106 protein-coding genes, 1 tRNA gene, 2 pseudogenes and 2 riboswitches are annotated in these 110,831 nt (G+C 39.0%); of the genes and pseudogenes, 84 read left to right on the top strand and 25 right to left on the bottom strand.

The genetic code is table 11. The annotated features are described in order from the left end of the window. Positions 1–195: 195 nt before the first annotated feature. From GZ63_RS0104320 to GZ63_RS0104305, 4 genes are all read right to left on the bottom strand, one after another. A complete protein-coding gene (locus tag GZ63_RS0104320) occupies positions 196–1,377 on the bottom strand; it encodes an acetyl-CoA C-acetyltransferase (RefSeq protein WP_029267229.1) in 1,182 nt (393 codons plus the stop codon). Between the two features lie 174 nt (positions 1,378–1,551). Next, positions 1,552–3,057: a class I adenylate-forming enzyme family protein gene (locus GZ63_RS0104315; RefSeq protein WP_029267227.1), complete on the bottom strand. Its 1,506-nt coding sequence runs from the start codon at positions 3,055–3,057 to the stop codon at positions 1,552–1,554. A gap of 14 nt (positions 3,058–3,071) precedes the next feature. Then, positions 3,072–3,656: a TetR/AcrR family transcriptional regulator gene (locus GZ63_RS0104310; RefSeq protein ID WP_029267225.1), complete on the bottom strand. Its 585-nt coding sequence runs from the start codon at positions 3,654–3,656 to the stop codon at positions 3,072–3,074. 10 nt (positions 3,657–3,666) lie between these two features. Then, positions 3,667–4,815 carry an acyl-CoA dehydrogenase family protein gene (locus tag GZ63_RS0104305; protein ID WP_029267223.1) on the bottom strand — a complete coding sequence of 383 codons (1,149 nt, stop codon included), beginning with the start codon at positions 4,813–4,815 and terminating at the stop codon, positions 3,667–3,669. 610 nt (positions 4,816–5,425) lie between these two features. Here GZ63_RS0104305 and GZ63_RS0104300 point away from each other — a divergent pair. Then, positions 5,426–5,498 (top strand) — tRNA-Val (locus GZ63_RS0104300). Positions 5,499–5,870: 372 nt separating this feature from the next. Here GZ63_RS0104300 and GZ63_RS0104290 read toward each other — a convergent pair. Then, a complete protein-coding gene (locus tag GZ63_RS0104290) occupies positions 5,871–6,362 on the bottom strand; it encodes an OsmC family protein (protein WP_029267221.1) in 492 nt (163 codons plus the stop codon). A gap of 88 nt (positions 6,363–6,450) precedes the next feature. Beyond that, positions 6,451–7,101, bottom strand: a complete 651-nt coding sequence (locus GZ63_RS0104285; protein ID WP_029267219.1) for a Crp/Fnr family transcriptional regulator — start codon at positions 7,099–7,101, stop codon at positions 6,451–6,453. A 457-nt stretch (positions 7,102–7,558) separates the two neighbouring features. Here GZ63_RS0104285 and GZ63_RS0104280 point away from each other — a divergent pair, with 457 nt between their 5' ends. The 5 genes from GZ63_RS0104280 (at position 7,559) to GZ63_RS0104255 (ending at position 11,428) form a co-directional block, all read left to right on the top strand. Further along, positions 7,559–8,227, top strand: coding sequence for an RlpA-like double-psi beta-barrel domain-containing protein (locus GZ63_RS0104280; RefSeq protein ID WP_029267217.1), 669 nt, complete (start codon positions 7,559–7,561; stop codon positions 8,225–8,227). Between the two features lie 246 nt (positions 8,228–8,473). Next, the gene (locus GZ63_RS0104275) at positions 8,474–9,265 is read left to right on the top strand and encodes an HAD family hydrolase (protein WP_029267215.1); all 792 of its coding nucleotides are present in this window, start codon (positions 8,474–8,476) and stop codon (positions 9,263–9,265) included. Between the two features lie 330 nt (positions 9,266–9,595). Then, complete coding sequence (locus GZ63_RS0104265; RefSeq protein ID WP_029267213.1) at positions 9,596–10,192, top strand: carboxymuconolactone decarboxylase family protein; 597 nt, start codon at positions 9,596–9,598, stop codon at positions 10,190–10,192. Positions 10,193–10,323: 131 nt separating this feature from the next. Continuing rightward, positions 10,324–10,485, top strand: coding sequence for a hypothetical protein (locus GZ63_RS17810; protein WP_156947673.1), 162 nt, complete (start codon positions 10,324–10,326; stop codon positions 10,483–10,485). A gap of 271 nt (positions 10,486–10,756) precedes the next feature. Continuing rightward, complete coding sequence (locus GZ63_RS0104255; RefSeq protein ID WP_029267211.1) at positions 10,757–11,428, top strand: ribonuclease H family protein; 672 nt, start codon at positions 10,757–10,759, stop codon at positions 11,426–11,428. Between the two features lie 11 nt (positions 11,429–11,439). Here GZ63_RS0104255 and GZ63_RS0104250 read toward each other — a convergent pair whose 3' ends face one another. After that, positions 11,440–12,267: an alpha/beta fold hydrolase gene (locus GZ63_RS0104250; RefSeq protein ID WP_318842356.1), complete on the bottom strand. Its 828-nt coding sequence runs from the start codon at positions 12,265–12,267 to the stop codon at positions 11,440–11,442. A gap of 167 nt (positions 12,268–12,434) precedes the next feature. On the opposite strand from GZ63_RS0104250, the gene GZ63_RS0104245 reads away from it, so the two are divergent. From GZ63_RS0104245 to queE, 10 genes and pseudogenes are all read left to right on the top strand, one after another. After that, complete coding sequence (locus tag GZ63_RS0104245) at positions 12,435–13,109, top strand: HAD family hydrolase (protein ID WP_029267202.1); 675 nt, start codon at positions 12,435–12,437, stop codon at positions 13,107–13,109. Between the two features lie 141 nt (positions 13,110–13,250). Then, positions 13,251–14,263, top strand: a pseudogene (locus tag GZ63_RS16365) (NADP-dependent oxidoreductase). Between the two features lie 354 nt (positions 14,264–14,617). After that, positions 14,618–15,667, top strand: coding sequence for a XylR N-terminal domain-containing protein (locus GZ63_RS0104230; protein ID WP_318842358.1), 1,050 nt, complete (start codon positions 14,618–14,620; stop codon positions 15,665–15,667). After that, positions 15,591–16,290: pseudogene (locus tag GZ63_RS17315) on the top strand (thiolase family protein); the annotation flags it as partial. The gene GZ63_RS0104230 and the pseudogene GZ63_RS17315, both read left to right, overlap by 77 nt. A gap of 58 nt (positions 16,291–16,348) precedes the next feature. After that, complete coding sequence (locus tag GZ63_RS0104220) at positions 16,349–16,963, top strand: flavin reductase family protein (protein ID WP_029267196.1); 615 nt, start codon at positions 16,349–16,351, stop codon at positions 16,961–16,963. Positions 16,964–17,182: 219 nt separating this feature from the next. Next, positions 17,183–17,803 carry a superoxide dismutase gene (locus GZ63_RS0104215; RefSeq protein WP_029267194.1) on the top strand — a complete coding sequence of 207 codons (621 nt, stop codon included), beginning with the start codon at positions 17,183–17,185 and terminating at the stop codon, positions 17,801–17,803. Positions 17,804–18,018: 215 nt separating this feature from the next. Beyond that, on the top strand, positions 18,019–18,651 hold the full coding sequence (locus GZ63_RS0104210) for a hypothetical protein (RefSeq protein ID WP_029267192.1): 633 nt from the start codon (positions 18,019–18,021) through the stop codon (positions 18,649–18,651). 70 nt (positions 18,652–18,721) lie between these two features. Beyond that, a riboswitch (PreQ1 riboswitch) is annotated at positions 18,722–18,768 on the top strand. 102 nt (positions 18,769–18,870) lie between these two features. Further along, the gene (queC, locus tag GZ63_RS0104205; RefSeq protein WP_029267190.1) at positions 18,871–19,536 is read left to right on the top strand and encodes a 7-cyano-7-deazaguanine synthase QueC; all 666 of its coding nucleotides are present in this window, start codon (positions 18,871–18,873) and stop codon (positions 19,534–19,536) included. After that, positions 19,533–19,970 carry a 6-pyruvoyl trahydropterin synthase family protein gene (locus GZ63_RS0104200; protein WP_029267188.1) on the top strand — a complete coding sequence of 146 codons (438 nt, stop codon included), beginning with the start codon at positions 19,533–19,535 and terminating at the stop codon, positions 19,968–19,970. The genes queC and GZ63_RS0104200 overlap by 4 nt, the downstream gene beginning before the upstream one ends. After that, on the top strand, positions 19,967–20,689 hold the full coding sequence (gene queE, locus GZ63_RS0104195; protein ID WP_029267186.1) for a 7-carboxy-7-deazaguanine synthase QueE: 723 nt from the start codon (positions 19,967–19,969) through the stop codon (positions 20,687–20,689). Before GZ63_RS0104200 ends, queE begins: the two co-directional genes overlap by 4 nt. Before the next feature lie 227 nt (positions 20,690–20,916). Here the strand turns inward: queE and GZ63_RS0104190 are convergent, their stop codons facing one another. Beyond that, complete coding sequence (locus GZ63_RS0104190; RefSeq protein WP_051681380.1) at positions 20,917–21,291, bottom strand: SLAP domain-containing protein; 375 nt, start codon at positions 21,289–21,291, stop codon at positions 20,917–20,919. 149 nt (positions 21,292–21,440) lie between these two features. Between GZ63_RS0104190 and GZ63_RS18050 the strand changes: the two genes are divergently transcribed. The 15 genes from GZ63_RS18050 (at position 21,441) to GZ63_RS0104115 (ending at position 32,944) form a co-directional block, all read left to right on the top strand. Next, positions 21,441–21,593: a hypothetical protein gene (locus GZ63_RS18050; RefSeq protein ID WP_198020902.1), complete on the top strand. Its 153-nt coding sequence runs from the start codon at positions 21,441–21,443 to the stop codon at positions 21,591–21,593. 119 nt (positions 21,594–21,712) lie between these two features. Further along, positions 21,713–22,270: an EndoU domain-containing protein gene (locus GZ63_RS0104180; RefSeq protein WP_029267184.1), complete on the top strand. Its 558-nt coding sequence runs from the start codon at positions 21,713–21,715 to the stop codon at positions 22,268–22,270. Positions 22,271–22,273: 3 nt separating this feature from the next. Continuing rightward, complete coding sequence (locus GZ63_RS16350; protein WP_038220923.1) at positions 22,274–22,639, top strand: hypothetical protein; 366 nt, start codon at positions 22,274–22,276, stop codon at positions 22,637–22,639. 47 nt (positions 22,640–22,686) lie between these two features. Beyond that, positions 22,687–23,502, top strand: coding sequence for a ZIP family metal transporter (locus tag GZ63_RS0104170; protein ID WP_029267180.1), 816 nt, complete (start codon positions 22,687–22,689; stop codon positions 23,500–23,502). 198 nt (positions 23,503–23,700) lie between these two features. Continuing rightward, complete coding sequence (locus GZ63_RS0104165; RefSeq protein WP_029267179.1) at positions 23,701–24,366, top strand: hypothetical protein; 666 nt, start codon at positions 23,701–23,703, stop codon at positions 24,364–24,366. Positions 24,367–24,383: 17 nt separating this feature from the next. Next, positions 24,384–25,133, top strand: coding sequence for a MerR family transcriptional regulator (locus tag GZ63_RS0104160; RefSeq protein WP_029267177.1), 750 nt, complete (start codon positions 24,384–24,386; stop codon positions 25,131–25,133). A gap of 100 nt (positions 25,134–25,233) precedes the next feature. Then, positions 25,234–25,440, top strand: coding sequence for a heavy metal-associated domain-containing protein (locus GZ63_RS0104155; RefSeq protein WP_029267176.1), 207 nt, complete (start codon positions 25,234–25,236; stop codon positions 25,438–25,440). A 203-nt stretch (positions 25,441–25,643) separates the two neighbouring features. Continuing rightward, on the top strand, positions 25,644–26,312 hold the full coding sequence (locus GZ63_RS17040; protein ID WP_198020901.1) for a MerR family transcriptional regulator: 669 nt from the start codon (positions 25,644–25,646) through the stop codon (positions 26,310–26,312). 152 nt (positions 26,313–26,464) lie between these two features. After that, complete coding sequence (locus GZ63_RS0104145) at positions 26,465–27,637, top strand: hydroxymethylglutaryl-CoA synthase (protein WP_029267174.1); 1,173 nt, start codon at positions 26,465–26,467, stop codon at positions 27,635–27,637. A 93-nt stretch (positions 27,638–27,730) separates the two neighbouring features. Beyond that, the gene (locus tag GZ63_RS0104140) at positions 27,731–29,191 is read left to right on the top strand and encodes a nicotinate phosphoribosyltransferase (RefSeq protein ID WP_029267173.1); all 1,461 of its coding nucleotides are present in this window, start codon (positions 27,731–27,733) and stop codon (positions 29,189–29,191) included. A gap of 387 nt (positions 29,192–29,578) precedes the next feature. Then, a complete protein-coding gene (locus GZ63_RS0104135; RefSeq protein ID WP_029267171.1) occupies positions 29,579–30,058 on the top strand; it encodes a DsrE/DsrF/DrsH-like family protein in 480 nt (159 codons plus the stop codon). A gap of 58 nt (positions 30,059–30,116) precedes the next feature. Next, positions 30,117–30,728 (top strand): sulfurtransferase TusA family protein, encoded by a 612-nt coding sequence (locus GZ63_RS0104130; protein WP_029267170.1) that lies wholly within the window; start codon positions 30,117–30,119, stop codon positions 30,726–30,728. Next, positions 30,703–31,830: an MBL fold metallo-hydrolase gene (locus tag GZ63_RS0104125; protein WP_029267169.1), complete on the top strand. Its 1,128-nt coding sequence runs from the start codon at positions 30,703–30,705 to the stop codon at positions 31,828–31,830. The genes GZ63_RS0104130 and GZ63_RS0104125 overlap by 26 nt, the downstream gene beginning before the upstream one ends. Positions 31,831–31,887: 57 nt before the next feature. Further along, positions 31,888–32,115, top strand: coding sequence for a sulfurtransferase TusA family protein (locus GZ63_RS0104120; RefSeq protein ID WP_029267168.1), 228 nt, complete (start codon positions 31,888–31,890; stop codon positions 32,113–32,115). A 67-nt stretch (positions 32,116–32,182) separates the two neighbouring features. Further along, complete coding sequence (locus GZ63_RS0104115) at positions 32,183–32,944, top strand: sulfite exporter TauE/SafE family protein (RefSeq protein ID WP_390337288.1); 762 nt, start codon at positions 32,183–32,185, stop codon at positions 32,942–32,944. Positions 32,945–33,014: 70 nt separating this feature from the next. Here GZ63_RS0104115 and GZ63_RS0104110 read toward each other — a convergent pair whose 3' ends face one another. The 5 genes from GZ63_RS0104110 to GZ63_RS0104090 form a co-directional block, all read right to left on the bottom strand. Further along, the gene (locus GZ63_RS0104110) at positions 33,015–34,760 is read right to left on the bottom strand and encodes a GMC family oxidoreductase (RefSeq protein WP_029267165.1); all 1,746 of its coding nucleotides are present in this window, start codon (positions 34,758–34,760) and stop codon (positions 33,015–33,017) included. A gap of 15 nt (positions 34,761–34,775) precedes the next feature. Continuing rightward, the gene (locus GZ63_RS0104105) at positions 34,776–35,636 is read right to left on the bottom strand and encodes a gluconate 2-dehydrogenase subunit 3 family protein (RefSeq protein ID WP_051681379.1); all 861 of its coding nucleotides are present in this window, start codon (positions 35,634–35,636) and stop codon (positions 34,776–34,778) included. A 175-nt stretch (positions 35,637–35,811) separates the two neighbouring features. After that, complete coding sequence (locus tag GZ63_RS0104100; RefSeq protein WP_038220922.1) at positions 35,812–36,513, bottom strand: peptidylprolyl isomerase; 702 nt, start codon at positions 36,511–36,513, stop codon at positions 35,812–35,814. A 42-nt stretch (positions 36,514–36,555) separates the two neighbouring features. After that, the gene (locus GZ63_RS0104095; protein ID WP_029267159.1) at positions 36,556–38,475 is read right to left on the bottom strand and encodes a vWA domain-containing protein; all 1,920 of its coding nucleotides are present in this window, start codon (positions 38,473–38,475) and stop codon (positions 36,556–36,558) included. A 15-nt stretch (positions 38,476–38,490) separates the two neighbouring features. After that, positions 38,491–39,360: an ATP-binding protein gene (locus GZ63_RS0104090; RefSeq protein WP_029267157.1), complete on the bottom strand. Its 870-nt coding sequence runs from the start codon at positions 39,358–39,360 to the stop codon at positions 38,491–38,493. A gap of 209 nt (positions 39,361–39,569) precedes the next feature. On the opposite strand from GZ63_RS0104090, the gene GZ63_RS0104085 reads away from it, so the two are divergent. The 4 genes from GZ63_RS0104085 to copZ all read left to right on the top strand — a co-directional run bounded on the left by GZ63_RS0104085 (position 39,570) and on the right by copZ (position 43,905). Then, on the top strand, positions 39,570–40,754 hold the full coding sequence (locus GZ63_RS0104085; protein ID WP_029267152.1) for a DHH family phosphoesterase: 1,185 nt from the start codon (positions 39,570–39,572) through the stop codon (positions 40,752–40,754). Between the two features lie 199 nt (positions 40,755–40,953). After that, entirely contained in the window at positions 40,954–41,256 is a 303-nt protein-coding gene (locus tag GZ63_RS0104080) for a metal-sensing transcriptional repressor (protein WP_029267150.1), read from the top strand. Positions 41,257–41,288: 32 nt separating this feature from the next. Beyond that, a complete protein-coding gene (locus tag GZ63_RS0104075; RefSeq protein WP_029267148.1) occupies positions 41,289–43,673 on the top strand; it encodes a heavy metal translocating P-type ATPase in 2,385 nt (794 codons plus the stop codon). Positions 43,674–43,698: 25 nt separating this feature from the next. Further along, complete coding sequence (gene copZ / locus GZ63_RS0104070; RefSeq protein ID WP_029267146.1) at positions 43,699–43,905, top strand: copper chaperone CopZ; 207 nt, start codon at positions 43,699–43,701, stop codon at positions 43,903–43,905. A 42-nt stretch (positions 43,906–43,947) separates the two neighbouring features. On the opposite strand, the gene GZ63_RS0104065 is transcribed toward copZ, so the two are convergent. Continuing rightward, positions 43,948–44,898: an aminoimidazole riboside kinase gene (locus GZ63_RS0104065; RefSeq protein WP_198020900.1), complete on the bottom strand. Its 951-nt coding sequence runs from the start codon at positions 44,896–44,898 to the stop codon at positions 43,948–43,950. A 227-nt stretch (positions 44,899–45,125) separates the two neighbouring features. On the opposite strand from GZ63_RS0104065, the gene GZ63_RS0104060 reads away from it, so the two are divergent. The 9 genes from GZ63_RS0104060 to GZ63_RS0104015 all read left to right on the top strand — a co-directional run bounded on the left by GZ63_RS0104060 (position 45,126) and on the right by GZ63_RS0104015 (position 54,803). Further along, positions 45,126–45,623, top strand: coding sequence for a PTS sugar transporter subunit IIA (locus GZ63_RS0104060; RefSeq protein ID WP_029267142.1), 498 nt, complete (start codon positions 45,126–45,128; stop codon positions 45,621–45,623). A gap of 114 nt (positions 45,624–45,737) precedes the next feature. Next, positions 45,738–45,908 carry a hypothetical protein gene (locus GZ63_RS17805; RefSeq protein ID WP_198020899.1) on the top strand — a complete coding sequence of 57 codons (171 nt, stop codon included), beginning with the start codon at positions 45,738–45,740 and terminating at the stop codon, positions 45,906–45,908. 255 nt (positions 45,909–46,163) lie between these two features. Next, positions 46,164–47,417, top strand: a complete 1,254-nt coding sequence (locus GZ63_RS0104050; RefSeq protein WP_029267139.1) for a YeeE/YedE family protein — start codon at positions 46,164–46,166, stop codon at positions 47,415–47,417. Positions 47,418–47,601: 184 nt separating this feature from the next. Beyond that, on the top strand, positions 47,602–48,930 hold the full coding sequence (locus GZ63_RS0104045) for a sigma 54-interacting transcriptional regulator (protein WP_029267137.1): 1,329 nt from the start codon (positions 47,602–47,604) through the stop codon (positions 48,928–48,930). A 17-nt stretch (positions 48,931–48,947) separates the two neighbouring features. Continuing rightward, positions 48,948–50,252, top strand: coding sequence for an aspartate aminotransferase family protein (locus GZ63_RS0104040; RefSeq protein WP_029267135.1), 1,305 nt, complete (start codon positions 48,948–48,950; stop codon positions 50,250–50,252). 34 nt (positions 50,253–50,286) lie between these two features. Continuing rightward, a complete protein-coding gene (locus GZ63_RS0104035) occupies positions 50,287–51,657 on the top strand; it encodes a YjiH family protein (protein ID WP_029267131.1) in 1,371 nt (456 codons plus the stop codon). 42 nt (positions 51,658–51,699) lie between these two features. Beyond that, positions 51,700–53,055, top strand: a complete 1,356-nt coding sequence (locus GZ63_RS0104030; RefSeq protein ID WP_029267130.1) for an FAD-binding oxidoreductase — start codon at positions 51,700–51,702, stop codon at positions 53,053–53,055. A gap of 280 nt (positions 53,056–53,335) precedes the next feature. Next, positions 53,336–54,514 carry a formamidase gene (gene fmdA, locus GZ63_RS0104020; protein WP_029267129.1) on the top strand — a complete coding sequence of 393 codons (1,179 nt, stop codon included), beginning with the start codon at positions 53,336–53,338 and terminating at the stop codon, positions 54,512–54,514. Between the two features lie 16 nt (positions 54,515–54,530). Beyond that, positions 54,531–54,803 carry an FmdB family zinc ribbon protein gene (locus tag GZ63_RS0104015; protein WP_029267128.1) on the top strand — a complete coding sequence of 91 codons (273 nt, stop codon included), beginning with the start codon at positions 54,531–54,533 and terminating at the stop codon, positions 54,801–54,803. A gap of 59 nt (positions 54,804–54,862) precedes the next feature. On the opposite strand, the gene GZ63_RS0104010 is transcribed toward GZ63_RS0104015, so the two are convergent. Continuing rightward, positions 54,863–55,537 (bottom strand): uracil-DNA glycosylase, encoded by a 675-nt coding sequence (locus tag GZ63_RS0104010; protein WP_029267127.1) that lies wholly within the window; start codon positions 55,535–55,537, stop codon positions 54,863–54,865. A 141-nt stretch (positions 55,538–55,678) separates the two neighbouring features. Here GZ63_RS0104010 and GZ63_RS0104005 point away from each other — a divergent pair, with 141 nt between their 5' ends. Continuing rightward, positions 55,679–56,920, top strand: coding sequence for a multidrug effflux MFS transporter (locus GZ63_RS0104005; protein ID WP_029267124.1), 1,242 nt, complete (start codon positions 55,679–55,681; stop codon positions 56,918–56,920). 479 nt (positions 56,921–57,399) lie between these two features. Here GZ63_RS0104005 and GZ63_RS0104000 read toward each other — a convergent pair whose 3' ends face one another. Further along, positions 57,400–58,095, bottom strand: coding sequence for a YjjG family noncanonical pyrimidine nucleotidase (locus GZ63_RS0104000; protein WP_029267119.1), 696 nt, complete (start codon positions 58,093–58,095; stop codon positions 57,400–57,402). Positions 58,096–58,270: 175 nt separating this feature from the next. Between GZ63_RS0104000 and GZ63_RS0103995 the strand changes: the two genes are divergently transcribed. The 3 genes from GZ63_RS0103995 to GZ63_RS0103985 all read left to right on the top strand — a co-directional run bounded on the left by GZ63_RS0103995 (position 58,271) and on the right by GZ63_RS0103985 (position 61,300). Next, positions 58,271–59,455 (top strand): DUF4317 domain-containing protein, encoded by a 1,185-nt coding sequence (locus tag GZ63_RS0103995; RefSeq protein ID WP_029267116.1) that lies wholly within the window; start codon positions 58,271–58,273, stop codon positions 59,453–59,455. 261 nt (positions 59,456–59,716) lie between these two features. Then, positions 59,717–60,697 (top strand): NAD(P)H-quinone oxidoreductase, encoded by a 981-nt coding sequence (locus GZ63_RS0103990; RefSeq protein ID WP_029267114.1) that lies wholly within the window; start codon positions 59,717–59,719, stop codon positions 60,695–60,697. 69 nt (positions 60,698–60,766) lie between these two features. Next, the gene (locus GZ63_RS0103985) at positions 60,767–61,300 is read left to right on the top strand and encodes a hypothetical protein (protein WP_029267110.1); all 534 of its coding nucleotides are present in this window, start codon (positions 60,767–60,769) and stop codon (positions 61,298–61,300) included. A gap of 47 nt (positions 61,301–61,347) precedes the next feature. On the opposite strand, the gene GZ63_RS0103980 is transcribed toward GZ63_RS0103985, so the two are convergent. Further along, positions 61,348–63,141 (bottom strand): cation:proton antiporter, encoded by a 1,794-nt coding sequence (locus GZ63_RS0103980; protein WP_029267104.1) that lies wholly within the window; start codon positions 63,139–63,141, stop codon positions 61,348–61,350. Between the two features lie 337 nt (positions 63,142–63,478). Here GZ63_RS0103980 and sspO point away from each other — a divergent pair, with 337 nt between their 5' ends. Further along, on the top strand, positions 63,479–63,634 hold the full coding sequence (gene sspO, locus GZ63_RS0103975) for a small acid-soluble spore protein O (protein WP_029267102.1): 156 nt from the start codon (positions 63,479–63,481) through the stop codon (positions 63,632–63,634). A 138-nt stretch (positions 63,635–63,772) separates the two neighbouring features. Continuing rightward, a complete protein-coding gene (locus tag GZ63_RS0103970; protein WP_029267099.1) occupies positions 63,773–64,654 on the top strand; it encodes a cupin domain-containing protein in 882 nt (293 codons plus the stop codon). Positions 64,655–64,728: 74 nt separating this feature from the next. On the opposite strand, the gene GZ63_RS0103965 is transcribed toward GZ63_RS0103970, so the two are convergent. Continuing rightward, a complete protein-coding gene (locus GZ63_RS0103965; protein ID WP_029267097.1) occupies positions 64,729–66,831 on the bottom strand; it encodes a catalase in 2,103 nt (700 codons plus the stop codon). Between the two features lie 700 nt (positions 66,832–67,531). Here GZ63_RS0103965 and GZ63_RS0103960 point away from each other — a divergent pair. The 3 genes from GZ63_RS0103960 to GZ63_RS0103950 all read left to right on the top strand — a co-directional run bounded on the left by GZ63_RS0103960 (position 67,532) and on the right by GZ63_RS0103950 (position 73,562). Further along, a complete protein-coding gene (locus GZ63_RS0103960) occupies positions 67,532–68,629 on the top strand; it encodes a carbamoyl phosphate synthase small subunit (RefSeq protein WP_029267095.1) in 1,098 nt (365 codons plus the stop codon). Further along, positions 68,622–71,804 carry a carbamoyl-phosphate synthase large subunit gene (gene carB, locus GZ63_RS0103955; protein WP_029267093.1) on the top strand — a complete coding sequence of 1,061 codons (3,183 nt, stop codon included), beginning with the start codon at positions 68,622–68,624 and terminating at the stop codon, positions 71,802–71,804. The genes GZ63_RS0103960 and carB overlap by 8 nt, the downstream gene beginning before the upstream one ends. Before the next feature lie 438 nt (positions 71,805–72,242). Then, positions 72,243–73,562, top strand: coding sequence for a TolB family protein (locus tag GZ63_RS0103950; RefSeq protein ID WP_029267091.1), 1,320 nt, complete (start codon positions 72,243–72,245; stop codon positions 73,560–73,562). A 124-nt stretch (positions 73,563–73,686) separates the two neighbouring features. Here GZ63_RS0103950 and GZ63_RS0103945 read toward each other — a convergent pair whose 3' ends face one another. Both GZ63_RS0103945 and GZ63_RS0103940 read right to left on the bottom strand, forming a co-directional pair. Further along, complete coding sequence (locus tag GZ63_RS0103945) at positions 73,687–74,913, bottom strand: amidohydrolase family protein (protein ID WP_029267089.1); 1,227 nt, start codon at positions 74,911–74,913, stop codon at positions 73,687–73,689. Positions 74,914–74,916: 3 nt separating this feature from the next. Next, complete coding sequence (locus GZ63_RS0103940; protein ID WP_051681377.1) at positions 74,917–76,011, bottom strand: hypothetical protein; 1,095 nt, start codon at positions 76,009–76,011, stop codon at positions 74,917–74,919. 124 nt (positions 76,012–76,135) lie between these two features. On the opposite strand from GZ63_RS0103940, the gene GZ63_RS0103935 reads away from it, so the two are divergent. The 8 genes from GZ63_RS0103935 to GZ63_RS0103900 all read left to right on the top strand — a co-directional run bounded on the left by GZ63_RS0103935 (position 76,136) and on the right by GZ63_RS0103900 (position 82,490). Continuing rightward, positions 76,136–76,972, top strand: coding sequence for a deoxyribonuclease IV (locus tag GZ63_RS0103935; protein ID WP_029267086.1), 837 nt, complete (start codon positions 76,136–76,138; stop codon positions 76,970–76,972). A gap of 141 nt (positions 76,973–77,113) precedes the next feature. Further along, on the top strand, positions 77,114–77,302 hold the full coding sequence (locus GZ63_RS0103930; protein ID WP_029267085.1) for a helix-turn-helix domain-containing protein: 189 nt from the start codon (positions 77,114–77,116) through the stop codon (positions 77,300–77,302). A gap of 73 nt (positions 77,303–77,375) precedes the next feature. Then, a complete protein-coding gene (locus GZ63_RS17035) occupies positions 77,376–78,095 on the top strand; it encodes a DnaD domain-containing protein (protein ID WP_051681376.1) in 720 nt (239 codons plus the stop codon). Beyond that, the gene (locus GZ63_RS0103920) at positions 78,092–78,427 is read left to right on the top strand and encodes a replicative helicase loader/inhibitor (protein WP_029267083.1); all 336 of its coding nucleotides are present in this window, start codon (positions 78,092–78,094) and stop codon (positions 78,425–78,427) included. Before GZ63_RS17035 ends, GZ63_RS0103920 begins: the two co-directional genes overlap by 4 nt. After that, positions 78,411–79,715 (top strand): replicative DNA helicase, encoded by a 1,305-nt coding sequence (dnaB, locus tag GZ63_RS0103915; protein WP_029267082.1) that lies wholly within the window; start codon positions 78,411–78,413, stop codon positions 79,713–79,715. The genes GZ63_RS0103920 and dnaB overlap by 17 nt, the downstream gene beginning before the upstream one ends. A 188-nt stretch (positions 79,716–79,903) precedes the next feature. Then, complete coding sequence (locus GZ63_RS0103910; RefSeq protein WP_029267080.1) at positions 79,904–80,845, top strand: LytTR family DNA-binding domain-containing protein; 942 nt, start codon at positions 79,904–79,906, stop codon at positions 80,843–80,845. A gap of 110 nt (positions 80,846–80,955) precedes the next feature. Further along, a complete protein-coding gene (locus GZ63_RS0103905; RefSeq protein WP_318842357.1) occupies positions 80,956–81,795 on the top strand; it encodes an ABC transporter ATP-binding protein in 840 nt (279 codons plus the stop codon). Further along, the gene (locus GZ63_RS0103900; protein ID WP_029267076.1) at positions 81,795–82,490 is read left to right on the top strand and encodes an ABC transporter permease; all 696 of its coding nucleotides are present in this window, start codon (positions 81,795–81,797) and stop codon (positions 82,488–82,490) included. Before GZ63_RS0103905 ends, GZ63_RS0103900 begins: the two co-directional genes overlap by 1 nt. A gap of 43 nt (positions 82,491–82,533) precedes the next feature. Here GZ63_RS0103900 and GZ63_RS0103895 read toward each other — a convergent pair whose 3' ends face one another. The 3 genes from GZ63_RS0103895 to GZ63_RS0103885 all read right to left on the bottom strand — a co-directional run bounded on the left by GZ63_RS0103895 (position 82,534) and on the right by GZ63_RS0103885 (position 85,366). Then, positions 82,534–83,160, bottom strand: a complete 627-nt coding sequence (locus GZ63_RS0103895; protein WP_029267074.1) for a hypothetical protein — start codon at positions 83,158–83,160, stop codon at positions 82,534–82,536. Between the two features lie 38 nt (positions 83,161–83,198). After that, positions 83,199–83,489 (bottom strand): hypothetical protein, encoded by a 291-nt coding sequence (locus tag GZ63_RS0103890; protein ID WP_029267072.1) that lies wholly within the window; start codon positions 83,487–83,489, stop codon positions 83,199–83,201. Positions 83,490–83,782: 293 nt separating this feature from the next. Beyond that, positions 83,783–85,366, bottom strand: coding sequence for a peptide chain release factor 3 (locus GZ63_RS0103885; RefSeq protein ID WP_029267070.1), 1,584 nt, complete (start codon positions 85,364–85,366; stop codon positions 83,783–83,785). Positions 85,367–85,518: 152 nt separating this feature from the next. On the opposite strand from GZ63_RS0103885, the gene GZ63_RS0103880 reads away from it, so the two are divergent. From GZ63_RS0103880 to GZ63_RS0103775, 23 genes are all read left to right on the top strand, one after another. Continuing rightward, positions 85,519–85,842, top strand: coding sequence for a hypothetical protein (locus GZ63_RS0103880; RefSeq protein WP_029267068.1), 324 nt, complete (start codon positions 85,519–85,521; stop codon positions 85,840–85,842). A gap of 117 nt (positions 85,843–85,959) precedes the next feature. Next, positions 85,960–88,677, top strand: a complete 2,718-nt coding sequence (locus tag GZ63_RS0103875; protein ID WP_029267066.1) for a UPF0182 family membrane protein — start codon at positions 85,960–85,962, stop codon at positions 88,675–88,677. A 68-nt stretch (positions 88,678–88,745) separates the two neighbouring features. Further along, entirely contained in the window at positions 88,746–89,363 is a 618-nt protein-coding gene (locus GZ63_RS0103870; protein WP_029267064.1) for a methyltransferase, read from the top strand. Positions 89,364–89,609: 246 nt separating this feature from the next. Beyond that, on the top strand, positions 89,610–89,921 hold the full coding sequence (locus GZ63_RS17310; protein ID WP_084178991.1) for a Na-translocating system protein MpsC family protein: 312 nt from the start codon (positions 89,610–89,612) through the stop codon (positions 89,919–89,921). Positions 89,922–90,474: 553 nt separating this feature from the next. Continuing rightward, positions 90,475–91,956 carry an allantoinase AllB gene (allB, locus tag GZ63_RS0103865; RefSeq protein WP_029267062.1) on the top strand — a complete coding sequence of 494 codons (1,482 nt, stop codon included), beginning with the start codon at positions 90,475–90,477 and terminating at the stop codon, positions 91,954–91,956. Positions 91,957–92,021: 65 nt separating this feature from the next. Then, on the top strand, positions 92,022–92,618 hold the full coding sequence (locus GZ63_RS0103860; protein WP_029267059.1) for a cysteine hydrolase family protein: 597 nt from the start codon (positions 92,022–92,024) through the stop codon (positions 92,616–92,618). A 10-nt stretch (positions 92,619–92,628) separates the two neighbouring features. Next, entirely contained in the window at positions 92,629–93,186 is a 558-nt protein-coding gene (locus GZ63_RS0103855; protein WP_029267057.1) for a UbiX family flavin prenyltransferase, read from the top strand. After that, entirely contained in the window at positions 93,183–94,556 is a 1,374-nt protein-coding gene (locus GZ63_RS0103850; RefSeq protein ID WP_029267055.1) for a UbiD family decarboxylase, read from the top strand. Before GZ63_RS0103855 ends, GZ63_RS0103850 begins: the two co-directional genes overlap by 4 nt. Further along, on the top strand, positions 94,556–94,819 hold the full coding sequence (locus GZ63_RS0103845; protein ID WP_084178988.1) for a BMC domain-containing protein: 264 nt from the start codon (positions 94,556–94,558) through the stop codon (positions 94,817–94,819). The genes GZ63_RS0103850 and GZ63_RS0103845 overlap by 1 nt, the downstream gene beginning before the upstream one ends. 17 nt (positions 94,820–94,836) lie before the next feature. Continuing rightward, on the top strand, positions 94,837–95,817 hold the full coding sequence (locus GZ63_RS0103840; RefSeq protein ID WP_029267052.1) for a hypothetical protein: 981 nt from the start codon (positions 94,837–94,839) through the stop codon (positions 95,815–95,817). A gap of 44 nt (positions 95,818–95,861) precedes the next feature. Continuing rightward, positions 95,862–96,353 carry a BMC domain-containing protein gene (locus GZ63_RS18645; RefSeq protein WP_084178965.1) on the top strand — a complete coding sequence of 164 codons (492 nt, stop codon included), beginning with the start codon at positions 95,862–95,864 and terminating at the stop codon, positions 96,351–96,353. 32 nt (positions 96,354–96,385) lie between these two features. Beyond that, positions 96,386–96,664 carry a BMC domain-containing protein gene (locus tag GZ63_RS0103830; RefSeq protein ID WP_029267049.1) on the top strand — a complete coding sequence of 93 codons (279 nt, stop codon included), beginning with the start codon at positions 96,386–96,388 and terminating at the stop codon, positions 96,662–96,664. A gap of 2 nt (positions 96,665–96,666) precedes the next feature. Further along, entirely contained in the window at positions 96,667–97,410 is a 744-nt protein-coding gene (locus tag GZ63_RS0103825) for a hypothetical protein (RefSeq protein WP_029267036.1), read from the top strand. 15 nt (positions 97,411–97,425) lie between these two features. Then, complete coding sequence (locus GZ63_RS0103820) at positions 97,426–97,707, top strand: EutN/CcmL family microcompartment protein (RefSeq protein WP_029267035.1); 282 nt, start codon at positions 97,426–97,428, stop codon at positions 97,705–97,707. After that, positions 97,704–99,542 carry an adenine deaminase gene (locus tag GZ63_RS0103815; RefSeq protein ID WP_226374299.1) on the top strand — a complete coding sequence of 613 codons (1,839 nt, stop codon included), beginning with the start codon at positions 97,704–97,706 and terminating at the stop codon, positions 99,540–99,542. The genes GZ63_RS0103820 and GZ63_RS0103815 overlap by 4 nt, the downstream gene beginning before the upstream one ends. After that, positions 99,542–100,225 carry a cyclase family protein gene (locus tag GZ63_RS0103810; RefSeq protein ID WP_029267033.1) on the top strand — a complete coding sequence of 228 codons (684 nt, stop codon included), beginning with the start codon at positions 99,542–99,544 and terminating at the stop codon, positions 100,223–100,225. The genes GZ63_RS0103815 and GZ63_RS0103810 overlap by 1 nt, the downstream gene beginning before the upstream one ends. A 35-nt stretch (positions 100,226–100,260) precedes the next feature. Next, positions 100,261–100,881, top strand: a complete 621-nt coding sequence (locus GZ63_RS0103805) for a DUF1989 domain-containing protein (protein WP_029267032.1) — start codon at positions 100,261–100,263, stop codon at positions 100,879–100,881. Beyond that, positions 100,882–102,048: a M20 family metallopeptidase gene (locus GZ63_RS0103800; protein WP_029267031.1), complete on the top strand. Its 1,167-nt coding sequence runs from the start codon at positions 100,882–100,884 to the stop codon at positions 102,046–102,048. It begins immediately after the preceding gene. Between the two features lie 34 nt (positions 102,049–102,082). Then, the gene (locus GZ63_RS0103795) at positions 102,083–103,423 is read left to right on the top strand and encodes a 5'-deoxyadenosine deaminase (RefSeq protein ID WP_029267030.1); all 1,341 of its coding nucleotides are present in this window, start codon (positions 102,083–102,085) and stop codon (positions 103,421–103,423) included. A 97-nt stretch (positions 103,424–103,520) separates the two neighbouring features. Next, positions 103,521–103,622: riboswitch (glycine riboswitch) on the top strand. Positions 103,623–103,847: 225 nt separating this feature from the next. Further along, the gene (glyA, locus tag GZ63_RS0103790) at positions 103,848–105,098 is read left to right on the top strand and encodes a serine hydroxymethyltransferase (RefSeq protein ID WP_029267028.1); all 1,251 of its coding nucleotides are present in this window, start codon (positions 103,848–103,850) and stop codon (positions 105,096–105,098) included. A 152-nt stretch (positions 105,099–105,250) separates the two neighbouring features. Then, on the top strand, positions 105,251–106,648 hold the full coding sequence (lpdA, locus tag GZ63_RS0103785) for a dihydrolipoyl dehydrogenase (RefSeq protein ID WP_029267026.1): 1,398 nt from the start codon (positions 105,251–105,253) through the stop codon (positions 106,646–106,648). Positions 106,649–107,537: 889 nt separating this feature from the next. Next, on the top strand, positions 107,538–108,446 hold the full coding sequence (gene purU / locus GZ63_RS0103780; RefSeq protein ID WP_226374298.1) for a formyltetrahydrofolate deformylase: 909 nt from the start codon (positions 107,538–107,540) through the stop codon (positions 108,444–108,446). A gap of 154 nt (positions 108,447–108,600) precedes the next feature. Continuing rightward, positions 108,601–109,215: a YitT family protein gene (locus GZ63_RS0103775; protein ID WP_029267014.1), complete on the top strand. Its 615-nt coding sequence runs from the start codon at positions 108,601–108,603 to the stop codon at positions 109,213–109,215. Here GZ63_RS0103775 and GZ63_RS0103770 read toward each other — a convergent pair. After that, positions 109,212–110,429, bottom strand: a complete 1,218-nt coding sequence (locus GZ63_RS0103770; RefSeq protein WP_029267012.1) for an MFS transporter — start codon at positions 110,427–110,429, stop codon at positions 109,212–109,214. The two genes, GZ63_RS0103775 and GZ63_RS0103770, sit on opposite strands and share 4 nt — an antisense overlap. Before the next feature lie 41 nt (positions 110,430–110,470). Next, positions 110,471–110,831, bottom strand: a 361-nt coding sequence (locus GZ63_RS0103765; RefSeq protein WP_029267010.1) for a DUF3231 family protein, incomplete at its 5' end; no start/stop codon positions are given.

Raw genomic sequence — 110,831 nt, 5'->3', positions numbered from 1 at the left:
TCATAAAACATTAATCACCTAAGTCCTTGGACGCTGCGTGATGTTCCTAGATAATGGTCTTAGGATCATTTGGGACAATTCTGTCACTCCTTGCGGTCATAACCGCATTAGAAAGACTGTTTCCCAGTGTACGTGCTGATCTTCCTACACGCAAGCTGGTCTGTTCTCATTTAATAGAATATTGAAAGACATTTTCTATATACGCTCCATAATCAATGCAATTCCTTGGCCGCCACCTATACATAGGCTGGCAACAGCATATTTTCCCTTACGACGTCTTAATTCATATGCTGCTGATAAAGTAATTCTTGTACCACTTACACCAACCGGATGGCCTAGAGCAATTGCGCCGCCATGAACATTTACGATCGAACGCTCCAGTCCTAATTCCTTTTCAACCGCTAAATATTGCGCGGCGAACGCTTCATTTATTTCAAATAAATCAATATCCCCAAGAGCTAAATTTGCTCTCGCTAATGCCTGTTTAATTGCTGGTACTGGCCCAATACCCATGATGGTCGGATCAACACCGGCCGTTCCCCACGAAACAATACGGGCAATTGGCTGTAGCTTATGTTTATCAATAGCCGACTTACTTGCAACGATTACAGAAGCTGCCCCATCGTTAATTCCGGATGCATTCCCAGCTGTTACAGTTCCATTCTTTTTAAAGGAAGGTTTTAATTTAGCCATGCTATCTGTTGTTACATTTGGTTTTATATGCTCATCTTTATTAACAACTATGGAATCTCTACGCGTTTTCACTTCGACAGGGACAATCTCCTCAGCAAAACAACCATTTTCCATAGCTTCAGCGGCACGCAAGTTTGATTCGATCGAGAACTGATCCTGCTCTTCCCGCGAAATGGAGTATTGCTCAGCTAATTTTTCAGCTGTCATTCCCATGCCGCTTCCCGTATATTTATCTGTTAGTGTAGCAAGCAGCATATCTTCAAACTGGAGATTGCCCATCTTTGGTCCGCTAAATCTTTGACTGAAATTAACGTACGGGGACATGGACATATTTTCCGCTCCGCCAGCTAATACGACATCTGCTTCTCTTAGCAAAATGTGCTGTGCAGCATTAACAATCGATTGTGCACCAGAGCCACATAAACGGTTCACCGTATAGGCTCCAATCTCTTTAGGTACCCCAGCATTTAAGCCGATATGACGAGCCAAGTATGCTGCATTTGCACTGGAATGAATAACATTTCCATAAATAACATGGTCAATCGCTTCTGCTTTTACGCTAGAACGCTTCATGGCTTCTTTGGCAGTGATTGTTCCTAGTTCTGTTGCACTTGTTTTTTTGAATGAACCTCCAAATGCACCAAAAGCTGTCCGTGCACCATTGACAATATATACATTCTCCATTCTTGCTTCCCCTTTCTTTTGAAATTTCTTTCGTCATTATAGAAAACAGGTAAGTGTGTGTTCAAAAGGTTGTCTATTTTGATGTAAAGAATATATGCTTATTTGGATGTTTTAACATCATTGAATCTGAATAATGTGGGTTATTAGACAACTTTTTGAACACGAACCCATTATTTAACCAATACGATTTTTATCATTGGATCGCAATGTATGTTTTAACACTTTTCCAGATGCGTTACGTGGTAATTCATTCATGATTTCTACTTCCATTGGAACTTTATACGCGGCAAGATGCATGTTGCAATAATCAATAATTACTTGTTCGGAAATCGTTTTTCCTTCTTTCACAACAGCAAATGTCTTTGGTACTTCTCCGTATATTTCGTGAGGAACCCCGACAACCGCCACTTCTAACAATTCAGGTATTTGATACAATACTTCTTCTATCTCAACCGGATATACATTTTCGCCACCGCGAATGATCATATCTTTTCTTCGATCTACAATATACAGGAGGCCATCTTTATCAAGTCTACCAAGGTCGCCACTGTACAGCCATCCATCTTTAATTGCTTGGTGCGTTGCCTCCTCATCTTTTAAATACCCTTTCATCACTTGTGGTCCTTTGACGATGATTTCACCGATCTCACCTGTGGGTACAGATTTGCCGTGCTCATCAACGACAAGTACTTCCGTTTGGGGCAAAGATTCACCAACGGAGCCAATTTTTTCAAGCGTAAAATGATCTTTCAACGTTGTTGCTGCAGGTGAATTTTCCGTCTGTCCATATAAATTCTGGATTTTTACATCTGGAAATATGTTTTTTAATTGCTTTATTAATTCATATGGCATAGGTGCCGCTCCATAACCGAAAAGGCGAAGTGTCGGCAATTTTATGTTTTTAATATTCGGTAAATTTAAAAGGAAGCTATACATGGCAGGAACTCCAAAAAACATGGTTGGACTTGCATTTTGAAGCGTTTGAATTGTCCCTGTCGGAGAAAAATTTTCTTCAATGATAATCGTTCCACCTTTATAGGTGACAGGGACGACAAAAACATGACTGGCAGCACAATGAAAGAGCGGGGTGGATACTAGCATCCGGTCATCATTGGTAATATCCATTGCTTCTGACCAAATCATTCCTACTGCTTTTATATTTTGATGTGTCAGCATAACCCCTTTGGGCTTTCCGGTTGTTCCGGAGGTATACATGACAACACCAATATCTTCAGCTTCTAACTTTGTCGGTGTATATTCAAGTGTCTCATCATTGATGATTTGATCAAGTGTATCATTACCGCCAATTGTTAGGACGTCCTGAAAAGTGTGATTCGTTTGATTCACCGTTTCTTCCAGTCGCACGTCATAAACCAATGCTTTCGCTTCAGAATGTGAAAAGATATACTCTACTTCTGGAGCAGCTAGTTTTGTATTCACAGGCATAACAGAAAATCCGCCCAATTGAATTCCATAGTAGCAGGCAAGAAACAGATCTGAATTGAGTGCATACAAAGCTATTACATCGTCCTTTTGATATCCTTTCTGCTGAAAATAGGCAGCAACTCGTTTCACCTTGTAAAAAAACTCCCCATATGTCCATTTCTGTCCTTGATAGATTGTATAGACTTTTTCTGGTTGTTTTTTTGCCCATTCCTCCAGGTTTTTAGTTACAAACACGTCTTCCAACCCCTTTATTTTAAAAGTTTAATCATGTAATCCCCAAATATTTTTTGCAACTCTTTCTTGTTTAGTCGGCCGTCCGGATTATACCATTGTTGTATCCAGTTCATAGACCCGAGCATAAACATTCTCGCAATAATTGGTTCTTTTATTTTAAACGCTTTGGAAGATAAACCTTTTTCAATTACTTGATCAAACAATCCAGAATAGTTTTTACGGAGTTTTAATACTTCTTGTAATTGTTCTTTATTAAACGTATGATATGGTCTAGTGATTAAGTTAAATGTCTCTTGTTCCTCGATTGCAAAATCAATATGGGTTATAATCATATTACGCAGCATTTCCTCTGCACTATCTTCCTCATTGATATGCTCTTTTAGCTCATCAATTGCTTTTGAGAGAATAAGGTTATGACATTGATACATTAAATCCCCTTTATTTTTAAAATAATAATAAAGAGATCCTTTTGTCATCAGTAACTCTGCCGCAATTTCCTCCATCGTAGCACCATCATACCCATGTCTATTCACGATTTTGACCGCAGACAATAAAATTTGTTCCTTTTTCTTCAATGACTTTTTCTCTGACAGCTTCATATGCCTACCCCTAGCTCAGTATCTTTTTTGCAATGATATTTTTCATAATTTCGGTTGTTCCAGCATAAATACTTGTCACTGGAATATCCCGATAGCGACGGGCAATCTCATACTCTTCCATATATCCATAACCACCGTGTAATTGCATACATTCTGCTGCAACTCGCTTTGCCATTTCACTAATCCACCATTTAACCATTGATACCTCCTTAACGATTTCTTCACCCTGCAAATGCTTCTCTGTTAATGTGTTTATATAATTTCTGCCTAAATCAATTTCAGTCGCCATTTCCGCAATTTTAAATTGCGTGTTTTGAAAATCCGCTATCCTGCTTCCAAAAGCTTTCCGTTCTTTTACATAATCCACCGTTAACTTTAGCATTACTTCTGCTTCCACCTGAACTTGAAGTGCAACCACCAGACGCTCTTGCTGCAATTGATCCATTAAATAATAGAATCCTTTTCCTTCTTCACCAAGCAGGTTTTCGGCGGGAACTTTTACATCTTCAAAAATAAGTTCTCCGGTATCACCACTATGCATCCCTATTTTATTTAACTGCGCACCGCGACTAAATCCTTCCATTCCATCTTCAATAACAAGTAAACTAATGCCCCGATGTGCAGGTACAGCCTGCGGATCTGTTTTACAAACGACGATCACATAATCGGCATGATGTCCATTTGTGATAAATGTTTTTTCGCCATTTAAAATGTAGTAATCACCCTCTCGTTTTGCTGTTGTCTTCACACTTGCTAAATCAGACCCAACACCAGGCTCTGTCATTGCAACCGCAGAAATAAAATCCCCTGTTACACTTTTAGAAAGCCATTTCTTTTTTTGGGCTTCGGTACCATAGGCATTAATGTAAGGGGTTACAATATCGCAGTGCAAACAAATTCCGCTGGCTAAACCAGCCCCGACCTTTTCTAACTCTTCAATAAGTACCATCGAATAAGAAAAATCCAACCCTAATCCACCATATTTCTCGTCAACCCATGACAGCAAAAAACCACTTTCCCCGAGTTTTAACCAAATGTCTCTTGAAATTTGACGATCATTCTCCCACTTCTTGTAATATGGATATGCATGTTTCTCCAGCATTTTCCTAAGCGACATTCGAAACATTTCATGATCCTCTGTTAAAAAAGAAGCACTCATTTTCTTCCTCCTTACAGGCAATGTACAGTTTTTTAAAGGATGTGTATGAATCTATTGGATGTACTTTTGATGAAGTAAATTAAACAATTTTTAGAAACACTTCATGAAAAGATGGATGCTTAAATTTTCTGAAAATGGATACTTGCTTGCTATTTTACTTTAGACAAATCAAAATAGCAAGATTTATTTGAACATAAATTCAAAAATTAAATGATTGTTTAAAATTACTTTGTGGGGGTTTTAAAGAGGAAGGGTGGAGCAAAAGGGGTGTGAGCTGGAAAGTCTGTGAACAATTAGCCTTTAGCAAATGGGAGTGGTTTCGTTTGATTTAATTATGGTTCATATATGACTAGAGGATTATGTGTGAATAGAGTAGTAGGTTTAGTTGATAGAATGAGAGAAGGCTGCTGAAATTGCTAACAAGTTTGGGTACAGTTAGGGGAATGGATTAAATCGAAAAGGCGAAGTGGCTTGTCCATTTTTCATGCTGCTTCACATTTTGCAGGAAAAGCGGGAGCATGTATTTCCTGAAAATATTTCTTGCAAGGTTAGGCCATTATATGTATAATACATATTGTGTGAGTGACATATCGATTGTATTTTATATTACGATTCCGTAGCTCAGCTGGGAGAGCGCATGCTTGACAGGCATGAGGTCGTTGGTTCGAGCCCAATCGGAATCATTCTCTAGGTAAGGCGCTAATCCTTTGTTTATCAAGGGGGGGGCGCTTTTGCTTTATTTTTGGTGAAAGCCAATTTATGACTATATTACCTATATTAAAATTTGCATTGACCGTAACAATTTCCACTTCATACGTTTCCTCATAGTTACACCCATTCCAATCCATATGGAAGCGGAACCCTTGGATTGTGGATAGTGTTTTCAAATAGTAAATATTTTTTTCGTAAGCAAAATATTGAGTTATTAGAAATATAGCAACAAGTAAACATTCAAAACTAGACTGGATCTTTTTAGTTATAAAGGGAAAGCACGGATATTGTAAACAGTTTTTAGGGTTAGCCCCTTGCGTGCGGGCTGACCCTAAATTTTTAAATCAGACAATCTCTAAGCGTAATTCTGTTTTCATGCTTGCAAGAACTGGTGATTTTTGTAAGGCTACTTTTGCTATTTCTTCTACTTGTTCCTTTGGAGCAGATGTCGTTGCTTTTAATGTGATAATTGGATCGAGAATGCCGCCATCCCCTTCTTCAACACCTAAAAATACAGCTGCATTTAGGTCACCTTCTACATCAACAACGACATCGTCTAATGTAATACCTTGTTGAGACGCTAACACTTCAAATGTGATTGCAAAACAGCTTCCTGCAGTTCCAATCAACATTTCTACAGGGTTCGCACCAGTATCTGTCCCACCTAAAGGTGCAGGCTCGTCCATCGTAATCGGATCAAAATCGCGAATGTGTAATTTATTCACAACACCTGATTCCCATTTGATTTGTGCTTTCCAATTTCTCATTTTTAATGAGCGATCTTCTGAAATTGCCTTTGCTGTCTGTTCCACTGCATCAAAATTAATACCATTCATGTATTATTCCCTCCAAAAGCTGAATTTATCTTACTAGCTATATCATACCCTTGGGGGTTTGAGTTGTATGTAAGATAGCTTACATTGTCTACACTTTTTTAAACCAGAGTCGTTGTTGATCATTGCGAAGGATTCCATTTTGCACGAGTTTATTAATTAAAAAAGTAACTGTTTCTCGTGTAGATGCAATCATTCCCGCAATGTCTTTATGGGTAAGATAAGGTGGAAATGGATACCATCCTTCTCTTTCATTCGTCGGATCTATTAATTTCTCCAAGATGTACACTAACCGTTCTTCCACTTTGTCATATGCCACTTGCTCCAAAATAAAAACAACTTCTCGTAATTGATTGGAAAAGTGATGTAATAATGCATAAGATAACTCCGGTGTACTGGTTACTTCTTCTATGATTTCTTTTTTTGAAACCTTCACTACAGTAACTGTTGTTAATGCAATGGAATATGCATCACTTTCTTGCTCTGTAAAAACGCTAGGTAAATCAATAAAATCACCAGCTGTTAGTATGCCCAACACACACTCTTTTCCATCTTGATGGATATGAAAGATGCGCACATCGCCTTCGATAATTAAATAGATGTCATTCATTAATTTATGTGGATATGTCACTTGCTCCCCTTTTTGATAAGTGTATTTGTTTTGTGTTTTCCATGCATCAATGCGATATTGATCAAATAAATGAATAACACGTGATGGTTGCAATGGATTACGATCGATCATTACTACACTCCTAAATTTTTTGTTATTTAGACCATCCCCACTTGTCTTTCTTGGTGTTATCTCATAACCTGGGGGGGATATTTCAGTTAGATGCGGGATAAAGATACCAACTCTACTTTCGACTACTAATATAAAGGATGTTCCAAAAGTCACCAAATGATAAGTGGTAAATGTCGAATGGTTGGATACAAAGACGTAGCATAACCGGGATGTTTGTGAGTTCGACCGAGCAGGTGAAAAATAGACGGAAGATTTTTAGAGCATACAGCTATTCCTTTTTTTAAACAAGTTTTCGAGTATTTATTCCAATGAATGTGCCGATTACAGCAATTACTATGGTGATTAAAATCTTGTTATCGCATGTAATTTGTTACAAAAATATGATTCAGCTTCTGTCACAGGTCAACCCTTCCTAGCCATATGTTAACAGAGACATATAAAGACAGGAGGAAAAAGTATGTATTCCTATTACCCTTACATGCCTAATGCAACCAAATCTGCGAATTATCCTTATCAAGTTAATCCATATGATCACCCCATCGATTCCTACAGAAGCTTTCCCAATCCGGCTTACTACGACCAACGCCAGCAATCCGTGTCGGGGGAAGCTACATGGACAGAGGGAGGTGCAGTCACACAATGCGGGATTCCTTGGTCGTCTAATCTATATATGACAGCCGCTGTAGGTGTCAACTCTTCGTATCAATGTGGGCAAACACTTAAAGTGAAAAACCTTTCGATGCCAGGACAAAGAGAGGTAATGGTAACAGTTGTGGATAAAGTTCCTGGCTATCCGTCAAATAAAATCAATCTTCACCGGAGGGCTTTTGAAGCATTGGGAGCAAGTCCGAGTGTAGGTATCATTCGTGTTGAAATTACCCCTTCCCCTGAGCTTGAGCAAGAAAAGTGGAGAGATTATCTATCAAAAGTTGTGCAGGCTGCATATCCAAATTATAGCGTATTATCGTCTGAGGTAGTTGAAAAAACGAATGTATCCTCTACAAGAATGCGGGAAATTTATGATTATGCATTACAATCAACACAGGAAAATATTACAGTTAGAGGAACAGTTGTTTATGACACAGAAACAGATCGAATGATTACAATGGAATTAAAAGAAGTTTAAATCTAAGAACGATGCATTTCACTTACATATAGGTGATGTATCGTTCTTTTCAGTTACGTCTGTTTTGGATTCAGTACCCTATCGATAAAATAGTATGATAGAATATTATCTAAATTGCGAATGGAGATGAAGGAAAAGGATGAATAAATACAAAGCCCTTCAATAAGTCATCGTTTTCCTAAAGTCTTATAGAAGCAATATACTTAAGGGATAACAAATGAGAATCAAAAAATGGGGGAATAGTAAATGCTTAAAGCGATCATGTTTGATTTGGATGACACTCTTCTATGGGATAAAAAAAGTATTGCCGAAGCGTTTAAATCAACCTGCACCATTGCCGAAACAAGGTATGCAGTTGATCCGGTAAAATTAGAAGAGCGTGTCAGGAGAAATGCGAGGACGTTATACGCTTCCTATGATACATATGATTTTACGCAGATGATTGGTATTAATCCTTTTGAGGGACTTTGGGGGAATTTTTTAGATGAAGGTGATTCTTTTCACCAATTGAAAAAAATTGCACCAACATATCGTAAAGAAGCTTGGACAAGAGGTTTAAAGGATCTTGGCATCGACGATCCCGAATTTGGATATGTGCTTGCGGAGACGTTTCCAACTAGGCGTAAGGAGAGTCCATTTGTATATGATGATGCTTTTGCTGTGTTAGATCAGTTGAAAGGGAAGTACAAACTGTTGCTGCTTACCAATGGTTCTCCCGATCTGCAACAAACCAAGCTTGAACTCACACCCGAATTAGCACCATATTTTGAACATATCGTGATCTCCGGGGCATTTGGAAAAGGAAAACCAGATCCGTCTATTTTTGAACATGCATTAAAACTGCTTTCTGTTGAAAAGGACGAGGCTTTGATGGTAGGGGATAATCTAAATACAGATATCTTAGGTGCATCGCTTGCAGGAATAGACTCTGTCTGGATTAATCGGGAGCAAAAGGAGAAAACCGACGTAGCTCCTACCTTTAGAATCACTCAATTGCAAGAGCTTTTAGCCTTGATTGAAAAAGTGAACCAGAGGTGAAAAGAAAAGTGTCTCATAAGGGTTAAACCTTATGGGGCATTCTCTTTTCTATGCATTATTGGAGATTTTATATTCCTTTCATTTATTTGTGTTTTCGGAATTGCTTGCTGCTATGTCATCTACAACGCCCACGATCCGATTCATGGCTTCTAAGGCCATTTTGCATCAAATTACTCCCTCTTTCATTGCAAAGTTTTCATTTTAATCGTATAATATATAAAAATGCTTTAATACCTAAGAGGGTATTTAACTTGTGAAGAATGCATCAATCGCCAAACGATCATTCTGCTAACTTACAATTTAGTATATGCGATATTGGAGGAGATGGGCATGGCGCAGGAATTTTATAAAAAAATATATTCAGTTAAGGAGTTTTACACTGCTCTTTATAAGGCTTTAAGGACCTTGAAATATTTAAGAAAGAATAAGAAGTCCAACATGCTGGATGCACACTTTATTGAGCGAATTATGTTAGCTGTTACCGAAGTAAACGGATGTGAAGTCTGTACTTATGCACATACGAAAATTGCGCTGGAGCAGGGAATGGACAATCAAGAAATACAAGGTTTGTTAACGGGAACTACAGATGGGATACCAGATGATGAATTAAAAGCAATTTATTTTGCACAACATTATGCTGACACAAGGGGTAACCCGTCGATCGATTCATGGAATGAGCTTCTTAAAACATATGGCACGGAAAGATCATTAGGAATATTAGCTGCAATACGTATGATTATGGCTGGAAATATTTACGGCACTGCATTAAGTGCTTTTAAAAGCCGTCTAAAAGGAAAACCCATCAAAAAAACTTCTATCTCTTATGAAGTTAAGATGATAGTTAGTCTTATCATCTTTTTACCAACTTCAATTGTGCATGGAATTATCTCAACACTAAGTAAACGACCTGTCATTGAATATCAATAAGAGTTATGGTTGCGTAAATTTTAAGTAACATGAGATAACGTACATCTGTTAATAATAAAATGGTAAAATACTGTAAGAAATAATTCGTATGAAGCACTTATCTTATTTATCAAATAAAAGAGATTTTTTTGATGACCCTGGACTGGGAAGCTGCTGAATTCGAAATGGAACCACCGCTTCACGAACGAATTTCATCGGAAAAAGTGAAAGTTTACTTACAAGAAAAAGGGTTTGATTCCATCGTAAATTCCATACATGAATGTGTTTATGGTATCTCGATACAAATGAAATAACGAATGATTCGATAGCTTCAAAAATCCTTACAAAAAATCAATGAACTTGCAAGCTTGAATTCAATTGTTTTAGACCACCCACATTTTTATAAATGGGAGGTGGTCTTTTGAGTTGATGCATTTTTTATTTATCTATTTCACACGACTAAATAGGTATTTACCATTTACAAAAGTAGAACAACAGATTTAGAATCGTATTTTTTGGGATAATAGGTAGTATGAAAGGGAGATTATTTTAGTGAAAAACGTATCTATTTAGGGGGGAATTGATTTGTACGTAAGAATGGAATTAGTGTATCGAACACCAAAAGGAACGGATACGGGCTTCAGTTCAGAGGACATGCCTGCTAAGAAGGCATTATTAATTGCCGAAGATCTTGAAAAAACAGGGCGCGTGAAGACGATTACGTTCATCGATCGTCATGAAAATACGTGGAATTTGAAGGAATTAAGAAAGCAACTGGAGGAAATTGAAGCAGAACCGCACAATATCATGGTTTATTTTGATGGCGGTTTTAATTTGGAAACTGGAAAGGCCGGATTAGGATGCGCCATTTATTATGAACAAAATGGAAAAGTTTATCGGCTTCGCAAAAATGCTGCTGTTGATGAGCTAGAAACGAATAATGAAGCCGAATATGCAGCGTTGCATCTAGGTGTAAAGGAATTGGAACATTTGGGTGCCCATCATATCACGATTGAATTTGCAGGGGACTCTCAAGTTGTTATCAATCAGTTAGCAGGGGAGTGGCCTTGCTATGAGGAGGCTTTATCAAACTGGGCTGATCGAATTGAAAATAAATTTGCGGAGTTAGGTCTTGATGCAACATTTGAAGTAGTTTCAAGAAAAAAGAACAAGGAAGCAGATCAACTAGCGTCTCAGGCCTTAAGCGGGATTGAAATTTTTAGTAAGCGTGAGATAAAAAATGGAGAGGGGTTTTGATGACTGCCCCTCTAAGTTTTTAGTACAAAGGAAAGAATTTGCTCATAAATCTCTTTTGGCCTTTCTTCTGTTATTAAATGACCAGCTTTTTCATACGTTATTAATTTAGCGTTTGGTAAATCTTTAACCAGGCGGCGTCCAACATGAAGCGGTACAACATTGTCTTTCTCTCCCCAAATTAATAAAGCAGGCGTATGGATTGTTTGAAGTTGCTCAGGCTTTAAGTCACCTTCCCGGTGGCGCAGCAATCGGACAAGTGATTTGTAAAAGTTTCCTTCTTTTAGTGGTCTTCCGTATTCTTCTAGTAATTCGGATGTAATGAATGATGGATCATAAAGGGCATTTGTTAAGGTTTGTTTCACGCCTTGCTTTTGTATTTTACGTTTAGCAATTAAATGAAATAATGGTAAATAAGAGCTGTAAATGAGTGATTTACGCACTTTCCCCAAGTAAGATGAACTGGCTAAAAGGATTAATTTATTTATTTTTTGAGGGATTATTCTAGTAGTATATAAAGCAATCTGACCACCCATGGAATGCCCAGCAATTGTAACGTTTTTAAGCTGGAAATAGTCAATGCATTCAGCAACCAGCCTTGCATAATTTGCATAAGAATAAATAAAAGTTGTTGATTTCTCGCTTCGCCCGAACCCTATTAGATCAATGGCTATCACGGAGAAATTCTTTTGTAATAAAGGAATCAAACGATTAAATGTATAGGTAGATGAAACGAATCCATGGAGCAATAGAATCGGCGGTTTTTCGTTTAGGAAGTATTCACAATAAACCTTCGCCCCAGCAAGCGTAATCATCGTTTTCGTATATGCATTCTTTTTCACCTTATCATCACCAATCAGAAAATAGTATTACTATAGTATTTGCGTGAACAAAACAGAATATGAGGTACGCCTCACCTTAAACTTTACCACTTTAGATTAGCGGGGGACAGTCCCTAAAATTTACTTTTGCTTCTATTTTGTCTACAATTATAGTAGAGGTGATAGGAGTGGCGGTTGTTACAGTTGATTTTGATGGAACGCTTTTTAGGGGAAGCTCATTCAAAGTTATGGTAAGGGTGGCAAGGAAGGAATTTTCGCCTATGCAATGGGCTGTTGTTTCAGGTGGATTGGTCCGTGCAACAGGTTTAGGTGTTACGAAAGGTAAGAATGCATTTCGTAAACAATTTTTTAGATCGTTTGCGAAGGCTTTTCGTGGAAAAACAAGACAGGAATTGAATGGATTTTTCCAGAGATTAGTGAATATAGGTATTCGTGAAGTAAATCAGGATCTCGTAGTAAAAATCAAAGAGCACCAGAATAAGGGTGATTCGATTATTGTTTTATCTGGTGCATTAACTCCTTTTTTGAACATCTTTATTAGAGATGCAGGTCTTGATGTTCATGTGATCAGCACGGAATTATATTTTAACGAACAGGACATATGCACGGATGTTGGAACGGTGATTAATGGACAAGAAAAGGTGAAAAAGGTACGGGAATGGATCGCAAATGCGAAAAGAAATGGTGAAATCACAGACGATGAAGCAAAGGAGATCTGGGCATATGCAGATAGTGAAAGTGATATCCCGTTATTTGAATTTGCGAAACATCCGATTGTGGTGAATCCGAATAACAATATGAAGGCAATTGCAAATGAAAATAACTGGCCTGTATTGCTATAAGAATTGATGTTAAAAATAGTTTGTATCGCTTAGAAGGATTCAAACTATTTTTGTATGTAGTAGATTTAAGATAGGATAACTATTAATGGAAGCTATTTTTTGATATGAATGATAGAAATTGAAGGATTGGAGGATATGTACATGAAGCAAGAACAACTTATTTTACAGAAGCGCCCAAATGGGATGCCTACGAAAGAGACATTTCAGTTTCGGGAGATTGAAATTCCTGAACCAAAGGATGAAGAAATTTTATTAAAAACGCTTTACGTGTCGGTAGATCCATATATGCGCGGCAGAATGTCGGATGGTCCTTCCTATGTAGAACCTTTCCAGGTTGGTGAACCATTGACAGGCGGTGTCGTTGCACAAGTGATAAAGTCAAATCATGACCATTTTAAAAAGGGTGATATTGTTCGAGGAAACCTTCCCTTTCAAGAATATCAGGTGACAAATACCACGCAAATTAGCAAGGTAGAAACGGGTGGCTTAAGCCTCGTACTGCACTTAGTGTACTTGGAATGCCGGGGCTTACTGCATACTTTGGCATGATGCATATCGGTGAGCCAAAAGAAGGCGAAACCGTTGTAGTTTCTGGTGCAGCTGGAGCTGTTGGGCAAATTGCAGGTCAATTGGCGAAGAAAGTAGGGGCACGTGTTATTGGGATTGTAGGTTCTAAAGAAAAGGCGGCATACATTACGGAAACCCTTGGTTATGATGTTGCGGTGGAATATAAAAAGGGAAATCTTGCAGGTCAATTAAAAGAAGCATGTCCAAACGGAATTGATGTATATTATGAAAATGTTGGCGGGAATATTTCAGATGCTGTGTGGCCGCTATTAAATACGTTTGCTCGTGTGCCTGTGTGCGGTGCAATCTCATCTTATAACTTAAAAGAAGGAGAAGCGGATATAGGATTACGTATGCAACCGTTTCTAATCAAAGCCCGCGCTAAAATGCAAGGATTTATCGTTGGAGATTTTGCAGATCATTTTCATGAGGCATATGCATTCCTTAGTGAAGCTGTAGCTAATGGAGATCTGAAATTTGAAGAAACAATTAAAGAAGGCTTTCATTCCATCCCAGAAGCTTTTCTAGGTTTATTTTCCGGTGAAAATATTGGAAAACAGTTGGTTAAAGTTGTAGATGGTGAGTAATTGAGATAAATGGAATTGGTCGTACCTCTTGGGGTTAAGAGGTACGCTTTTTTTATATACTGTAGCTTTTTGCAAATAACAATAAAAATAACGAACATTAATTGTGGTACAATAATTAATAGAAAATTGTTAAAATTGGTAAATGGCAAGGATTTTTTGTATATTTATATTACTGTAAAGCGTGAAGTGATAATAGTTGATATTTACACCTTAGAGGAAATGCGAAAAGGGTGTGATAGAGCTGAATCTATGTATCTATCATCAGGATAGGCAAATAGATTGAAATATTTCATTCATGCAAATAACTCCGTAAGTCAGAAGTCTTTTTGGCTGGTAACGACCAATAAACAAAAGATGGAGGAGAAAAAAATGAATACGCATCAATTAGTTTTCGATAATATGGTAAGAATAAATCCTCAAACCGCCATGATAACCATGAATGAAGAAAGAGTCGCTATGTTTTCTGTTGAAGCTCTGGGAGTATTGCGCAGGGATTTAATCTCTACATTGGGGAAGGAAAGGGCGAAAGGTTTTTTGTTAAGATATGGTTGGGCTTGCGGGGAAAAAGCGGCTGAGAGTATTTTATCTAAAACAAATAGAAAGTCGTTGGAGGAGTTGTTGCTTGCCGGTCCTTCCCTTCATACGGCACAGGGTTTAGTCAAAGTGGAGGCAGACCGGTTAGAAGTCGATGATTCTACTCTGTATTTTAGTGGTTACTGGAAAAATTCATTTGAAGCTGAAGAGCATCAGCATCATTATGGTTCCACAAATGAAGCTGTTTGCTGGATACTTGAGGGGTTCGCAAGTGGGTATTTAACAAAGGTTTTTGGAAAAGACGTTTTAGCCCATGAAGAAAAATGTGTAGCTAAAGGGGATGCTCATTGTTCTTTTATCGCCAAAACAAAAGAACATTGTGAAAAAGTGCACCAAGCTTATGATCGATACTACAAAGCAGATTCATTAGCGAATGAATTAGATCATTTATATAATGAACTTGAAACAATGAATCAAAATATTATAGCGTCTGATAAGATACAAGAGGAATTAACGAATGTTTTTCTTGAGGACAAGGGATTGACTGAAACGATCGGATTTATTGCAAACACTTTAAAAAGAAGTATTATTATCGATTATTATAAAAAGGAAATTGAAAGCGTTTTCGTTTGTGAGGAACATAAAGATGCTTACTATAATTGGACAGACAAATTTAATTATCTGGAAGAAGACAAAAAAAATATCCAAACATATCAAGTAAGGGCAAACAACATTAATCTTGGGCGTATGGTTGTTTTGGGAAATGAAAAAATGAGCATGAAAGAAGAGTTAAGAGAATGTTGCAGAAAAATACGGAATTTCAAGAGAAGCGCAAGATGCTTTTGCCTTAAGAAGCCAAGAGAATGCTAAGCAAGCTATTGCTAATGGTTCCTTCGAAAATGAAATTGTACCTTATACCGTTCAAACTAGGAAAAATACGATTACTTTTAAAAAAGATGAGCATCCGAGAGACACAAGTCTTGAAAAACTAGCAAAACTAAAGCCTGTTTTTAAAAAAAGATGGCACAGTCACAGCAGGAAATGCCAGTGGACGTAATGATGGAGCTGCAGCATTACTTGTCATGGCTGAAGAAGAAGCGTTAAAATATGGCTATAAACCAAAAGTTCGTATTCTCGCACAAGCCTCAACCGGATGCTCACCAGAATTGATGGGGATGGGTCCGGTTCATGCGACATTAAAAGCGCTAAAGCAAACAAATTTATCGATCCATGATTTAGATGTAGTTGAATTAAATGAAGCCTTTGCTTCCCAGTCCCTTGCATGTGTGAGAGAATTAGAGCTTGATATGGATAAGGTAAATCCAAATGGTGGAGCAATCGCCATGGGGCATCCAATAGGAGCAACAGGTGCGATTCTTTTTACAAAATTAATTCATGAATTGGAAAGAACCGGAAAGAAATATGGTTTAGTAACATTATGCATTGCAGGCGGAATGGGGATAGCAACAATTATAGAAAATTTGCAAGTTTAATCGTTTATAACAATGTATTTTCCAGTTAGTAAACGGAATCGTAGAGAGGGGATTACATATGCCAAATACAAACGCAAATACATTTTATCCAGAAGCTATCGGGGTTCAGGAAATGTATAAACTTATGATCGGTTCTGTTGTTCCGCGCCCAATTGCATGGGTGTCTACAAAAAGCAAAGAAGGTATGTTGAATCTAGCACCATTTAGTTTTTTTACAGTTGCTTCCAGGCAGCCACCTACCCTATCTATTACGATTGGGCGAGGGGCTAAGGAAAGAGCGGGGACAGTGAAGGATACATTAACGAATATTCGTGAAACGAAAACGTTTATTATTAACGTTGTTCCTGAAGCACTTGCGAATCAGATGTATGAGTCATCCAAACATGTCGAAAGTTCTGTAAATGAGTTTGAAAAAGCCTGTGTAACACCTGTGTCCTCTCAAAAGAGTGGAATTCCTTACGTGAAAGAGTCACCCATTGCTTTTGAATGTGCACTTGATCGGATTATTAAGGTAGGAACCGATCATATGGTTCTCGGCCAAATCCAGTGCGTTTGTGTGGATGAATCTTCGTATAGCGGAAATTATAGAATAAATATTGAAAACTGGAAGCCTCTCGCACGGTTAGCTGGCAATTATGCTCCTCTAGGTTGTTCATTTAAATTACCAAAATAGAAATTGAGAATCCCTGTTTTAAGGGATTTTTTTGTGGGTTTTTTTAGACCAGGTCCGTCAAAGTTTAAAAACATACAAATGATACTAGATTTGGTATGTTTTATAAATATGCATAAATGCAATAAAAATTCTGGTTGAAAATATGTTGACTAAATACAATAAATGCGTTATGTTGTACATGTGCAACAAAATTATAAAATAGAAAAAGGAGGCAGAATGTTGTCTGAGTTTGTACTTCCAGATTTACCGTATGACTTAGAAGCGCTTGAGCCGTATGTTGATGCACGTACATTAGAATTACATCATGGTGCACATCATGCAACATATGTTAAAAATCTCAATAAAGCTTTAGAAGGTTATACAGAATTTCAAGATCAATCACTAGAATATTTATTAACGAATTTGAATGAATTGCCAAATGATATTCAAACGGCAGTTCGAAATAATGGTGGCGGCCATTATAGTCACAGTTTATTTTGGGAAGTGATGGCACCAAATGGTGGCGGGGATCCGACTGCGGATATAAAAAGTGCAATTGAGAAGAACTTTAAGACTTTTGATAATTTTCAAGATGAGCTATCAAAAGCTGCTATATCCCGATTTGGCAGTGGGTATGGATGGTTAGTGATGGATAATGATACGAAGGAATTATCCGTAATGAGCACACCGAACCAGGATACACCTCTTGCTTTTAATAAAGAGCCACTGCTTGTGATCGACGTTTGGGAACATGCGTATTATTTGAAGTACCAAAATCGCAGACCTGAATTTGTCACAAATTGGTGGAATACAATAAATTGGGATAAGGTGAATGCATTGTATAATGATGCATTAAAGTAAGGAAGTTGAAGAACATAAGTAAGGTATTTCAGGTAATTTAAATTAAAGCCATGTTAGGTCTTCCGGGGTGGTAGCCGGAAGACCCTTTTCGCGTACGATCCCTTTGATTTTAAAATCATTTAAAATTTCAGATTTCGGTTATAATTTCTTAACAAAATTAATACGATATTTATGTTACGATGGAAGTGAATTTGTTGAGGAGAGGAGTTAAAAAGATGGAGGTATGGTACGTTAGTTACGGGTCTAATATTTGCGAAGACCGATTTCTATGTTATATTAATGGATCTACTCCCCGCGGTGCCGATAAAAAGGAACGTGGGTGCACGGATAAAACACCACCGAGAAGAAATGCGATGGTGGAGCTCCCTTACCCATTATATTTTGCGAAAGAGCAGAGTAAATGGGGAAAAGGAGGGGTTGCTTTTATGGGACATGACTTTATGGAGACAGCACGAACAATAGGAAGGAAGTATCTTATCACGAGAGAACAGTTCTCTGAAGTCGTTGCCCAGGAGAATAAGCAGCCTGGACTGGAAATTGACTTTAAGACAATCAAGAAAAAAGGTGCCGTTACAATCACAGATGGATGGTATGGTACGATATTTTATCTTGGTGATGAAGATGGCTTTCCGATGTTTACATTTACCGCTAATTTTCCAGTAGATGCAGCAATCTTTACGAAGCCTTCTGCAGCTTATTTAGCTACGGTTGCTGAAGGGTTAGGTGAAATTGGATTGAAAAAGAATGAGATAATTGACTATTTTCTTGAAAAACGGGGAGTCAAAGAGCATTTTACAGCTGATTCTTTAGCGGAGTACATCTTTCATAAGCAGGAAAACATTTTTTAGTTTAATTATCTTTGATTCCCATTTATCTATGGTACACTTAATGTACAATCAAAAAAGAATACTGCATTGTGCAGGAGAGGTTCGCAATTCCATCCCTCTATAAAAAACTAAGGAGACAGAAACAGCACAACTTCCTTGGTGTTGTTTTTTTATTTTTTGATGGAAATAATGGTGGCGGCCTTTTCTTTTTTCATTGTTAAAAAGGAGAGGAGAATGAAAATGGACAATAAAAAAGCAGTGGTTGTTTTCAGTGGTGGCCAAGATAGTACAACTTGCCTGTTCTGGGCACTGGAAAAGTTTGATCATGTGGAAGCGGTGACGTTCCGGTACGGGCAGCGGCATATTGCTGAACTTGACTGTGCCAGGGAGATTTGCAAGGAACTTGATGTTCCTCAGCATGAACTGGATATGTCTTTACTTAATCAGCTGGCACCAAACGCCCTTACAAGGAATGATTTAGACATTACAGAAGATGAGGGTGAACTGCCATCGACGTTTGTCCCAGGGAGAAACCTGTTGTTTCTTTCATTTGCTGGGGTACTAGCAAAGCAAATCAACGCTAAACATTTAATTACTGGTGTCAGCGAGACGGATTTTAGCGGATATCCGGATTGTCGGGATGCGTTTATGAAATCATTGAATGTCACATTAAATTTATCCATGGATGATTCGTTTGTTATTCATACCCCATTAATGTGGCTGGACAAAGCTGAGGTTTGGGAGCTTAGTGATCAATTACATGCTTTTGAGTATATCAAAGAAAATACATTAACTTGTTATAACGGACTAAAAGGCAGCGGATGTGGAGAATGTCCATCATGCAAATTAAGGCAAAAAGGTTTGAAGCAATATGAGGAAAAACGAGCAGGAGTGAGTGCTAAATGATGCAACAGATCTATCCAGTCACTGCACATTCGTATGCATATGAATTAAATAAGGATTTTCATTTTTCCGCGGCTCACTATGTTCCCCATGAAGATGCAGGCATCTGTCAATATATGCATGGACACACGTATTACGCCAATATTACCATTGCTGGGGATGAACTGGATCATACTGGTTTTCTTGTTAATTTTAGAACAATCAAGGAATTGATCCAGAAACGATTTGATCATGGCGTAATGAATAAGGATTCAGCCTTTTCAGATATCCATGCAACAGCATTTCCGACTACCGAAGTGATTGCACGTGTTACGTATGAAATTGTTCAGGATTATTTAAATACACTTTTGAATCAACCTGTGTGCCTACAAGTTTTCCTTAGGGAGACACCTACAAGTTATTGTGTTTACCGTCCTAAGGAGGCAAAAAAATTATGAAGATACCCGTACTTGAAATATTCGGTCCAACCATTCAAGGCGAAGGAATGGTTATTGGAAGAAAAACAATGTTCGTCCGGACGGCAGGCTGTGATTATGGGTGTTCCTGGTGTGATTCGAAATTTACTTGGGACGGTTCAGAAAAAGATTTGATACAAATGATGGAACCAGAAGAAATTTTTGATGCTTTAAAAGCTAAGGGCGGAAACAAATTCAATCATGTTACAATTTCTGGCGGGAACCCGGCCTTGTTGCGTCAACTGGGTGAATTAGTTGATATCCTGCACGATACGCAAATACAAGTAGCTCTAGAAACCCAAGGAAGTAAGTGGCAGGATTGGTTTACGCAAATTGATGATTTGACAATTTCACCGAAACCGCCAAGTTCAGGAATGAAAACAGACTTTGAAAAACTGGACTTTATTATTGATGCATTAAATAAAAAACAGCAAGGGATGTATAGCTTGAAAATTGTCATCTTTGATCATGCGGATTTTAACTATGCGAAAGATGTCCATCAACGCTATCCTGATGCAGCACTTTTCCTTCAGGTTGGAAATGAACACATTGAGCAAACAAATGATGAACAACTGATCACTCATTTACTGAAAAAATATGAACAGCTGGTTGATCTTGTAATGGAAGATGAAGTATTCAAAGATGTTCGTGTGTTGCCACAGTTACATACGTATTTATGGGGGAATAAGCGAGGCGTTTGAAAAAAGACAAGCGATACACACAGGGAAAAGAATTGGATACCAATGTCCGATTCTTTTTTTGTTATAAATTAAAATTATAGATGTCATTATTTTTGATACTTAAAAAAGTCATCTTCATGAATCCGGGCAAACGGATACTTCCTTATTATTCATACGGATTTTTACATCTTGATCATGAATTGAAAGCGGGATTGATCTTTTTTAGTGATAAAAACAAATGAACTTGTCTATTCTTTCATAGTTATTTCACCACCTTTTATTTCGGAGGCGTCTGTAAATGTGCCAGATGGAAAAATGAATGTCCAAGGCATGCTTGTTTCCTTTTGCACTTGTGAAGGAAGTGAGAAATTGGATGATGCGATGACTGTTCTATTTTTTTCGTAAATGAATTGTTGGTGATGGAAAAGAACTGGTCCATCAGTCGAGTTATGAATGATTACCGTGACTAGCAGTTCTCCTTTATGATTGATTGCTTCCCATAAAGGTGTGAAGTGAATACTGCAGCTGGAAAAGCGTGTATGATGAAAGGATTGTTCGATTTGCTCTTTATCTTTTACAGATAATGTCTTCTCCCATGCTGGGTGAAAAGTTAGTTTTTGCATAAGGATCCCTGCCATTTTAGATATTTTTGATCATGATGGAAAGTAAATTTCCATTAATGTTAGGATACATGAAACGAAAGAATAACGCGATTATTTTATTTGAATTTGGACAACCTATACGTGAAGAAATAGGACAGGAGGACGTAGACATGTCAGAGCAAAATAAAAATCGTAACAAAGATAAAGGACGGCAAAATAATAAGAATAAAAACAATAAGATTGGCAGAAATGATGCAGAGTTTGCAGAAGATAGTGAGTTTCTTAATTTAGAAAATAAGAAAAACAAAAGAAAAAGAGGATAAAATTAAAAGATAATCTCTTCTTGCTAATAGGCATGTAAGAGATTATTTTTTATCCGATATTGACATCATCGTCAAATTGACTATATTGATAATACAAGATTTTTATGAGGACGTGAAAAATGATGTTTGCTAAATGGAAAAGTATAATCATTTTGATTTTTAGTACCTTTCTTTTATTCGGCTGTACGGTAGAGGGCATTCTAGAAAACGGTGACGGTAGTAATGAATTAGAGAACACTACTTCTGACTCATCGATTACATCTATTTCCGACTTATTTGATACAAAATACTTCAAAGACGGAGCGCTTGAACATATATTTGAAGGGGAAGTTAATCAAAGGAACCAGGCGGTTGGTTTTCATTATGATGGATTTCCTACAAAGAAAGGAAATATTGTTCAGGGTACGGAAACGAAACCAAATGCATCCGGTGTTTATGAGGCGGAAATTGAGGTGAATGGAGTTTCGAAAACATCAAATGGTGGAAAATCTACTTTTTTCCCGAAAGAATGGAATGCTCAGCAAGTCGTCGATGCGATTAATGAAGCATATGAGGCTAAAACATGGATAAACGGGAATACATATGCAGGGCTAACATCGGAGGGGATGGAAATCAGCATGTACCTGGATCAGAAAGAGAAAATCATATCTGCATTTCCGGTTTATGAAGGAGGATAGTTTATGTATCAATTTCGGGAAATTACATTGAAAAATGGCTCACAAGAAAAGAAAATATTAACGATCGAATTTGATCAACCTGAAATGAAAATTGTCGGTGAGTTTCTCATGGCTGACGCTCGTCTTGTTGATGATAGTGTCCTAGAAGCTATTGAGCGTGTGTTAACAGGTGTAACAGAATGCGTGGAGTCTGGCGGAAATAGATGTGGACTTATTATTAAGGCTGATACAACGGTAATTTACGATTTGTTTGAAGATGATGCTGATGTCGAGACATATCCACCCTACGAGATGGAGACAAAAAAGCTACGAGCGTTAATTAGGGTGTGGATTGAAAAATTGGATGAATGGAAGAGGTCAAATAGATGAGCGTTTAAAAAGATGAATTGGTATACTGAACAGAAGGAGTGACAAATATGATTTCTCATTTTTTAGAATTCCACCCAATCTTGCAAGCATTGATTGCAACATTGTTTACATGGGGGATGACAGCCTTAGGTGCTGCTTTGGTGTTTACAACAAAAGGGTTTAACCAGCGATTTATGGATAGTATGTTAGGCTTTGCTGGTGGCGTCATGATCGCTGCGAGTTTTTGGTCTTTGCTTTCACCGGCTCTTGATATGGCAGAAGGGAGAAGTGTCCCTGGATGGGCTCCCGTCTCGATTGGTTTTATGCTTGGGGGTATTTTCCTGTGGATTGCTGATAAAGTACTCCCGCATCTCCATCCAACTTCTTCGATGGATCAGGCAGAAGGAATTCACGCAGATCAAAAGAAGCGCAGTACCTTACTCGTTTTAGCCATTACATTACATAATATTCCCGAAGGTCTTGCGGTTGGGGTTGCCTTCGGGGCGGTTGCCGTTGATTTACCAACTGCATCACTTTCGGGAGCCATTGCGCTTGCGATTGGTATAGGCATTCAGAATTTTCCCGAGGGTCTTGCTGTTTCAATGCCACTTCGGCGCGGAGGGATGTCGCGTGAAAAAAGCTTTATGTATGGACAGGCTTCCGGTATGGTTGAACCTTTCGCGGGGGTTATAGGAGCATTAGCTGTAACTTTTATTCAACCTCTGTTACCTTATGCATTGAGCTTTGCAGCAGGTGCAATGATTTTTGTTGTAGTTGAAGAAGTTATTCCGGGTTCACAAGAAGAAGGGAATAAGGACCTTGCGTCGATAAGCGTGATGATCGGTTTTACGGTTATGATGATTCTTGATGTAGCACTTGGATAGTTACCTGTTACGTACGATTCTCCTATACAGGAATGTTATAGTTTCGAATAATTTGTTGAAAATTTAGTGCTATTCTTTTCAAATAAAGGATTGAAACTGACGTAACGTCATCTTGTATACTGATATTACATTTCCATTTTGGACTAGAAAATATCATTCGATGTCCATAAGAAAAAATACGCAGGGGAGACATTGCATATGGCCGATGTGATTATTCCGTATCAGTGGGAGATATTTATTAGTCTTGAAATTTTTTCATGGCTTTCACTCATCTTATTTTTAGTGATACGTTATGCTTTTAGGCGACAAGCTTTGGGTATGTTGTTTTTATTTATATTTATTGCCGGGACAATGCTGGAGGGTGTCTTGGCATTTGGGGTATATAAAAAAACAGGAGAGATTGAAACATTCCAGATTATTATAACATTCTTCATATTATATGCCTGCACGTTTGGTATTTCCGACTTTAAAAAACTGGACCGATTTATGAAGCAAAAAATTGGAAAGTGGAAAGGAGTGGAATTACTTACAGAAAAAGATCGTCGCATTATGAGGCGTGAAAATGATCCACGTTTTATCGCTCGTAAATATAGGCTAGGCTGGTATGTTCATACATTTGTATTTGTTGTGGTTCATTCCTTTTTTTGGGTATATTTCGGAGATCATTCCCGTTCACTAGCAGAAGTTTTATCAGACTGGTCTTGGATGAAGGAAATGGATGGCGTACCGGAAAATGGTCCGTATCAGAAAGAGGTAATTTATCCAATTAGCGTAATATGGGGAATTGTCTTCGCAGCTGATACAATCAATGCTTGGTACTATACCATTTTTCCTGAAAAGGATAAGAAAAATCCGAGTGCATAGTAGTGGAGGTGGATGATTTGATTTCGATAAAGGAAGTGACAAAACAGACTGGCATAACAGTAAGAACATTACGTTATTATGACCAAATTGGCCTATTGCACCCGGCAGGTAAAACAGAGGGCGGACATAGACTGTACGGTAAAAAGGAACTTGCCAAACTCCAGGAGATCCAATTTTTAAAGACATTAGGATTCAGTCTGCAGGAAATTAAAAATATGCTCTTTGATCATCAGTGGGATTGGGTTAGCTGTCTGCAAAATCAATTAACCTATATTCAAAAAGAAAAGGATAAACTGGAAGAAATTGAGTCAACCATTAAAGGCTTAATGAACAGTCTGACAATGGATGGAGATATTAACTTAATCGATATGCAAAAACTAATAGAGTTATATAAGCGTAATATGGATCAGCGAATGGAATTTAGAAATCAATTATTTAATGAAGATGAAAAAGAATTATTAGATCTTCTGCCAAATGTTAATAGCGGGGATCCGGATACACTTGAATGGGTTTCTTTGTTAGGGCAATTAAAACAGCATATGTCAAAAGGGGCTCAAGCACCTGAAGTACAACGTATCATTAGGCGCATACATGAAAAACAAAAAGAAACTTTTGGGGATAACGATGCTTTTCTTAAGAAGCTGTGGGAAGTTAGGAAATCACCTGAAAAATCACAAAAGGTAGGTTTCTATCCTATTGAGTCAGATGTTTTAGAATTCATGGAAATTGCCTCAGAAATATTTTTAAATAGAAAACAGCATGATTGATCAAGTGAAAAAAGAATTGGACCCGAGCCAATTCTTTTTTGGTTGTTTTAAATCGACATAAAAGATACTGCAGTGACCCACAATAAGGAGTTGAATAAGAATGACGAGTCAAGTAGAACAATTAGCCGAAAGTAAAGTTAAGAACTATCGTATACAAGGACTTGATTATGCGAATTGCGCGAAAATATTCGAGGAAAATGTAAAAGAATTGCCTGGAATTCAAGAAGCTAAAGTAAACTTCGGAGCTTCAAAAATTGCTAGTAGGAGAGGCAACAATAGTGGACCTGGAAAAAGCAGAAGCATTTGAATTTAAAGATCCGAAATGAACATGAACAAAAAAAGAACGGGGACCTTTTTGGAAACAAAAAGAAAATATAAAGGTCTTTGCTTTGGCCATCATCTACAAAAAATTACAAAATTTGCAAGACACATAGACTCATTCATGTTAAAATAAGGGTGTCAATGAATGGCGGTTGAATGGTGGTTGAATGAATGAAAGGAGAGGTGTTCGTGGAGGAATGGTTTTCGGTAAGTCAGTTAAGTAAACGGACTGAAATTCCAGAAACTACTACTAGAAGATATTTAAACAACTTTGAAGAACATTTCCGCTGGGAACAAAGAGGCAGAGGAAAAAAGTATCATCCTGAAACGATTGAAATTCTGCAGCGAATCGCATATCTTTATGGAAAAGATTATGAAACAACGGAAATTAAAAGTATTTTGTCCAATGAATATGCATTTACAGTAGATGACAATCAAGAAGATACAATGAGTCGGCCTAGAAACCTCGATTCTCCTATGAATTTTGAGGAATTTAGACAGCAGCAAAATGAGTTTAATAAGCAACTATTAAAGCAACTCCAAGAACAGTTGGATTATATAAGGAATATACTAGAAAATCAAAATGTAAAAAGTGAAGAAATAAAGCAGCTTGACCAACCAGAAGAGAAACGGATCGATCGTTTCAACCAAATTATGATTGAACGTAAGGTTAATAGAATTCTGGAAAAAGAAGCGATGGCTCTTTGGCAGAGGCAGCCAATGGAGCAACGAAAGAAACGCGTTGGTTTATTCCGGAAAGCAGAAGACATAGACAAACGTGATCAATTTATAAAAGAATATGTTGATGAACGTTTTGAAACATATTTAAAACGGGAATTTGAGCTTGAACACGATTAAAAAGCGAACAGTGCCAGGCACTGTTCGCTAATTTTTCACAAATGATTGTTTTTCCTATTAAATTATATTATCATTAGAATGTTTAATCATATAAAAGTTTACTTGTGAAAATTATCACTTGTTAGAATAACTGAAAGCAAAGGAGCAGGACATTGGATATTGGAATAGATAAAATTGGCTTCTATGCACCTCATTTATATGTAGATATGAACAAATTAGCTGTCTCAAGAGAGGTAGAGCCAGAAAAATTTACAATTGGGATTGGACAAGAGAAAATGGCAGTTGCACCAATTACTCAAGATACGGTGACATTAGCAGCCAATGCAGCGCTTGATATTTTGACTGAGGCAGATAAGGAAAAGATCGATTTTGTCATTTTTGGCACAGAGACAGGGGTTGATCACTCAAAGTCTGCCGGTGTCTACATCCATCATTTGCTTGGAATGAACCCTTGGGCACGAACAGTAGAAGTGAAACAGGCATGTTACGGTGCAACGGCAGCCATCCAAATGGCAAAAGGACATATTGCATTAAATCCGAGCAGCAAAGTATTGGTGCTCGGAGCTGATATTGCCAGATACGGATTAAAAACTTCAGGTGAAGCGACACAAGGTGCTGGAGCTATCGCCATGGTCATTAGCGCAGAACCAAAGATTATGAAACTTGAAGAACATAGTGCTTATTTAACCGCTGATGTTATGGACTTTTGGCGGCCAGTTTATTCGGAAATGGCACTTGTAGACGGAAAGCTCTCGAATGAACAATACATTTCATTTTTTTCAAAAATATGGGGGAAATATAAAGAAAAAAGTGGTCTAGCGCTTCAGGATTTTGAGGCAATTTGTTATCATTTACCATATACAAAAATGGGTTATAAGGCATTAAAAACGGTATTGGATGAAACGGCAGAAGAAACGCAAGAGCGATTACTTTCAAACTATAAAATCAGTACGCAGTATAGCAGAAATATCGGAAATATTTACACTGGTTCGTTATATCTGGCGCTACTTTCTCTCTTAGAACAAAAAGAAGATTTAGCTGCCGGCTCAAGAATTGGTTTATTCAGCTACGGGTCAGGTGCTGTAGGAGAATTCTTTACCGGTATATTGCAGCCGAATTACCGAAATTATTTAAATACGAGACAACATACGGAATTATTTTCAGCAAGAACGGAAGTATCCGTTTCTGAATATGAACAAATTTTCGCTGAAACGTTGCCTAAAGATGGCACGTCCATTGAGCTTGATACCGATCAAGATCCCGCTAAAATTTGTTTGGCTGGTATGAAAGACCATATGCGGCAATATATTCATAAAACGAAATAGAAGAGATTTATTCCCTTAGATTTTTCTGCTTTCTAAGGGTTTTTCTTTAAGAGGGTAAAATGGATACGATAACAATTTTTGGGGGTTTCATTCATGTCCTACACAGACGATAGTTTAGCATTACATACGGACTTATACCAAATTAACATGGCGGAAACATATTGGGAAGACAATGTTCATAAGCGAAGAGCTGTATTTGATTTGTATTTTAGAAAGCTGCCATTTGACAATGGAATTGGTGTTTTTGCAGGGCTTGAGAAAATTATTGATTTTATTCATCACTTCCGCTTCAGCAAATCGGATTTAATTTATTTAAAGGAAGAACTTGGTTATGCTGATGATTTTATTGACTATCTGAAGACGGTACGTTTTACTGGTAATATTAAATCCGTACGTGAAGGGGAAATTGTTTTTGGAAATGAGCCAATTCTCCGTGTGGAAGCACCTCTTGCTGAAGCACAATTAATAGAAACGGCATTGCTTAATATCGTTAATTATCAGACGTTGATTGCAACAAAGGCTTGCAGAATTAGGCAAACCGTTGGAGAACAGCAATTGATGGAGTTTGGAACAAGACGAGCACATGAAATGGATGCTGCTATTTGGGGAACCAGGGCAGCATTTATAGGAGGTTTTGATTCAACGAGTAATGTAAGGGCAGGTAAATTATTCGGTATACCTGTCTCAGGAACGCATGCTCATTCGATGATTCAAGCTTATAGGGATGAATATACAGCATTTAAAAAATATGCCCAAAGACATAAAAATTGTGTGTTTCTGGTAGATACGTACGACACTTTGAAATCGGGCGTACCAAATGCGATTAAAGTAGCTAAGGAATTAGGAAATCAAATCAACTTCACAGGTGTTCGTCTAGATAGCGGTGATATGGCTTATTTGTCAAAAGAAGCCCGTAAAATGCTTGATGATGCAGGATTTCATGAGACAAAGATAGTTGCTTCGAACGATTTGGATGAAGAGACCATTTTAAGTTTGCAGGCACAAGGGGCAAAAATTGATGCTTGGGGAGTGGGGACCAAATTGATCACCGCATTTGATCAGCCCGCGCTTGGAGCTGTTTATAAACTCGTCTCTATAGAAAATGAGCATGGGGAAATGGTGGATACGATTAAAATATCAGGTAATCCAGAGAAAGTCACCACTCCAAGTATGAAGAAATTGTATCGTATTGTGAACACGATAAATAACAGGGCTGAGGGAGATTATATTACGTTAGAAAATGAATATCCAAATGAGGAAGAAAAATTAAAAATGTTCCATCCGATTCATACGTATATTAGTAAGTTCGTCACAAACTTCAACGCCATCAATTTGCATCATGATATATTTATGGATGGTAAATTAGTATATGAAAATCCTGATCTATTTGAAATGCAAGCGTATACGAAAGACCAATTGGATTTGTTCTGGGATGAATATAAACGGACCATTCATCCGGAAGAATATGCCGTCGATTTAAGTCAGAAAACTTGGGATAATAAAATGGAAAATATTAAAGAAGTTAGAAAAATGGTAAGTGGGATGCAGAGATGAATAACTAATCGAATAGAAAACTTCAGAGGAGCAGGTTCAAGTAGCGAATTCAGTCACCGAAGGGAAAAGATAAATCGAAATACGTATATCGAAAAGTTATCCATAAATCCGATGAAAGACTGAACAAGGAAGAAACCTCATAGGGAAGTCATTCCATTAATGGTGGAAGAATCATCGTGCAATAAAGAAAAAATGAAACAAAATTACCAGATACATATGTCTGTTCAATCAAGGTGGGTTGTAGAACTGTAGCCAGTTTTTAAACAACCTACCTTTTTTGATGAAAATTGATGGTTGACAAAATATGCTCAAACATATAAGATAAGAATCAGGTTGTTTAAATACCCCTACAAGTATATGTATAACCGAAGGAGAGGAGTTAATAAAATGCCTGACAAAAAGAAAACAACCATTGTACTTTTCAGTGGTGATTATGATAAAGCAATGGCAGCATATATTATCGCGAATGGGGCTGCTGCATATGACCATGAAGTAACAATATTCCATACCTTTTGGGGATTAAATGCATTGCGGAAAGAAAATCAAGTACCTGTGAAAAAAGGTTTGATGGAGAAGATGTTTGGGAAAATGATGCCTAGAGGTACAGATAAAATGGGACTTTCTAAAATGAACTTTTTAGGTATGGGACCAAAGATGATTAAAAAGATTATGAAAAAACATAATGCTATGCCTCTTCCTCAATTAGTAGAAATGGCACGTGAGCAAGATATAAAGCTTATTGCTTGCACAATGACAATGGATTTATTGGGGCTTCAAAAAGAGGAATTGCTTGATGGTATTGAGTATGCCGGGGTTGGTGCATATATTGGCGATGCAGAAGATGGGAATGTAGATTTATTTATATAAATTTTTTTGACATATTTAATACCCCATACCGTAAATAATTTTTAGAGGAGGTGAGCCTGTGGAAATTTCATCCGATAAAATTTTAGACGCAAAAGGTGTTTCGTGCCCAGTACCGATTGTACGTACAAAGAAGGCAATCGAAGATATGGAAGCTAATCAAGTGATTGAGGTTCAAGCGACAGATGAAGGCTCAAAGGCTGATATAAAAGCGTGGGCTGATAGCACAGGCCATGATTATCTTGGCACTAAGGAAGATGGGGAGGTGTTCATACATTATATAAGAAAAGCAGAGATGGATAATATAAAGGATGAAGTAACATACAGTGAGATTGTGAACCTAGAACAATTGAAAAGTAAACTAGCAATAAAAGAACCAATTACAATTTTAGACGTCAGAGAGCAAGAGGAATTTGCGTTTGGGCATATACCCGGGGCTATTAATATCCCCCTTGGGGAAATAGAAGATCGATTTGATGAAATCGATAAAACAAAAGAATTGCATGTGATATGCCGTACAGGTAATCGAAGTGATCAAGCTGCCCAAAGGTTAGCGAAAAAAGGGTATAAAAATGTAAAAAACGTTATACCGGGTATGACGAAGTGGGATGGACCTACAGAAATGATTCATGAGGGAGGAAAAACAGATGACAAAAACAATAACAACGAATGAATTGGCGAAAAAAATAATGAATCAGGAAGATACTTTTATTTTAGATGTGCGAAATAATGATGCTTTTAGCGATTGGAAAATTGAAGGAAAAAAAGTGGAGAGCTTAAACGAACCTTATTTCAATCTAATGGATGGGGTGGATTCAATCACTGATAAACTGCCAAAAGATAGAAATGTGAATGTTATTTGTGCTAAAGGGAAATCTTCTGAAATGGTGACAGACATGCTTGAGGAAGCAGGATATACAAATGCATATAGTTTAGAAGGTGGTATGAAAGGATGGAGCGAACATTTAGAGCCAGTTAAGCTTGGAGATCTAAAAGATGGGGGTGCTATTTATCAATTTGTGCGTCTAGGAAAAGGATGCCTATCGTATTTTATTGAATCAAATGGAGAAGCTGCCATCGTCGACGCAGCCCGTATGACTGAGAGTTATGAAAACTTCGCTAAGGAGCGCGGTGTAAAAATCAAACATGTACTTGATACGCATTTGCATGCAGATCATATATCTGGCGGGCGTAAACTAGCTAAAAACGCGGGTGGAACCTATTACCTTCCTTCAAAAGATGCTGAAGAAGTAACCTTTAACTACACATCCCTTGAAGAAGGAAAGACAATTCATGTTGGAAATACGTCTGTTACTGTGCAGCCAATTTATTCACCAGGCCATACAATCGGAAGTACTTCACTTGTTGTTGATGAGACATATTTATTAACAGGCGACACATTGTTTGTTCAATCAATCGGACGTCCTGACCTTGCCGGAAAAGCAGAAGACTGGGTAGAAGATCTTCGTAGCACATTATACAGCCGCTATACAAACTTGTCAGATGATTTAATCGTGTTACCAGCACACTTTTCATTTGTAGAGGAATTAGCAGAAGATGGAAGTGTGTCTGCCCGCTTAGGTGACCTTTATCAAAAAAATACTGGCTTGCAGGTGGAAGATGAAGATAAGTTCAGAAAAATGGTAACTGAAAATTTACCACCGCAGCCAAATGCATATGAAGAAATTCGTAAAACAAATATGGGTAAAATGAATCCGGAAAATGAGCAACAACGTGATATGGAAGTGGGTCCTAACCGTTGTGCAATTGGATAATTAGGAAGATAATCTATCTTGTATAAAGAAAATAATTCGATTAATGGAGGAATACAAATGGAAATAGCTAAAGTTTTAGATGCAACAGGATTGGCATGTCCAATGCCAATAGTCAGAGCCAAAAAAACAATGGAGACGATTGGTACAGGTGAGATTTTAGAAATTCACACAACAGATGAAGGATCAAAAAGCGATCTGACTGCATGGGCAAAGTCCGGTGGTCATGAGTTACTAGAACAAACGAAGGAAGATCAAGTATTCAAGTTTTGGATTAAAAAAGCATAGTAGGAGGCCCATTGTGATGGGTCCCCTCTTTAGAGGGGGAATGTAATTGGATTATAGTATTCTTTTTATGATAACGATCTTTTTAATTGGATTCATCGGATCCTTTATTTCCGGAATGGTAGGGATTGGTGGATCGATTGTCAAATATCCAATGTTATTATATATTCCGCCTTTACTTGGATTAGGTGCATTTACTGCTCATGAAGTAGCTGGAATTAGTGCGGTTCAAGTTTTATTTGCTACTGTTGGTGGAGTTTGGGCATACCGAAAAGGTGGATATTTAAATAAACAACTGATTATTTATATGGGGATAAGTATCCTAATAGGAAGTTTTATAGGTGGTTATGGTTCTCAGTTGATGAATGAGAGCAGCATTAACCTTGTTTACGGGATACTTGCAACGATCGCTGCTATCATGATGTTTGTACCGAAGAAGGGAAATGATGATCTGCCGCATGATCAAGTGACTTTTAATAAATGGCTTGCGGCAGGTTTAGCGCTTCTTGTTGGAATTGGTGCAGGAATTGTTGGTGCTGCAGGAGCATTTATATTAGTACCGATCATGCTGTTAGTGCTAAAAATTCCTACCAGAATGACAATCGCTTCCTCTCTAGCGATCACTTTTATTTCTTCGATCGGGTCAACCACAGGAAAATTGGTCACGGGACAAGTGCTATTTTTGCCGGCAGTTATCATGATCGTCGCAAGTCTCATTGCCTCTCCACTAGGAGCTAATGTCGGAAAAAAGGTGAACACAAAAGTATTGCAATGGATATTAGCACTGCTCATTTTAGCAACAGCAATCAAAATCTGGCTAGATATCCTATGAATATGAATCGACAATATTCGAGTGGTGCCAGGCACCATAAAAAAAAAGCAAGCGCTTTGCTTGCTTTTTTTTATGCGGTGCTGCTGTTGTCTTTTGCTGTTGCGAGTTGGCCGCCGTTTTTGAGGTATTTTTCGATTCCTTCAGAAGCACGATAAGCTAGTGCTCCTATTGTTGGGGTTGGGTGAATCCCTCCGAATTGAGGAAAGGCAGAGCCACCCACTACAAAGAGATTGTCTACATCCCACATTTGCAAGTAGTTATTCACTGCAGATGTTTCAGGGTTGTCTCCCATAATCACGCCCCCGGTGTAATGTCCTCCGAAATAGACATGATTAAATTTCTTAGGTATTTCATCTTCATCAATGATATCGGCGCCCATTTCTTTCAAGACTTCTTTACATTTTTTAATACCAAATTTCGAGATATTAAAATCTTGATCAGTGAATTTATTTGTAATTCGAATAAGCGGATCATTAAAATCATCTTTATATGTTGGATCTAAATCCAAATAATTATGCCAATAAGACATGACTGCATTGGTATACCATAAATTTAAGTTTCGATTTGCATAGAAAATAGAATTTTCCTTGAATTCCGGTCCCCATTTTGGAGTGCCTTTTGGAACTTTGTTACTTGCGATTGCACCATCACCATATTGTCTGATTTCAATTTGTCCGCCGTGAATAAAATCCAAATCAGTATGATCAAATTTATCAGCTTGAAAATCACTGAACGTGGCTCCAAGTGCCCCTGCGCCCATATAAAGGTTGAATTTCTTATCTTTAAAAAATCCTCTCGCACCAAGATGAGAATTATTATATTGGCCATTAAAGTTTCTACCAATAACGCCTTTTCTTGTTTTTGGATTATATGGCTCACCGATCTCAGATAACATTAATAAACGATTGTTCGTAAATGTAAATGCAGCCAGAACAACAACGTCAGCAGGCTGTTCATACTCTTGACCTGTCACCGTATCAACATATAGGACCCCATTTGCTTTGCCACCATCATGGAGCACCCGTCGTACGTAGGATTGGGTTCTTAACTCAAAATTACCTGTTTCTTTTGCTGCTGGAATGACTGTAACAATGGGATCTGCTTTAGCTCCAAAATCACACCCATATTGGGTGCAAAAAGCACAATACTGACATTGATTGATTACCTGTCCATCCGGGTTTTCATAATTTTCCGTGATATTACCGGATGGAATTTGGAAAGGATGATAACCCAAATTTTTGGCTGCATCTTTAAATAAACGTAAATTTGGCGTTTCTTTCATCGGTGGATTTGGGTAGTCACTTGAACGTTTTGGACCAAGTGGGTCTTCTTCACCAGAGATTCCAGCCATTTTATCAAACTTATCATAATACTTCTCCAACTCGTCGTAGGTGATTCCCCAGTCTTGTATCGTCATGTCCTCAGGTATTTTTTTCTTCCCATATCGCTCGACTGTCTTACTATAGATTTCAAAATCGTAGGGATCAAATCGATAGGATGCTCCTGCCCAGTGAACACCGCCACCGCCTAGATCCGTTCCTGCCATCATTTCACCCTGGGTTCTAACGGGCAGTGCTGTTTCGTTTATTTCATTACGGGAGGTAATTGTTTCATGTGATAAATTTTGCATCATTTCAAAGCGGTTGGTATAGCGAAGTTCGTCTTTCACTCCAGTGTAATCTGCTGTTTTTCTATTTTCTCCCCGCTCTAGTGTAACCACTTTATAACCTGCTTTAGAAAGCTCGGCGGATACAATGCCGCCAGACCAGCCAGAACCAACAACAACGACATCAACTTTATCCAACTTTTTTGCCATCATCTATCCCTCCAGTTAACCTTGGTAGTCCCTTAGACTCTTTGGTTCCATCTTAATAAAATCATCACTTTCTATGTCATTAATATAAGCTGCACGTGGTCCAGGGTATTCTTTCATGACCCAACCTTGCATATTTTTGTTGCCTCCATATACTGGATCTGCATATACACCTTCTAATGTAGTTTGCAGGAGTAAATTGAAAAAGGTTGTAGCTTCAACACCTTTCATTTGAACTTCCCCTTTTTCAAAAGCTTCAAGTATTTCATCTTGCTGATCTCCTTCGGCATCTATGAATTTCTTCTTGAAGCGATCTTGACTCTCTTTATCTAATTTCCGGAGTCCTTGAATAAACATCTCCCCTCTGTTCAATCTTGTTTGATATCTCGGTGTTGGTGTCGGGTTCTGTGTATCTGAATGTGGTCCTTGCTTATCTTGATCTCTATCTTGATGTTCATAGTCCTGGACCTGTTTGCCCTGTTTAAAAGGATCTCTCATATAAGCCTTCGCATTCGAACCCCATTGTCCGGCTAATTGTTTATCAATAAAATAAGGTGCTCCTAGTTCTACAGCACCAGGACCGTTATCGTCCTCAGGGAAAATGCGTTCCGTGGCTGCTTTAAGTACTTCAAAATCCTCTTTACGACTGAAAAACATGCGTGCATCTTGTAATTCTGGGGTTGTTTTGTTCCCTTTTGTTTGTGTATCTTTATCTGGGGTGGTATTCCATTGGTTTGTTACAACCCCACCAAGCAATGATCCCCCAACAACCCCACCAGCAACTAATCCTGTGTTTTTAATAAATCGGCGACGGCTAACACCATCTTTATCGTTTGTATTTACATCCTTTTCATTGTCCTTGTCATATTTATCGGACATTTACATCCCTCCTTGAGAACTTAGATTTGTAAATAAGTATAAAAACAAACAAGCAGTCTTGCTTTGGATAGTTTTATTCTTTCCGATTTTAACCAAAATATGAATATTTCTTTCTAAAAGATCGATTGATATAAAAAAGATGGTGCACATTATAATGCGCACCATCTTCTAACGTTTATTCAATTGTTTCTGGATCGGGAAATTTTTTTCCTTTTGTGTCTACTTCTATTTTTTTCATCTTTTGATCTTTTTTCGGTTTATCGTTAGCATCGCGTTTTACGGATGCGATCTCATCAACTGTATCCATTCCCTCTATTACTTGCCCGAATGCGGCATAGTCACCATTAAGACTAGGAGAGTCGCTTACAACGATAAAAAACTGAGATCCCGCTGAGTCCGGGTCTGATGAACGAGCCATAGAAATCACGCCGCGCTTATGTTTTAAATCATTTGAAACACCATTTGAATCAAATTCTCCTTTAATCGTATATCCTGGGCCGCCTTTACCATTTCCTTCTGGATCGCCGCCTTGTATCATGAAATCAGGGATAACACGGTGAAAAATGAGACCGTCATAAAAACTGTTTTCAGCCAAAGAAATAAAATTATTAACGGTATTTGGAGCTATGTCGGGATATAATTCAATCTTTATTTCATCCCCGTCTTCCATTGTAATCGTAACGAATGGACTTTCTTGTTCAAATTTTGTTTGATCACTAGTTGAATCCGTTGATTCTGATTGATTTTCAGTTTTTTCTGGTGTTTCCTGTTTTGTCTCCTCATCCTCTGGCTGTGAACCGCACCCCGCCAACATGATAAATACTAGAAGCATACCGATGATATACAGAACATTCTTCTTTGTCGTTAATCGATTCACGCGAAAACCTCCACATGGGGACAGTCCCCCCCTCTTGAAAATTTATATAGATTTAAACAGCAATTTCTTCAAAATTGGTGCAAAATGTTCCGGAAGCTCTGAGACATTTGGTATCATAACGCGCTCTTTTCCGTAAATATTTTTCATGGTTGTATCATCTTGTTCATCAATTTCACCGTCAGCCAGAAACATGCCGACGACGTCAATTCCTTTATTTCGAGCTTCTGTAACGGCAATATTTGTATCCACAATCCCATTTTGGTCATAATTTGCAGCAGCTGGTTCTCCGTCTGAAAATACGAGTAAAAATTTATGTTTCTCTCTTCTTTTTGCGAGATCTTCCGTCATGATACGAATGCTGAAACCATCGCGGTTATCTTCCTCTGGCTCCAGCTGCATGATTTTCGCTCCGCTTGTTTGAGAAGGAAAGTCTGCATGCGTATGAATCAAATGAAAATAGTTTGGCTGATAATTTTTCTTTACTTCATTGGCATCTTCCCAAAAGCCTACGATGGAGTGAGGAATTTTCAATTGTTTTAAAACTTCGTGAAAAAGGACAATACCACGCTTTGTTTCTTCCATTTTATTATGCATGGAAGCGGAACAGTCTACAAGTAAGGTGAAAACAGCATCGATCTCATTTGATTCCTCACTTTTTTTATAAAATACTCTCGGGTTTTCGTCAATCACAAGTGGCATTAACTTTTTGGAAAGACGGCCAATTACTAAATCCTTCCTTGGTGCATTCATTTTATGTTCTAGTGTTTTCTTAATGGTTGTTGCAAGTTTGCGTTTTGCTGCCTCAATATCCGAAGCATATGCATGGTAAACTTCTTTATCTGCTTTTGAAGGGGGATGTGCTTCTTTTCGTATAGCAATGGCGTCTTTATTTTCTTCTCCGTAAGGGCTGTCTCCCTTTGAAGCATCCTTGTTTGTCTCGCGCTCAAGCGATTCGAGTTCCGAGTAGTCATTTTTGTCACTTTTCCCTGATGCACCTTGAACGGTACCCATTGCTTGATCAGCATCATCGGTTTCTCTTGTTCCACCACCCATGAGATTTGTTTTCGTTCCAACTTCCATTTCAAACTGAAGAAAATTTTGTTTTCTATCGCTATTTTGATTTTCTCTGTGCCAGGTTGAAAAACGCTGGTCCATATATTCATTATTATCCTCATCGATCTCCTCTTTATCCTCGTTTGCCAGTTTATCTGTTCGGGTTAATTCATCAAAAAGTGTATTTTCTTCTAATGTTCCCAAATATGCGATTGGGAAAACAAAATAGTCATTAATCATATCTTCTTCTTCATACAGTTCGGTCTGAAGGACGATGTGCTCGACGATATGTATTATATCTTTGGTATTTTTTGCCTCAAAGGCGGAATAAATAGATGGCTTTAGTTTTTCTAGCAGGTTTAATCGCCCTTCATTTGCTTTTGGAAAATACGGATCTGGCTGATTGGCGTACAGTGTAAGTGAGATCAGACAAAATAATTCACTTAGTGTATAGCTTCGTGTGACGTTTGTTGCTAATTGTGTTTCAAAATAATGTCGCATAAAATGATTGCGGATGGAGAAATCCTTTTCCGTGCCAGGGCGAACTTTTTTTATCAGATCTTCAAGACGCAAATCTTCGAGCAACGTAAACAATTGGGAAGAAAACTTCGGAAGCATGGAATGATTCCGTTTATCCGCATACATTTTTAAGTCTGGTACGGATGAATAATACATTGTTCCGATGGTGCGTAGAAATACGTCTGTCTTATAGCCGGATTCCCTGATCTGGTGCTTCTCAACATCCCACAGCCGGCTTCCGGTCACTTTACCATTCACGATGTCCATATAGGAGCCGTAGGAATATTCGAATAGTAAATCAGGCTGACCGGATAAGACAGTGGTTAAATCTTGTAATTGCCTGTAAAGATTCGTGTCGATTTTGGTATCCACCCACCGGTTATACTTCATCCCTAATTCTCCTTTCTAGAACAACGTTTCAGCTAAGTTTTCCACAAATTCTTTTTCTCGGTCCTCTTCCAGCTTATCAATAATAGAACGCAAAATAGCGCGTTTTGGGGGAATGACAACACTTAAATCACAAGCATCAAGCAAAGCACGAATCGAAGCTGCGTCTTCAGCTAGTTTTCCTTGATCTACTGCATGAATTAAGTCTGCTGATAATGTGGTAAACAGATCAATCATCGTTTTATCTGTTAATCTTGTATTGCTCTTGATCAATTCTTTTAGTTGGTCACCTTGAAGATAAGGAACGTCAATCACGATAAAGCGATTCTTTAGTGCTTCGTTTAGAGGTACAGTACCAATATATCCTTCATTGATTGCCGCTATCACATTAAATCCTTTTTTCGCAGTAATGACTTCATTTGTAAATGGATTCGTAACTGTTCTCCGGTAGTCGAGCGTTCCATTAATAAGTGGCAGTGTTTCTGGCTTGGCCATATTTATTTCATCGATATATAGAAAACTTCCGTCTTTCATCGCACTCGTTACAGGACCGGGAACAAATTTTATCACTTGTTTTTCATCTTCATAAGCTAAGGTTTTAAAACCCATTAGGCTTTCAGCATCTAAATCCACAGAACAGTTAATACTGAACATTGGCTGATGGAATAAATGGGATAGTGTTTCTGCCAACTTTGTCTTTCCTGCACCTGTTGGTCCCTTTAATAATATATTTTTCCCCATGCTTAGAGCGGTAATAGCATCAATAAATAGCTCGTTGGTTGGCGGGACATATCCGTCCTCTCGGATGAGGTTATTGTGTGTACTATCCTGTGTTCTTTGGTTTTTATTTAAAATTTCAACGATATTTTCTGGTAAATTGTAGTTCATAGTTATGGCTAGCTCCTTTCTAGAAATATTGTAAATGTTATATAGATAGATGGCAACGATTGGGTGTTTTTCAAACAGAGAAGATGTCTGTTAATATAGGAATATACGAAAGTGATCGTGTAGATGTAGATAGATATCCTCAAAATATTAACGTCTTTTCACAATAATTTTCTACATTAAAAACCATACTATCTTTTGAGGTGATTCCGATGTACAAATTATTATCCCATAACGATCTGGATGGGGTAGGATGTGGTATTTTAGCAAAGCTTGCCTTTGGCAATCAGGTGAAGGTGCGTTACAACTCTGTTTCCGGTCTAGACCGGGAAGTGGAGTGGTTTTTCGAACATGAAGATAAGGAAACATTCCTATTTATTACCGATCTGTCTGTGAATGAAGAGAATACAAAAAGGATGGAAGCTTTTTCTCAAACTGGTGGAAATGTACAGCTGATTGATCATCATAAAACCTCGCTTTCATTTAATGATTATGAATGGGGATCTGTTGTCGTCGAGGATGAAAGCGGAAATTTAACTTCAGCAACTTCTTTATTTTATGATTATCTTGTAAAACATAAGCATCTTGATCCATCCGATGCGAAGGATGATTTTGTAGAGCTCGTTAGGCAGTATGATACGTGGGAGTGGGAGAAAAATGATAATCAGCAAGCACGAAGACTCAACACACTCTTTTTCCTCATTTCCATTGATGAATTTGAAGAAAAAATGATCAACCGGTTAAGGGAAGATGAACCGTTCTCCTTTGATGCATTTGAAGAGAAGCTTTTGGATATGGAAGATCGCAAAATAGAACGCTATATTCGCCGGAAAAGACGCCAATTAGTTCAAAAGCTAATCGGTGATCATTATGCAGGCGTAGTATATGCAGAATCCTATCACTCGGAACTTGGAAATGAACTTGGCAAAGAATGTCCGCACTTGGATTATATTGCTATTTTAAATATCGGAGGAAAACGGGTAGGATTCAGAACCATTCATGACCATGTTGATGTATCAGAGGTAGCCAGCTATTTTGGTGGAGGCGGTCATGCGAAAGCTGCCGGCTGCTCCATGACGGATGAAGCATATAAGCGTTTTGTGAAAGAAACGTTTCCACTTAGACCATTGCATGAAGATGCTAAACGAAATCGGTATAATTTGAAACAGTCCACATTTGGATCTCTTTATAAAAATCGTACAGGGGATATATTTCTCCTTTTTCCACTAAATGAGTGTGACTGGGGGATTGAACATAATAAAGAGAAAATAGATAAGACCTTTATAAGTTTTGATGAGGGCGAAAAGTTTTTAAAGCGAAATGATGCAGCGTGGCTAGTAAGAGATGAAGAATTTATAGAATATTTAATGGAAGAAGTCAAAAAGAAAAAGAAATAAACCTAAAAATCACACGATGTGCTCCATAAAGCATATCGTGTGGTTTTTGTTTTAACTTGTTTTATCCTAGAAATAATAGGTGTGAGCAGGACTTTATACGATGAATCATGAAATAAGTAACGATATAGACAAATGAATCACTTGCACAATATACATGTGGGGGGTATAGTATAATTAGAAGAGGAAAGGAGTGATTCATTTGGGGGAATACTTACATGATCACCCGGTAACTCCCAGAACCGAAGATGAAAAACAAAAAGTTATCAATCGTCTGAAGCGGATTGAAGGACAAGTGCGCGGAATTCAAAAAATGGTCGAGGAAGACCGATATTGTGTAGATATATTAGTACAAATTAGTGCGATTAATGCGGCATTAAAAAAAGTCGGATTTTCCCTGATGGAGCGTCATACAAAACACTGTGTAAGTGAAGCAATAAAGACCGGAGAAGGAAATGAAGCGATTGAAGAATTAATCGAAGTCATTAAGCAGTTTTCGAAATAAGGGGGGGGAGGCAAGTGAGTAAGGCGAGGCAAATGCGTAAAAAGAAGCATATTACGCTAGGGGTAACTGGTATGACCTGTGCAGCCTGTTCCGCAAGAGTGGAAAAGGTTTTAAATAAAATGGAGGGTGTGGAAGCCCAGGTTAATCTAACGACAGAAAAAGCGAATGTAGATTATGATCCTGAGACGACATCTGTACAGGATATCAGTCAACGAATCGAAAAAATAGGGTACGGGGTCCAAACGGAGAAAGCTGAATTTGATGTGATTGGAATGACGTGTGCCGCCTGTTCGTCCCGAATTGAAAAAGTGCTAAATAAGCAGGAAGGAATTAAACAAGCAACTGTGAATCTGACGAATGAATCAGCTCAAATCGAATACAATCCGGAGATGGTGCAGGAATCCGATCTGATCGGTAAAATCCAAAAGCTTGGCTATGATGCTCAACCAAAAGCGAGCAAAGAAGAGAAGCTGACACACAAAGAGAAAGAGATAAAACAAATGCAGCGAAAGCTTCTTATCTCAGCTCTATTATCACTGCCTCTTTTGGTTACAATGCTGGATCATTTACTTGGTATTCATCTTCCATCTCTCTTTATGAATCCGTGGTTCCAATTTGCGCTAGCAACACCAATCCAATTTATCATTGGATGGCAGTTCTACAAAGGTGCATATAAAAGTTTGCGAAGTGGCGGAGCAAACATGGATGTGCTCGTTACGCTCGGGACCAGCGCTGCATACTTTTATAGTTTATATGAAGCATATAAAACGATAGGGAATCCAGTTTATGTACCTCACTTATATTTTGAGACGAGTGCCATTTTAATTACGCTCATTTTATTTGGAAAGTATTTAGAAACGAGCGCAAAGAGCAGAACAACGGTTGCTATATCCAAATTGCTTAATCTTCAAGTAAAACAAGCGCGGGTAATTCGTGATGGAGAAGAAGTAATGATTCCTATTGAGGACGTGATCGTGGGAGACCTTATAATGGTAAAACCGGGAGAAAAGATCCCTGTAGATGGTATTGTAGTGAAAGGAAGAACAGCTGTTGACGAATCCATGATTACGGGTGAATCGATTCCGATTGAAAAAGATATAGAAGCAAATGTCATTGGTTCAACCTTAAACAAAAATGGAACGATTGAAATGAAAGCGACAAGGGTTGGAAAGGACACAGCTCTCGCATCGATTGTAAAAGCTGTTGAAGATGCCCAAGGTTCCAAAGCGCCGATTCAGCGATTAGCAGATGTGATTTCCGGTTATTTTGTTCCCATTGTTGTCGGTATTGCTTTTGTGACCTATATTATTTGGCTTGTGTTTGTAACACCTGGAAATATAGAAACTTCTCTCATTGCAGCAATAGCCGTGCTTGTGATCGCATGTCCATGTGCATTAGGCTTAGCTACCCCAACTTCCATTATGGTTGGGACGGGAAAAGCCGCAGAAAATGGGATTTTATTTAAAGGTGGAGAACATTTAGAACGTACACACCAATTGGATGCAATCATCTTTGATAAAACTGGGACGATTACGAATGGGAAACCTGAAGTGACCGATTATACTGGAGATGATCAAACCTTACAATTATTAGCGAGTGCGGAAAATAGGTCTGAGCATGCATTAGCGGAAGCTATCGTCACATTTGCAAAGGAAAAAGGAATAGCGATCGTTGATGTGGATGCATTTACTGCAATACCCGGTCGGGGCATTAAAGCGGTCATAAAAGGAAAGCAGGTATTAGTCGGTACAAGAAACCTAATGAAAGAAAATAAGATTGATGTAACAATGACTGAGAAAAAATTAGTTGATTACGAAACAGAAGGAAAAACAGCAATGCTGATCGCAGTCAACGGGAAATTCCGCGGGATTATTGCTGTAGCAGATACGAAAAAAGAGACAGCTCATCAAGCGATCCAACAATTAAAAGATGATGGCCTTGAAGTCATTATGCTGACAGGAGATAATGACCGAACTGCACGAACAATCGCCAAACAGGTAGGTATTGATCATGTTATTGCGCAAGTTTTGCCGGAAGAAAAGGCGGATAAAGTGAAAGAGATCCAGCAACAAGGAAAAAAAGTAGCGATGGTTGGTGATGGCATTAATGATGCACCTGCACTGGCAACCGCAGATATTGGTATTGCAATTGGAACAGGTACGGAAGTTGCGATTGAAGCGGCTGATGTTACCATCCTTGGAGGAGAACTATTACTGATACCAAAAGCGATCAAATTAAGTCATGCTACGATTAAAAACATTCGACAAAATTTATTCTGGGCATTCGCATATAATAGTGCAGGGATCCCAATCGCAGCTCTTGGCTTACTCGCACCATGGATAGCAGGAGCAGCCATGGCATTTAGTTCCGTCAGTGTTGTATCCAACTCTCTTCGATTGAAACGAGTTAAAGTATAAAAAAGATAGAAAGGGGAAAATAAAAATGCAAACTACATTGAATGTAAAAGGGATGACATGTGGTCATTGTGAATCTGCAGTAAAAGGAGCCTTAGAGGAAATCAAAGGAGTATCAAAAGTAAAAGTACATTTGGACAATGGCAAGGTAGATGTTAAATATAAGGAAGGAAAAGTATCATTGGAAGATATGCGGGAAGCGATTGAAGACCAAGGATATGATGTTGAATCTTAATAGAAAGAATGAATTTAGAAGGGACAAGCTTATCGGTCCCTTCTATTGTTTTTTAAAATGACTATTTACTTCTCCTAACGTCGGCAGTGCAGTCATTGCTCCCTTCGTTGAAGCGGCTAAAGCGCCCGATATAGATGCAAATTCGGCCATTTTTACTACATCTTTGATCCGGAGCTTATCTACTTCTGCGTCAGCAATACTGATTGAATACAAGATCCCTGACATAAATGCATCACCAGCCCCAGTTGTATCCATGGCTTTGACGTTCATTGCGGGAACATGCGCATCCCCTTCTTGTGTATGTACATAACAGCCATTTGCTCCCATTGTCACGATGATCAGTCGAATATCGTAGACCTCGAGCATTTCAATTCCTTCTTTTATGAATTGTTTACCTGTAAGAAAAGTAAGCTCTTCTTCAGACAATTTTAAAATATCTACTTGATCTAACATCGAGATGATCGTTGTACGTGCGTCTTCTTCTTTTTCCCAAAGTGTTGAGCGTAAATTCGGATCAAAGGAAATAACCATTCGATTTTCTCTTGCTAGCTTGACAGCATGTTCCGTAGCCTCTTTCGCTGGTTGGCGGATTAGGGAAATGGATCCGAAATGAAGGATTTTATGACTGATTACGTTTTTTGTATCGATATCTGCTTTTTGAAGAAAATGATCTGCACTTGGATTTATATAAAAATCAAAGTTTCTCTCCCCGTCAACGTCATTCGTTACAAAAACAAGACCAGTTCGATGATCAGCAGTAAAAGAAAGCTGATCCGTATGAACATGGTGTGCACGCAATGTTTCTTTTAAAAATTTTCCTAAAACATCATCACCGACTTTACCTAAAAATGTTGATCGTTCCCCAAGCCTTGCAACTCCAACAGCAACATTGGCAGGAGCTCCTCCTGGGCTTTTGATATACGTGGTATTGGAATAATCTGTTGGAATAAAATCGATTAATGCTTCGCCAAGTGTGATCACACCATGCTGCATGATAATTCCCCCTATGAAAGCTTCAATTCTTGCTATGATATATGTTCCATAATATAACATACAGGAAGCAAGCGTAGTAGCCAATGGAACTCAATTATTATTTGTATTATACTAAAATTGAATAACAAAACGATGTTATTCGATGAATATTAACGGTTTTTGAAGGATCGTTGAATTAGCTTTGCCGAATAAGTGGATAAATCTTAAAAACGATTGGATGGATAACAATGCTTGGCAAATTTTTTAAGAAAAAAGAAAAGGATAAAGATATTGTATTATATGCACCGGTGGATGGCGAACTTGTTCCGCTGGAAGAAGTGCCAGACCCTGTTTTCGCACAAAAAATGATGGGAGATGGCGTTGCGATTCATCCTGCAAATGATGTTGTGACAGCTCCGCTTGACGGAGAAATTATTCAATTATCTGAAACAAAACATGCGATTGGCATCCGCGGGGCAAATGGTGTAGAAATTTTAATTCATATTGGTCTTGATACTGTAAACTTAAAAGGAGAAGGTTTTACCGCCCATATCCATGAAGGGGATCGCGTGAAAAAAGGGGATAAGCTTGTTTCCTTTGATACTAAAATGATTGAAGAAAAAGCGACGGGGACGATTATCCCGATCATCATTACAAATACAAACGATATGAGTGAGATTCACGCGGAGGCTAAACAAACAGTTGCTGCGGGAGAGAATGTAATTCTCACGGTGAAAAGCAAATAAGTAGATAAAAGGAAATTGTGAACGTTTTTTAAAGAAGTACCCATAATACTTCTTTTTGGTTCTCGGATGTATTATCCTTTTATTATAAGGGTAATAAAAAAGAAGGAGCAGATGATGATGGAAACAACTCAAAATGAAAAATCACTCCGGCTGCAAAAAATGCTTCAGGAATCACTAAAGCCAATGATGGATCGCCTAGAGGCGTTAGAAAAAGAAATGGAATCTGTTCGAAAAGGACAACAAGAACTTAAGAAAATGGTAGAAGATAGTCGGGAAAATAAATAGACAGGTTAAACATCATTTATGTTTAAAGAAGACAGCAGAATTCCTCGTCGTATTCTGCTGTCTCTTTTTATTCTTTCTTATGAATTGCTACAGTAAGTTTTCATCCGTCACTGACATGGAAGCATATAAAGGGGTATTTCTGGATATAGATGCTTTCCTTTTTCCTCCGATCCATCTATTTACAAAACCAAGAAAATATATTAAAATAATTGCAGTAATAAAGCATAGTAAATAAATAGGGATTAGAGGGATAATATGGTACCAGAAGCTTATAAAGGATATCAGTGGAATAAGCCAAAACAATCCACAACGATTGAAACGGCTCTTGCTCCTGTTCAAAAGCCTTTCGTATGGATTGGGTTGGTAGCGGCTGTCATATTATATTTATCCATTTTAATTTATTCAACTTATACACAAGGTTTTTTGTATCTAATCGGGATAGCGTTAGGGGTTACATTGTTACACGCGCGTTTTGGTTTCACCTCAGCTTTTAGAAGATTAATTTCTGTAGGAAATGTACAAGGCTTGCAGGCTCACATGATCATGCTGGCTGTTACTTCAACACTATTTGCAATTATACTATCCAGTGGCTTTAGTTTTACAGGCATCACCCCAAATGGTTATGTGTCTCCTGTTGGCATTAGTATTATTGTTGGTTCTTTTTTATTTGGAATAGGAATGCAAATGGGAAATGGGTGTGCTTCCGGGACATTATATAATTTTGGTGGTGGAAAGTCTTCGATGGTTTTAACTTTGCTTAGCTTTATAGTAGGTTCCGTCATAGGGGCTTACCATCTTGGTTTTTGGCTTAATCTCCCATCACTTCCACCAATCTCATTAGCAGAATCAACTAGACTTGGCTATTTTGGAGGTTGGGGACTTCAGTTCCTCATATTTATTAGCATTTATGTAATTACAGATAAAATTGCTAAAAAGAAAAATCCTCCTCAAATGAAGCCGTTGGCTACTACAAGTGGATTCAAGAAATTATGGCGTGGCGCTTGGCCGCTCGTTACAGCTGGTGTTGTACTTGCTCTACTTAATGCTTTTACACTTGCTATACGAGGTCAGCCGTGGGGAATTACTTCAGCTTTTTCACTTTGGGGATCTAAATTTTTGCAATTATTTGGGGTCAATGTTGCCAATTGGTCTTTTTGGGAAGGTAATACAGAGGCACTTCGGGAAACTGTTTTGGCCGATTCTACCAGCGTCATGAATTTTGGAATAATACTTGGTGCGTTTATTGCTGCCTCTTTTCAAGGTAATTTCAAACCGGGAAAAATAAAAACTGGTGTAGCTATTTCATCCATTATCGGCGGGTTGTTAATGGGATATGGTGCAAGACTTGCATTTGGTTGTAATATTGGTGCCTATTTCGGCGGAATTGCTTCATTTAGTTTACATGGTTGGGTATGGATGGTTATGGCACTCGCAGGATCTTATTTCGGATTATACTTCCGCAAAATCTTTGGACTTAAAAATCCAAGCCCGAACGATTCGTTTTGCTAATCAATCAATTTTATAATAATAAGGATACGGCGCCATTTAGGAGAATGCGTCGTATTTTTTTGCGCACTAATAAGATAAAAAAACAGAAGATAGGAAACAATATTGCATTTGAATATTCAGTTATGTATAATTATTATACAACATTACATAATTATGCATTTCTAAATAATTAGGAGGTGATTTGTTGCAAAGCTTATATCTATTACCTAATTCAGAAGAAGAAATCATTGAGTCCTATGACGAGGATATTATTGTTACCAAACGCGACGGAACGATTATAAAGGTAACACGTAAAAGCGGGCTATATTATGATTTGTCAGCGGAAGAATTGCTCGGACAATCCGTCTATGAATTAGAATCAAAGGGCATTTTCACCCCTGCGATTACACCTCTTGTTCTGAAGCAGAAAAAGAAGGTAGCCATTGTGCAAATCGCCTCTAATAATCGAAAGGTACTTATTACCGGGATTCCATTGTTTAATGAATTCCAGGAAGTCGAGTTTGTGATCAGTTATTCCTATGACGTATCAGAATTACGTTTAATGCAGGAATATTTAGCTGAATTCGAGGATGAAATGTCAACTGTAAAGGAAGAACTTGCTTTACTGCGGAAGGAAAGTTTACATGTAGAAGGTTTTATTTGCGAGAGTAAATCAATGAAACAAATTTTAAAAATGATTGATAAAATCGCTCCGCTGCAAGTATCAGTCGTTCTTGAGGGGGAAAGCGGTGTAGGAAAAACAGCACTTGCAAAAATTATTCACAAACAAAGTACAAAAAAGGCCGGTCCATTTGTCACCGTTGATTGCGGTATTATACCAGATGCTCTTTTTAAGAGGGAACTCATTGGCGGACTGGACGCGGAGGGAACAAAGAAAATTGGATTTCTGCAGATGGCCCAGTCGGGTACCTTATATTTACAAGGAATAGACGAGTTATCATTAGCTTCTCAGACAACTTTATTAAAGGAGTTGCAGCGGACAAATGGAAACTTCAGAATAATTACTGCAGCAGAACAATCGTTGGAGGATTTAATGGCAGCCAAACAGTTTCGGGAAGATTTATTTTATTATTTACATGTCGTGCCTATTCACGTTTTGCCACTTAGGGAACGACCGGAAGATTTAAGGAAGGCGTTTGAAATCTATCTTGAAAAGTATAACGGGATGTACCAACAAAATAAAAAACTATCCGATCCATTATTCCATTCGTTGCTTTATATGCGATGGGAAAGAAATTTTATGGAAGTTAAGAATCTGATGGAGCGTTTAGTCGTTCAAAGCGAATTAGCCATGATAACGGAGGATGATTTACCCGCGGAATATATACAGCAGCATGTGGGGATTGATTCGATTGAAATGGAAGGACATCCTTTACCCGCAATTTTGGAAAAAGTGGAAAAGGAAGTTTTGCTGAAAGCACAAAAGCAATATAAAACAACAACGGAAATGGCGGATTATCTGGGAATTAGTCAAGCGTCGGTAGTAAGAAAACTCAAAAAGTATTTTGATTGATCAGGAGGATGGAGAAGATGGAACAAAAACAAAAAAACTGGGAAGCATTAGTAGATTCAATTGGTAATTTCCTTGCACCGGGGATGGCAAAGGATCATCCGAATCTACCGGTAGTCAAGGCAGAAGGATGTTATTACTATGGAACAGATGGCAAGGAATACCTTGATTTCACATCAGGGATAGCAGTGGAAAATGTCGGTCATAGGCACCCTAAAGTAGTACAAGCAATTAAAGATAGTGCGGATCATTTAGTTCATGGTCCTTCAGGTGTCATTATCTATGAACCTATTTTAAAGTTAGCAGAGGAACTTCAAGCGGTACTTCCTGGAAAACTCGATAACTTTTTCTTTGGAAATAGTGGTACAGAAGCCATTGAAGGAGCATTAAAACTAGCAAAACATGTGACAAAGCGCCCTTATGTTATTTCTTTTACCGGCTGTTTTCACGGACGTACTATCGGTGCACTTAGCGTTTCCACATCAAAAAGTAAGTACCGGAAATACCAGCAACCTGCATGGCTGACGTATCAACTCCCTTATGCACACCCAGAAGAATGTCCAGACGGAGTGGATCCAGAAGTTTATTTTCCGGAAAAATTAGAGAAGGAAGCGGAGACGTTATTTAAACATCAAGTGGATCCAGAAGAAGTTGCTTGTATGATTTTAGAGCCTGTTCTTGGTGAAGGCGGATATATTATTCCACCGAAAGCATGGCTGAAGAAAATCAGGGAAATCTGTGATCGTCATGGCATATTGCTTATTTTTGATGAGGTACAAACCGGATTTGGCCGTACTGGAAATTGGTTTGCTTCACACACCTTTGATGTAACACCTGATATTATGGCAATTGCAAAAGGAATTGCAGCTGGACTGCCACTTGGTGCAACAGTAGCTTCGAAAGAATTAATGGAAAAGTGGCCACTTGGTGCGCATGCGACAACATTTGGCGGTAATCCGATCGCTTGTGCAGCTGCAAGAGCATCTCTAAATGTGATCAAGGAAGAAAATCTTCTTGAAAATGCGACGAACATAGGAGCGTATGCCCTCGAGAGACTACAGCAAATGAAGGAAAATTATCCGGTTATTGCAGATGTTCGCGGTGTTGGCTTAATGATTGGTATCGAACTTCGAAATCCGGAAACAGGAAATCCGGATGGTGACGCTGTGATGAAGGTATTAAATGAATGCTTGGAAAAAGGCGTTCTATTTTATATTTGTGGAAACGCAGGTGAAGTAATCCGAATGATTCCACCGCTTGTTATTACCAAAGAACAAATGGACCGGGGACTAGATGTGCTTGAAGAAGTATTGGAGTCATTGTAAATTTGCCATTTTTTAAAAAAGGGGGGATTGATTCATGGAGAGCCAGCAAAGAGAGGAATCTTATGAAGAAAAGGATAGCGTGGATAAAAAAGGTTTGCTCAGATTTTTAATTCCTTCTTTATTCGGAGTATTTATTTTCCTATTTCCCATCTATGATGGGGATACGTTTAATATTCCGTTAGGGGTAGTAACCGAATTTGTGATCGATGCTTTATCAGGTGCTCTTCCTGCGATCATTACGTACGTGATGTTGATTTCAACGATGTTTACCGTGATTGCAGCTATATTTAAGCCGAAATTTATAGTGCATTCGCCTCTATTTAACTCTCTATTTCATGTTTCGATATTTTGGACCATTACTAGAGTGTTGGGGACCCTATTTGCGTTTATGACTTTTCATCAGTTTGGCTGGGAAGTATTTAAATCAGAAGTGACCGGACAAGTGATGTTTGATTTATTGACGACCTTAATTGTGTGGTTTTTCGTTGCATCCTTTTTAATGCCATATCTGATTAATTTTGGGGTGATGGAATTTGTTGGAACCATGCTTCGCGGAGTCATTAAACCTCTCTTTACATTACCAGGGCGTTCAGCCATTGATTTACTGGCATCTTGGGTAGGAAACGTAAATGTTGGAGTTGTTTTAACACGGGAACAATATCAAGCTGGATTTTACACGGGGCGGGAAGCAGCAGCCATTGCAACCTGCTTCTCCACTGTATCCCTCCCGTTCTGTCTTGTCATTGCAGGGATGCTGGATATTGATCATATGTTTCCAGTACTATACTTAACGATCTGTATTGCAGGTGTGGTAAGTGCCGTGATTATTCCAAGAATACCACCATTATCTAGAATACCTGATACGTACTATACAGAGAATGATTATACGGAATCTGTTCCAAAAGGGATATCAAAAATGAAATGGGGCCTGATTCAGGCGATAGAGCGGGCTAAAAAAGCTGGTTCGTTTAAAGATCAAATGAAACAGGGAAGTGAAGTATTCTTAGGTATTGCTTTTGTTCTCATCCCCCAAGTAATGGCAATTGGAACAGTAGCTTTAATTATAGCGGAGTTTACGCCGTTTTTTGAAATAATTTCAAAGCCTATGGTGCTCCTGTTAAACATACTGCAAATACCGGAAGCAGTTCAAGCTGCCCCGGCTACGATCGTTGGTTTTATTGATATGTTTATCCCGGCTGTTTTAGCATCTGGCATTGAAGCGGAGATGACGAGATTTGTTGTTGCTGCATTATCACTTGTACAAATTATTTATTTAACGGAAATGGGAACATTGCTGATCATCTCCAAAATCCCAGTCGGTATTGGACGTTTATTTCTTGTTTTTATGGAACGTACATTCATCTCATTACCTATTATTGCATTGATTGCTCATATGATATTTTAAGTGCAAACATAAAAGTAAAAATATTCAGGAAGTGGTGCTCAGATGTTTATTCATATGCTGAAAGATCAACTCGGCAATGAAAAGGTTAGTCAAAATGAAACAGCATTATTTGCGTGCAGTCACGATGAGTCGCCGCATCAAGCTGTAGAACCGGAAGTTGTCTGTTTTCCGGAATCACGGGAAGATATTGAGAAAATTTTAGAAATCGCACGCACGTACCATGTTCCAGTTACGTCTTTTGGCGCTGGGTCAGGTCTTGAGGGACAAGCTATTCCCATTCAGCGAGGGATTGTCATTCATTTTGAGAAGATGAATAAGGTCGTTGACTTTTCACCTGAAGATATGACCATCACGGTACAGCCGGGTCTGACAAGGAAAAGTTTAAATAAAATAGTCAATCGTCATGGGCTCATTTTTCCTGTCGATCCTGGGGCAGATGCGACGATTGGCGGAATGGCAGCAACGAATGCCAGTGGAACAACAGCAGTGCGCTATGGTGCGATGCGGGATCAAACGCTTGACTTGGAAGTCGTTTTAGCAGATGGAAAGGTGATTCATACGGGAACGCGTGCTAAAAAGTCATCATCCGGCTACAATTTAACAGGTCTATTTACCGGATCAGAAGGTACATTAGGCATCATTACGGAAGTGACTTTGAAGTTACACGGGATACCGGAACATACACTGATGGCTAGATGTACCTTTGATGATATAGAAACTTGTGCCGCCGCAGCTCAAACGATATTACTTAGCGGTATTTCGGTTATGCGGATGGAACTCGTCGATGCAACAAGTATTGCACAGGTAAATGCTTATGGGGCCTATGACTATCCGGTCCATCATACATTATTTTTTGAATTTGCCGGGATGAAAGCAGCAGTGGAAGAAGAATCAGTTTTGGCGAAAGAATTATTACATGACCTTGGGTGTAGGGATTGGGAAGTGGCTACGGACCCTGCTAAGCAGAAAGAAGTTTGGCGAACACGTCATGAACTCTCCTATGCTTTTACACATGTAAAAGGAATGCGTGATACTGGTGCAGATGTTTGTGTTCCCATATCACGTCTTCCGGAATTAGTTAGTTATGCGCGTGAGTTGATTGAAGAAAGCGGCTTAACAGGAGGTGTTTTAGGACATATTGGGGATGGTAATTTTCATACGATTGTCCTATTTAACCCCAAGGTAGAAGGAGAGCAGGAACGGGCAATGTACACAAATGACGCTCTAGCGATGCGAGCAATAGAAGTTGGCGGCACATGCACGGGAGAACATGGTGTAGGTCTTGGGAAGATGAAATTTCAAAAAGCTGAACATGGGGAAGCGGTAGAGGTTATGAAAAATATGAAGCAAATGCTAGATCCGGAGGGAATATTAAATCCGGGGAAGATGTTTGAGTGATATAAAGCGGTCAACATGTAACGTTTAAATAATAAAAAGCGTCAATATTCTTTGATAGAGGATCGGCGCTTTTTGAGTTTCATCTAGTAAATCATCATTTTTTCGAAATGAAATAGATCTTAAGTCATCGAAAACGAATAGTTTTTTAACCATTTTGGGCATGATTCCCCCGGAATGATCATATCCTATGAATGTATTAAGTTTGTTTAATAGTACGAGATTAATTCATCTATGATCTTCATACAAATTTCGAATAAATAATGTTGAAGGAGATGGGGAATTGCCAAAAAAATTATTTAAAGTGGACTTGAACAAGAAAATGGACGAGCAGGAGGTAGTGGGGCATAATCGTTGGCATCCAGATATTCCAGCCGCTTTTTCGGTCGATCCAGGTGAGTCATTTCGGATGGAATGTCTTGATTGGACAGATGGACAAATTGGTAATAACGATGATCCCTCTGACATACGCGATGTAGACTTAACTCGTGTACATGTACTTAGTGGGCCAGTATATGTTAATGGAGTAGAGCCAGGCGATTTACTTGTTGTAGATATTTTGGATATTGGAACATTTCGTGCACATGAATGGGGATTTAATGGAATTTTCGCAAAAGAAAATGGCGGTAGCTTTTTAACAGATCATTATCCACAAGCAGCCAAGTCTATATGGGATTTCAATGGTATTTACGCGACTTCAAGACATGTTCCAAATGTAAAATTTGCTGGGCTGATTCATCCTGGACTTATTGGTGTAGCTCCTTCACAAGAAATGCTTGATGAGTGGAATAGACGTGAGCAGGAATTAGTTGATTCAAACCCCAATCGTGTACCACCTTTAGCAAATCTTCCTACCAAAGAGAATGCTGTTCTTGGTGGTTTAAAGGGAGAAGACTTTGATCGAGTGGCTAGAGAGGGGGCACGAACGGTTCCTCCAAGGGAAAACGGTGGAAATTGTGATATTAAGGAATTATCAAAAGGATCAAGGTCTTTCTTTCCAGTATTTGTAGATGGTGCGAAGCTTTCTGTTGGCGATTTACACTTCTCCCAGGGTGACGGGGAAATAACTTTTTGTGGTGGAATTGAGATGCCGGGTTGGATTGATTTAAGGGTTGATGTGATTAAAGGTGGAATGGAAAAATATCAAATTAAGAAAAATCCTGCCTTCAAACCAGGGCCTGTTATGCCACACTATAATGAGTTTATCGTATTTGAAGGGGTTTCCGTTAATGAATTCTCCGGTAAACAAACATACCTTGATGCGAACGTTGCTTACAGAAATGCTTGTTTAAATGCGATTGAATTTTTGAAATCACATGGATTTACAGGAGAACAAGCATATATGCTGCTTGGTTCTGCCCCTGTACAAGGCCATTTAGCTGGGGTAGTGGATATACCAAATTCTTGTTGTACCATTGCTCTACCAAAAGATATTTTTGAGAAAAATATATTGCCTACGTAATATGGAGGTATAAAGAATGGCAAATTATACATTTCGATGTGTGAAGTGCGGGGAATTCACATTATGGTATCAGGGGATGCGTGGGAATAAACGGGAAGCATACTGCCCAGACTGTAATACTTTATCAAAGCGATTGTTCAAACCACCGATTACATTTCGATTGGATAGTCGAGTGAAAAATAGAATCGAAAGCGGAATGGAACCGAAAATAGTAAAGCGAGAAGATATGCCTCAAAATAGGAAGAAAAGACCAAATGCTGCCAGACCTTGGCAAGCCGGACATTCATAAGTAAATGAAAAAGTGCCGATGTTCTTTGATAGAGGATCGGCACTTTTCCATTTATCCCCTTAAAATAATCCCCAGTTGATTTCCTCCTGGTTGGTTTGTTTTAGTATTGCATTTGTGGTTGAAAAAGGTTTGCTGCCAAAAAAACCTTTATAAGCTGAGAAAGGACTTGGATGCGGGGATCGGATAATATAATGTTTGGATGTATCGATTAGTTTCTCTTTGCTTTGGGCAGCTCTTCCCCATAAAATATAAACGACTGGTTTCTCTTTATGATTGATCTGCTGAATCACACGGTCCGTAAAGTTTTCCCAGCCCATTCCTCGGTGGGAATGCGCTTGGCCTTGCCGAACGGTTAACACGGTATTTAAAAGAAGGACTCCCTGCTTTGCCCATTCAACCAAATAGCCGTGATCGGGTGGTGTACAGCCTACGTCATCTTGTAATTCTTTGAATATATTTCGTAAAGACGGCGGCTGTTTTACGGTCGGTTGAACAGAGAAACTAAGCCCATGTGCCTGGTTTGGACCATGATATGGATCCTGTCCTAAAATCACCACTTTCACCTGATGAAAAGGTGTGTAATGAAGGGCGTTAAAAATAGCATCCATAGGCGGGTAAATTGTTTGATTTGCATATTCTCTTTTCAAAAATTCTCTTAAATTTACATAATAATCTTTCGTAAATTCCTCGTTTAAAAGAGGTTCCCAATCATTCTTTAACATTTGTTTGCTCATTGTATCATCCTTTTTTCTAGCTAATCCATGCTGATTATATCATATTTTTTTTGAACTAGAATGCTAGAGAAGGGAGGAACGCTAAAAATATGTTATGGTTAGAAGCAAACGATGTTAAATATTGAAAGGAATGGGCCATTTATGAATGTCGCAGAAAATAAATTCGATCAACAATCAAAATCTAGTAAATTACGAAAGGCCTGGATCGTGTTTGTGTTAGGTTCACTCACTGCATTTGGCCCTTTATCGATGGACATGTATTTACCGGCACTTCCACTTGTAACGGAGGATCTAGAGACGACCGCTTCCCTTGCTCAATTAAGCTTAACGTCCTGTTTGCTGGGGCTTGCAGTTGGTCAGCTTCTTTTTGGGCCATTAAGTGATATTCAGGGCAGGCGCCGTCCGCTTGTCATTACATTGATTATTTACTCAGTAGTATCTGCATTATGCGCATTCAGTCCCTCGATTTGGGTGTTTGTTGGTTTACGATTTATTCAAGGTTTAACAGGTGCTGCAGGAATAGTCATTGCCCGGGCATCAGCACGGGATATGTATACCGGAAAAGATTTAACACAGTTTATCGCTTTACTTGCCTTAGTGAACGGGGCGGCACCTATTCTTGCTCCAATATTTGGCGGGGCTATCTTAAACTGGGTTTCTTGGCATGTCGTATTCTTTATCCTTGGGGCAATCGGATTTATGATGTTTTTGGCCGTTTTATTGACGCTTCCTGAAACATTGCCAGTGGAAAAAAGATCGGATGGAAATGTACTAGCGGTATTTAAGACATTTACCGATTTGCTAAAGGACCGGGTGTTTATGGGGATTGCATTATCTCAGTCGTTTGTCATGATGAGTATGTTTGCTTATATCGCGGGTGCTCCTTTTGTACTGCAAAATATTTATGGGGTTACCCCGCAACAATTCTCGCTTATATTTGCTGCAAATGGATTAGGAATTATTATGGCTGCTCAAATTACAGGGAAAATTGCTGTTAAAGTAAGCGAGTCAAAACTTCTATTAGCTGGGGCGATTACTTCTATTATTGGAAGCTGTTTATTGCTTGTTGTTGTTCTTCTCAATTTATCGTTTTGGCTGTTACTTGTTGCATTGTTTCTTGTGGTGTCCAGTGTCGGGATGGTATCGACAACTTCCTTTTCGCTCGGAATGCAGCGACGAGGGGAATCAGCAGGGAGCGCTTCCGCGTTTCTTGGTATTCTTCCGTTTGCCGGTGGGGCTGTTGTTTCACCGCTTGTTGGAATCGCCGGGGAAGATACAGCTTTGCCAATGGGAATCGTCATTTTTGTCTGCAGTACGTTGGCGTTGTTGATCTATGTTTCTATGGTGAAAGTAAGGGTGCAGATGAACGAATGCATCGATTAGCTCAGGTTTACTTGAAGAAAGTTTTGATAATAAGGTAAACTTGTTAAATTATTTCACGTCCTTTCTACCAGAAACATGTGTTACATAGAATGAACGATGAAGTTCTGGAAAAAAGTTACTTTACTACAAAGATTTTAGCACAGCAACAAAAGCTGGTTCTCTATTTGAGTCGCCGCCTCTTTCTACTCAAAACCGGCTATTTTAATAGGAGAATAGATTTTAAAAAAATATTCTAATGTGGATCGCTACCTTTCGTTCTAGGTAACTCAGTTTGTGCTACTTTTCATGCATGCGTTAATCATCTGCATCATAAGTTAATCACTTGGACGCTCCGAGATGTTCTTGGATAATGTTCTTAGGATCATTTGAGACAATTCTGACTCTCCTTGCGGGTATAACCGTATTAGAAAGACTGTTTCCTAGTGTACGTCTGATCTTCATACACGCAGACTCCGATTGAATGTCGGAGTAGTCCCCGTTTAATCCGTTTCTTCCGATAGAATCTGCATAAGATCGGTCAGTTCACTAATTTCATAGGTTGGCTTTACATTTGTATTGTTTTCTTTATGATGGCGATTGAACCAGCAAGTGTCAATACCGTAATTAACCCCACCTTGTATATCCGAAGTCAAAGAATCCCCTACGATTAGAACGTTATCTTTATTTGTAATCTGTAGCTTGGAAAAAGCATAATCAAAAATGCCTTTTTCTGGCTTTTGGGTGCCAGCGTCTTCTGAGATAATAACTTGCTCAAAAATATCCGATAGTGGAGAACTTCCTATTCTTGATGTTTGTACTTCCTTGAATCCGTTAGTAATAATAGCTAGACAATGGTTACGCAGATGATGACATACTTCTTCAGCACCTTGTATAAGATGTACTTCTTTTCCTAAATATCCTAGATAAACGCGATTGAATAATTCTGCATCTATTTTTAGATTATGTTTAAGGAACAGCCTTCTAAATCGCTCTACACCTAGTTCGGTCACTGATATATTTCCTTGTTCTAAAGCTTGCCATAACGCCTTGCTTATTTTTTTGTAGCTGGCGTGATAATTTGTTAAACCTGAAGGTAAGTCAAACTCCAGAAATGCTTTTGTTAGTGCTTCCTTTTCCGAGATACCGAAGTCAAATAATGTATCATCAACATCGAATAGTATGATTTCGTATTTCATGGGAACCTCCATTATTTATTTTCGACTTAGTAAATGTTTCTATTATTTCATGTTAGAATAGATACTTCAAGGAAACGATTAAATCAGATCAATTATCTATGATGCTGGCACGAGCAGCTATCTGGCTTTCAAAAGTATATGAATAGATCAAAAATAGACAAGGGGTAGGAATCTTATGAACAAAAAAGACATTGCGAACATCCGAAAACAATTCAAAGTACATAATGATTTACTGAAAATATCTGAAATATTTAATGTTTATATCATGAAGGAAACAAGCGAAATTTATCATCACCAAAGTCAACCGTTTGAAATGTTAGAGCAAGAGCAACAGGAATTATTTATGAATAACTTCAAAAAAGTGCTGACAGGGCAATTGGATCAAAAGTTATTCGAATTAAAATTTCAGCGTAACGTTGAAAATAATAGTCAGCTTATTCTTCATCAGGGATTGTTAAGCGATAATTCGGAAGACTGGAAAGAACAGATGCTTCTTATTGTAGAAAAGATGCTGAAAGATAAACAATATGAAATGGATATTGTCGTGACATTCATCCGGGGTGAATATTTGAAGCCAATGAAACGCCGAAATGAAGAGACGGAGGAGAATGAACGGGATGCTGTTTATTCCCATTCCTTTACGCTTTGCAGTATCAATAAAACACTGGATCCAAAAAAGGAATTGCTTTTTGACTATGTTGAAAAGAAATTCAAATACAATATTGTCGTAGATCCAATTATCAACCTCAATGCACCAATAGCCGGATTTCTATTTCCATGTTTCACCGATCATACTGCTGATGTCAATCGCATTTTATATTCTGCAGCCAAACCAAATGACATTGACCCCGATTTCATAGAGACAGTATTAAATGCCGAGGAGACGATGACCGCAGAAGAGGATAAATTCGTTTTTGAGGAAATTGTTAAAGATGTAACAGGAGATCAATTAAATACATCAACACTCGCCAATGTATATGAAGAAATCAATCGTGTGGTGGAAGAAAATGAGGATGAGGAAGAAACGCCGACATTAGGGTACAAAGAGGTGGAGCGTGTTTTAAAAAGCAGTGGTGTAGAAGAAGTCAATACAGAAAAGGTAGAAACAGCTTTCCAAAAAGTCATCGATGACGATAAATATGAACTAAAGGCAAATAACATCGTCCCAAAATATAACTCGAAATCCATCAAAATCGATACAAAAGTAGCGAAAATATCTATTAGCCCACAAGGTTTAAGTTATGTAAAACGGATTAATTTTGATGGAAAGCCTTGCCTCTTAATTGAAGTAGAAGAAGATACCGTGATCGAGGGTTTCACCATGATTCCGGAAGCTTTTGGCGATACAAAAGACAATTGACAATGTATACATGCATGGAACCTGTATATTGCCAGAAGAAATAGAAGAATTTTTAGTTAGTTTAGAGTAGAGAAATGCATAAAATGTAGTTGTTCGTTTGGATAGTGGATTATTGGTAAAATATTTAGACAAAATAATGAACCATACAGATCATCCATCACGAATATTTAACCAGTAAAAATTTCTCATTTATCACAATAAAATGCTATCATTGTTTATAAACAAACATAAGAAAAATTCTACATAGAAGGAGGCGTCCAAATGAAAGCGATGATTGTTAATGAACCAGGTGGTGCTGAACAATTACAAGTAAGTGAGCAGCCAACTCCAGAGCCAAAAGATGGTGAAATACGTATTAAAGTGGAAGCGACAGCTGTGAATCGGACAGATATTATCAACCGACGAAGCAGTTCCGGATATTTGGATCACCCTATTTTAGGTGTTGAAGTTGCTGGAGTTGTTGAAAAAGTAGCCGCAGATGTAGATATCGAAGTAGGTACTCGGGTGATGGGGCTTGTGAATGGCGGGGCATATGCTGCATATACGGTCATGCCAGCGGACCGGGCGATGGTGATTCCGGAAAATCTATCATTTGAAGAAGCGGCAGCTATTCCTGAAGTATTTTTGACTGCCTATCAGACGTTATTTTGGATAGGAAAATTACGTGTGGATGAAACGGTTCTGATTCATGCCGGAGGAAGCGGCGTTGGTACAGCTGCCATCCAGCTTGCGAAACAAATTGGACAAGCGAATATCATAACCACTGCGGGATCTAAAGAAAAACTGGATTTTTGCAGGTCATTGGGGGCGGATGTCTGTATCAATTATAAAGAACAGGATTTTGATCAGGAAGTATTAAAGGCTACAAATAATAAAGGGGCCGATTTGATTCTTGACTTTATAGGTGCTTCCTATTGGAAGAAAAATTTGGACAGTATTAAAATAGACGGGCGCTGGGTGTTAATCGGATTGTTAGGCGGTGCCAAAGTAGAAAAGTTCAACCTCATGCATCTGATGGCGAAGCGGATTCAGCTGACAGGAACGCTGCTGACACCTAGAAGTGATCAATATAAGGCAGATCTTACAGCAGATTTTGCGTCCAGCGCTTATGATTTATTTAAAAATCAAACATTAAAACCCATCGTCGATCGCGTTTTTCCTTTTGAAGAGATGCAAAAAGCACACGAATATATGGAAAACAATAAAAACACGGGGAAAATTGTTGTGAAAATGGATTCCTAAGCCTTAAGCAGGGAGCGAATAGTATGAAATATGATAATTTAATGAAGGTAAAAAATCCGGAGATTCATTTTGGTAGATCAAGTTAGAAGATTAATTGGAGATTTACTAGATCATGCTTCTTACTTTTTATTTTTTCTGTTCGTGTTTGTCATCTTGACATCCTTTTCCCCTGCTCTTTTTTTACAGGCCCTGGGGGCAATAGATGCTTTTTTGCCTCAATTTATAAGCGATTACTTTGCATCCATCCATGTAACATCAAAGCAATTGTTTAGTTTGTATTATATACTTTCGGTAATTACAATATCCAGTTTGATACTATTTTTGATTCAGGTCAGAATTGGACAAACTTGGATTTACACGCAGAAGCTGTTTGAAAAATGTATATTGGTTTGTTCTTATTTTTTAATGATTAACATGATACTCTCCAACTTAAATCTCCCTACTGCCAATCTGGGGAAGCTGATGGAATCAAATATCAACTTCTTTTACCTTGTATTTCCTGCTTTAACAACTGGATTAGTTGGTATGATTTTTATGTATATAATCATCCCGAGTATCTTCATGGTGATCAGTCCTACCCGGTTTAAAGATCGCTTTAAATGAAAGACCTTTGACGTTCTCATCATTCGTCAAAGGTCTTTTTTAAAAAATTAATCCCCTTTCGTTAGAACGATAAGCTTATCTCCTTCATCCAGTACGAGTTTTCTCCGCAGTGTAATAAATTGAATCGTATCATCATCTTTTTTAATAAAAAGAGGGATGACATCTTCGGGAATATTATCTTTCTTTATTTTATTTTTTTCCTTAACATCTAATGCTTGGATAGAGTATCCTGTATTTATTTTCCGGTTCAATTCTGTAAAAACGGCATCTTTTCTAAATAACAAATGGGCTCTAACTGACACGGGATTCTTATCCTTGTTTACATTGCGCTGATCATAAGAAGGTAATGCAAAGGTATTATTATAACCGAACTCCGGTACGTAAGATTGACCAACAAGTGCATTAAAAGCATTATCTCCAGTCATGGCTAGAATGGTTTCGTAAGGAGTTAGGTCCACTTCGTACTGTGTATGCTCTGCAAGAATCTGCCCATGGTGAATAGGAATATCCTCCTTTATTGCAGCTTGAAGGCGTCCGTAAGATGTGTCACTAATGAGTACGGGAATTTTCAATTTGCGTAAATAATCAGCAAGTGCAACGGAAAAACTGCTTGATCCGACAATCAGGACTCCCGGTGGTGCGTCATTGGCAAGCCCAAGTTTTTTCCCCAATGGTCCAAGTGAAAACCCATGCGCACAGACGGTGATGAATACAAGTGCAAATGTTAAAGTTGTCAAAAGTGCCGCATCCTCGTGTCCGTCCCTGAGAAGTATTTCTGCAAAGTATCCAGAAACGGTCAGTGCAACAATCCCGCGAGGCGCTATCCATCCGATTAATGTCTTTTCCTTGTTCGTGAGTTCTGTACCAATTGTTGAAATCCAAATGGATAAAGGTCGAACAATAAAAAGCATGATCAGCACAAAACCGATGATCGGCCACGTGAAAATTTCAGCAATGGTTTCCCGTGACAAAGAAGCGGTAAGCAGGATAAATATGGTTGATGTCAAGAGGACAGATATGTTTTCCACAAAATGAGAAATGCTGCCGATCGATGATACATAGCGTTTCGTTCGGGCGAGGGTTAGTCCCATTACGGTAACCGCAAGCATACCTGTCTCATGCATGATTACCTCTGCCATCGTAAAGCAAAGCAATACAAATGCTAAGATGATTGGTGATTTTAAATATTCCGGAAACATCCCTTTACTGACCATAATGCTGACGGAAAATCCAATTACATAACCAAAAACAATGGCGATGACCGCACTTGTAAAAAAGTTCAATAAATAATTGGCGTGCAGTGTTTCTGTTGTAAGAACATTGATCACTTCATAAGCAAAAAGAGCAAGGAGCGGTCCAAATGGATCGACAATAATCCCTTCCCATTTTAAAACAGCTGCAATTCGTGGTTTTAATTTTGCATTTCTTAGTAGGGGAATAATGACAGTTGGCCCAGTAACGACAAATAAACCACCGATGATAAATGAAATCTGAAGGCTTAGCCCCGCGATAAAATGAGCTGCAAGAGCACCTCCGATCCATGCAAGAAATGCCCCAAACGTGACAATTCGAAATACGGATTTAGAAATTCCTTTTATTTCTCTAATGTCCAGACTGGAGCTGCCTTCAAATAATACGATAGCAACTGCTAAGGAGATCAAAGGGCTATATAAATCTCCCATTGCTTCTTGTGGATTGAAAAAACCAGAGACAGGTCCCAGTAATAATCCTGCAATCGACATAATCACAATGGATGGCCATTGGATACGCCAAGCAAGCCATTGTGAGAAGATACCAACCACAAGAATAATTACAATACCGATTAAAATGGTGTTTGTCATTTTATCACCTAAGCTTTCTTATGTAGAAGGTCCAATAAATAATTAAATCTAATTTTACAATAAAAGGAAGTTAAATAAAAATAATAGTATTTATTAGCTTAACGAGAATGGCGTGATTTATACGGAAAGGTGTTTGGATGTAAATGCACAAATTTTAAATTGAATAGGGAAATGATTGAAAAAACGTTCAGCTTGGGAAGAAAACGGAACGTTTTTTTAATTGTTGTGCTGCATCGTGGATAGGACTTTATGTATGTCAGGTCCGCTGTAAAAAGGAATTGGTCTATACATATTCGTTGGTGTCGATAGGCAAGATAATAGTATGGAGGTGCTTATCGTGAGTAGAAAAAAGAGGAATCAAATAACCGGTGGGGTAAGTGATGAACAAGCTGTACGAAAGAAGTTATCCAAAAAATATGATCATGAGCTTGCTAATGAACCGTTAACGACAACGGAAAAAGTTCATAATAAGAAAACGAAGAAAAGGCAATAAGAAATCATGTAGGTTACTTCAAAAGGAAGGGGAAAAATCACAGAGGATTTTTTCTCTTCTTTTTCGTAGCGGAACGTACATTATCTAAATTTGGGCATAGGATGGTAGTGTTAGATACTTGTGAAAGGAATGAACAAAATGTATTTTATGCCTAACCCCTATCCGAATTGTTATATGCCTTATCGAACCATGTCTCAATATCCTGTAGAAACTACATTACAGCAAGGAATGTATCCGCATGAATTGGATGCTGTATATGAAGGCATTCAAAAAGAGGCTGCAGCCATTGACTTTTATTATCGACTAGCAGATGTAGCACCAAATCAAAAGCATAAAAATGAGATTTTGCACGCTTTAGAAGACAAAAAAGAACACTTCGGACAATTTACGAATCTTTACACTGCTCTCACTGGAAGTCGCCCGATGCATCAAAATAAGGGCATTCGTTTTCATACTTACAAAGAAGGTTTAGAAAAAGCGTATGGAGTAGAAGTGGAGAGGAATGAAGCCTATCAAACATATGGTTCAACTTCTCACCACCCCTTCATTCGTAATATTTTTACGCAGGCTTCTGAGAAGAACAATGTGCAACGATTTGATTTTTTGTTAAACGATTATGGAGGAGAGCCGTTTGTCGTAAATATAGAGGAAGCTGCAGAACGAAATAAGACGTTCCGTACTGCTTTATGGACAGGAGATCATTTGCAAGTGACCTTAATGAGCATTGATGTTGGAGAGGATATTGGATTAGAAGTTCACCCGGATATTGATCAGTTCTTCCGTATTGAAGAAGGTCAAGGTCTAGTGCAAATGGGAGACAGCAAAAATAATTTGGATTTTGAAAAAAACGTTTATGAAGACGTTGCGATCGTGGTTCCAGCTGGGAAATGGCATAATTTAACAAATACCGGTGATAAACCGATAAAACTATATTCGATCTATGCACCGCCTGAGCATCCTTATGGTACCGTTCATGAGACGAAAGCAATCGCAATGGCTGTCGATGAAGGCTACTACTAGATATTTATCGAATGGTGATTTTTACTAAAAAAAGAGCAACGTTTAAAATTCGTTGCTCTTACTGTCTTACCATGTTACTTTCGATTCCAGAAACGCTGCTGAGCGATTGCGGATACAAATTCATCTTTAAAATTTGGATTATTTTCGGCGAAAACGACACCAGCTAAATTATTTTTATTTGTGTTATTAAAATAAGACGCTGCAGTTGTTGCTACACCAATTGGTTTATAATGTTTGTATGCTTCTTTTACAAATGATTTGATATCTGATCTGAATTTCGCTTCATTTTTGGTTTTTCCTCCTACAACATAAAGGGAATCGTATAACACAGAATAGGTTGAGGTGAATATGGTATTGACTTCGATTTGCATGCCGTCGTCTCCTTTGACAGTACCGAGGTTTTCACTGATAATATCTATAAAAACCCCACAATGATGCAGGTAATCAAGTACATTTTTTACTTCTTTGCCGTTAAAACCGTTGCCAATGAGCACAGCGACTTTTTGGGTGTATGGATAATAGGCTGTATTAGCCTGACTAAGGGCAGGGGAACTTTTTGTTACAGGTACATGCGATTCTTTTGGTGGATTGACGCCTATACTCTCAGCAATTGCCGTTGCCATGTGAGTGTCTACATTTCCAAACATATCAACAACTTGTTGGCGAACCGATTTACTTTTTACATATCCAAGGTGAAAGTTAAATGTTTCCACTATCTGCTGTTTCTCAACGGGGGTCATGCTGTTCCAAAACATTCTTGGCTGGCTGAAGAAATCAAAGAATGATTCTCCTGGACGTTCCCTCGTTTTATGTCCATCTACTTTCTCCGGATAATGCGCATAACCACCTTTTTCGGGAGGGGTTTCTTTCGGTGTATTGCCAGCCAAAGAATTCTTATGATAGTGTACGGAGTCAACATCAATCCGATGTCTCACATCGCTTTGTCGTTGATTAAGGTTCGTTTCGACGATAGGCTGGTTGACCGGTATATTATTAATATTGCCCGTGCCAAGTCGATGATAATCCGTATCTCTGTAAGCAAAGGATCTGCCTTGCAGGACGGGGTCATTCGTAAAATCAATCCCCGGAACAACCGTTGCAGGATCAAATGAAACTTGTTCTTCTTCCGCAAAGTGATTATCAACGAGCCGGTTCAATGTCATTTTTCCAATAATTTCAACAGGAATGACTTCTTCTGGCCAGAGTTTTGTATCATCCAAAATATCAAAATCATACTTGAATTGATCTTCTTCCTGGATCAGCTGCACGCCAAGTTCATATTCTGGGTATGCGCCGCACATAATGGCCTCATGGAGATCCCGTCGGTGGTAGTCAGGGTCAACCCCTCCAATAATATTTGCTTCATCAAGTAACAACGAATGAACACCGAGCATGGGCTTCCATACAAATCGGACGAAAGTTGATTTACCATGTTCATTGATAAATCGGAATGTATTGACAGGCCAGGCTTCCATCATTCGCCAGCTTCTCGGACGTCCTCGACCGGACATCAACCACATAATAAAATGCGCAATTTCCTGATTATTGGCGACATAATCCCAAGCATTATCGTGCGCGACAGTGGCTTGCGGAACGGCTGTACGCGGATTCGGTTTAACCGCATGCACAAAATCTGCAAATTTCATGGCATCCATAACGGAAAAAACAGCAAATGAGAGTGCCAGCATATCGTAATTTCCTTCTTGTGTGTAAAACTTGGTTGCAAAACCGCGGATATCGATTGCGGTATCCTTGGAGCCTTTACTTCCAATAAAGTTGGAGAAACGAACAAACACAGGTGTTTTGCATCCAGGTTCTTGCAAAAAATGTGCTCTTGTGACATGTCTCATGGATTTATATAACTCAAATTCTCCGTATGCCCCGTCACCTCTAGCATGAACCACTTTTTCAGGGATTCGTTCGCGGTTAAAATGTGACTGTTTTTTATAAAAATGAAAGTCTTGAAATAGTGTTGGTCCACGTCTTCCTGCTCGCAATGACCACCTGTCATTCGAAATTTTCAAACCGGCATCACTCGTTAATTTCTCACCTGGGCCTGTGTTTTTCTCCCTGTATTTATTCAGTTGTTCATTTTTGCTATTATCATGGCCAGGCTTTTTGTGTCTTGATGATTCATCGTTGTACTCATCTTTGTAATCGTCCTTGTAATCATCCATATAATAATCACCCATCCTTTTACCAAATATAAATCCATTTATATACATATGCGTGTTTTTGAAACTTAGAACAGGAGAAGCCCCTAACGTATTATAAAGAAATTTTTGTATACATTGAAAAAATCTATTGACAGATAGAAAGCAATTTGAAATAATAATAAAAATAAATTATGAATCTTTAATATCGTCCTGTGAAGCTTAAAGGAAGCGTTTTGTACGAAATATGTATATTTACATAAACCAATCCCTTTTCCTCCTAGAGAAAGCGCGTTTTCTATGAGGTGATGAAAAACAAAAATTGTTGAGTAGGTAAGAACACTCCAACCTTAGACAAAGGGATTATGTTGTTCAGCTGGATGAATAGACGATTTAAAGCAGTTGCTCATTTATGAAAATAGTATAAACGTGGTTATAAGTATGTTTAACAAACCTTTAAATAGATCCAGAGAGTTCTAAAAGGTTGCTCGGAAACACGTATGCCCACTATACGTGTGCCTCTTTGCAGCCTATTGCAGAGAGGTTTTTTTATAAGCACACGGCATGGTTAATAAGTTGGTGGTAAAGTCCGCTACAGGCAAACAAAAATGGATAAACAAACATTCTTGTCCAAGGGTGGAAACACATCATTTCACGACTGGAAGGTTTCTAGTTTACCTGCATGACTACTGCTAAAGAAAGATTATTTACGAGGAGGATATGTATGCATAAAAAACAACTGATACTTGAGGATGGCACCGTATTTACTGGAGACAGTATTGGCAGTGATTCTTCCGCTTTTGGGGAAATCGTTTTTAATACAGGAATGACCGGGTACCAAGAAGTAATTTCAGACCCCTCCTGTTGTGGCCACATCGTCATGATGACGTATCCTCAGATAGGGAATTACGGAGTGAATCGTGAAGATTTTGAGACAGTGACACCATTTATACACGGATTTATTGCGAAAGAAGTCTGTGATGATCCGTCCAACTTTCGTAGTGTGGAAACACTTGACAGTTACTTAAAAGCTCATCATATCCCTGGACTGACAGGGATCGATACAAGAAAGCTAACCAGAATTATCCGTCAGCGTGGGACAATGAAAGCAATGATTGTTCCCATTGGAGAATCCGTTCAGGAGGTACAGGCAAGGATGCAAGAATCAAGCCTGCCAACGGATCAAGTAAAGCAGACATCCACCGTGAATCCATATGTAGTACCAGGTAGGGGGAAGCGTATTACAGTAGTGGACTTTGGGATGAAGCATGGTATTCTACGAGAATTAACGAAACGCCAATGTCATATAACGGTTGTTCCCTATAATTACAGTCCTGACCAAATGGTGCGATTAAACCCGGATGGCATCGTGTTAACAAACGGCCCAGGTAATCCAAAAGACGTACCGGAAGCTATTCATATGATCAAACAAATCATTGGTAGGATTCCGATATTCGGTATCTCCTTGGGACATCAGTTGTTAGCATTAGCATGTGGTGCAGATACAGAGAAAATGAAATTTGGGCATGGGGGAGGAAATTATCCCGTGAAGGATGTGGCGACGGGGAGAACCTACATTACTTCTCAGAACCATGGTTATGCAGTAAAAGAGGCCTCTTTGGCTCACACAGATTTAGTACTAACTCATATCGCCATTAATGACAATACGGTGGCAGGAATAAAGCATCAAGACTATCCAGCATTTTCTGTACAATTCTATCCTGAAAGCGCACCAGGACCTGAGGATACAAGTTATTTATTTGATACATTTATCGAAAAGCTAGAAGACAATCCAGCAAAGGGGGAGCATACACATGCCTAAAAATACAGAAATACAGAAAATTCTCGTGATCGGCTCAGGTCCCATTGTCATTGGACAGGCTGCTGAATTTGATTATTCCGGTACGCAAGCCTGTCAAGCACTGAAAGAAGAAGGATATACGGTTATCTTAGCTAACTCTAATCCAGCCACTATCATGACAGACCATACCGTGGCGGATAAAGTATATATGGAGCCATTAAATGTCGACTTCCTTACGAAAATTATCCGTGTGGAACAACCGGACGCTCTACTTCCTACACTTGGTGGACAAACAGGATTGAACTTAGCTGTTGCGCTTGAGGAAAAAGGGATATTAGAAGAATATGATGTAAACCTATTAGGTACGTCATTAGAAGCAATTCAACAGGCGGAGGACCGTGACAAATTCAGAAATTTAATGCGCCAATTAAATGAGCCTGTACCAGATAGTCAGATTGTTCACACAGTGGAGGAGGCATGTGAATTTGCTGAACAAATTGGTTTTCCACTCATTGTTCGACCAGCATACACGCTTGGTGGAACAGGCGGAGGAATGTGTGATGACCTTTCTCAACTAAAGGCGATTACGAGAAATGGTTTGGCACTCTCTCCCGTAAACCAATGTTTAATTGAAAAAAATATTGCCGGCTTTAAAGAAATTGAATATGAAGTAATGCGGGATAAAAAAGATCAAGCGATTGTTGTATGTAATATGGAGAATGTGGATCCTGTTGGTATCCATACAGGGGATTCCATTGTGGTCGCCCCTTCGCAAACCTTAAGTGACCGGGAGCATCAATTGCTAAGAAACGCATCATTAAAAATAATACGTGCTTTGGAAATTGAAGGAGGATGTAATGTACAACTGGCCCTTGATCCAAATAGCTTCCAGTACTATATTATCGAGGTAAATCCAAGGGTAAGCAGATCTTCTGCACTTGCATCCAAGGCTACGGGCTATCCAATTGCAAAAATGGCTGCAAAGATAGCGATCGGATTGAGTTTGGATGAGATTATTAATCCAATTACCGGTAAAACATACGCCTGTTACGAACCAGCGCTTGATTATGTTGTTTCCAAACTTCCTCGTTTTCCATTTGACAAATTTATTACCGGAGATCGTTGTCTTGGTACGCAAATGAAAGCAACAGGGGAAGTAATGGCAATTGGACGAAATTTTGAAGAATCTCTATTAAAAGGAATCCGATCATTAGATAGTGGAACGGAATCGCTTTTCATAGAATCTATCGCACAACTTTCCAAAGAATCTCTCATTGAACGTTTAATAAAGGCTGATGACGAGCGGATCTTTGTATTAGCGGAAGCTTTAAGAAGGGGAATGACCATTGAAGAATTATTTCAACATACAAAGATAGATCGATTTTTCCTCCATAAATTACGTGGATTAATTAAAATGGAGAAAGAATTAGAAGATCGTCCAAATAATTACGATCTCTTGAAGGAAGCGAAAAAACGTGGATTTTCAGATGATCATATTGCTCAGTTGTGGAGTTGTTCCATTGACGAAGTCTATCAAATTCGAAAAGATAATCAGTTCATCCCTGTCTATAAAATGGTTGATACATGTGCAGCTGAATTTGAATCAGAAACGCCTTATTTTTACAGTACCTATGAGGAAGAAAATGAGTCTGTTATTACACCGCGAAAAAAAGTGCTTGTGTTAGGCTCTGGTCCAATTCGGATAGGACAGGGAATTGAATTCGATTATGCCACTGTACATTCTATCTTTGCCATTAAAGAAATGGGCTATGAAGCAATCATTATGAATAACAACCCAGAAACAGTTTCAACCGACTTCAGCATTTCAGATAAGCTATACTTTGAACCACTAACGTTGGAAGATGTGATGCACGTCGTTGAATTGGAGCAACCGGAAGGGGTCATTGTACAGTTTGGTGGACAAACTGCTATTAATCTCGCAGCAGGGCTCAAACGAAGAGGAGTAAGAATCTTAGGTACAAGTTTAGAAGCGATTGATCGGGCGGAGGATCGTGATAAATTCGAATTATTACTGGAAGACCTTCATTTGCTAAGACCAAAAGGAAAAGCTGTTCTTAACTTATCGGAAGCGACAGCAGTTGCGAACTCCATCGGTTATCCTGTGCTTGTACGACCATCCTATGTGATAGGTGGCAGCAGAATGGAGATCGTTTATAATGATGACGAATTGCAGGCATATTTAATAAAGACAGAGAGTATAACGGATGAACATCCGATCCTTATTGATAAATATTTAACGGGCATTGAAGTGGAAGTAGATGCAATAAGTGATGGGGAGACAACCATTGTGCCGGGAATTATGGAACATATTGAACGTGCCGGCGTGCATTCTGGTGATTCGATTGCGGTATATCCACCTCAACGCCTAAGCGAGAATGTGAAGCAGCGATGTTTAGAAGCAGCTACTAAGTTAGCCCAGGCATTAGAGGTAAAAGGATTAATCAATATTCAATTTATCATCCGTGACGAAGAAGTATATGTACTGGAAGTAAACCCGCGCGCAAGCCGAACGATTCCTTTTTTAAGCAAAATAACTGGTGTAACGATGGCAAATATTGCAGCGAAGTGCATTTTGGGTGAAAAACTGGAAGACTTAGGATACCGTACAGGAATCCTGCCCGAAGACGATCAAGTATCTGTTAAGATGCCGGTATTTTCCTTTGAAAAATTACGGAGTGTCGATACAACACTCGGGCCAGAGATGAAGTCTACTGGTGAAGCGATAGGTTATGATAAAACGCTCGAAAAAGCATTATATAAAGGGTTAATTGCCGCTGGATTGACTGTTCCGTATGAAGGAGCTGTTCTACTGACTGTAGCAGATAAGGACAAAGAGGAAGTACGGAGCGTAGCAGAGCGTTTTCATGAACTTGGATTTCAATTGTACGCAACAGAGGGGACAGCAGCATACTTGCGGCAATTCGGTATTTTGGTAACAGAGGTAGGAAAAATCGGGGCAGATGATCCAAATGTATTGTCAATCATTGAAAACGGAAATGTACAGTTTGTTGTTAATACATTAACTTCTGGTACAAAGCCGCGCTCTGACGGATTCCGAATCAGAAGAGAAGCAGTTGAACACGGGATCGCTTGCTTGACTAACCTAGATACTGCAAATGCCATTCTAAATGTGATTGATTCCACTACGTTTAGTGCTAAACCAATCATAAAATAGATACTGATTTCTTATACTTGTGTGAAAGGGATCACTCCATATTGTTGCATAAGAGGAAGCAAAAACGTTCAGAATTTATTCTGAGCGTTTTTGCTTGCAGTGGATTCTTTACATATGAAGAGAGAAATAGAATGATAAGAAGAGAAATAAGGATCTCGGATGCAGAAGAATTCGCCTGCTTCATACAGCAAGTAGAGAAAAATGCGGATTAAATGTTGTGGGAGGGAGGAGAAAGAAATGTCACCCTCGAACAACAACGAGAGATGATGAACCGTTTTTGGTGGGGGATGTGATGGCTTTTGGCGAAATGCAAAAAGAAACAAACACACAACCTGTTTATGTATAAATGGGGAGTACGTTGATGAGTATGATAAGTCAAAGCTCATCGGATCCTAATTTTCATTTGGAAGCAGGCTAATAGAAAAGGGGGAATAAATCATGCAAAGAAGTCGCCTGATTAAAACACTTATCGGAGTTGTTGCACTCCTGTTCGTGATTTCACTGTTGTATGGATTTTTTCGGGATGATGATCCATATAAGTATTTTACCGGAATGGGCAAAGGTATTTCCATCTCGCCCGATGATCAAACGCTAGCATTCTCTTATTATACGGATGGAAAAGAAGCAATTTATACTGCCAATATGGACGGTTCCAATATTGAAAAAATAACGCAGTCGGAGGGAAAACGTCTGCATCATCCTGCATATTCACTGGACGGAAAGCATTTACTGTATTTGTCCGAAAATGAAGATGGTATTCATTCGTTATTCATCGCGAATCACGATGGCAGCGAGGCTAGACAACTCAGTAACGAAGACAGCCATATAAAAGATGCAGTTTTTTCACCAGCAGATGAGACCATCTATTATATTGCAATGAATGCAAAGGATTTTAAAAAAGAACCAGGTGAAACAAGTGAAGGATTTGATTTGTTTTCGACGGACCTAGGCGGCAAAGAAAAGAAGCAATTAACAGATAAAGATAGATTTTCCATGAATCATCTTTCGGTTTCCCCCGATGGAGAACATGTTTATTTTAGTGCGTTTGATGGAAATAAGGAAGTCCTTCGCTCCTTTTCTGTTACAGATGAAAAGGTGGATCAAACCATGATGCCGCGTGGTCGATCAAGGGATAATTCTGTTTATAACGCTCAACTCTCCCCAGGTGGAAAGAAATTCGCATTCACAACGGTTTCAGAGGAGTCGATGGAAAGCTCGTTATTTGAGTATGAATTATTTTTGATGGATAAAAACAGTGGTGATACAAAACGACTGACTGATTTGGGAACAGCTGTGGATTCTCCGGTGTTTTTTCATAAGCAGAATAAATTAGCGTTTCTGGAACACACGAACTGGTCAAGCGAACCAGCCAAGTACCGTTTACACACCGTTGATCTTGATAGCAAAGATATAGAAACGATTGATTTACAAATGCCGAATTCGCAAACTAGCAAGTGGTTAGCGAAAACACTAGATCAAGTTGTCAATGGGTATACGCTAGGCGTATTGTATATTATTCTTTTTGGATTAATTACGTTGTTGATTCAAGCTGGTGGGAAAAGAAGTGTTTATTTGCCGGCGTTCATTAGTTTCGGAATCGCTATCGCTATTTTCATTAGTAGTTTTGTTGTTGCAGTAATAGGCAATCCATGGATTGGGATTGGACTTGGTATGCTTGCAGCTTTTGTATTTGTTTTTTCTGTGATGATATGGATCTTTGCAATTGTGATCAAGCGTGCTGTCAGAAGGAGGGAGTAATCGACTGACAGCAATTTCTTGCTAGATAACACTTGGCGGTTCGCTGATAAATTCTTCCGAACCGCTGCATGCCAAATTTCGAAGCACAGAGTAGCACAGCCAGGGGAAATTCATCCCACTTATCTTACCTTTTTATGCGATTAATCACCTTTTTTCCCTTGAAATAAACGGCTTTTACCTCTTCTGGATCGGTTATTTCCAACCCAGGGATTCCTTTTGTTATTAAAAAGTTCCCATCCATTCCTTTCTTCAATTGACCAAATTGATTTTCTTTTCCCAACACTGCTGCAGGATTAGCTGTGATAAGGGCAAGAATCTCATTTTCGCCATACCCAACTTTCGCTAATTGTTTCATTCCTGGCTGGGCAATTTTCATAAAGACATCTGTTCCTTGTAAACTATGATTTGGAAAAGGCAGCCAGGAAACATTCGGATAGGATGGCAAATAAGCATCTGTTGCAATAGAGAGAGGCACCTGATGTTGAACCAATTTTGCAATGTTTTCGGGGGAATTAGGTTCGAGATGTGTGCCGCCAAGCGGGGTTGCAATAATTTCAATGCCTCGCGCAGTTGCCTCTTCTATCTGCTCATCAGAAATTCCATGTGCATGATGGAGAACGTCTACACCTGCGTTCATGCACATTTGAATTCCCTCTTCGCCTGCGACATGGACACCAATTTTTTTATTGTATTGGTGATAAATAGTTACAATTTGCTTTAATTCTTTCAAAGAGTATATCATTTCTCCCGCTCGCGGAACCATCTCTTCTGTAAAGTTTGCGGGTGTTGCATTTATAAATAAATTTTCACCAGGGTATTCATTTTGTTTTGCCAATTGATGTACGTAGGATGGATCGATTAAATCCGATTTTTGAATGACTTTTGATTTAGTGATTGCGGAAAAATGTGCAAGTTCGCTAAAGCCGATTGATATACTGACTGCTGCAAAGGAAATATCCATCGGCAACCCCTTGACAACGCTGCGGTAATCACCCATGGAAAATGGACTCATTGGATGACCGCAAACTTGCTCACCTAGTGCAGTAATTCCTGATGTTAAGGCATTCAGCAAAATAGATTTTCCCGCCAGGATTTGTGTTTCCGCTGTGATCGGATACAAAGAAGAGGGGGCAAATTCCAGTAGATGGGTATGACAGTCGACGAGAGATGGTGTTAGTACATAATCAGAGTAATCTACTACTGGCAGTGATGGGAACTGCTTTTTGACGACAGACCATTGCCCAATAGAAGTTATTTTCCCCCCATTTATTACCATAGCCCCGTCATTGATTGTGCCCGTGTCGGTTACGGTTACGATTTTTCTTGCTCGGACTACATACGTGTTATTCATACATTACACCACCAGAAAAGGAGTTAAGAAATATGCGAGAATACATGCTGTAGCAACTCGGATGATCATCCCGATTAGTGCTGCATAAATTACTTCTCTTTCACGTAAATCTGTTGACTCTGCCCAAATTGCAGGAATTTGACCAAGAATAACGTAGATCGGCAGACCGGAGTTAGCTAATACAAAAGATCCAACAATTAGGCGTGGGTCGATATTCGCACCTAATTCTGCAAGTTGTGCTACAGCTAACGTTGGGGCAACTAGGAAAGAAACAATTCCTGTATCTGGTTCGATACTGGCAAGACTTAGAAAAGCACCCATTCCTGCTTCGATCGGATCCCAAATGCCGGTGAATTTTAGTATGCCAATGAAAATAAAGATGACCGATACTGCGGGAATGATTACTAATAGAAGCAGTCCGGTTCCTTCTTTTGCAGAAGAAAAAACGGTATCTAAAAATGTTTTCTTCGGTGTAAAACGAGGCAGTTCGCGAAGCTTTACTTTTTTGGTGTCACGGTAAATGGTTCTGGATAGAATAAAAGGTACAATAATTAATGGTGCAAATATAGCTAATACAATGAGCGGAAAAGCACTGATGCCAAAAATTGATAAGGCAATGAGACCCAAAACGAAAGTGGCAAAGGATTGCGGTGACTGAATCATTGTTGCAACGGCAATTTTTTGTTCTGCTTTGGTTGCGTTTGCTTTGATGAGAATAGGTCCAGCAATTTTTCCTGCAGCATTAATATCGCCAAGGATATTATACGAACTTGGAATGATCACAGCAGGATTAATTTTGAACCAGTGCATAATGGGTACAAAAAGCCGGATCAATCCGTCGGTAAAACCAAGACGTTCGAGTACACGTCCTACAATAACGCTGACAATGACAGCAATCCCAACTTCACTCGTCAGAAATGTGTCTACAACAACAGGTGTTACTTCTTTGATGATCGTATCAAATAGCTCAGATAATGATTTAGGAACAAGAAAAAGCAGAACAAGCGAAGCGAAAACAATCAAAATACCAATCACTTCAAACAAATGCCACTTTGACCGATGATGAGAAATATTTTCCCCTGTTTTTTGATCTTCCATATTAAACAATCCTCCAAGACGTTTATTATAAGGTATGTCACAACTAAAAATGTGTGTATGCCTATTTTTCATGAGTACAGACAAGATGGGAATAATAAGTGGAACATCGATGGGAGTGAAGGAAATGAAATTTGGCAGCCATGTTTCGATTAGGGAAGGCTATCTTGGTGCTGCGAAAAGAGCAGCTTCGATGAATGCTTCTGCTTTTCAATATTTCCCAAAGAATCCGAGAAGTTTGTCGGTAAAATCATTTTCTAAAGAGGACGTGGCATTATGTAAATCATTTTGTGAAGAACATGGGATCGAATCCGTTGCACATGCTCCTTATCCGACAAGTTTGACACCTACAGATGAGGCGAAGAGACAAAAGGTGATTCAATCCCTTTTAAATGATTTAGAAATTACAGAAGCATGTGGCTCGATTGGTGTGGTTGTTCACTTTGGCAAGCAAATAAGCGCTGAAGATCCCCTTTTAAGTTATCAGCTTATGATTGAAATGCTGGATGAAGTTCTCGATTCATGGGAGGGAAATTCGCTCATTTTGCTTGAGAATAATGCAGGGAAGCCAGGGACAATTGGAACGACACTCGAAGAACTGGTGCAAATAAGGAATTTATGTGATTACCCAGAAAAAATAGGATTTTGTTTAGATACGTGTCACGCTTTTGCAAGTGGACTCTGGAATGGAGAGAACTGGGAAAAAGTGATGGAGAAAGGGATGCAGCTCGGCTATTTTGAGCATTTAAAAGTCATTCATTTAAACAATTCAACATATGCAACCGGACTTGGTAAGGACCGCCACGCAAATATTTTTCACCATGGATATATAAAAGAAGCAGCGTTTCATCAGCTGCTAACGACCCCACGATTAGCATCTGTTCCATTTATTTTGGAAACCCCAAAAGAAGAAATAACACATCAAGAGGAAATAGCGCAACTGCAGAAAAAATGGGGAATGTAAAAAAATATAAATTTTTTTCTAAAAAGATGCCCCCTTATCTGTTTTCTTATCGATTCGTAAGGTAGAAGGTGTTAGGTTCTGTTTTTAACGGTTCTAAATACTTTCATCGATACATCTGATTGATAAGGGGGGAGACGTTCGATGGAACGACAGACGTTAACAGTTAAAGAGGTTGCGAAATATCTTGGTGTACACCGGGATACGATTTATGTCATGGTGAAATTAAAGCAGATTCCGCATATTAAACTCAGGAATCGTATCTTCTTTACAAAGGAATCCATTGATTTGTGGTTACAAAGCGAAGAAAACACAAACCTGCATACACGGTAAATATGGCAGGTTCTTTGTGTTTCTTTTTTATTTTAAAAAAAGCCGGTAATGGGCAGGAAGAGGGAGAATTTCAATGAATTATATTAAAGAATTAAATGCGTTTAGAGAATGGCTCTTGACAAATGAACTTTCAACGAGTGCAATTGCACTCTGGTATACCCTTATGAGTATAAACAATTCTGCAAGGTGGAAAAAACGTTTTAATGCGCCAAATGCAGTTGTTGGGCAATTATCCGGATTATCGAAACAAGGGATTCTTGATGCTAGGAAAAAGTTAATCGAATATCATTTAATCAAATGTGAAAGCGGGAGGAAAGGGAAAGCACCTATTTATGAATTTATCTCATTGGTCAACTCAGCTGACTCTTCGTCTTACGAAACAATAGGCGAATCCACTGACGAATCCTTGACGATACATAAACATAAACAAAAAGAAATACAAAGAAGAAAAGAGGAAAGGAAAAGCGAATCAATTTTAAAAGTGTATGAGGAGAATATTGGAGCATTGAGTCCACTTGCGTGTGATGAATTTTTCTCCTGGATTGAAGTGTTTGGGGAAGAGATTGTGACAGAGGCCATCAAAATTACGGCGAAACATGGAGGACGTACATTCAGTTATATGGAAAAAATTTTAAAAGAATGGAAAGAGGTTCATTTAAACAACCTTAAAGACGTTTACGCTTATGAAGCAAAAAAGGAAACAAGCAGAAATAATACGATTCCATTTCGCAAACAAGGAAAAGGGAGCAAGTCATCGGTTTTCGATGAATTACGAGAGGAGGTTGGCCTGTGAATAAAAAAGAAGCGATCTACGTTCTGGAAGCAATTCGGGATATTTATCCAAAATTTGATATATCAAAACGAAAAGCGGAAATGCTTCTTCCACAATTAGAGCAGATGAATTATGCGATGGTGATGCAAAAATTAGCTACTTATGTTGCAAACAATCCATATCCCCCGACAATTGCTGAAATTGCTGCTTATAAAACGAATGAAAATGATCATTTAAAGCAAATGAAAATTTGGCGAAAAGAAGCCGATAAGGTACCAAATGAACTGAAACAACGATTTCACCAACAAATGATCAGTTTATTAAGGGAAAAAAGTCATGAAAGCAATCGTTAATGTTGAAGCAGAGCTATCTGTACTAGGATCTGTCCTTCTGGAAGGATCGCTTTTTCATACATTGGAAATAGGCGAGGAGCATTTTTATGAAAGAAGACATAAGCAAATTTTCGGGGCGATGAAAAAGGCGGCTGATTGCGGTGAATTTATCGATATGGTCACCGTCACAACCAATCTTGGGGAAGCAATCCAACATGTTGGAGGTACAACCTACCTGTTGAAAATGGCAGAGTCTGTAGCAAGTACCGCAAGCTTAAAGCATCATGAAAGCTTGATTTTTGAAGCATATCGGAATCGTGCGGCAAGGGAAAGTGCACTGGAATTTACTAAAAATCCATCTGAAGAAGGTTTGGAAGCGTTGATTGCCAGTTTGCAAAACGTTCGGGAAGTAGGAGTAATCAATCAGGAAAAAACGACTTATGAACATTTGCTTGATATTACAGAGGAGATGTGTTTTCCAACGGGTGAAGCATCTGGCTTTTATACCTCCTTTAATGACCTTGACGATATGACAGGCGGCTTGCAAAAAGGGGAGTTAATTATTGTTGCAGCCAGACCCTCTGTCGGAAAGACAGCGTTTGCACTCAATCTGGCAGCAGGACATGGACGAAATGGCGGATCATCCATGATCTTTAGCTTGGAAATGGGAAAAAAACAGTTATTACAGCGAATGATTTCACAAGAAGGGCTGATGAATAGTCAAAAGTGGAGAAATATGGTATTTTCCGAGAAAGATTATGCACATGCTTTTCAGGCGATAGGAATGATTTCAAAATGGAAATTAGCAATCTATGATAACTTGCTTACAGTTAGCGCAATTCGATCTGCCATTCGAAAAATGATCTATGACCATCCAGACGAAAAACATGTGGTCATCATCGATTATTTACAATTGATCATTCCAACGAGTAAACAGGAACGGAGAGATCTAGAAATAGGTGAAATGACGCGTGAATTAAAACTGCTTGCAATGGAACTGAATATACCGATCGTCTTGCTTTCTCAGCTTTCAAGAAGTGTGGAATCAAGACAAAATAAGCGGCCATTCTTATCGGATCTCAGGGAATCAGGAAACATTGAACAAGATGCAGATGTGATTGCATTTCTTTATCGAGATGATTATTACAATCATAAGGCTGGGGAGCATTATCCGATGGAAATTATCATTTCTAAACAGAGAAACGGTCCAACTGGTACAGTGGAATTGGCTTTTCAAAAAGAATATGGAAGATTTGTAGATCCCAGTCGGTGTGGTGGGGTGGTGGAGGTGAGTGGTGGTCGAAGATGAAACAGTGCTTTCCATTGGGATTTTTGTGCCCTGAGATCGAATTCAGCGATCCATACAGATTTAGTGTATGGCATATTTCATCCATGTTCAATAAAACAGAAATTTAGTGTTTTCATAGATCAGCGCATCTTTTTTCTTTTCCATGCTATAATAGCTAATATATTACCCGGGAAATAGGAGTTTTGGTCATGTCCGAGTGGAAAATACAAAATAAAAAACATGAGATCCTTCCAGCATTTTCGCTAACTGTCAATGATGCACAGCCAACTGCTATCTATAGTGATACGGAATTGCAAGGAGAGTTGGTACAAATTTTATATACTAAAGAGATTCCTGTGTTTGATAGGGAAGATGGACTTTATGAACGTCTTACAGTGGAACAAAATATCGCTTTTTATCACAAGTGGTTCAATTGTCAGACACCACTATATGAAATCCTCGTCATGTTTCATCTTCACCATTGTGCGAAAGCTGCTTTACATAAATGTACAAATTCGGTTGTCCAGCGTGTGTATTATGCGAAGTATTTTATGATGAATGCGGACAAATGTGTGTTCCTAGAGCCTGTGCACGGTGTGGATATACAGACAATGAATACATTTATTGAGATGCTTCAAGCGATGAAGGAAAAGAAAACATTCGTCCTTTTATTAGTAACAAATATGGAGCATGCGATCCTTCTTGGCGATATTGCCTATAAATTGCAGGAACATGGATTACATGCTTTTGAAACGGATGCACAGGATGAGGAGAAGATTGGTAATCAACCAAGTGTATCGCCTCAAGTAGAAAATCTATTTAAAATTCCTGCTAAAGTTGGGGATAAGGTCATTTTATTTGATCCACCGGAAATTGATTATATTGAAAGTCAGGATGGAAAGTCACTTCTTGTGATTGATAATGAATCATTTACAATGGATGCAACGTTAGGAGAAATGGAAAAACAACTACAAATGTATGGTTTCTTCCGCTGCCACCGCTCTTACATTGTCAATTTGCAAAAAGTACGTGAGATCATTACATGGTCGAAGAATACATACTCCCTTCGAGTTGACAATAAAATCCAGTCGACGATCCCATTATCCAGGACTAAAATTCAGGATATTCAGGAGATTTTTAACCTTAAATAAGTACCATTTAACCTTCCGTATCTACATTTCACCTTGATATGGCTGCATTTATAAAGTAGTCAACGTATATTGGATGTAGATTAATGAGGGAGGTAATATATTTGGAAAATGTGGTTCAAGTAAACGGATTACGGAAAGTTTTTCATGAAAATATTGCAATGGATGATGTGCATTTCAATGTTAAAAAAGGGGAAATATTTGGATTACTTGGTCCTAGTGGATCGGGTAAAACAACGACAATAAAAATTTTAACGGGTGAACTAAAACCGTCAAGTGGGGATATCGAAGTTTTAGGTATGAAATCGGATATGTTTCAAACAGCATCTTTTCAATCACAAATTGGGATTCTATCGGATAATAGTGCCCTCTATGAACGTTTGACTGTTTATGATAATTTGAAATTATTTTGTAAATTATATAGTGCACCCCTTCAGCAAATTGCTGTGACATTACGGGAAGTAAACATGGAAAAAGAAGGGGGAAAAGTTGTATCTAAACTGTCAAAAGGAATGAAACAACGTGTTCTGTTGGCAAAAGCATTGATTCATCAGCCGAAGCTCGTCTTTCTTGATGAACCGACATCTGCACTTGATCCGGGAAATGCAGCTTATATACACCGGGGATTACAAAAACTGAATGAAGCAGGAACGACTATTTTGCTAACAACGCATAATATGGAAGAAGCAACGGAATTATGTGATCGAGTAGCCTTTCTTGATCAAGGAAAGATTCAAGAAATGGATAATCCGGATGCACTGCGTTATAAATATTCGACGCATAATTTTCATATCGAAACGTTTGAAGGTAAGAAATTGGTTATGATCAATGATGTGAAAAGTGCCGATAAAATTGGACAGATGATTGCTGACGGGCAGGTCAAAACGATGCATACCGACCATCCTACACTTGGTCAAATTTTCTTAAAACTAACTGGAAAGGAGCTCGTCTAATGCATCTTCAGCGAATTCACGCCATTTTTGAAAAAGACATGAAAGATTTTATGAAAAATACGATGATGCTATTAATGCCTATTGTACCAATTATTCTTGCCTTTTTTTATCGTCAAATGGGCCCTGGTGAAGAGATGCCCGTAATGATGGGGTATATCATTGTAGGTGTAACTTATTCAGCAGTCACTGCGAATTGTATAATGGCAATGATGGCAGAGGAAAATGAAAAGAAAACCTTACGAGGCCTAATCATGTCACCAGCTTCCTTTCTAGACGTAATTATTGGCAAAAGCCTTGTAACTGGTTTTATGACGCTGATCACGTTGGTTTTGTCACTGCTCATTTTGGGAATCGACTCATTCTTAAACACGCGGGCGATCCTTGGCTTGGTTCTATTATTCTTATTCTTTTTATTTTTAGGTATTGGCGTAGGACTTTTTGCAAAATCCATTAGTACAGTTTCCGTATATGTTATGCCGATCATGTTTTTATTTGGATTTACGCCGATGATTGAATTAATGGGTCTTAGTGAGGACAATTTGGTGAAAAAAATCCTGGATCTATTTCCAATCTCGCAGTTAATAGAGATGCATGATTCGGCTTCTTGGCTTCCACTTGGTATGGTAGGAATCTGGGTCGTTGCTGCTGCATTATTCATGTATGTATGCTTTATAAAAACAAGACAAGATGACTAATGGAATGGCGCTCACCTACAAGGAAGTGAGCGCCATTTTAATATTATTTTTCTTTACTGGGATCATCATTTCCATTTGGATCTTCACTAAGTGTGAAGTTCACCCTTACAATGATGTTGTTCATCTCATCTCTAAGCTGTTGATACACTTGTTGAAATTCTTTTCTATTTTCGTCAGGATTTTCAAATTGTCCAATCTGACCCCACAAGGAGTGGACTTGTTGCATATTTTTATATAATTGCATATCGTAAACCGATTGTGGAGCAGGGATAAGCACATTTGGTGATCCCAGATCTTCTAATTTTTTCCTAGCGTCTTTAAATGCTCCGTCCGTGTAGTTATCTTCTTGGATGGAATAGCCTATTTCATTTAAAGGAGGAGCAGCAAAATAAGTGATTTGTATAATACCTCTTTCAAGGTTTGTGGCTTCTTCCCAACTACGGTATTCGGATGGATCTTTCCCAGCAAGCTCCTCAGGAGGGTGGGAAATAAACATGTTGTAAGCAGTCTCTTTATGTTTATCTTCAGGTAACTCATAAGCTTCAGATTCTAAAACATCAATATAAGCATCGTAATAGTTCGTGATATTGGAGATATTTCCATCCTCGCTGACGATGCTGCGAATTGGATTCTCATCAACATCAAAGTAAATTCTTCCGTTTTCATCCATATGTTCTTCGACAATTTCTCTTTCTGTATGCTCATTCTTTATATTTCCATCTTCTCCAATGGTGAGTCGATTGATCTTGGCTCCATTTCAGCTAAATGATCTTTAGCTAGATCCTCTTTAGTGAAATTCGCTTCATCTTGCTTTTCCTCGTTCTTTTCAGATGATACTTCCTTCCTATCAGGTTTCTCTTTTGCTTCATTTTTGGTTTCGTCGTTTTCCGCTTCTACCGTATCTGTTTGCTCTTTATCGTTTTTTGGAGAGTCAGCATTTTGCGAGCAGCCTGCAAAGAACAGAATCACGCATGCAAAAAGGACTAAAATCCGATACATGTATAACACCCTCCTATAAACAATTCGAAAAATTTTTATTAAAGGTAATTATAGCATACTACGACATAAAATTGCATAAAAATGGAAATCGTAAATAAAGTGTAATATATAATTTATAAACAATGGTGAGGGCGTATCAACCGGATCCCGTGCATATCGACCGTCGGAGTGAGTATATCAACCGGATCCCGTGCATATCGACCGTCGGAGCGAGTATATCAACCGGAGCGCATTTCTAGATGCGCTTATAAACAAAAAGCAGGACTACCCTATCGGATAGCCCCGCCACAAAATCAGGTCTGTTCATATTGATTTACTTCAAACAAATCAATCAATTCGATTTTTGGATGTTTATCTTGAAACCAACGCAGTGCAAAATCATTTTGAAATAAAACAAGGTAATTTCCTTCCCGGTCACGCACAAGCATATTCCGCTCGTCAAATAATGACTTATCTACCTGGTCCTGCTTTAGCCAGCGAGGAACGCGCTCGCCGATAGGATCCAACATCACGTCCACATGGTATTCATTTTTCATTCGGTACTTGAACACGTCATATTGCAACTCACCGACCGCACCTAAGATAAATGATTCTGTTTGGTCTCTGTAAAATAATTGAATGGCACCTTCCTGAACAAGCTGCTGGATCCCTTTGCGGAATTGCTTCGTTTTCATGACATTTTTAGCAGTTACCTTCTTAAAAAGTTCTGGCGGGAATTGCGGTAATTCTTCATATTCAAAATGATCTTTTCCAGTAACGAGCGTGTCCCCAATTTGATAAATGCCTGGATCATAAATTCCGATAATATCTCCTGCATAGGCTTCTTCAACGGTATTTCCGGATGATGCGACAAATTGTTGTGATTGAGCGAGCTTGATTGCCTTATTGGTTCGCGCTAAGCGCACACTCATTCCTCGTTCGAATTTGCCGGAGCATACTCTTAGAAATGCAATTCGATCCCGATGTGCCGGATTCATATTTGCTTGGATTTTAAAAATGAAGCCGGAAAAGTCTGTCTTATCTGGAGGTATCGGGCCTTCTGTCGATTTTCTCAGATGAGGCGCCGGTGCCATGGAAATGAAAGTATTAAAAAAGGTTTCTACGCCAAATGGAGCTAGGGCGCTACCGAAAAATACGGGTGTCTGTTTTCCGGCCAATACCGCGTCTAATGAAAAAGTATCCCCGGCTTCTTCCAGCAACTCCAGTTCTTCAGCAGCTTCCTGATACGCTGGATCAGATACAACATCCTGATGTTCAGCATTCTCAAGATCTTTATACGGGATAGGTGTTTCTTTTTCTTCTCCGTTATATTGAACAAATTGCTCCTGCTCTCGGTCAAACACACCGAGAAATCTTTTTCCCATCCCAGCTGGCCAGTTCATTGGATAGGTACCAATATCCAAAACCTGTTCAATCTCTTCCAGTAATTCAAATGGCTCTCTGCCTTCACGATCCAGTTTGTTAAAAAAGGTGAAAATGGGAATACCGCGCATACGGCATACTTTAAATAATTTGATCGTTTGCGTTTCAATTCCTTTTGTTGCGTCAATAATCATCACAACACAATCAACCGCAGTTAACGTCCGGTACGTATCTTCACTGAAATCTTCATGCCCAGGCGTATCTAAAATATTAATTTGATACCCTTCATAAGGAAAATTCATCACACTGGAAGTAACGGATATCCCCCGTTGTTTCTCGATCTCCATCCAGTCAGATGTAGCAAATTTTCCTGTCTTTTTTCCTTTTACAGTCCCGGCGGTACGGATTTGATTTGAGAGTTTTAGTAATTTTTCCGTTAATGTTGTTTTACCGGCATCCGGGTGTGATATAATTGCAAACGTTCTTCGTATATTAACTTCATCTTGCAAATTCATAGAAAAAATCCCTTTCATTTATCGTAGTTTATGCATCTTTTTCGTTTTACTTGGGATTTATTTTACATTGGATTGATTCTCCTTCTACATTGGTTTACCCGAAGTAATCATACCATTAATAGGTGTGAAAATGCAGGTGTTAAAACTTTAGAGTGATAAAAAAACACAAAGAGAGGTCTTTTCCCATCCTACCGATTGTTTCTTTTATTCTATTCGTGATTGTTCGGATGTATACACTTTATAAATACAAAGAAAGACTGAAGCGTATCCGTCTCATCCAAATGGGTGGCATTTTACTCCCCTTTATTGCTGCCACAGGTGTGGCGACAGGATTGATTATGGAGGAAACTCGGATTACAGGGGAAATAAACTATATGTGGATACGCACGATTGTCTCCTATCTGATTATATTGATTGTCCTAGTAGGTACGATTATTCCCATGAATAGAATCATAGCGAACCTATTTAAAAAATGAAATTCATTCCAATTTTTTTCGGGTGAAATATAAAAGAAACAATGCGCATAATCTGTTATGATAGATAAAGAATATGCTAGGAACATAGGGGGGAGTTTGTTGAATTTCAAAGATAGAATGGCGAATCGCAGACATATGGAAAGAGTGAAAAGAATCGGAAAGCCCGGTGGAATTGTACTGGGGATACTTCTTGTGCTTGCGGTTATATTTATGCTTTCATTTCGCTGGATAACCGATTACATATGGATGGGTTCACTTGGTTTTGAAAAAGTCTTTACGACGATGTTTGGCAGTAAGTTATTGCTGGGTGCTATCGGTTTTGTTCTATTTTTCATACTTACTTATATTACGTTTGCCTGGATTCGAAAAACATATATCGGTCATTTCCACAGCAATATGTTGCCACCTGTTATTCAAAATAAAAAAATAAGCAGAATTCTTATGGTCATCGCTGCTCTATTTGTTGGTGCAATGGGAAGTTCCATCGTACAAGGAATTGGATGGGAACCGCTTTTGAAGTTTTTAAATCATGCTTCTTTTGATCAAAAGGATCCTTATTTTCATATGGATATTTCCTTTTATATGTTTATCCTACCGTTTGTAAAAATGATCATTTATATTTTACTCGGTTTAAGTATCTTTTTCTTAGCGATCGAAATTGGCGCTTATTCTGTTTTTCATATTTACCGGATGAGCCGTTCCGCTCAATTACATCTTGGGGTGACACTTGGGATCATCGGACTGCTGCTTGCTGGTATTCATGTTTTGGTGCCGTATGAGACACTTCTTACAAATAAGGTAAATATTTTCCAAGAGAGTGTCGTACACGGACTAAGCTACACCGATAAAATGATTAATATTCCAGCTTCATATATCCTGGCAGCTGTTGCAGTAATTGCGGCAGTATGGATGTTTATTGCAGTCAATCGAGGCAAAATTAATTCCATCGTGATTCCTGTTGGTGTCTATATCGTTCTTTTGATTGCTGGTCAAGGCGTATCGATGGCTGTTCAAAATTTCCTTGTGTCTCCGAATGAGTTTTCCAAAGAAAAGCCATATTTGGCACATAATCTTTCTTTTACAAGAGCAGCTTATGATCTGGATCATATAAAAGAGAAGGAAATTTCCGGTGCGTTTACACTGGATGAAGCGATGGTTGATCGAAATAAATTAACCATTGATAATGTTCGAATCAATGACGCTAGACCACTTCTGGATATTTACAATCAATTACAGACATTCCGTACGTACTATCAATTTAATAATATTGATATTGATCGTTACGAAATTGACGGAAAGTATGAACAGGTATTTGTTGGTGCAAGGGAATTAAATACGGTTAACCTCCCGTCCCAGGCTCAAACTTGGGTAAACCAGAAAATGAGATATACCCATGGATACGGTATCGCGATGAGTCATGTGAATGAGATTACGAAGCAGGGGCAGCCGAAGTATATGTTGAAAAATGTGCCGTCAGAAGGTGTAATTGATGTGAAACGGCCTCAGATTTATTTTGGGGAAGAACCTTACGGAAATGTGATTGTCAATAGTAACGTGGATGAATTTGACTATCCTGCTGGGGATGAAAATAAATCGACCCGCTTTGAAGCTGATTCAGGTATCCCTTTGCAAGGAATCAATCGGTTCTTGTTTGCACTGAAAGAAGGTTCATTCCGTATGCTTGTATCGGATCAAATTACAAAGGAAAGTCAATTACTCGAAACACGTAATATTATGGACAGGGTTAAAAGAATCGCTCCATTTTTTAAATACGACGATGATCCGTATATTTTTGTTCGGGAGGATGGCAGTCTCGCATGGATGATTGACGCCTATTTAACAGCAGAGAGTTATCCATATGCAGAGCCGCATAAAGGAAATGAAAATTATATAAGAAACGCTGTGAAAGTAGTCATTGATGCGTATACAGGGGAAGTGAACTTTTATACCGTGGATAAAGAGGATCCATTACTTGAAACATACAGTAAGATGTTCCCAGATCTATTCACCAATGAAATACCGGAAGACGTACAGCGTCATTTCCGTTATCCGACAAATTTATTTAAAATACAATCAGCAATGTATGGAACGTACCACATGTCTAATCTGGAAATCTTTTATAATCGGGAAGATTTCTGGCAATTCCCGACTGAAAAATACTTTAACGAAGATATCGAAATGGAACCATACTTTATAACCATGAAATTGCCGGAACAGGATGAGGAAGAATTTATTCAGATGATGCCGTATACTCCAAAAAATCGCCAAAACATGATCGCTTGGATGGGTGTGCGTAATGACGGAGAAAATTATGGTGAAATATTTGTTTACCGTTTTCCAAAACAAAAAAATATCTATGGTCCACAGCAAATAGAAAATAGAATTAATCAGGACAGTAACATATCGCAGCAGCTCAATCTCTGGTCTCAAGGCGGATCAAAGGTGGTACGTGGGAATTTATTAGCCATTCCAATCGAGGATACGGTGCTATATGCGGAACCAATTTACATTGAATCTTCCAATGAAACATCTCTGCCAGAAGTGAAGCGAATTGTGCTTGCTTATGGGGATAACATCGTGATGGAAGAAACATTTGATAAGGCCCTTGAGAAAATGCTTACGCTCATCGATCCAGAAAAACAAAAAGATAAGGCTAAATCAGAGGAAAAACAAGAGGATGAAGAACAAGTTCAAGATATTACGGGATCTGAAAAAATATTACAAGATGTATCAAAGATGTTCGATGCATATCAAGATGAGTTATCAAAAGGAAATTGGGAAGAAGCTGCAAAAATTATGACGCAAATTGAAGAACGTTTAGGAGAAGTGGAATAAGAAGAGGAGAAGTGCTCACGTGTTAGGGAGCACTTCTTCTACATTAAATACAGGGTACGGTGTAGGAAATGAAACAGCATTATTATGAAAAATTATTAAATATTAAAACAGGAATCTATCAAAAAGAATCGGATGACGCACAACACTACTATCCGTATGAACCAACCGCCTATGAAGCATTAGAGGCTCTGCTTGAAAGCTATGCATTTAAAAAAGATGACTGTATGGTCGATTTTGGTTGCGGTAAAGGGAGATTAAGCTTTTTTATTCACTATTTCAGCCGTATTCATGTAAAAGGAATTGAAATGGATGAGGCATTATATAAAGCCGCCACTGCGAATAAAAATAATTATTTACGTAAAATGAATAAGCATCATGCGCGTATAGCGTTTTATTGTTGTTTAGCACAGAAGTATCCGATTGATGCCTCTGACAATCGTTTTTACTTTTTCAACCCATTTTCCCTGCCAATTTTTATAAAAGTGATTAACAATATTCTGCGATCGGTGGAAATAGCAAATAGAGACGTCGAGCTTATTTTATATTATGCTTCAGACGATTATATCTATTATTTAGAAAACCACACGATATTTGAAAGGAAAGAAGAAATCATTCTACCAAAATGGTACAAGCAAGATCCTTCTGAAAGGTTTCTAATCTATCAATTGCCAGCATTATCCGATTAAAAGGCAAAAAAATAGGAATCTAAATTAGAATAGGGCTACTTTCGACAAAAATGAATACGGAAAGCGAATTAGGAGAGGTTCATGTGATGAAACCCCGTAATAATTCAGTCTTTTTTGTTAAATGCAAATTTTGCAAAAAATACCTTGACATATGAAAGCGAATTCATTAGTATAGATAGTGACAGGGGGAAAGGATATTGAATACTACACTTACCTCAACCGAGTCTCGAACACTAAAAAAAAAAGATCGCCCAAGTTTATAATAAGATTAATCAAGAGTTTTATGCGACTGGGGTTAGAAGTCAACGGATTTTAATTCTTGATGACAGGATTATTATCTTTGCTCAACATAAACGTGTTCAAGCTTTTAAAGCATTAAGTAAAAACTTTAAAGAATTAACAACCTATGCGGATGCAGCGCTCATTTCTGAATTTAAATTCAAGCTAAGGGATAGCGTAGAGGAATTAACAGGTAGAACGGTCATTTCTGTTCTCAAAGATTATGATACCAAAAGTGAGCATGCATGTTGTGTCATATATTTTAACGAAAAATTATAAAAAACAAATCATAACTTAATTCTTTAACATTTCTAGATCAATCGCGCAGGGTCGCTTTTGTTCTGGCACTGTTATCGGAGCGGTTACATATAACCTCTGTTTACGGATGTTAATTGAACCGCAGATTTGATTGAATTCCAAAAATACCAGTGTATTTGGTATGGGAAATCAATCTGAATCTGCGGTTCTTTTATATATAAAAACAAAATAACGAATAAAAGTTTATTCTGTTAAGGAGGTGAACAAGAACTGACGCTAAGATATCCTGGCAACCAAAAGCTTAAGTGTGTTGTAAAAATGGAGAAACAAATTTTTTGACTCGTAATATACCGATAATTTACAGAAAAATATAAAATATTAATCTGTTTTTGGACGCAACGATATTTTCTGTCTGTTATTGGAGGAGAAACGAATCGAAACACACGATGAGTGGAACGATCCTTTTGATGATTCATGAGATGGTCAGCTTAGCTAGGTTCTATCGGATTTTATAACAGAAAGCAGCAGAATGTTGAAGAACACATCGATATTTTGAAAGGGGAGAAAAACATTTATGGATTTAATATTAAAAAATGCAGTAATACCTCAAGGAGACAGAAAGGTAGAAACAAATATTCTTGTTAATGATGGAAAAATCGCTGGGATCATGAACAATATTAGGGGTATCTCTACGGATAGAACCATTGATATGAAAGGAAATCTTGTTGTTCCGGGGTGTATTGATCCACATACACATTTCAATGATCCTGGGTTTACACATCGTGAAACATTTGAAACTGGACAAAGATCTGCAGCTGCAGGTGGATTAACCTCTCATATCGATATGCCATGTACGAGTAAACCATCTGTTCGTGATGCTGAAAGCTTTCATAAGAAATTGTCAGCAGTCAAGGATAAAGCGTATATTGATTACTGCTTCTGGGGAGGCATGACAGGCGAAGATGTTAGAGAAGGCTTGCTGGATAATATTTATCCACAAATTGAAGAAGGAGTCGTTGCATTTAAAGTTTATATGACACCTTCAGTTCCAAGTTTCCCTAAGGTAACAGACCCGGAAATGCTGGAAATTTTCAATAAAATCGCACCAACAGGCATGCCAATTGGGATACATGCCGAAAACTATGATATCTGCACTTTCTATACTGAAAAGTTGAAAAAAGAAGGTCGTCTTGACAGCCCAGCATGGGGACACGCTAGAAATGTAGTTGCTGAGAAAACTGCAATTGAAATGATTATTACTTTTGCTGAAGCTACAGGTGCAAGGGTGCATATTGTGCACATGACTTCTAAGGACGGAGTGAAGCTTGTACGTGATGCTAAAAAACGAGGTGTAAAAATAACGGCTGAAACTTGCCCACATTATCTTGTGTTAACTGGAGATGAAGCTTTGGAAGCGCGTGGCACATTTGCAAAAGTTGCTCCTCCGCTTCGTGAAAAAGAAGATAACCTGGTTCACTGGCAAGCCCTTGCTGATGGAACAATCGATTTCGTAGGTACGGATCATGCGCCATATGAAATCGAAACTGAAAAAGACGCTCCAGATTCAGATATCTGGAATAGCTTCCCTGGATTTCCTGGCGTTGAGCAAATGGTACCAATTCTTGTTAGTGAAGGTCTAAATAAAGGACGTTTGTCTTTATCACGTTTTGTAGAAGTTACTAGTAGAAATGCTGCTATCCATAATGGTATTTATCCTAAGAAAGGCTCGATGGAACTTGGAAGTGACGCAGACTTTACGGTCATTGATCTTGAACGTGAATATACAATTGATGAAAAGAAAACGGAAACAATGGCGAAGTACAGCCCGTTCCATGGCATGAAGCTAAAGGGTAAGCCCATCCAAACCATTGTACGCGGTAATGTCGTTTATGATGAAGATAATGGCGGTATCGTTGGAGATGTAGGATACGGTGAGTTTGTTAAGAGACAAAGCATCCAAAGATTGGATCGCGAAATAAAGTATGAAACGTATGAAGAAAATGCCAAAGCTGCAGAAGCATATAAACGAGTTGAAAAAGCACTCGTAACGAACTAAAAATAAGTGCTTAAAATATGACAGCTATAAAAAGGCTTCATTATTGAGAGGGAGGATGGTTTTAAATGGCTGAAGTAAAAGGAAAGAAGCACGCATTGGTAATTATTGATATGTTGAATGATTTTATTCCGGAAGGGTCCGTAATGGAATGTGGGCAAGCTGGACGTGACATTATCCCTAAAATTAGAGATGTAATGGATTTCTGTCATGAGAATGATATTCAAGTAGTTCATATTCAAGAAGCACATCGTAAAAACGATGCTGACTTCAGAGTACGTCCGGTTCACGCGGTTAAAGGAACTTGGGGTCATGAGTTTATTCCTGAATTACAACCAGAAGAAGAGAAAGGTGACTACATCGTTCAAAAACGTCGTCATAGTGCATTCACATTTACAGATTTTGATCTTTTCTTGAGAGAGGAGCAAATTGATACAGTGGTTGTTACTGGCGTATGGACGAACGTTTGTGTACGTAGTACAGCATCAGATGCATTGTATAACGGTTACAACGTAGTTGCGCTGTCGGATGCAACAGCTTCAAAAACAAACGCTATGCACGAAGCAGGTCTAGTTGATATCGGTATATTTGGAGAAATACTTTCCGTAGATGCATATAAGGAAGCTATAAAAAACAAAATCTCCCAAGGTCAATTAACTGTTTAAGGGATCTTCAATGAGAATTGTAGTAGGTATAACAGGAGCTAGCGGATCATTGTATGCTTATACTTTGATCCGTGCGCTTCATCAATTGGGAATTGAAACCCATTTAGTTGCTACCGAAACGGGAGTAAAGGTAATGCAATATGAATGCGGCATAACAATGGATGAGTTGAAGCAATTTGCAACCGTACATGATAATCAAAATCTATTTGCACCTGTGGCCAGTGGTTCTTTTCAAACAGATGGAATGGTTATTGTTCCGTGTTCAATGAATACACTGGGGACGATAGCAAATGGAATGGGAGAGTCTCTACTAAGCAGGGCTGCTAGTGTTGTTTTAAAAGAAAAACGTAACCTTGTTATTGTGCCAAGAGAAGCTCCATTTCATGTCATTCATTTGCGAAATATGACGACATTAGCCGAATCAGGTGTTCACATCTTACCAGCAAGTCCAGGGTTTTATCATCACCCAACAGAAATATGGGAATTAATCAATTTTATGGTAGCTAGAATACTAGATGAATTAAAGATTGAACATCAATTAATGGAGAGATGGGGGGAGAAGAAATGACCCCTTTAAACTTAAGAGAATTGCTTTCTGATTGGGAAGCAAGGGGACTACTATATAAAGTAAAAAAAGAAGTGAATGCGAAATATGAACTAGGAGCTGTGGTGAAGACCAAAAAAGGCGAGCAACCCTTCTTATTTGAAAAGGTTAAAGGCTATAATGTCCCAATGGTTGCGGGATTGGGAGGCAGTCGCACATTAATGGCAGATAGCATTGGTGCAGACGAATCAGAGCTGATACCTAGAATGATCCATGCACTCGTTCGTCCAATCCCAACAAATTTAGTTTCGCATGGACCGGTTCATGAAAATGTTGTCATGGGACCATTTGACTTGGATGACTTTTTCCCCGTTCCCACTTTCCATGCGGAAGATTGCGGACCTTATTATGTTTCAGGAGTCTTAGTAGTGAAAGACCCTGAGGGTGAGAAAAGGTATACCTCCATTCGCAGGATGGGATTCATAGGTGGGAACCGTACAAATATCACAATTACCTCCCCAGAACTCGGCCGGCAATTTGCCCAATGTGAAGAAAGAGGAGAGGCCTTAGAAGTGGCAGTCATGTTTGGTGTCATTCCGGCCATCGTATTGACTTCCCAGTTTAGCACGCATCTGTATCATGCAGATAAACTTGATGCAGCGGGCGGATTACTAGGGCAAGCGCTCGACGTCGTTCCATGTAAAACGGTTGACTTAGAAGTACTCGCAGAGGCCGAAATTGTCATGGAAGGTAAAATTATTCCACATGAACGAGACGATGAAGGTACATTTGCAGAATTAGGTGGAACATACGGCGGGAATATGCCACAGCCGATCGTTGAAATGTCTGCAATTACGTACCGAAATAACCCTATTTCACAAACGATTTTACCAGCTAGCTCTGAAGAAAAGCTTCCGATGTGTTTGGTTCGTGAAATGGTATTACTTAGTACAGTAAGACAAACTGTACCGAATATCAAAGCAGTTCATGTGACGCTTGCAGCTGCAGCGCGCCTTCATGCAATCATTCAAATTGATAAAAAATCGGACGCAGATGCGAAACAAGCAGCATTAGCTGCATTTGCCAGTGATAAAGACTTAAAACACGTGGTTGTTGTCAATGAAGATGTTGATATTTTTGACCCAGAGGACGTGGAATGGGCGATAGCAACAAGGTGTCAAGCCGATCAAGATATCTTTATTGTCCCCGGTGCAAAAGGTTCCCCCCTGGAATCGTCCCATAATCTGCGGGGAACGAGTGCTAAAATGGGCATCGATGCAACCTATCCATTAAGTGAAAAAGAAGCATACAGAAGAGCATATATCCCGGTTGATAAGATTAACTTAGAAGATTATCTGCAAGATTTTGATTCAGATGGGAGAGAAACAAGATGATGAGCGCAATCGGTTTAATCGAAACGAGGGGGCTTACGGCAGCTGTGGAAGCATTGGATTCGATGGCAAAAGCTGCAAACATCCGTTTAGTAGATTTAAAAAGAGTCGGATCAGGCTTAGTAACGGTTGTTATCGAAGGAGATGTTGCCGATGTAAGTTCTGCAGTTGAAGTTGGAAGATTAGCACCCGCCAAGACAGGTGGAGAACTTATTTCGTCAAATGTCATTCCACGTGCCCATCCTGAGCTGAAAAAAATTCTTTAACGAAGGTGGTGTAAGGAATGTCGGATATGATGAAGCAAGTCGTACAGGAAGTGATCAAAGGAAATAAAACAATTGTATCCAATCGAACAAATCAAACAAATAGACAGGCGGTGAATAGGAATAGAAACAACCCGAGTTCGCCTCTTGCCAATATTAAACGACCCAATTACCAGCAAATAAAGAAGGACAAAAGGCTTTCTTTTGCAGCAAAAGGATCAAATGCTGTAAATAAGCGTTCGAGTGCTTCCAATCTCTCAGGCCGGATCAAAGAAAGAGCTTCTGAATCAACTCGTTCCAGATCGATGTCACCGAAACAATTGAACGATGCATCGATTTCTAAATTAAGCTCATTGTCATTAGCACAGGGGCAAATGACGGGAGGAAGTCATTATTCAGGTGGTCCTCGAGAAAAAAGTGCAAAAGTCATTGGGTCTGTAAAAAACGGGGGTCATGTATTATTTTTCCCAAACATACCGACAGAGCTAAAAAACAATTTTAATCGGGCACAAGGAGCTTCGGCAGTTGGCGTCATCGCTATGCCGGATTGTTTGCCAAGTTATTTACTATTAGTTAATGAGGTTATCAGAAATAATCAATGTATTACATGTGATTTATCATGGAATGTTGACGGCAATGCTCCATTTAGAGCGGAATTGTATGATGACGATGTAGACCGTCTTGAGCGGATTATGAAGGATGCCTATCAAAAAATAAATCGCAGGTCACTAAAGCAATACGAGACATATCTAGAAAAATCGCCAAGCACATGGCTGTCAAAACAGCTTCATGTGGGGGCCGTTGATGCAATTGCTTTATTAGAAGAAGTTCCTTATTACAAAGGGATCGTTTTGATGGATTTCTTGCTAAAAAAATTTAAAGAAGATTCATTTAACTTTGAAATAAAACAATGTTATTTACTTTTAACTGGAAATGAACAAGTTGTCTCAAAACTGATTACAGCGCTGAAAAAAGAAGCACCTCGATTGATAAGCACGTAACGTGGGTGATAACGGGTTTGGTGTAGAGAGGAGGAGATGAATCATTGATAGCACTTGGTCTTATCGAAACGGTAGGATATTCAACTGCAGTGTCCGCCGCAGATGCGGCAGTGAAAGCTGCAGATGTTGAAATAATTGGTATGGAAAAAGTAATCGGAGTTAGTGGTTATGTTGGAGTGACGGTACACTTTTCCGGTGATGTTGCTGCTGTTACTTCAGCGGTTGAAGCGGGAAATAAGGCAGGTGAGGCAGTGGGTGAAATTATTTCGTCACATGTTATCCCGCGTGCCCATTCGAACGTGAATGATCATTTATTAAGTAAATTTTCTTTGTTGGAAGAATCCAAATCGCTTCTTCATGAAAAAGAAGACAGTACGGATCAGCCGACGGAAAAAGCTTCAAAAATAAAGGCTGAGAAAGAAAATGTGGATGAAGCACCAGCAAAAGAAGTGAAGGCGCATACAACAGCTAAAAAGACTTCGTCTGCGAAAAAAACACAAAATCAAAAAAATAGCAATGACGAAAAGAAAGCATAATGTATTTCAAACACTATGAGGAGGGTTTACAAATGGGGGAAGCATTAGGTTTAGTAGAAACAAAAGGACTTGTAGGTGCGGTTGAAGCAGCGGATGCAATGGTAAAGGCTGCGAATGTCGAAATCTGTGGTTATGAAAAAGTTGGTTTTGGACTGGTAACTGTGATGGTTCGTGGTGATGTTGGTGCTGTAAAAGCAGCTACTGATGCAGGTGCAGATGCAGCAAGTCGTGTTGGAGAGTTGATAAGCGTCCATGTCATCCCTAGACCGCATAATGAAATTGAACGTGCACTGCTTTCAAAAGGTGAATAAGCTTGTCGCTTAACCGGCAAAGTGCAATTGTATCAACAACTTTGCAGGAATTAATGAATCGAAATAGAAAAGAGGCAGCAAATGTACGTAAGAGTAGAGTACTTGCGCTTCTTTTCTATCATATGAATGGGATGGACGAAGGCTTAGAGGCTTTAAAAATGCTTCGTGAACATGGGATTATCGTTCGTGTATGCTTGGACGCTAGCATACTGGAACATTACCAAATAAATCATCTTGCTAAACGGATGAAAAACGATGACTTGCTGTCATTCGATCAGGCTGCGATGCATAAAGAAGATTTTGATCATTTTTTGCTACCCGTTTTACCATTTTCCGTCGTCTCCGATCTAATGCGCTTTAATGATCGTCATATCGCAATTCGAATTCTGCTCTTTGCATTGATGAGTGGCAGGAATGTCAGTGCCTTGTCTGCAGGTGCTGATCCCTATCATACCATTTGGCAGGACTCAGGACTAAATCAAGGCACATCCTACTTCAAGCATAAGATGAAAAATCAATTACAAGAATTACGGGGCTTTGGCATTCATTTATTTGATGATAGTGATCAGATCTTTCATTTTATACATTCCACTTACCAAAAACAAAAGAAAAAAATCATTACATCCGAAACAATGATGAAATTCGCTGCATCTGGTCAGAGGTATATCCAACGAACAAAAGGAACAATCATTACACCACTGGCAAGAGATACAGCAAAAAAATATCAAATCGAGATCAGCGAGTGACAAGGGGGAAATAACATGGAGATGGGAATTGTAGCTGGAAGAGTTACGGCAACGAGGAAAGATGATAACTTGGTCGGTACGAAATTATTAATCACACAGCCGATCGATTTAAATGGTGCCCCCCTTAACGCTCAGCCAATTATAACGGTGGATACAGTTGGAGCGGGGATTGGCGAAAAGGTGATTTTTGTTAGGGGGAGTATGGCTTCCCGGTCAATGTCTAATAAAGATTCCCCGGTGGATGCAGCAATCGTAGGTATTATTGATAGTTTAGAATACGAGGATTTGAAAGGATGACAAAGAAAATGCAGGCTGAAAATATAAAAGAGGCAATTCAATGGAGAAAGCTTATCGATGTACTGCTAGATTCCAATCAATTTGCTGATGTTGTTCTTCAAGGTGGTTATGTAATCAATACGGTAACAAGAGAAATTTATGAAGCAGATGTGGCGATGAAGGGGGAGCATATTGTTCTTGTCGGCGACGTGAGTGAATTGATTGGAGACGGGACACAAGTTGAAAATGTAAGAGGGAAATTTATCTCACCTGGTTTTATTGACTCCCATATGCATTTTGAAAGTGCCATGCTTACGGCCACAGAATTTTCTCGGCTCTCTATTCCAACCGGTACAACAACGATCATTAATGATCCACATGAAATTGGAAACGTTTTAGGTGTACATGGAATGCAAGAGATGATAAAAGAAGCAAAAACACTACCAAACCAAATTTTGTTTACAGTACCTTGTGCAGTTCCGGATGCACCAGGACTGGAGACATCTGGCTTTGATGTTAATTCCAAGCATATGGAAGAACTTTTAAACGATCCATATGTTCAAGGGATCGGTGAAATTCAAAGCTTTAGTAATATCCATCCTGTCTATCATCATGCTCCGGAATTAATCGATGATTTAATTGCATCTGTTTCGTATGCAAATCGTATTGGAAAAACAGTAGAGGGCAATGCACCAGGGTTATTTGGAAAAGAACTTGCAGCACATATTATTGGGGGAGGAACGCATGTCTCTTGTCATGAAACAACAACGAAAGAAGAAATGATGGAGAAACTCCGACAAGGTGTTAGTGTATTTATGCGTGAAGGATCATCCCAACGGAATATGGCTGAGTGTATCCGTGCTGTAACCGAGGAAGGAATGGATTCTCGCCGGGCTATTTTAGTTTCTGACGATATGGTCCCTGAAGATCTGCTAAAAGACGGACATATGAATGATATTATCCGCAGAACAATTGCTGAAGGAGTTGATCCGGTTGAAGCAATTCAGATGGCAACCATTAATCCGGCTACACATTTTGGATTTAAAGATGTAGGTGTGCTGGCTGCTGGAAAAAAAGCAAATGTGGCCGTAATCAGTGATTTGAATGAAATGGTCATTGATCAAGTCTATTTGAATGGTACACTTGCAGCTGAAAAAGGGGAAATGACGATTGAACTGGGTTCTTACGCCTACCCAGAAAGTGTAAAACAATCTGTTAAAGTAACTCCTATCAAAGCTGAAGATCTTCATATTAAAGCAAGTGGAAGCAAAGCGCGCGTTCGTTCCATAGTAGGAATTCCGTTTCAAAATTTAACAGGGAAACAGGAATTCAATCTGAATGTGTCAAATGGTGTTGTACAGCCTTGCTTGCAGCAAGACGTCCTTCCACTAATGGTTGTAGAAAGACACGGAAGAACCGGTAACATAGGTAAAGCGTTTATCAATGGATTCAAGCTTGAAAGCGGAGCGATCGCAGAAAGTGTAGCACATGATACCCATAATATTATTGTTACTGGAACCAACTATGAAGATATGGTTACAGCAGTTAACCGAGTGATTGCGATGCAAGGCGGAATTGCCATGATAAAAAATGGAAAAGTCGTTGGAGACCTGCCGCTTAAAGTTGGTGGCTTAATTTCGGATGAATTAACAGGCGTTGAATTAAGTGAAAAAATAGCGGACCTTACGCGTTTAGCAAGCGAAGAGCTTGGTTGTGGCATGGATGTACCATTTATGCATCTTTCCTTCTGGTCGCTTGTAACAAGTCCAGAATGGAAGATAACCGATATGGGATTAATTGATGTTGATCAATTTGAAGTGCTTTCGCCTGTAGTAGAACAAGGAGGGAGTAAATAATGGGAGTGCGATTAGTCGATCTCTCACAAGAAATTTACCAGGGAATGCCAGTATTTCCGCCCCATCAAAAAACAATGATTTTTCGGAACATGACACATGAGGAATCCATTGAACAAATGGGCTTCCCATTCTGTACGAATAATCTAATTATAAGTGAACACGGTCCTACGCATTCCGATGCTGTTTTTGAATATGATCCAAATGGACCAACCATTGACGAGATGGCATTGGAATATTTTTACGGACCTGCTATTTGTCTCGATGTATCCCATATTTCACCCGATGGATATATTACGCCAAATGAGCTGGAGCATGCACTTCGTAAATCACAGCAAGTACTTGAAAAAGGAGACATAGTTCTCCTTTATACAGGACACTACAACCGCTCTTATGGGACAGACGATTGGCTGTATCGTCACGCTGGTCTAGATTACGAAGGAGCAAAATGGCTAGCAGAAAAAGGGGTTGTAAACTTTGGTATTGATACACCGGCCATTGATAATCCCAAGGATAAAAAATTTTCGGGACACCAAGTATGCCAGGAGTATGGGTTGACGAACACGGAAAATCTCGCCAATTTAAATGAGGTTGCAAATAAACGGTTTTTATACTTTGGACTGCCGCTAAAAATCCGCAAAGGAACGGGTTCTCCGGTCAGAGCGGTTGCCGTATTTTTAGATTAATGTACTGGATTATATATGGATGAGGGGTGTATGTAATGGTTCATTCACAACGTGAAAGAATGAAAGAAGAAATCCTGATCCCGCCTTATGAAGGTAGAAGTGCAGTTCTTCAGCCGGGTGAAGAGGTACTTATTATTGATGTTGACGGGAAACAGGTAGGTGATTTTGTATGTTTTAATCGAAACGATCCAAAAGAGTTTGTCTCGCCCGTTCACATGAGAGCTTCTCTCAGTAGTATACGCCTTAAAGAAGGAGATTATTTATATAGTAACAGGCGTCGTCCGTTGATGACATTTGAGCAAGATACGGTTGGTAAACATGACTTTTTCTTCCCTGCATGTGATTATTATCGCTATAAAGTGGATTACGGCAAAGATGATCATCCAAACTGCCACGATAATTTAAAAAATGCATTAAATTCTTTTGGTTTAGGTAATGAGCCAGTGCCTGATCCGATCAACTTATTTATGAACAATGTGTTAAATGATGTAGGGGATTATGAAATCAGTGAACCTTTATCTAAACCAGGTGATTACGTTCGTCTGAAGGCACTTGATGAAGTTGTGATCGCTTGCTCCACATGCTCACAGGACATGGCTCCTGTAAACGGATGGAACGTTACATCACTAAAGATGCAAATTGTGGAGGCGAACTAAATGGATGATGCTGTTCGTTTTCTTCAGGAAATGATTCAAATTGATAGTTCAAACCCTCCCGGGAATGAGCATGAAATAGCAAAAGCCTTAGCTAAACGATGTGAGTCAACAGGAATCCCTTATCATATAACTCCGTTTGAATCAAACAGAAGTAATTTAGAGATCCATTTAAAAGGAAAAGGGCAAGGAAAATTACTTTTCTGTGGACATATGGACACGGTTCTTCCCGGCCAGCAGCCGTGGAGATCCCCTCCCTTTTCTGCGCAAATAGAAGGAGAGAAACTATACGGACGCGGGACGTCAGATATGAAGAGTGGGCTTTGTGCCATGTATTTAGCCGTCGAGTCATTGTTTTTAGAGCAGAAAGAGTTGGAAAAAGATATTGTATTCCTTGCTACAGCGGGAGAAGAAGTCGATAGTTGTGGTGCAAGAGAATATTTGAAAGATCAGAATCTGGAAGATGTTGAGGCAATGGTCATCGGTGAGCCAACGAAAGAAAAAGTAGTAATCGGCCATAAAGGGGCTTTTTGGCTAAACATTACCCTTTGCGGGAAAACTGCCCATGGTTCAATGCCTGAGGAAGGTATAAATGCTGTCGAATGGTCGCAAAAGGTGATGGAGATGATTGAATCGTTAAAATCAGATTGGAATATCTCCGCAGCATCTTTAGGGACGAGTAGTATGGCAGTAACAAAAATAGATGGCGGTGTACAAACAAATGTGATACCAGATCGGTGCAGTCTAGGTATTGATATCCGATCTGTCCCTCCTCAATCACATGAACAATTACTAGCTAAAATAAATGAAAAACTAACGACCTTACTTTCCGGTGACGGAGCCCCAGCATTCTTCGTGGAAACCGAACTGGATCGCCCATCGATACGTACAGATAAAGCTAATCCGATCATTTCAACCGCACTGGAGATAAAAGAGCTGGATAGAGATGATGTTCACGGAGTTTCTTACTATACAGATGGAGCAGTTTTAAATCCTGAAAGTAAAATTCCTACCCTGATCTATGGACCAGGAGATGAGAAGCTGGCCCATCAGCCAGATGAATATGTGGATATTAAAAGCTACTTACGATCGATTGATTTTTATAAAAAATTGGCAGAGCAATTTAGCAATGTGAAAGAAGGAAATCTAAGTGGAATACGAGAAAAGTGATAGAGAAGAGATTTATTAAAAGGGTGTGAAACATGTGTCTACAATTTTAATAAAAAATGTACAAATCATCACGATGAATCAGCAGGAGGAAATCATTCAAGGAGATTTATATATAGAGAATGACCGAATAAAAGAAATTGGCAGAAATTTAGATTACGGGGCTGATAAAGTAATTAATGCAAAAAATAAAACGGTTATACCGGGTTTCATCCAAACCCATATACACCTTTGTCAAGCACTGTTCCGCGGTCAAGCGGACGATTTAGAACTGATGGATTGGCTGCAGAAGAAAATCTGGCCACTTGAAGCATCGCACGATGAAGAATCCAGTTATTATTCTGCCATGCTTGGACTTGGTGAATTAATCCAAAGTGGTACGACAGCAATTGTGGATATGGAAACAGTAAATCACACAGATGCTGCATTTCGAGCGATGGATGAAAGTGGTATTCGCTGCCTGGCAGGGAAAGTAATGATGGATATGGGGGATGATCTTCCTGATTTATTGCTGGAAGATACAACTTCCTCAATCCAAAGAAGTGTCGACCTGCTTGAAAAATGGAACAATCACGATAATGGACGAATTCGTTATGCATTTTGTCCACGGTTTGTCGTTTCGTGTACCGAAGATCTTTTAAAAGAGGTCAGAGATTTATCAAAACAATATAACGTGAAAGTACACACACATGCTTCGGAAAACAGAGGCGAAATTGAAATTGTAGAAATGCAAAGAGGGATGAGGAATGTGGTTTATCTTGATCATATTGGTCTTGCAAATGAAGATCTTATATTGGCACATTGTGTGTGGCTTGATGATGAGGAAAAACGTATTATTAAAGAGCGCGGGGTAAAAATGAGTCATTGTCCAGGTTCTAATTTAAAACTGGCTTCTGGTATTGCTGATGTACCGGATATGTTAGAACTTGAAGCAAGTGTCAGCCTGGGAGCAGACGGTGCACCTTGTAATAATAATCTGGATATGTTTAATGAAATGCGATTAGCTTCCATCATACAAAAACCAGAGCATGGTCCAACTGCTATGGGTGCCAGAATGGTTTTCCGCATGGCTACAATTGGGGGAGCTGAGGCAGTAGGTCTTGATGATGAAATTGGAAGTCTTGAAGTTGGTAAAAAAGCAGACTTAGCCATTCTGGATTTAAATCAATTTCACACATACCCTTCCTCCAACGTAGATCCAATTTCAAGAATCGTGTATGCTGCAACAAGAGCAGATGTAGAAACAACGATCATTGATGGAAAAATGGTGATGGATAAGGGCATTGTTAAGACGGTAGATAAAGATATTGTACTGCGTGAAGCAGATAAATCGATTGAAAGACTCACAAAACGGCTTCCAACGATTGCTAAAGTGTAAATGGAAAATTTGAAAATCGATCCAATCAAAGTTCTAAGAAAATTCACATTAGTGTTTGACAATCATCCATCTTTTGATTATGATAAACAAAAAGCGGTTAACGATTGTGGGAGAGTGCTAAGTGAAAGCCACCGAAGGAGCAAGTTCCAAAAAATTCCCTTGGAACAAATCTCTCAGGTAGAAGAACCACAATAAGACGCATCTCTGGAGAGCGCGTATGAAACGCCACCAAAGGGGAAGGCTTTATCAAATGATAGAGTTAAACTTTCAGGTGAAAGGACAGAGAAGGGAGATCTTTTACCCTTCTCTGTCCTTTTTATGTTCTTTTTGATAAGCAGAAAGCGAGAAGGATGGGAAGGGTATAAAAAGAGTGAAAATTCCAATGATTAAAGATGGACTTTAAAAAATAGGAGGAGGATTTCTTATGAGTTTACAGAAAAACGATGCCACCATCTTTGAGGCAATCAAGCAGGAGCAACAACGACAATTGGAGACACTGGAGTTAATTGCATCGGAGAACTTTGTAAGTCAAGATGTACTTGAGGCAATGGGCAGTGTGATGACAAACAAATATGCAGAAGGCTATCCTGGGAAAAGGTATTACGGAGGATGTGAATATGTTGATGTTGCAGAACAAGCAGCAATTGACCGATTGAAGGAACTATTTGACGTGAAATATGCAAATGTGCAATCCCACTCGGGTGCACAGGCAAATTTTGCAGCCTTCTTTGCTTTGCTTGAGCCTGGCGATAAAATCATGGGAATGAACCTATCTCACGGGGGGCATCTGACACATGGAAGTCCGGTAAGTGTATCTGGAAAATGGTTTGAAGTTGTTTCTTACGGTGTGGATAAAGATACCCAACTGATTGATTATGAAGCGCTTGAAAAAATTGCAAAAAGGGAAAAACCAAAATTAATCATTGCAGGTACAAGTGCGTACCCAAGAACCATCGACTTTAAAAAGTTTCGCGAAATAGCAGATCAGGTTGGTGCCAAATTGATGGTTGATATGGCACATATTGCCGGTCTTGTAGCTGCAGGGATTCATCCTTCCCCGATTCCATATGCGGATGTGGTTACAAGTACAACACATAAAACATTACGCGGTCCGCGTGGTGGAATCATTTTATCAAATGATGAAGATACGATAAAGAAAATGAATAAATCGGTGTTTCCAGGCATCCAGGGCGGTCCTTTAATGCATATTATTGCTGCTAAAGCAGTTGCTTTTAAAGAAGCGCTAAATCCAGCTTTTAAAGATTACTCGAAACAAGTCGTGGAAAACGCAAAAACGCTAGGTGAGGAATTGATGAAGCATGGAGCATCTTTAGTAACTGGCGGAACCGACAATCATTTGATTTTGCTCGATTTGCGTCCGTGGGATTTAACTGGGAAAGATGCAGAAGCATTGCTTGAGAAAGCGGGAATTACGGTTAATAAAAATACGATTCCATTTGATCCGGAAAGCCCGTTTGTAACAAGTGGTGTACGTATTGGAACAGCGGCTCTTACGACACGTGGAATGCGGAAAGAAGAGATGGTTCAGATTGCTAAAGTGATCGCGGACGTCCTTAAGAGCAAAGGAAATGCTGAAATGATTGCGAGTTCCAAAGAGGTGACAAGCGCAATTTGTGAGGCATATCCATTACATCATGATTTAGTAAAGGTGTAAAAAAGGTAAGCCATAAATGGATGGCCCAAGCAAGGGGCCATCCATTTATGCCACGTGTCATACGAAACCTTAAAATTTACGGAATATTTCAATAAATGTCCTTGAATAGATGGAATCAAGTACGGGGATTAGCGGAAGAGGAGAGATAAATGATGGAACAGGGTTACGATGTAGTGGTCATTGGTGGAGGTACGGGGGGATATGTGTCAGCGATTCGTGCTTCGCAATTAGGCTTAAAAGCTGCAGTCGTTGAAAAAGGAAAACTGGGAGGAACTTGTCTGCATGCAGGCTGTATTCCCAGTAAAGCTTTGCTGAGAAGTGCTGAAGTGTATGCGAATACAAAAAACGGAGAAAATTTCGGAGTGATTGCTCCTGAGGTGAATCTCGATTTTTCAAAAGTGCAAGCTCGTAAAGAAGGAATCACGGAACGTCTATTCAAAGGTGTACAACATCTTATGAAAAAAGGAAAAATTGATGTTTATGAAGGAACAGGTGTCATTACAGGAGAAAAGGATGTTTCGGTAAAGCTAAATAACGGTGGAGAAGAATTTTTAGCAGCTCGACATATTCTTCTTGCAACCGGGTCACGTCCGAGAACGCTTCCCGGTCTTGATGTGGACGGGACGTATGTCATGACGTCAGATGAAGCTTTGAATATGGAGGAGTTGCCCGCATCTATCCTCGTTATAGGGGGAGGAGTAATTGGAATGGAATGGGCTTCCATGCTAAATGATTTCGGTGTAAAAGTAACCGTACTCGAATATGCAAAGCGGATTTTACCAGCGGAAGATAAAGACGTTTCAAGAGAACTGCAACGTTTAATGAAGAAAAAAGGTGTAAAAATAATAACAGGTGCAAAAGTACTTTCCGAAACGTTAAAGAAAAATCATGGGGTATCCATTCAGGCTGAACATAAAGGAAAGGAAAAAGAATTTACTGCTGATCGCTTGCTTGTTTCAGTAGGACGTGCACCGGTCACTGATTATATAGGACTTGAAGATACGAAAGTGCAAATAGAACACGGATTCATTCAAGTAAATGAGCATTACCAGACAAATGAAGCAAATGTCTACGCCATTGGAGACGTTATTGGCGGATTGCAGCTTGCTCATGTAGCTTCACATGAAGGGATGATTGCCGTTGAACATATGGCAGGAAAAAATCCATCCCCACTTGATTCTGCCCTTGTAGCAAAATGTGTTTATTCGAGTCCGGAGGCCGCAAGTGTCGGACTCGCGGAGGATGAGGCGAAGGAAGAAGGATATGAGGTGAAAACTGGGAAGTTCTCCTTCCGGGCCATAGGAAAGTCACTCGTGTTTGGTGTTCCGGACGGCTTCGTGAAGCTGGTTGTAGATAAAAAGACAGACAAACTACTAGGCGCACATATGGTTGGCCCGCATGTAACCGATATGGTAACGGAAGCAGGGCTTGCGCAAGTGCTTGAAGCAACAGCGATGGATATTGGAAGTACCATCCATCCGCATCCGACACTTGCTGAAGCAATTGGTGAGGCAGCACTGGCAGTACATGGACAGGAGATTCATGGGTAGTATTCGAACAGATCATCACTAGATTTTTTTATTTTCCTTCATTAAAAATAATGCGTAAAGACCTGCGGTGATATGTCAAGAGAAAAATGATTAGATATTTGATTGTCAAGGTTCAAATTGTTTAAAAAAGGCAATACAAACTAGATCAGTAACTAAATGTAAATTACTGGAAGTTACTCAACAGGATACAGAAGCTATTTATGCTTCATTTATCTATTGTGCAGAAACATGGATGGATGAAAACTATAGACACTTGTGGGCTCCAACCCAATCCTCAGCACCTTCGCCATTTAAAAAATAAGCTTTGATATCATACGAACTCACGTCTAATCCAACAATAATTTCATAGGGTATTTCCTCCCTTCGAATTAGAATCATTGGAACTTATTGCTTGGACGCTCTGAGATATCCCTAGTGTGGACGCCGATCAGCAGCCTCGTGTATAAGTACTATCCTTGTTTTGAAAGCCGCACTAGAGCTACTAACATCTAGGTTCAAATAACAAGGTGTACAGCCTGCGTGTATGAATATCCGCACGTACACTGGGAAACAGTCTTCCTAATGCGGTTATGCCCGCAAAGGGGAAAAGAATTGTCCCAAATGATCCTAAGACCATTATCTAGGAATATCTCAGAGCGTCCAAGTGAGTGATATGTGACTCAGGTGATTAATGTTTTTATGAAGGCATGCACAAACTGAGTTACCTTGAACGAAAGGCGGTGACTCCAGCGGGAATAGCATGAGTCTTGAGATCCCACAGCGAACGATTTTTGTGAGCGAGGAGGCTCAAGCCATGCCCGCGGAAAGCGTCCGCCTGTAGTGAAAGGTAACGGAGTTATAACAGCTTGTATAATTTATAAATGAATCAAATCAAATAGGCGGAAAAACAATGCCTAAATATACTATACGAGGTGGAAGTACAATGAAAACAGAAGCGTATATGAACCAAAACCGTGGAAAATTATTAATTTCGTGTCCGGAAAAGCCTGGTATCATTTCGACGATATCTAATTTTTTATTAGAGCATGATGCCAATATCGTACGATTTGATCAACATACGACTGATCCGCAATCCGGCATGTTCTTTATGCGGATCGAGTTTGAAATGGAAGAATTTGATGAAACATATGGAAAGCTTGAAGAAGATCTTCATACGATTGCACGGGAGTATTCAATGGACTGGAAATTGAGTAGCAAGAAGAAAAGAAAACGTATGGCTATTTTTGTTTCGAAAGAAGATCACTGTCTGATGGAATTGATTTGGAGATGGAAGTCCGGGGAGCTTCCTGTAGATATTCCGATGGTTATCAGTAACCATCCTGATTTTAAAGAGGAAGTGGAAGCTTTTGGGATTCCGTATTACCATATTCCAGTAACGCGTGAAACGAAAAAAGAAGCAGAGAAAAAGCAGCTTGAATTATTGAAAGGGAAAGTGGATTTTATCGCTTTAGCACGATATATGCAAGTGCTGACTCCACACTTCGTAGAGCAGTATTCCAAGCAAATCATCAATATTCACCATTCCTTCCTGCCTGCATTTGTTGGTGCAAATCCGTATGTAAGAGCATTTAACCGTGGTGTCAAATTAATCGGGGCTACCGCCCATTATGTTACAGACGATCTTGATGAAGGTCCAATTATTGAGCAAGATGTTCAAAGAGTTAATCACCGGTATACAGCAGAAGATTTAAAGATTGCCGGCCGTCATGTAGAAAAGCAGGTCCTTGCAAAAGCGGTCTCCTGGCATGTTGATAATGCAATCCTTGTTCATGGAAATAAAACAATTGTTTTTAATTAATTAACAGACAACATAGCAAACACACTTATCCGATGAATCCCTTGATAAGTGTGTTTTTTCTTTGAAGAGAGCGTTATTCATGTTTATCGGTATATCGGAATAAGAATAGGAAGAGACGGTTGTCCAAATGAGCAATACAATGGGAGGTACCCTTATGAAGCATCGAATACAAAAAGGGGCACTGGTTCTAGCTGGAGGAGCTATTCAGGGGCTGGGAATGGGCCTGTTTCTATTTCCGCATTTTATTCCTTCTGGAGGTGCTGGAGGGATTGCTGTTTTGTTCAATTATTTGTTTCACATTAATATGGGACCTGCGTTGTGGATGGTTAATTTCTCCATGCTTGTGATTGCTGTGAAATATTTAGGGAAACGCTTCGCTCTTTGGACAATTATCGGGATTACAATGACATCCTTGTCCATCGATTTTTTTGAAAGTCATTTTTTTATCCTTAACAGAAATCTCGTGTATGACCTTGTTATCGGTTCTGTCTTGCTTGGAACTGGGATTGGGCTCCTGATGCGTCAGGGTGTTTCGAATGGTGGCGTCGGGGTAATTGCATTTATGGTTGCGCTGGGCAGGGATATTCTCCCAGGCAAACCATTATTTCTTATCAACTGTTCTATCTTTTTCCTTACAGGTGCTATCATCAGCTGGAAAATTATTCTCCTCGCTTTCATCAGTCAATGGATCTCAACGACAGTGGTTGATCTTATTTGCCGTATGTCGTTTCAAGCGTCCTATACACTCGACTTTCGAAAAAAACCTTAAATATAATGATAGCGTACCTTCGCTTTTTTATTTTTATGATCATCTTTTCCTTTTACACGAATAAGGGTTAGGATCAAAAGACCAACAAGGAGTGTGAAGGTGGCGATGGATAAAAACATTCCATTTCTTGACCAGTCCTCTAAATGTGTAAATACGGGAGGTCCACTGGCGACACCAAGAAAGCGGACAGAACCGTAAAGGGAAGTTACAATGCCTCTGCGCTCTCTCCCTACAGATCCGGTAATAAAACTATTGACACATGGAAGTACAAGGCCTGCGCCCACACTGCTTATAGAAAGAACAAGAAGAAATGGAATGAGCTTTTCAAAGAAAACAAGGAAACCATAGGAAATTGTCATAAGTATAAATCCGATGACCATTAACTTCTTCATTTTCGCCAAATCTTTTCCGATCTTGCTCCCGGTTATATAAGAAAAGGTAACCATAACAAGTAATGGAATGGCCAAAACTAGCCCTTTCATGACCCCCTCAATACTATATTTTTCTTCAAGCACATCGGATAAAAAGAAAAGAATGCCAAATAAGGTAAATAAGCAAGTGCCTCCTGCCAGGTAGGTTGTAAATAGCCATCTTCCTTCCTGTTTAAAACCATTAAGAAGCCTTCTTGCGTATTTGCCAAAAGGGGGCGGTGCTTGGCGATCGTTTTTTTCTTTTATAAATATCCATGTTAATAAGATGGACACAAGACAGATGGCCGGAAATGCAAAAAAGACAGCGTACCATGTAAAAATTGCTAACAGTGATCCGAGAATAGGAGCTAATACTTTACCAAGTCCGTTTGATGCCTCAACTATTCCCAGTACTCGGCTTTGCTCTGCTCCTCTGAATAAATCCCCAGCTAAAGCCATCGCTATTGGCGCAGTCCCGGCGGCGCCAATCCCTTGAATAATTCGGCCAATTAAAATCCATACATACGCATGTGAAAACCCTAGTGCACCAAACCCAGCAAGCAGTCCGCCAATCCCAAATAAAATGAGAGACGGAACAATCACAACTTTTCTAGAGAAGCGATCGGAAAGATAGCCTACAATCGGAATTAAGATAGCTGCAGCGATCGAAAATACAGTGATGGTTAAACTTACCTGCATCTGGGATAGGTTCAGTGCATCCTGCATTTGAGGGAAGATGGGAATGAGCATGGAGTTTCCCAGTGTCATGATCAGCGGGATGGATCCTATGGCTGCAATGGCCATCCCCTTATTTTTTGATGCCACGGTTCTTCACTCCTCATTTTTTACTGTACATTGATTGGCGGAGATACGAACCATCCTTTTTCTTTCATCACTTCTAACAGTTTTCGTTCGTATTCTGCCTTTTGCGAATGAAAATCTTCAAACATGGAGAAAATGTCTTCCCGTATAGCAATCCCCATAATAGAACTGCATGTTATTTTTCCTGTCATTAACTCCTTTTTAACGAATGCAGCAATTTCTCCGTCATAAAATCGTGCTCCAGCTGGAATATCCTGTACGTCAACATTAGGACGATCAGGTGGTGCAGGCGGAAGCCGGATGCCCGTTTCTTTCAGCATCGCTTCGACTTGCTGGTTTTCTTGGGAAAAACTATTTTCAAGAAGGTCTTCTAACAGGACTTTT

It is taken from the genome of Virgibacillus alimentarius, from assembly GCF_000709085.1.
In the GTDB taxonomy this organism is placed as follows: Bacteria; Bacillota; Bacilli; order Bacillales; family Amphibacillaceae; genus Virgibacillus_B; species Virgibacillus_B alimentarius.
Note: the sequence above shows the minus strand (reverse complement) of the source record. Positions and strands in the feature narration are given on the sequence as shown.

What these genes read in the sequence shown, in the direction of transcription:
- GZ63_RS0104220 (WP_029267196.1), top strand. Translation starts at nt 16,349, where the DNA reads ATGCCAAATACAAACGCAAATACATTTTATCCAGAAGCTATCGGGGTT.
- GZ63_RS0103800 (WP_029267031.1), top strand. Translation starts at nt 100,882, where the DNA reads ATGGATGATGCTGTTCGTTTTCTTCAGGAAATGATTCAAATTGATAGT.
- GZ63_RS0103885 (WP_029267070.1), bottom strand. Translation starts at nt 85,366, where the DNA reads ATGAATTTGCAAGATGAAGTTAATATACGAAGAACGTTTGCAATTATA.
- GZ63_RS0103930 (WP_029267085.1), top strand. Translation starts at nt 77,114, where the DNA reads ATGGAACGACAGACGTTAACAGTTAAAGAGGTTGCGAAATATCTTGGT.
- GZ63_RS0104120 (WP_029267168.1), top strand. Translation starts at nt 31,888, where the DNA reads ATGGAAATAGCTAAAGTTTTAGATGCAACAGGATTGGCATGTCCAATG.
- GZ63_RS0103810 (WP_029267033.1), top strand. Translation starts at nt 99,542, where the DNA reads ATGGGAGTGCGATTAGTCGATCTCTCACAAGAAATTTACCAGGGAATG.
- GZ63_RS0104265 (WP_029267213.1), top strand. Translation starts at nt 9,596, where the DNA reads ATGGCGCAGGAATTTTATAAAAAAATATATTCAGTTAAGGAGTTTTAC.
- GZ63_RS0103950 (WP_029267091.1), top strand. Translation starts at nt 72,243, where the DNA reads ATGCAAAGAAGTCGCCTGATTAAAACACTTATCGGAGTTGTTGCACTC.
- GZ63_RS0104115 (WP_390337288.1), top strand. Translation starts at nt 32,183, where the DNA reads ATGATAACGATCTTTTTAATTGGATTCATCGGATCCTTTATTTCCGGA.
- dnaB (WP_029267082.1), top strand. Translation starts at nt 78,411, where the DNA reads ATGAAAGCAATCGTTAATGTTGAAGCAGAGCTATCTGTACTAGGATCT.
- allB (WP_029267062.1), top strand. Translation starts at nt 90,475, where the DNA reads ATGGATTTAATATTAAAAAATGCAGTAATACCTCAAGGAGACAGAAAG.
- GZ63_RS0104200 (WP_029267188.1), top strand. Translation starts at nt 19,533, where the DNA reads ATGATGCAACAGATCTATCCAGTCACTGCACATTCGTATGCATATGAA.
- GZ63_RS0104275 (WP_029267215.1), top strand. Translation starts at nt 8,474, where the DNA reads ATGCTTAAAGCGATCATGTTTGATTTGGATGACACTCTTCTATGGGAT.
- GZ63_RS0103820 (WP_029267035.1), top strand. Translation starts at nt 97,426, where the DNA reads ATGGAGATGGGAATTGTAGCTGGAAGAGTTACGGCAACGAGGAAAGAT.
- GZ63_RS0104125 (WP_029267169.1), top strand. Translation starts at nt 30,703, where the DNA reads ATGACAAAAACAATAACAACGAATGAATTGGCGAAAAAAATAATGAAT.
- purU (WP_226374298.1), top strand. Translation starts at nt 107,538, where the DNA reads ATGCCTAAATATACTATACGAGGTGGAAGTACAATGAAAACAGAAGCG.
- GZ63_RS0103815 (WP_226374299.1), top strand. Translation starts at nt 97,704, where the DNA reads ATGACAAAGAAAATGCAGGCTGAAAATATAAAAGAGGCAATTCAATGG.
- GZ63_RS0103980 (WP_029267104.1), bottom strand. Translation starts at nt 63,141, where the DNA reads ATGACAAACACCATTTTAATCGGTATTGTAATTATTCTTGTGGTTGGT.
- GZ63_RS0103895 (WP_029267074.1), bottom strand. Translation starts at nt 83,160, where the DNA reads ATGGATGAAAACGGAAGAATTTACTTTGATGTTGATGAGAATCCAATT.
- GZ63_RS0104060 (WP_029267142.1), top strand. Translation starts at nt 45,126, where the DNA reads ATGCTTGGCAAATTTTTTAAGAAAAAAGAAAAGGATAAAGATATTGTA.
- GZ63_RS18050 (WP_198020902.1), top strand. Translation starts at nt 21,441, where the DNA reads ATGTCAGAGCAAAATAAAAATCGTAACAAAGATAAAGGACGGCAAAAT.
- GZ63_RS17805 (WP_198020899.1), top strand. Translation starts at nt 45,738, where the DNA reads ATGATGGAAACAACTCAAAATGAAAAATCACTCCGGCTGCAAAAAATG.
- GZ63_RS0104165 (WP_029267179.1), top strand. Translation starts at nt 23,701, where the DNA reads ATGGCCGATGTGATTATTCCGTATCAGTGGGAGATATTTATTAGTCTT.
- lpdA (WP_029267026.1), top strand. Translation starts at nt 105,251, where the DNA reads ATGGAACAGGGTTACGATGTAGTGGTCATTGGTGGAGGTACGGGGGGA.
- GZ63_RS17035 (WP_051681376.1), top strand. Translation starts at nt 77,376, where the DNA reads ATGAATTATATTAAAGAATTAAATGCGTTTAGAGAATGGCTCTTGACA.
- GZ63_RS0104285 (WP_029267219.1), bottom strand. Translation starts at nt 7,101, where the DNA reads ATGATCGATCGTAATCCATTGCAACCATCACGTGTTATTCATTTATTT.
- GZ63_RS0104230 (WP_318842358.1), top strand. Translation starts at nt 14,618, where the DNA reads ATGGAGGAGAAAAAAATGAATACGCATCAATTAGTTTTCGATAATATG.
- carB (WP_029267093.1), top strand. Translation starts at nt 68,622, where the DNA reads ATGCCTAAAAATACAGAAATACAGAAAATTCTCGTGATCGGCTCAGGT.
- GZ63_RS0104320 (WP_029267229.1), bottom strand. Translation starts at nt 1,377, where the DNA reads ATGGAGAATGTATATATTGTCAATGGTGCACGGACAGCTTTTGGTGCA.
- GZ63_RS16350 (WP_038220923.1), top strand. Translation starts at nt 22,274, where the DNA reads ATGTATCAATTTCGGGAAATTACATTGAAAAATGGCTCACAAGAAAAG.
- GZ63_RS0104000 (WP_029267119.1), bottom strand. Translation starts at nt 58,095, where the DNA reads ATGAAATACGAAATCATACTATTCGATGTTGATGATACATTATTTGAC.
- GZ63_RS0104095 (WP_029267159.1), bottom strand. Translation starts at nt 38,475, where the DNA reads ATGAAGTATAACCGGTGGGTGGATACCAAAATCGACACGAATCTTTAC.
- GZ63_RS0104290 (WP_029267221.1), bottom strand. Translation starts at nt 6,362, where the DNA reads ATGAATGGTATTAATTTTGATGCAGTGGAACAGACAGCAAAGGCAATT.
- GZ63_RS0103900 (WP_029267076.1), top strand. Translation starts at nt 81,795, where the DNA reads ATGCATCTTCAGCGAATTCACGCCATTTTTGAAAAAGACATGAAAGAT.
- queC (WP_029267190.1), top strand. Translation starts at nt 18,871, where the DNA reads ATGGACAATAAAAAAGCAGTGGTTGTTTTCAGTGGTGGCCAAGATAGT.
- GZ63_RS0103840 (WP_029267052.1), top strand. Translation starts at nt 94,837, where the DNA reads ATGTCGGATATGATGAAGCAAGTCGTACAGGAAGTGATCAAAGGAAAT.
- copZ (WP_029267146.1), top strand. Translation starts at nt 43,699, where the DNA reads ATGCAAACTACATTGAATGTAAAAGGGATGACATGTGGTCATTGTGAA.
- GZ63_RS0104040 (WP_029267135.1), top strand. Translation starts at nt 48,948, where the DNA reads ATGGAACAAAAACAAAAAAACTGGGAAGCATTAGTAGATTCAATTGGT.
- GZ63_RS0104030 (WP_029267130.1), top strand. Translation starts at nt 51,700, where the DNA reads ATGTTTATTCATATGCTGAAAGATCAACTCGGCAATGAAAAGGTTAGT.
- GZ63_RS0103965 (WP_029267097.1), bottom strand. Translation starts at nt 66,831, where the DNA reads ATGGATGATTACAAGGACGATTACAAAGATGAGTACAACGATGAATCA.
- GZ63_RS0104090 (WP_029267157.1), bottom strand. Translation starts at nt 39,360, where the DNA reads ATGAACTACAATTTACCAGAAAATATCGTTGAAATTTTAAATAAAAAC.
- GZ63_RS0103830 (WP_029267049.1), top strand. Translation starts at nt 96,386, where the DNA reads ATGGGGGAAGCATTAGGTTTAGTAGAAACAAAAGGACTTGTAGGTGCG.
- GZ63_RS0104010 (WP_029267127.1), bottom strand. Translation starts at nt 55,537, where the DNA reads ATGAGCAAACAAATGTTAAAGAATGATTGGGAACCTCTTTTAAACGAG.
- GZ63_RS0103940 (WP_051681377.1), bottom strand. Translation starts at nt 76,011, where the DNA reads ATGGAAGATCAAAAAACAGGGGAAAATATTTCTCATCATCGGTCAAAG.
- GZ63_RS0103990 (WP_029267114.1), top strand. Translation starts at nt 59,717, where the DNA reads ATGAAAGCGATGATTGTTAATGAACCAGGTGGTGCTGAACAATTACAA.
- GZ63_RS0104140 (WP_029267173.1), top strand. Translation starts at nt 27,731, where the DNA reads ATGTCCTACACAGACGATAGTTTAGCATTACATACGGACTTATACCAA.
- GZ63_RS17810 (WP_156947673.1), top strand. Translation starts at nt 10,324, where the DNA reads ATGACCCTGGACTGGGAAGCTGCTGAATTCGAAATGGAACCACCGCTT.
- GZ63_RS0103945 (WP_029267089.1), bottom strand. Translation starts at nt 74,913, where the DNA reads ATGAATAACACGTATGTAGTCCGAGCAAGAAAAATCGTAACCGTAACC.
- GZ63_RS0104110 (WP_029267165.1), bottom strand. Translation starts at nt 34,760, where the DNA reads ATGGCAAAAAAGTTGGATAAAGTTGATGTCGTTGTTGTTGGTTCTGGC.
- GZ63_RS0103875 (WP_029267066.1), top strand. Translation starts at nt 85,960, where the DNA reads ATGGCGAATCGCAGACATATGGAAAGAGTGAAAAGAATCGGAAAGCCC.
- GZ63_RS0103995 (WP_029267116.1), top strand. Translation starts at nt 58,271, where the DNA reads ATGAACAAAAAAGACATTGCGAACATCCGAAAACAATTCAAAGTACAT.
- GZ63_RS0104155 (WP_029267176.1), top strand. Translation starts at nt 25,234, where the DNA reads ATGACGAGTCAAGTAGAACAATTAGCCGAAAGTAAAGTTAAGAACTAT.
- GZ63_RS0104210 (WP_029267192.1), top strand. Translation starts at nt 18,019, where the DNA reads ATGGAGGTATGGTACGTTAGTTACGGGTCTAATATTTGCGAAGACCGA.
- glyA (WP_029267028.1), top strand. Translation starts at nt 103,848, where the DNA reads ATGAGTTTACAGAAAAACGATGCCACCATCTTTGAGGCAATCAAGCAG.
- GZ63_RS0104035 (WP_029267131.1), top strand. Translation starts at nt 50,287, where the DNA reads ATGGAGAGCCAGCAAAGAGAGGAATCTTATGAAGAAAAGGATAGCGTG.
- GZ63_RS0103860 (WP_029267059.1), top strand. Translation starts at nt 92,022, where the DNA reads ATGGCTGAAGTAAAAGGAAAGAAGCACGCATTGGTAATTATTGATATG.
- GZ63_RS0103935 (WP_029267086.1), top strand. Translation starts at nt 76,136, where the DNA reads ATGAAATTTGGCAGCCATGTTTCGATTAGGGAAGGCTATCTTGGTGCT.
- GZ63_RS0104180 (WP_029267184.1), top strand. Translation starts at nt 21,713, where the DNA reads ATGATGTTTGCTAAATGGAAAAGTATAATCATTTTGATTTTTAGTACC.
- GZ63_RS0103850 (WP_029267055.1), top strand. Translation starts at nt 93,183, where the DNA reads ATGACCCCTTTAAACTTAAGAGAATTGCTTTCTGATTGGGAAGCAAGG.
- GZ63_RS0103775 (WP_029267014.1), top strand. Translation starts at nt 108,601, where the DNA reads ATGAAGCATCGAATACAAAAAGGGGCACTGGTTCTAGCTGGAGGAGCT.
- GZ63_RS0104170 (WP_029267180.1), top strand. Translation starts at nt 22,687, where the DNA reads ATGATTTCTCATTTTTTAGAATTCCACCCAATCTTGCAAGCATTGATT.
- GZ63_RS0104065 (WP_198020900.1), bottom strand. Translation starts at nt 44,898, where the DNA reads ATGCAGCATGGTGTGATCACACTTGGCGAAGCATTAATCGATTTTATT.
- GZ63_RS0104280 (WP_029267217.1), top strand. Translation starts at nt 7,559, where the DNA reads ATGTATTCCTATTACCCTTACATGCCTAATGCAACCAAATCTGCGAAT.
- GZ63_RS0104105 (WP_051681379.1), bottom strand. Translation starts at nt 35,636, where the DNA reads ATGTCCGATAAATATGACAAGGACAATGAAAAGGATGTAAATACAAAC.
- GZ63_RS0104305 (WP_029267223.1), bottom strand. Translation starts at nt 4,815, where the DNA reads ATGAGTGCTTCTTTTTTAACAGAGGATCATGAAATGTTTCGAATGTCG.
- GZ63_RS0104005 (WP_029267124.1), top strand. Translation starts at nt 55,679, where the DNA reads ATGAATGTCGCAGAAAATAAATTCGATCAACAATCAAAATCTAGTAAA.
- GZ63_RS0103855 (WP_029267057.1), top strand. Translation starts at nt 92,629, where the DNA reads ATGAGAATTGTAGTAGGTATAACAGGAGCTAGCGGATCATTGTATGCT.
- GZ63_RS0103890 (WP_029267072.1), bottom strand. Translation starts at nt 83,489, where the DNA reads ATGTATCGGATTTTAGTCCTTTTTGCATGCGTGATTCTGTTCTTTGCA.
- GZ63_RS0103805 (WP_029267032.1), top strand. Translation starts at nt 100,261, where the DNA reads ATGGTTCATTCACAACGTGAAAGAATGAAAGAAGAAATCCTGATCCCG.
- GZ63_RS0103910 (WP_029267080.1), top strand. Translation starts at nt 79,904, where the DNA reads ATGTCCGAGTGGAAAATACAAAATAAAAAACATGAGATCCTTCCAGCA.
- GZ63_RS0104075 (WP_029267148.1), top strand. Translation starts at nt 41,289, where the DNA reads ATGCGTAAAAAGAAGCATATTACGCTAGGGGTAACTGGTATGACCTGT.
- GZ63_RS0104190 (WP_051681380.1), bottom strand. Translation starts at nt 21,291, where the DNA reads ATGCAAAAACTAACTTTTCACCCAGCATGGGAGAAGACATTATCTGTA.
- GZ63_RS0104050 (WP_029267139.1), top strand. Translation starts at nt 46,164, where the DNA reads ATGGTACCAGAAGCTTATAAAGGATATCAGTGGAATAAGCCAAAACAA.
- GZ63_RS0104015 (WP_029267128.1), top strand. Translation starts at nt 54,531, where the DNA reads ATGGCAAATTATACATTTCGATGTGTGAAGTGCGGGGAATTCACATTA.
- GZ63_RS0103845 (WP_084178988.1), top strand. Translation starts at nt 94,556, where the DNA reads ATGAGCGCAATCGGTTTAATCGAAACGAGGGGGCTTACGGCAGCTGTG.
- GZ63_RS0103770 (WP_029267012.1), bottom strand. Translation starts at nt 110,429, where the DNA reads ATGGCCATTGCAGCCATAGGATCCATCCCGCTGATCATGACACTGGGA.
- GZ63_RS0103870 (WP_029267064.1), top strand. Translation starts at nt 88,746, where the DNA reads ATGAAACAGCATTATTATGAAAAATTATTAAATATTAAAACAGGAATC.
- queE (WP_029267186.1), top strand. Translation starts at nt 19,967, where the DNA reads ATGAAGATACCCGTACTTGAAATATTCGGTCCAACCATTCAAGGCGAA.
- GZ63_RS0104085 (WP_029267152.1), top strand. Translation starts at nt 39,570, where the DNA reads ATGTACAAATTATTATCCCATAACGATCTGGATGGGGTAGGATGTGGT.
- GZ63_RS0104310 (WP_029267225.1), bottom strand. Translation starts at nt 3,656, where the DNA reads ATGAAGCTGTCAGAGAAAAAGTCATTGAAGAAAAAGGAACAAATTTTA.
- GZ63_RS0104135 (WP_029267171.1), top strand. Translation starts at nt 29,579, where the DNA reads ATGCCTGACAAAAAGAAAACAACCATTGTACTTTTCAGTGGTGATTAT.
- GZ63_RS0103970 (WP_029267099.1), top strand. Translation starts at nt 63,773, where the DNA reads ATGTATTTTATGCCTAACCCCTATCCGAATTGTTATATGCCTTATCGA.
- GZ63_RS0103960 (WP_029267095.1), top strand. Translation starts at nt 67,532, where the DNA reads ATGCATAAAAAACAACTGATACTTGAGGATGGCACCGTATTTACTGGA.